We start from the raw sequence: 110729 nt of genomic DNA, 5'->3' as shown, positions 1-110729 counted from the left end.
TCGAGCAGCGCGCGATCCGAGGCGTCGGCCGCAGCCCCGTACCGCCCGACGATGAACGTGCCGCTCGACGGCGCGATCCGCACGACGACTTCGCCCGCCTCGAGGTGCACGGCGGGTAGCCAGACGCAGATGCCGAAGACTCGGGCGAAGTAGCGCGACGCGATGCGCTCACTCTCGACCCCGTTCAGTGCCGTGAAGATGGGCAGGAGGTCGCCGGCGCTGCCGACCGAGTCCGCGGCCGACCCTGAGAACACCGGTCGATCCACCCACTCCAGAAGGGCGGCCTCGACGGCCTGCGTCTTGGTGGCGATGACGAGCACGTCGTCGACCTCCAGCCGCACGTCGTCGGGTGACGCCGCCACCGCGACGGAGATGCGGTCGTCGCTGTCGGGCGACCGCAGCCGCAGCCCGTCCGCCGCGATCGCCTCACCGTGCGCACTGCGTGCGATCAGCAGGGGCGGGTTCGTCGAGTGCTGGGCCAATCGCCCACCGAGGGTGCCGCCGATGGCGCCGGCGCCGATGATCACGTATCGCATTCGCCCAGCCAAGCATCCCGTCCGATGAACGGCCGCAGGATCCGACGGGGCGCGTCGAGCACATCGCCCCGGCTCAGCTCCGGTGCACGATCAACCACGTGGCGACCGCGTCGACAGAACCGGTGTTGCCCATCCGGTGCGGCAACTCGCACGGGAAGGTGATCGAGTCGCCCGCCCGCAGCACCACGCGCTCGTCGGGGAAGTCGATCGTGAGTTCGCCGGCCGTCACCGTGCCGACCTCGTAGCCCTCGTGGGTGATCAGCGTGTCCAGGTCGGTCGCGACCGAGCCCGCCGGGTAGGTCGACTCGAAGAAGTCCACCCCCGAGGTGTGGGCGGGCGACAGCCGTCTGAACACGACGCCCGTGCCGAGCTCCACCGGTTTCGTGGCCCCGGCCCGCGCGAGCACGTACCCCGCAGGATCCTGCGCCCCCGCCTCGGCCACAGCAGAGCCCGGCTCGTCGAAGACGTCGGCCAGCGGCCGCCCCAGCACCTGGCAGATGGCGAGCAGCCGGCTCACGCTCGGGCGCCGCACTCCGCGTTCGATCTGGGACACCGCGCTGGGCGAGATGCCGAGCGCTCGGGCGAGGTCGCGCAGCGACATGCCCGACTCGAGGCGGAGGGCCCGGAGGCGCCCGCCGAGGGCGGCCGGATCGAGATCGACAACGGATGTCGCGCTGTCGCTCATCGGGGCCCTTCACCGGCGTTGATGTGAAGCAGGTGCTGTCACACGGTTGTTACAAAGCGGAAATGAGGCCGAAAGCGTGAAGCAATAGGTTCACACATCAAGAACGAATGCACGCCGCCGGCGCAGCGCGCCGGAATCTTCAGCACGACTTCACCTGTCCATGAGGGTACATCGTCACCTACGGAGGTTGCCTTGGCAACGAACACCGTCCCACCTCGGAGCACCACCACCACCACGACCGGCCCGCACGACATCGTCGAGGCCGCGGGGCACCCGGTCGGCGCAGGGCTCATCAAGCCCGGCTACGACGACCGGCTCACCAACGAAGACCTCGCACCGCTGCGCAAGCAGACCTGGGGCGGCTACAACTTCTTCGCGTTCTGGATGTCGGACGTGCACTCGGTCGGCGGCTACGTCACCGCCGGCAGCCTGTTCGCGCTGGGGATCGCGAGCTGGCAGGTGCTGATCTCGCTGATCATCGGCATCCTGATCGTGATGGTCTTCGCCAACCTCGTCGCGAAGCCGAGCCAGAAGACCGGCGTGCCCTTCCCCGTCATCAACCGCGCCGTCTTCGGCGTCATCGGGGCGAACATCCCCGCGATCATCCGCGGCCTCATCGCGATGGCGTGGTACGGCGTGCAGACCTTCCTCGCCGCGCAGTCGCTGAACATCATCTTCTTGAAGTTCATGCCGGGCTCGGCGGCCCTCCTCGACCACTCCTTTCTCGGGCTGAGCGCCCTCGGCTGGATCTCGTACGGCATCCTCTGGGTCGCCCAGGCGGCGCTGTTCTGGCGCGGCATGGACACCATCCGCAAGTTCATCGACTTCGCGGGGCCCGCCGTCTACGTCATCATGATCGCGCTGGCGATCTATCTCGTCGCGAAGGCCGGCTGGGGCCACATCAGCCTCGACCTGTCGGTCGGCAAGCCGCTCTCGGTCGCGGCGGCGATCCCAGTCATGATCTCGGCGATCGCGATCGTGGTCAGCTACTTCTCGGGGCCGATGCTCAACTTCGGCGACTTCTCGCGCTACGGCAAGTCGTTCCGGGCCGTCAAGCGCGGCAACCTGCTGGGCCTGCCGCTCAACTTCCTGTTCTTCTCGATCCTGACCGTGCTCTGCGCGTCGGCGACGGTGCCCGTCTTCGGCAAGCTCATCACCGACCCGATCGAGACGGTGCAGGCCATCGGCGCCCCGTTCGCGATCCTGCTGGGGGGTCTGACCTTCGTCACGGCCACGGTCGGCATCAACATCGTCGCGAACTTCATCTCGCCGGCGTTCGACTTCTCGAACGTCGCACCCCGCAAGATCAGCTGGCGGATGGGCGGCATGATCGCCGCCGTCGGCTCGGTGCTGCTCACACCCTGGAACTGGTACGGCAACCCGCAGGCGATCCAGTACACACTCGGTGTGCTCGGCGCTCTGATCGGGCCGCTCTTCGGCCTTCTGATCGCCGGCTACTACCTCGTCGGCCAGCAGAAGATCGCCGTCGACGACCTCTTCACGATGTCGAAGACGGGCCGCTACTGGTACCGGCGCGGTGTCAACTCGAACGCGGTCTGGACCTTGATCATCGCGGGCGTCGTCTCGGTCGCCGCGGCCCTCGTGCCGACGCTCGTCGCGGACGCCGGCGGCCCCGACTTCACCTGGCTGGGCAACTACGGCTGGTTCATCGGCTGCGGCCTCGGGCTCGTGATCTTCTGGGCGTTCGAGACGGTGTCGCCGCGCATGCCGGTGCTGAGCGCCGACGACCCGACGGTGACGGATGGCTCGATCGACGAGGCCGACGTCGAGGCCGCGATCCTGCCGACTCGGACTGCGGTCTGACACCGCGGCGCCAGGATCCGGCCCGTCCCACCTCGACAGGAGTCACCGTGCGCATCCGCGTGATCAACCCCAACACCACCGCGAGCATGACGGCTGCCATCGGCCGGTCGGCGACCGAGGTGGTGGGCCCCTCACCCTCGTCGAGGCGGTGAACCCCAGCATGGGGCCCGCGTCGATCGAGAGCCACTACGAGGAGGCGCTGGCCGTGCCGGGCATCCTCGAGCAGGTGGCGCTCGGCGAGCAGGACGGCGTGGACGCGTTCGTCATCGCCTGCTTCGGCGACCCCGGCCTGGACGCGGCGCGAGAGATCGCGACGGGGCCCGTGCTCGGGATCGCCGAGGCGGCGATGCACGCGGCCGCCATGCTCGGGCGCACGTTCGGCATCGTCACGACGCTCGACCGCACGGTGGGGCGGGCCGGCGAGCTCGTGCAGCGGTACGGATTCGCCGACGTGTGCGTCGGCATCCGGGCGTGCGAGATCCCCGTGCTGGCGCTCGACGATCCTGCGTCCGACGCGCGAGCCGTCGTGGTCGACGAGTGCCGCCGCGTGCTCGACGCGGGGGCGGACGCCGTGGTGCTCGGGTGTGCCGGCATGGCCGACTTCTGCCACTGGGTCTCGGACGAGGTGGGGGCGCCGGTCGTCGACGGGGTGTCGGCGGCGACCGTGCTCGCGGAGTCGCTCGTGCGGCTGCGCGTCGCGACGGGCAAGCGCGGCGAGTATGCGGCGCCGCCCCGCAAGCCGATGGCCGGGCTGCTCGCGCCCTTCGAGCTCGGCGCGCGTGTCGCCTCGCGCTGATACCGCTTCCCTCCGCCGCCGCACCTCCCGCCGGTCTGCCGCACCACCCCTAGGCGTGGCTCGACGACCGCCCCGAGGTGCGGGCCGCGGCGGGAGTCACGGGCTGATCGCCAAGAAGACGAACGCCGCCAGGATGATCAGGTGGATGATGCCCTGCAGGCGGGTCGACCGCCCCGGCGCGACCGTCAGCACGCTCACCAGCAAGGTGAACCCGAGCAGGACGATCTGCACCGGCCCGAGGCCCAGCACCAGCGGCCCCTTGATCCAGATGCTCGCGACAGCGATGGCCGGGATCGTGAGCCCGATCGAGGCGATCGCCGAGCCGTAGCCGAGGTTGAGGCTCGTCTGCAGCCGGTTGCCGAGGGCAGCGCGCCCCGCTGCGATGCCCTCGGGCAGCAGCACGATGAACGCGATCACGACGCCGACGAAGGTGCTGGGGATGCCGGCCGCCGCGAGGCCGTCCTCGATGTTCGGCTGCACCGCGTGGCCCAGCTGCACGACGGAGAGCAGCGACACGACGAGCAGCACGAGACTGATGAGCGTGGCGCGCAGGGTCGGCGGTTCGGCGTGGTCGTCGTCTTCGGCGGCGTCGGGATGCGGCTCATGCGCGGCAGGGATCGTGACGGGCAGGAAGAAGTCGCGGTGCCGCCCGGTCTGCGTCAGCACGAAGGCGACCCACAGCGCCAGGGCCACGACGGCGATGAACGCGAGCTGCAACCCGGTGAAGCGGCCGCCCGACGCGCCCGTCGTGAACGCGGGCAGCACGAGCGTGATGCCGGCGAGGGTTGCGACGACGCTCAGCGCAGCGCCTGTGCCCTCGCGGTTGAACCGGGGCAGCCCGTGCTTCAGCGAGCCGAGCAGCAGCGAGAGCCCCACGATGCCGTTGCAGGTGATCATCACCGCCGCGAACGCTGTGTCGCGCGCCAGAGTGTCGGCGTTGTGGCCGCCGGCCAGCATCAGCGTGATGATCAGCCCGACCTCGATCACCGTGACGGCGACCGCGAGCACGATCGAACCGAGCGGCTCGCCGACCTTGTGCGCGACCACCTCGGCGTGGTGCACGGCGGCCAGCACCGCACCGATCAGGATCACCCCGATCAGGATCGCGACGCCCGTCGACAGGTGCCGGTGATAGGTGGCGACCAGCGCGACGAGCGCGATGATCGGCATGATGATCGGGCTCAGGGTGCGGAGTCGGTTGGCCATGGGGTCCCCCTCGAGGTCGCGACCAGCCTACCGAGCGGCCGAGCCGGCCCGCGGGTTATCCACAGCCCCGTCGTGATCCTGGTCGGGGCTCGTGCCCGGTGCCGACTCAGCCGGCCGTCATCACCACACGCTCGGCGGTCAGCAGCAGGGACGCCACCTCGTCGGCCGATCGCGCCTCGCGGTCGTTCCAGCGGGTGAGGTCGCGTACGTGCTGCATGCGCGTCATCGGCGACGGGAACCACTCGACGGGCGCACCCTCGTCGGAGTTGAGCGCGTGCCAGACGGCGTCGAGGGCGCGCTGCACCGGCTGCTCCTGCACCGCGCCCGTGCCGCCTCCGGCTCGGATCACCGCCCCGACCAGGCAGGATCCGACGATCCTCTCGTCGTCGATCATCAGAGCGTTGCCGCCGCGCACGAGCCGGGTGCGGCCGTCGTCCGTCCGCACCGCGAACCAGGCGCCCTGCAGCCAGCTGTTCTCGACGTGGCGCCGGGCCGCCGACAGGATCATCTGCAGGTGCTCGCGCTCGACGGCCTCGGCGACCTCCTGCGACTGCCGAGCGAGCTCGCGGCGCCGGCGCCATCTCTCGCGAAGGCCCAGCGGGGCCGGTGCCGGGGCGAGCGGCGGAGTGTGGACGGGCACGCGGGGACTGCTCATGATGCTCCTTTGCATCGGCACGGGGATTGCAGCGTGGGAGCGCCGCGACTGGAGAAAAGCATCACCCCGACGAGCGCAGGATGCAAGGGGTTGCGTGACCAATTCGTGACGATTTCTCGACGGGCCTGGTGCGCTGCTCGGCCCAGGCGTTAACTGGGTGCAACGGCACCACCGAGAGAAGGACGCGATCATGGCAGGCTTCGACGACATCGCCAAGAAGGCTCAGGAGTTCTTGAAGGACCCGAAGGTCGAGAAGGCGCTCCACAGCGACAAGGCAGAGGGTGTCAGCGACAAGCTGCTCGACGCCGTCGCGGGTGCCGCCGACAAGGCCACCGGTGGCAAGTTCCACGACCAGATCGACTCCGCCAAGGAGCAGGCCGACAAGCGCGTCGGCGACAAGTAGCCCGGCCGCCCGCGCCCGGCGCACCGGCGCTCGACACGACGAAGGGCCCGTACCGGACATCGTCCGGCCGCGGGCCCTTCGTGCTCTGCGGCGTGGCCGCGGGAGGCTCAGTACTCCGAGTCGGAGTTCTTGTTCATCGCCGCGAACGCCATGCAGACGAAGACGAAGCCGACGAGGGCGATGGCCCCGATGAGGCACCAGAGAGCTGTAGCCATGGTGTGGCCCTTCTGAATCGTGGGCCGGGGCCCGAAGTCGTTTTGTGTCAGTTTAGGCCCGCGCGGGTTCAGGCGCAGTCGGCTACGAACGCCATCAAGCGAGTTGCGTCGTCCGTCTCGAACAGCTGGTCGAGGGCGACATTGAATTCGTACTGGCGGCTGAAGGGGATGTTGACCGCCGCGAAGTAGGCGAGGGCACGCTCGCGGCGGTCGTCGATCGCGCCGAGATACTCGCTCGTGCGGTCGAATCGCTGGATGAGGGCAAGACCGCCTTCTCCGGCCTCGAAGCCGGCCACGGTGCCTCCATTGGAGAGGCGGACGTCGCCGCCGCCCATCACCTGCCCTTCGCCGCGGAAGTGCCCGGACTCGATGGCCTCGGCTACCCCCGCACCCTCAACGGCCTGGCCCTGGTCGACGCGTCCGCGCCCGCCTGATCGCCCTGCTATTCGCCGGTCTGGCCGTCGATCGCCTCGCGCAGCAGGTCGGCGTGCCCGTTATGCCGCGCGTACTCCTCGATCAGATGCACCAGGATCCCGCGTCAGGTCTCGGCCGCGAGGCGATGCCCCGGGGGCACTCAGGTCGGTGCCTCTCGGGAACCAGTCCGGGCCGCGATTAGCGGCCGAGCGCAAGAGCCTCACTAAAAGCGGCATTCGTTTCTTCGCGAAGAGAAGAGGGAATGAGGGAACGGTCCTTCCCTGTCCGGTAGCAGGCCAATGCCATGTGGGATGAGAATGTGGCGATTCCCTCGGCGGTGCCGCGGGCGATGAGGACCTTGCCGAGCGCGGACGCGATCTCCTGCACCTTCAGGGCGTCTCGGCCACGGAGGTCGACGTGCTCCTCCAGGAGGAGAAGATGCCGCGAATACGACACGGGGTCCGCCGTCGCCTGCTCGCAGAGACCCAGCACGATGGGACGCAACTGCTCCAAAGCCTCCGCCGGTGTGGCCGCGGAGCCGACAGACGCGTCTTGGCCCGCGCGGGCGATCGCATCCAGCATCTGCTGCTGCTTCGCGAACACGACCTCCTGCTTGTCGCCGAAGTAACGGAAGAACGTGGTCCGCCCGACGTCGGCGCGCGCGGCGATGTCCGTGACCGAGACGTTGTCGAAGCCCTTCGCCGAGAAGAGCTCGTCCGCGGCCTCGAGAAGGCGCTGCTGCATCTGCTGACGCTTGCGCTCCACAAGAGACGACGACGTAGCTGTCAGATCGGACATGGGACGAGCATACCCCGGAGAAACTCAGTGCGCTTCGGTACTCAATGCGCTACGGTACTGAGTACCAGACAGTGGAGATCCACTCCGCCCGGCGAAAAGGAATAATCATGTTCAGCACCGATGACCGTCTCGACATCACCGAGATCCTCGCTCTTCACGCCCACCTGTTCGATGAGAATCAGCTCGACCGTCTCGACGAGTTGTTCACTCCCGATGCGGTCTATGACATGAGGGCGTCCGGCATCGGAGTGTTCGAAGGCATCGACACCATCCGTGTCGCCGCAGGCCGAATGAGCGAGAGCGGTCACGCGCCGCTGGCGCACTTCGTGACGAACATCCTCATCACCGGTGTCGACGACGACAACGCTTCAGCTCAGTCGAAGGGCCTCATGATCATGGCCGACGGGTCGCTGCACGCGGTCACCCACGCCGACACCCTCCGACGCCAGGACGGCCACTGGCGTCTCAGCCGACGCGTCATCACCCCCGTCCGCACCCCCGCGAAGGCCTGACAATGACCGAGTCGCTGACTATCACGCGCATCACCCACAGTTGCCACCTGATCGAGATCGGTGGGCAGATCATCCTGACCGACCCCTGGTTCTCCCAACGCCCCCTCTACAACCCTGGGGAGCCGATCGCGATGATGCCCGAAGACCTCCCGCACCTGGACGCCGTCGTGATCAGCCACGAGCACTACGACCACTGCGACCTCGATTCCTTCCGCCGCTACCGCGATAAGAACGTGCCCATGATCGTCGCCGGCCCGGTCGCGGAGAAGGCCCGCAAGGCCGGCTTCACGAACGTTCGCGCCCTCGAGGCCTGGGAGACCGCTCAGGTCGGCGATCTCACCATCAACGCCGCCCCCGGAAAGCACGGCGTCCACGAGGTCACCTACGTCATCACCAGCGGCGGGCGCAGCGTCTATTTCGCGGGAGACACCCTCCTCATTCCAGAACTGCTCACCCTCACCGACCGGTTCGGGCCCCTTGACGTGGCCCTCCTTCCCGTCAACGGGCTTCACATCCGGATGGCCGGCAACAAGCAGGTCGTCATGAACGCCGAAGAAGCCGCCGAACTCACCTCCGTCCTCCGCCCGAAGCTCGCCGTCCCGCAGCACTACGCCTTCACCGGCGGGAGGATCGGCGACCGACTCTTCCTCAAAAGCGACAAGAACCCGGCCCTCTTCGTCGACGCAGCCCGACGCCTCGTCCCCGACGTCCCCGTCAAGGTCATAGCTCCCGGCGAACCACTCACCATCGCCCCATAAAGCGCGAGCGTTGGACGTTCCCATGTGGGCGCCTGCGGTGCCGCACGCGAGAGGTCCGGCGTGAGCGCCTCCGACGGCTCGGCCCAGCACGACGGGGGATTGTCTTTACGAGCTCCTGCCCATCGAGTCCTCACTTCGGACGCTTCAGGTCTGACCATGACAATCAGGCAGTGCGGAGGGTGACCGGCGATGGTGCGCTATCGCGCGCCGGCGTCCGCCAGTGAGCGTGGCCGGCCTCGAGCAGATGCGAACTTTCTAGACTCAGCCCGAATACCGACTGCACGAGACGAGGCGACGCCCGTCCGAACCGGACCGACGTCGCTCCGTGGTGCTCAGAGCCAGGTCACTTCCAGAAAGAGTCGACCTCGGCCGCGAGACGTCTCCCCTGCTCGCGCCCGGCCCGGGCAGAGGGAATCCGCGACCGGGGATCCAACGGATTGACGCCCATGGTTTCCAGCGACGCGGCATCCGCCACGACCACGTGCACGCGGGCGGGAGACAGGGCCTGCAGCTCCTCGTCGGGCACGGAGGGCCCGAGCGGCGAGTCGGCCGCGGAGGGGACGAGGACGAGAACCTGTTCGGCGCCGGCGGCGAGGTCGACGTTTCCGATCGATCGGATTCCGCCGTCCATGTAGAGGTGCCCCTCGATCTCGACCGGAGGCCAGACGAGGGGAACGGCGCAGCTGGCCGCGACGACGTCGACCAGGCTGATGCCCGAGGTGTTGTCGAAGACGCGGAGCTCACCGGTGCCGGTGTCGACCGCCGCGATGAGCAACGGCCAGTCCGACCAGTTCTCGGTGCCCAGGCGCGCTTCGATGACCGCGCGCCGCACTGCGGGGGCCGGTGTGTCGCTGGCCACGGCCAGCGCGCCGATCCTCTGACGCAGCTGCTCCGATGATGTGACTCCGGTCATCGCCTCGGCGACGACGGCGCCCATCTGGGCCAGATCGACCGTGGTGTTCAGCTCTGCTGATGTCGAGGCGATCTGCCGCTCGAAGAGGTCCTGAATGCTGTTCCCGGCAGCGATCTGGGCGGCGACGGTCGACCCGGCGGATGTGCCGATCAGGGTCGTCGACCGGGTCAGGATGCGGTCCACGAGACCGGGCGACTCATCGTCGAGCCCGCGGAGGAACCCGGTCTCCCAGGCGATACCGGCAACCCTCCTCCTGCCAGGACCAGGGCGTTCTTCGGTGAAATCACGGTTCTCCTTCGATGCTCGGCCACTCATTCTTCAGTGCCTGCCTGGGATTCCTTCGACTCCTTCGTCGATCAGGAGGTGCGGGAGACGTGCTGCTCTTCGCGGATCCGGGGATCCCAGAAGTCGACGATCCTCTTCAGGCCGTCCTGCCAGCTCACGGTCGCCGGCCCGGTGATGGTCTTCCGATACTCCGCACTGGGCGCCCCACCGGGCAGGGCGAGAGTGTCGTCGTAGTAATAGACGGGCTCCACACCGACGAGCTCGCCCAGGTAGCCGATCCATTCCTCGGCCTTCAGCTGCACGTCGCCGGACCAGTTCACGGTCGGGACGGGATCGTCTTCGGACGTGCTTCATCAGCAGCGCTGGGGCTTCCGCGTTGGCACGCATGCCGTCCTCGAAGCTCTTCGGGTAGACCGCCGCCGCCGTGTGGACGACGTAGTCGAAATCGCTGGGGAGCGTGCGGTAGTCGTCGTCGGCGAGGTCGAGCACATAAGGGTCGACGCCCCGGCCCCTCCACTCGTCGAGCTCGGCGTCACTGGGCGATGAGGGTCACTCCGGTGACGGCCTCCGCAATGTCGAGGTGTGGAAGAACTACTACCGAGACCTGGGCTCGCTTGATCCCGCAGACCACGGAGCGATCCAGGTCTGGCTCGGCCGATTCCCGGCACTCAGCAGCGCGGAGGGTCCCGCCGCCGCCGTCGCTTACCAGGCCAACGTCATCGACAGTTCCCTGGGGCAGGACTTCGCCGACGTCATTCGAGAGTTCGCACGTATCACGGTACGAAGCGCCCGAGGGCCCGCCTTCGTGCCGACCGATCTCGAGATCGAGACAGTGCGATTCCTTCTTTTGGGTCTCGACCGCTACTGGTACCTGCGCTGGTCGCAGGAAGCCGACTTCAGCGCGCCCACGGATGACGCCATCACCGTGTTCGTAAGCGTCACCCTGGCAAGAATCCGCGAACCGGCCCTGACCTGAGCGCGTCTTGTCGGGGGACAACTCGTCAATCGAGGCTTTGCGAGCCAGGTTGGACAATCGCGGAACACCCACACCGCCACGATCACCGGCGCGGAACTCGTGACGTTCGTGGACACGTTGACCCGCACCAACCCCGAGAGACACCAGGTGGGAGGGGGCGAACCGTATTCGCCCCCTCCCGCCTCTCATCCTCACCGATCCAGACGAGGAGCAGAAACCATGAGCACCACCACTCGCACCAAGAAGACGACCACCCGCAAGCCCGCCAAGACGATCGAGGAGAAGAAGGCCCAGGCCGAAGCCCTGCACGCCTCGATCGCGAATCAGGTCGAGCAGCTGCGCGACTCCGACCGGTGGACTGCGTTTCTCGAGTTCGCGCAGGCGTTCCACGCGCACTCGATCAATGGCCTTCTGCTGATCCTTGCTCGGAGGAGCCCCAGGCCGACAGCACGGCTACCGCATCTTGGGGAGGCCGACACTGTGACCGGCAATCATCCCGAAGACCTTCGCCAATTGTTCCCAAATAGGGGCAAATGCCGCGAGTTCTGGTCAAAAGTCTCAAGTACTCCGAGAGAAGTCTCACTTACCTCGAGAAACGACCAACGGAGGCCATCAAAGAGAGCGAGTGACGGGAATCGAACCCGCGCTATCAGCTTGGGAAGCTGAAGTTCTACCATTGAACTACACTCGCGCACGGCACCCCGCAGGGTGCGACCTCATCAGCATACCGAAGCCCGCCTGAGCCCACGAATCAGCGGCGCAATCGACGAGCGGGTGTGCGTAAAAGCGACCCATGGCATCCTGATCGGCCTTTTTGCCGCCGACGGGCGGCGGAGTGGCGCAGGCGGTGGCGCAATCAAGGCTTAATCGTCGGGCCACGCCGGCGAAATGCGCCGGGCGTGTACTGGTCTCACCCACTGACCAGCAAAGGACGCCCATGATCGTCACCGTCGTCGCCGGCAACCCCAAGCCGGCCTCGCGCACGCTCGAAGCCGCGCACCACGTCGCCGAGTCGCTCACAGGTCAGCCGGCCACGAGCGAGGTCGACGTCGTCACCCTCGGGCCGTCCCTTCTCGGCTGGGGTGACGACATCGTGAAGGCAGCCGTCGAGACTGTGGCGGGCAGCGATCTCGTGATCGTCGCGTCGCCGACCTACAAGGCCACCTACACGGGTGTGCTCAAGTGCTTCCTCGACCAGATCGCCGGGGCCACGGGCCTCGCCGGCGTCACGGTCGTGCCACTCATGCTCGGCGCGGGCCCCGCCCACGCTCTCGCCCCGAGGTGCACCTCAAGCCGGTGCTCGTCGAGCTCGGCGCGACGTGCCCGACGCAGGGCCTCTACCTCAACGAGAATGCCTACGCCGAACCCGACGCCTACGCCGGCTGGCTCGGACAGTGGAAGAACGTCGTGCTGGCCTCCGCCGGCGCGACCTTCGCAACGAAAGGCGCCTGATGGTCATCGACATCTCCGACCGCACCACCCTGCGCAGCGTTCTCGACGAGGACGCCGCCGCGACGATCAAGCGGGCGTTCGGCGCCTTCCCCTCCGGGGTCGCCGCCCTGTGCGCCGAGATCGACGGGGTCAAGGTCGGAATGGTCGCCTCGTCGTTCAGCGTGGGGGTGTCGTTCGACCCGCCGATGGTGATGTTCTCGGTGCAGAACTCGTCGTCGACCTGGCCGACCCTCAAAGCAGCCGAGCGCATCGGCATCTCGATCCTCGCCTCCGAGCACGACGCCGCCTGCTACCAGCTCTCGTCGCGCCAAGGCGACCGCTTCGCCGGGCTCGACGTGCACACCGCCGACAGCGGAGCGATCTTCGTGCACGACGCGGCCGTGTGGCTCGAGTGCGTCGTGCGCAGCACGATCCCGGCCGGCGACCACCACGTCGTCGTGCTCGAGGTCACCTCGCTGCGCGTCGGCGAGGGGCGCGAGCCGCTCGTCTATCACGGCACTCGCTTCCGTCAGCTCCGCGCCGCCTCCTGAGCCGCACCACCCACCGACCCGACGGCCCAGAGACCCGCCGGCCCACCGGTCCATAGACCCGACGGCCCGGAGACTGCCAACTGGCTCCCCGGGCCGCCGAACACTCGACAATTCAGGCCGCTCTCGCGTCTGCCGTGACCTTTCGGCCTTCCTGCGTCGGCCCAGACGGGCAGAGCCTGAATTGTCGTGACGCATCGCACAGCGACGCACCGCCTAGCCACGCACCGCACAGCCGCGCACCGCACCGCTCAGGTGACCGCGACCACCCGCACGTCGACCGAGGCGAGCGGCAACCCCTCGAGCCCGACCAGCACGCCGATCGCCGAAGCAACCTCGCGCACCACGACGGGGGCCGAGTAGGCGCCGTCGACCACGAGATCGAGCACCGCGAGAGTGGCGGCGGGCGTGACATCCAGCAGGATCTCGGATTGGGCGGGGGCCCCGGGCCCAGCCGAAAGCCCGGTGAAAAGACGCTTGGCGAGCCGGCCCACCCCCGGGCGGCCCTGGATCCTGACGACCCCGGGCACTGCCGAGACAGCGCTTTCGACCTCGTCGGCGAGGAGGCGCAGCCGTGTCGCGTCGACGTCGATCATGACGACACCTCGAGCAGGTGGATGTCGCCGACCACGATGTCGACGGCCTCGACGACGAGTTCGGTCTGGCGGGCGAGCTGCAGCGCCACGGCCTGCCGCACATCGTCGGCCATGAGCGGCACGAACTCGCCCTTCAGCGCGCTGATCGTGACCTCGACGCGCACGGAGGCGCCGGGCAGGGCCACGTCGCCGCTCAGAGCGACCGAGATGACGACGGCCCCGTCGATGCCGTCGCCGGCCTCACGGATGAGGCCGCGCACGGCGCCCTCGGTCATGTGGAAGACCGAGAAGCGGTCGTCCGAGCCGAGGGGGATGTCGCGCCCCGAGCGGGCCTCCTGGCGCACGCGATCCATCACCCCGCTGAACCAGCTCGGGTCGGGAGGCGGCACCTCGTCGGCCTCGTCGGCCACGAGGCGCCCCGAGAGCACGCGCAGCCGCTCGAGGGTCGCGAGCTGCATCGCGTTCGACGGGTCGTCTTCGATCACGGGGTCGTAGGGCCGGCGGCCTCGGTCGAGGTAGTCGGCCAGGCGTTCGAGCGTCACGGTCTGGTCGCTCATCGCCAGGCCTCCATCTCTCTCGTCAGTGTCTCGCGGGCACGGGCCAGCTGGCCCCGCGCCGCCGGCGTGCTGATCCCCAGATGATCGGCGATCTCACCGTACGACTCCCCGCCCACCTCGCGCAGCAGCCAGGCCTGCCGCTGCAGGGCGGGCAACCGGCCGAGCGCGCTCTTCAGCCCGGCCATCGCGTCGGCGTTGGTCGAGATCAGCAGGGGGTCGGACGCGTGGTCGACGGGCAGCTGTGCGACGACGGCCTCGTCGTCGAGATCGGCGGTGGGCTTTCGCGAGCGAATCAGGTCGAACGACTTGCGCGACACGATCCGCATCATCCAGCCCTTGACCGCGTCGGGCGTCGTCAACCGGGGCAGCTCGCGCCAGATGGCGACCGAGGCCTCCTGCACCGCGTCGTACGCGTCAACGCGTGATCCGGTCAGCCGAGTGGCATAGGCGGTCAGGAGAGAGAGGTGGCGACGCAGCAGCACTTCGAAGGCGTGCTCGTCGCCATCCGACGCCCGCTTCGCGAGCAGCCCGTCCGACGCCGCCGGCAGCGGGTCGGCCCGCTCCCGTTCGGAGCCGCTCGAGGCGGGGACGATCTCGGCCGCGTTCACGCATTCAGACAACTCCATCCGCCTGCGAAAAAGGGCCTCCGAAAAAAAGTCGAGACAATTCCGTGACGATTCAGGATCGGGATGCGTCCTATCCCTGAGCGGCACGAACAGGTGCCGACTCCACACACTCTCGACTGAAGGAGCATCACCATGGCTGACAAGATCCCGGCTTCCACCACCGCCAGCACCCCGACCCCCACGACGAGCCGCGTCGACAAGCCGACCACCCCCGTGACGACGGTCTCGGCCGCCACGACGGACGTGGGCACGGTCGCCCCCGGCAAGACGGTCATCGCCGACAACGTCATCTCGAAGGTCGCCGGCATCGCCGCCCGCGAGGTCCCCGGTGTCTACGCCCTGGGCGGCGGCGCGGCTCGTGCCTTCGGCGCCATCCGCGACGTGATCGGCTCGACCGACCTCACCCAGGGCGTGCGTGTCGAGGTGGGCGAGACCCAGGTCGCCGCCGACGTGACCATCGTCGTCGAGTACCCCACCCCGATGAATGCCGTCGCCGAGCAGGTCCGCGGCGCGGTCGCCCAGGCGATCACGCAGCTGGTCGGCATGGAGGTCGCCGAGGTCAACGTGGCGATCAACGACGTGCACATCCCCGGTGACGACGACGACGACAGCACCCAGTCCGCCGAGAGCCGCGTCGCATGAGCACCACCGTCTTCGGCGTCGTCATCGGCGCCATCCTCGGTGTCGTCGCAGTGGCCTTCGGCTTCTGGGCCTTCATCCTCGTCGCCGTGTTCATGGCCGTCGGCGCCATCGTCGGCCGGATCGTCAGCGGCAAGCTCGACGTGTCCAATCTCGTCGACGTCATCCGCGGGCGGCGTTCCTCGTCATGACCGACACCCAGACCGCCGCTCCTGGCAACGGAGCCCCCGGGGCGGTTCTCAACGGGTGGTCGCCGGATCCTGATTCCCCGGCGGCCACCTCTGGCCCCCGCGTTCCCGGCCACATCAGCATCGCTCCGCGAGTGCTGCAGAAGGTCGGCAGCGCGGTCGTCTCCGACGCTCTCGCCGTCGACCGCCACGACGTGCACGTCGATGCGCGCGACGACGACGGGCGCCTGGCACTCCGGGTGTCGACGCCCGTCTCGGTCCCCGCCCTGTCGGCCGACGTCGTGGTGCCCGACGGCGGGGTGCTCGGCACGATCCGCACCCTGCAGCAGACGGTGACGGGTCGCATCCTGACCATCACCGGGCGTGCCGTGTCTCGCGTCGACGTGACCGTGACGGCGAGCCGCAGCCCGAAGACCACGACAGGACGAGTGCGATGAGCGCCACCGAAACACCTTCTCGCCCCTCCCGCCCCGACGCACCCGTCGTCGCCGCAGTGCCCGAGACGCGCGCCTACCGCCGCATCCTTCGCCGCGAGACCCACTCGTCGCGCTCCGGCGCCGCCGTGATCGTACTGATCGCGCTCGTCATCGTGAGCGCCTGGGTCGGCATTGAATCCGTCTACGCCGGGCTCGGCCTGAAGGCTCTGCTCTTCTCTCCGCTCGACTCGCTCGCGACCCTGGTCACGGCGTCCACCCACCAGGGCGGCCTCGTCATCGCGGTCGGGATCGTGACCGGCATCGTCGGGCTCATCCTCGTGATCGTCGGCATCACCGCCGGCCGCCGTGGGCGGCACACGATCGACGACCCCCGCGTCGCCGTCGTCGTCGACGACCAGGTCGTGGCCGCCTCGCTGGCGCGCCGAGCGCGGCTCGCCGGCTCGCTCGCCCCTGGCCAGGTCAACGCCTGGGTGTCTCGCAACTCGGCCCGCATCACCATCACTCCCGCCTCGGGTGCCGGTGCCGACAACGAATCCGTGCTCGCCGCAGCGCGGGCCGAGCTCGACGAGGGCCGTTACACCCCGGCCATCACGCCGCACGTTCGCGTCTCCGACGCAGGAAGGCTCGGCGCATGACCTCCACCAACCGGTTCCTCAACCGCCTGTTCCTCGTCATCACCGGGCTCATCACCCTGGCGGTCGGCGTGGCGCTCGTGCTCGTCGCCCTGCCCGGCGCGAACTCCGTGCGCGACACGGTCGGGCAGTGGCGCGACTCCCAGGCCACCGCGCTCGCCGACACCCCGATCGCAGGGATCGGCTCACTGCACGGCAGCTACCTGCCGTGGCTGCTCGCGATCCTCTGCCTCATCGTGGTGATCATCGCGATCGTGGCGGCGTCGACCCGCGGTCGCGGTCACACCGATCGCATCCTCGAGGCAAACGACGAAGCCGGTGAGATCGTCATCGCGTCACGCTTCGCCGAGTCGGCCATCGAAGACGCCCTGTCGCCCCGCCGCGACGTCGCCAACGTCAACGTCTCGTCGTACCGCCTCAAGCGGGCGGCGGCGCTCAAAGTGCGGATCCGCCTTACCGCAGGCTCGGCCCCCGGGCCCGTCGTCGAGGCCGCGTCGGGCGTCGTCTCCGGTCTCGACCGGGTGCTCGGCGGCGGCTCGCGGGTGCCGGTGCTGCTCGAGATCGTGGGGGCGTCGCCGGTGCGACCCGGCCACGACTCGCGGGTCAGCTAGGGCGTTTCTCTCAATTCACCACGCCTGCTGCCAATCGAGAGCCACGGCCTAGGGCCTCACCCGCAGCAGCAGCTTCCCCACATGGCCGCCGGCATCCATCCTCCGATGGGCGTCGGCGGCCTTCTCGAGTGGCAGCACCTCGTCGATGACCGGCTTCACGGCCCCGCTCTCCACCAGCGGCCAGATGTGCTCGCCGACCCCGCGCATGATCGCGACCTTCTCGGGCAGGGGCCGTGAGCGGATCGTGGTGCCCTGGATCCTGCCGCGCTTCGCCATCAGCTTGCCGAGCGCGAACGTCGAGTCGGCGCCCGACTGATTGGCGATCACCATGATGCGGCCCTCCATCGCGAGGGCGTCGAGGTTGCGGGCGAGATAGTCGCCTCCGACGAGATCCAGGATCACGTCGGCGCCGCGCCCGCCCGTCTCGTGCCTCACGACCTCGACGAAGTCTTCGTCTCGATAATTCAGGCCCCTCGCGCCGAGGCCCTCCATGAAGGCCACCTTCGCAGCCGAGCCCGCGGTCGCGACGACCCGCGACCCCAGCCCGAGAGCCACCTGGATCGCCATCGTCCCGATGCCGCTCGTGCCGCCGTGCACGAGCAGCGTCTCCCCCGGTTTCAGGCCGCCCAGCATGAAGACGTTGGACCAGACCGTGGCGGCGGCCTCGGGCAGACCGGCTGCCTCGACGAGGTCGGTCGGGCCAGGCTTCGGCAGCACGAGGCCTGCGTCGACGGCGACCTGCTCGGCGTAGCCGCCGCCGCCCAGCAGAGCGACGACCTCGTCGCCCACCGAGGGGCCTGAATTGTCAGAACGGGCGGCCACCTCGGCGCCGACGGCCCGGACGGTGCCCGACACCTCCATACCGGGCCACTCTGGTGAACCGGGCGGCGGCGGGTAGGTGCCCTGCCGCTGGCCGACGTCGGCGCGGTTGATGCCGGCGGCGGCGATGTCGATCAGCACGTCGTTCGGGCCGACGGTGGGCTCCGGCACGTCGCCGAGGGTGAGGACCTCGGGGCCCCCGCTTCGAGAAATCAGGATGGCCTTCATCCCTCGAGTCTGCACCCGCGCGTCTGCGGGGTGGTCGACGCGGGCCTGCACGGTGGGGCCTGAATTGTCGAAGGAGGCCACCGGTAGGCTGAGCGGGTGCTGCTCTCCGACCGCGACATCAGGGCCGAGCTCGATCTCGGGCGCATCGGCCTCGACCCGTTCGACCCGGGTCTCATCCAGCCCTCGAGCATCGACGTGCGACTCGACCGCTTCTTCCGGCTGTTCGACAACCACAAATACCCGTTCATCGACCCGGCCGAAGACCAGCCCGAACTCACGCACCTGGTCGAGGTCGACCCCGACGAGCCCTTCATCCTGCATCCCGGCGAATTCGTGCTCGGCTCGACCTACGAGCTCGTCACTCTGCCCGACGACATCGCCGCCCGCCTCGAGGGCAAGTCGTCGCTCGGCCGCCTCGGTCTGCTCACCCACTCGACGGCAGGATTCGTCGACCCCGGCTTCTCCGGTCATGTCACGCTCGAGCTGTCGAACGTCGCCACCCTGCCGATCAAGCTGTGGCCGGGCATGAAGATCGGGCAGATCTGCTACTTCCGGCTGTCCAGCCCCGCCGAGAACCCGTATGGCTCGTCGGTGTACGGGTCTCGTTACCAGGGCCAGCGCGGCCCGACCGCCTCGCGGTCGCACCTCAACTTCGTGCGCACCGACACTCGCGCCGAGCCGTCGTCGGCTCGCGACTGACCTCGCCTGCGACTGGCGCCGCCGCGACTGACCTCGCCTGCGACTAACGGCGGTCGGCCGCGCCCTGCGCCGCCGGCCACTGCTCGAGCTGCCAACCGAGCCACGGGCTCCAGGCGAACGGTGCGGCGGCCACAGCAGCCCGCAGCTCCGCCGCGGGGATCCACGCCCACTCCGCCACCTCGTCGGGCGACGGGTCGGGCTCGCCGACGGCGACGGCGCTGAACACCGGGCAGATCTCGTTCTCGACGACGCCCGACGCGTCGACAGCGCGATACCGGAAATCCGGCAGGATCGACTCCACCTGAGTCACCTCCATGCCGAGCTCCTGGAAGGCGCGACGCGCGAGGGCTTCCGCCGGCATCTCGCCCGGGGCGGGGTGGCCGCAGAACGAGTTCGTCCACACGCCGGGCCAGGTCGCCTTGGTCAGCGCTCGCCGGGTGACAAGGATGTCCCCCGATTCAGGATTCACGACGTGACAGGAAAAAGCCAGGTGAAGCGGCGTGTTTTTCGTGTGGACCGTCGCTTTGGGGTACGTTCCACACGGATTTCCGACTTCATCGAGCATTACCACGAGCTCGTCGTCGATTCTCGTGACGGAAGGCTTAGCCGGCTGAGGAAGTGCCTGAGATTCGGGTGTCATCGAGAGGTAGTCTGCCTGAATGGACGGTGATCACCTGCTCGCGGAGTCGCGAGCGAGGGATGCGGGGGCGAAGGGTGCGATTTCCATCGACCCTACCCGCGACGACGCGACCGTCCATGTGGATCGTGTTCTGGCCACCTTCTTCGCCAGGGCGAAAGGCCGGGCCGGGCGACTCGGCCCGAGATACGTCGACCTGTGGAGCGTCCTCGAGCGCAACTCCGTCGGCGGCAAGCGCTTCCGGCCTCGCATGGTGATCGCGGCCTACGAGAGCCTCGGTGGCACCGACACCGCCTCGTGCGCGCTCGTCGGGGCGGCCTTCGAGCTGCTCCACACCGCGCTGATCGTCCACGACGACGTCATCGATCGTGACTTCTCCCGCCGGGGGATCCCCAACGTGTCGGGCAGCTACCGCGACGGCGCGACGACCGCCGGCATCCCCACCCGGCGGCCGAGCACCGCGGGATGTCCGCCGCCGTGATCGCCGGCGACCTGGCCTTGACCGGGCCAGTCGTCTCCTGATCGACCTGACCTGCGACCAGACCGTGCGCTCGAGCCTCATCGACCTGCTCGACGAGGCGATCTTCGCCAGTGCGGGCGGCGAGCTGCTCGACGTCGAGCTCGCGCTCGCCCCCGAGATGCCCTCCGTCGACGAGATCCTGGCGATGGAGTGGGCCAAGACCGCCGTCTACTCGTTCGAGGCGCCGCTCATGGCCGGGGCGACCCTGGCCGGGGCGCCGCCCTTCGTGATCGACTCGCTCGAAGAGTTCGGCCGCGAGATCGGCGTCGCCTACCAGCTCGTCGACGACCTGCTCGGGGTGTTCGGCGCCGAGGCCGAGACCGGCAAGACGACGCTCGGCGACCTCCGCGAGGGCAAGCGCACCGTGCTCATCGCGCACGCCGCGACGACCGACGCCTGGTTCAGCATCCGCCCCTTCATCGGCAAGAGCGACCTCACCGAGGCCGAGGCCGACCATGTGCGCTCCCGGCTCGAATCATGCGGGGCGCGGGCCTGCGTCGAGCAGCTCATCGCCGAGCACGTCGCCCGCGCCAGGCTCGTCCTCGAGCGCAGCTTCGTGCCCGGCGACCTGCGCGAGGTGCTCCGGCCGGTCATCGAGACCGTCGTCGAGCGCACCCGATGACGCGCCTGGCCCTCTACGACCGCGTCGCCGACGAGACCAGCGCGGGCGTCATCCGTCGCTACTCCACGTCGTTCGGCCTTGCATCGCGCCTGCTCGGCGCCGACGTGCGTCAGCACGTCGAGAACATCTACGCCCTCGTGCGGGTCGCCGACGAGATCGTGGACGGCCCCGCGTCCGAGGCGGGCGCCGGCGGCGACGAGAGGCGTCGCATCCTGGACGGTCTCGAGAAAGAGACCGAAGAGGCCATCGCCTGCGGCTTCAGCGCGAACCTCGTGGTGCACGCGTTCGCGCGCACGGCGCGGGCCGCGGGCTTCGCTGCCGAACTCACGGCGCCGTTCTTCGAGTCGATGCGCAGCGACCTCAGTGAGACCGAGCACACGCAGGAGTCGTTCGACACCTATGTCTACGGCTCGGCCGAGGTCGTCGGGCTGATGTGCCTCCGCACCTTCACGGCGGGGCGCCCTTACGACCAGCGCACGATCGACCGCTTCGAAGCCGGGGCATGCGCTCTCGGTGCCGCCTTCCAGAAGGTCAACTTCTTGCGCGACCTCCACGACGACTTCGAGACGCTCGGCCGCAGCTACTTCCCCGGCGTCGACCCCTCGTCGTTCACCGACGCCGAGCGGGACCGTCTCGTGGCCGACATCGACAACGATCTGCGCGTCTCGGGCGCGATCATCCCGCACCTGCCCTCGTCGTCGCGACGGGCGGTCGCCCTCGCGCACGGGCTCTTCGCCGAGCTCAACCGCCGCCTCGCCGTCACGCCGGCGACCGAACTCATGCGCACGCGCATCCGCGTGCCGAACCCCGTCAAGCTGCGGATCGCCGCGGTCTCGGCCGCCGGTCGCATGACGCCGGTGGGGCTCTCGTGAGCGCGTCCGGCCCGGTCTCCCGGCCTCCCGGCCCGTCCGTCGCGCGTCACGGCCGCCGCGTCGTCATCATCGGCGGCGGCATCTCCGGTCTCGCCTCCGCCGCGCTGCTCGCCCGCGAGGGCCACGAGGTGACACTCCTCGAGAAGTCGTCGCAGGTCGGCGGCCGCGCCAGCACCTGGGAGCACGACGGCTACCGCTTCGACATGGGCCCCTCGTGGTACCTCATGCCCGAGGTCTTCGACCACTTCTTCCGCCTCATGGGCACCTCGAGCGCCGAGCAGCTCGACCTCGTCTCGCTCGACCCCGGCTACCGCGTCTACTTCGAGGGTTCGCGGCAGCCGGTCGACATCCCGCACGGCCTCGACGAGAACCTCGCCCTCTTCGACACGATCGAACCCGGATCCGGGGCCAGGATGCGCAAGTACCTCGCGTCGTCTCGCGAGACCTACGACATCGCCAAAGAGCGGTTCCTCTACACGTCCTTCCAGAGCTGGCTCCCCCTGCTGCGGCGCGACGTCGTGACCCGTCTCCCGACCCTCGCCCGGCTCCTGCTGCAGCACCTCGACTCGTTCGTCGCCGGCACGGTCAAGGACCCGCGGCTCGCGCAGATCCTGGGCTACCCTGCCGTGTTCCTCGGCTCGTCGCCGTACCAGACGCCGAGCATGTACCACCTGATGTCGACGCTCGACCTCGACGACGGGTGCTGTATCCGCAGGGCGGGCTCACTACGGTGATCCAGCGGATCGCTGCTCTCGCGGTCTCCTCGGGTGTCGAGATCGTGACGGACGCGATGGTGACGCGGATCCGGACCACTGCGGGTCGCCGACCCCGAGCCACGGGCGTCGACTGGACCGATGCCGACGGCGTCGCCCGGTCGACCTTCGCCGACACCGTCGTCTCGGCCGCCGACCTGCACCACACCGAGACGGCGCTGCTGCCGCGCGAGCTGCAGTCGTACGGCGAGTCGTACTGGAAGACGCGCGATCCCGGCCCGAGCGCTCTGCTGATGTACCTCGGCGTCGAGGGCGAGCTGCCCGAGCTCGAGCACCACACGTTGCTCTTTTCGCGCGACTGGCGCGACAACTTCGGCCGGATCTTCGGGCCCACCAAGAGCATCCCCGAGCCCCCGTCGCTGTACGTCTGCAAGCCGAGCGTCGTCGACCCGTCGACCGCGCCCTCCGGCCAGACGAACCTCTTCGTGCTCGTGCCGCTGCCGGCTGACCCCGGCCTCGGCAGTGGCGTCGGCCCCGGTTCCGGTTCCTCTTCCGGTTCCGGTTCCGGTTCCGACAATTCAGGCTCCACGCGACTCGAGCAGCTCGGTGACGCCGTGATCCAGCAGATCGCCGACTGGACCGGCGTGAGCGACCTGAATTCTCGCATCCGGCTGCGACGCACCCGCGGACCGCAGGACTTCGTCGACGACTACAACTCCTGGTCGGGCAGCATGCTCGGCCCCGCGCACACCCTCGCGCAGAGCGCCATGTTCCGCGCGGGCAACGTGTCGAAGAAGGTGCGCGGCCTCTTCTACGTCGGCGGCTCGGTGCGCCCGGGCATCGGCCTTCCGATGTGCCTGATCAGTGCCGAGGTGCTGCTCAAGAACCTCCGCGGCGACACCAGCACCGAGCCGCTGCCCGAACCGGCCGCCCCCGCGGCGGCCGCTGCCCCCTTCGACAATTCAGGCCCCACCCCGAGCGCGCCCGTGCCTGCATCCGGGGCCGCGACCCCGCCGCGGGCAGGTCCTGAATAATCAGAACCGTGGGCATCCTCTACCTCCTCGGCCTCCTCGTGGCTCTCGGCTGCATGGTCGTGCTTGACCGCCGGTTCGCGCTGTTCTTCTGGCGCGACTGGCGCCGGGCCGTCGTCGTGCTGCCCGTCGGCATCGCGGTCTTCCTGCTCTGGGATGTGCTCGGCATCCACGCCGGCATCTTCTTCCGCGGCGAGACCTCGTTCATGACCGGCCTCCAGGTCGGCCGCGAGCTGCCGCTCGAAGAGCCGTTCTTCCTCGCGCTGCTCTGCTACCTGACCATGAACTTGCTGGCCGGGATGCCGCTCGTCACCCAGGCCGTCCTCGACCGCCGCGATCGGAGCGCGCGATGACCTACTGGGGCCTGAACGCCTTCTTCCTCGCGGGCGTCGTCATCGTCGGCGTGATCGCACTCGTCGTCGCGCGACGCCGAGCCCGCGGGCGCGAAGATGCGGCGCGAGCGACGCGACGGGCCTCGTGGGCGGTGGCCGTCGGCATCCTGCTGGTGATGACGGCCGTGTTCGACAACATCATGATCGGCATCGGCCTCGTCGGCTACGACCGTTCGAAGATCAGCGGCGTCTTCATCGGCATCGCGCCGCTGGAAGATTTCTCGTACGCCGTGGCGGCGCTGATCCTGCTGCCGTCGCTGTGGGTGCTCGTCGGTGGGCGACGGGAGGTCGCCCGATGAAGACTCTCCGCGCGCTCGCCGCCGTCTCGCGCCCCCTCAGCTGGATCAACACGGCTTTCCCGTTCGCTGCCGCCTACATCCTCGCGACGGCAGCGGCGAAGCGGCCCGACATCGTCTCGAGTTCGAGCGCGGGCGCGGCCGTGTCGTCGACCCTGACCATCCGTTACGCGCCGGGCTTCGACTTCTCGCAGGTTCCCTGGCTCATCGCCATCGTCGGCATCGTCTTCTTCCTGATCCCCTACAACCTCGCGATGTACGGCATCAACGACGTCTTCGACTACGAGAGCGATCTTCGCAACCCCCGCAAGGGCGGCGTCGAGGGCGCGATGGTCGACCGGAGCTTCCACCGCACGATCCTGACCGCCGTCGTGGCGGTGAACGTGCCGTTCGTCGTCTTCCTGGTGCTGGCAGGACGCCCGGGCAGCTGGCTCGTCCTCGCCGTGAGTCTCTTCGCCGTGGTGGCGTACTCGCTGAAGGGCCTCCGCTTCAAAGAGCGCCCCTTCCTCGACTCGATCACCTCGAGCACACACTTCGTCAGCCCCGCCGTCTACGGTCTCGTCCTGGCGGGCGCGCACTTCACCCCGCAGCTGTGTGCGCTGCTCGGTGCGTTCTTCCTCTGGGGCATGGCCAGCCACGCCTTCGGGGCGGTGCAGGACATCGTCGCCGACCGCGAGGGCGACATCGCCTCGATCGCAACCGTGATCGGTGCCAAGGCCACCGTCCGATTCTCGTTCGTCGCCTATGTGCTCGGCGGGGTGCTGATGCTCTTCACTCAGTGGCCGGGGCCTCTCGCCGCTCTGCTCGTGGTGCCGTACGCGATCACCGTGGCCCCCTGGTGGAGCGTCTCCGACGAATACGCCGACACGGCCAATCGCGGCTGGAAGCGCTTCTTGGCCATCAACTTCGCCTGCGGTTTCCTCACCACTCTCCTGCTGATCTGGTGGGTCGTTCTGGCCCACTGACCTGCCCGCGCGTACCCCGGCACCCGAGCGTCGCCCCCGGATCTGGGCACGATCGCCGGTCGAGTGCCACCGTTGAATGCTGAACGTCACTCGAACCCGAAGGAGAATCCCATGAGAGGCAAGATCCTGTTCGTCGCTGGGCTAGCGGCCGGATACGTGCTGGGTGCCCGCGCGGGTCGCCAGTCGTACGAGAAGATCAAGAGCCGTGCCGACCGCGTCTGGCATGACCCGAGCGTGCAGAAGGGCGTCACGGCCGCCGAAGACTTCGTGGCCGAGAACGCCCCGGTGGTCGGCAAGAAGCTGACCGAGGCGGCGCAGGATGCCACGCACGCCGCGACCGAGAAGGTCCGCGAGGCCCGCTCGAAGTCAGACCCCGCAGCCTCTTAGGCCCATGAGCAGCACCGCCACCGCTGACGGCCGCGACGTCACCGAGCCGCAGAGCCCGCTCGATCTCACGAAGCGCACCTGGGCGTACACGTTCAAGAAGACGCTGCGCGAGTTCTCGAACGACAACTGCACCGATCTGGCAGCCTCGCTGACCTACTTCGCCGTGCAGGCGCTCTTTCCTGGCCTGCTGGCGGTGGTGTCGCTGCTCGGTCTGTTCGGCGAGGCGAAGAACACGACCGACACCGTGCTCGACCTGATCGGCCGTTTCGCCTCCGCTGACATCGTGAACGGCATTCGCGGGCCGATCGAGTCGCTGACGACGTCGGGCGCGGCCGGAGTGACATTCGTCGTCGGCGTTCTGGGCGCGGTGTGGTCGGCGTCGGGCTATGTCGGTGCCTTCGGGCGCGCGCTCAACCGGATCTACGACCGGCAGGAGGGTCGCCCGATCTGGAAGCTGCGCCCCACGAACCTCCTCGTGACCGTGATCGCCGTCATCCTCGTCGTGATCGCCGGCCTGATCCTCGTGCTGAGCGGCGGCATCGCGAAGTCGGTCTTCGACGTCATCCACGTGGGCGATGTCGCAGCGGATGTCTGGAGCATCGCCAAGTGGCCGGTGCTGGCCTTCATCGTCGTCCTCGTCGTGGCGGTGCTGTACCACTTCGCCCCGAACGTGAAGCAGCCACGGTTCCGCTGGTTGAGTGGTGGCGCACTCCTGGCAATCGTCATCTGGCTGCTCGCCTCCGTGGGGTTCGCCTTCTACGTGGCGAACTTCTCGCACTACAACAAGACGTACGGCGCCCTCGGCGGCGTGATCATCTTCCTGCTGTGGCTCTGGATCACGAACAACGCACTGCTCTTCGGCGCCGAGTTCGACGCCGAGACCGAGCGCGGTCGCGAGCTGCAGCAGGGGTTGCACGCCGAGGAGGACATTCAGCTGCCGCCCCGCGACACTCGCCAGATCGAGAAGAAAGCGGTCAAGCGCGAGAAAGACGTGCATGAGGCCATCGCGGTGCGCGAGGCGGCCGTCGCCGAGCAACGCGCGCAAGACGCGGGTCATGCCGCCGTGGCGACCGAAGCGGCGAACAAATCCAAGAACCCCGTCGACAACCCCGCCGACTTCGTTTAGGCCGGCGTCGGCATCGCCCCGACGATCTTGAACACGGCACCCGCAGGATCGGCAAGCGTGGCGATTCGCCCGAACGGCGAGTCGGCAGGCTCGTCGAGGGCTGCCCCGCCCAGCTGCACCGCAGACGCGCGAGCGCCGTCGACGTCGTCGACCAAGAAGTACACCAGCCACTTCGCGGGCGCACCGGCCTCCCAGAATGCGCTCGCGTCGAGGATCCCGGCGTAGGGCGACCCGTCGACGAGCAGTTGCGTGTAGCGGAACCCGCCCGAATCGGCCATCGTGGTGGTCTGCCACCCGAAGGCCTGCTGGTAGAACTGCACGGCGTCGTCGTAGCTCGTGGTGTGCAGTTCGAACCAGGCCGGCGCGCCGGGCTCGGCGACCACCTGGAAGCCGCGGTTCTCGCCGCGCTGCCAGCCGCCGACGACGCCCCGGTCGTTGTCGATCGCCACGAGCATCGAGCCCAGCGGGCCGACGACGTGAGGCCCTTGCAACACCATGCCGCCGGCACCGGTGATGGCCTGCGCCGTCGTCTCGGCGTCGCCCGTCTCGAGGTAGACGCGCCAGAGCTCGCTGCCGTCGATGTCGTCGGCCCCGCCAGCCGGCTGCCCCTGGATGAGGCCGCCGAGCTGGCGATCGCCGAGGCTGAGCACGATGTAGTTGCCGAACTCGGGGCCGGTGCGCGTGGGCGTCCAGCCGAAGAGCTGCTCGTAGAACGGCAGCACCCCCTCGGCGTCGCTGCTGATCAGGTCGACCCAGAGGGGTGCGCCCGTGGGGAAGTCGGTGGGGGTGGGCATGGTCGTCTCCGCTGTGAGGGGTGGATGGATCGTCTTAGAACGCGAAACCGAGCTCGGCAGGGTAGGTGCCGCGCGCGGTCAGGCCGGCCGCTGCATCCTGCAGGTGCGACAGCGTGAGGCCCATGATGGCGGGGCCGAAGCTCACGCGGGAGATGCCGAGCTCGGCCAGGCGGGCGAGTGGAACGGAGTTCGCACCGGCGATCACCGACACCTTGCCGTCGATCTCGTCGATAGCCCGGGCGACGTGGTCTTCGGTCGAGAGGCCGAGCACGAAGGCGCAGTCGGCGCCGGCGGCGAGGTAGGCGTTGGCTCGGGTGACGGCGTCGGCCCAGCTGGACGGGTCGCCGGCCAGCGAGTCGACCCGCGCGTTGATCACGATGGGCACGCCGGCCCGGTCGCCTGCCTGGCGTGCCGCGGCGATCTTCGACACCTGCGTGTCGATGTCGTAGAGCGGGGCCTTGGCCTGCCCGAGTGAGTCTTCGATGTTGAGCCCGGCGGCACCGACCTCGATGAGGCGCCAGACGTTGTCGAGCGTGCCCGCGGCATCCTGCGCGTAGCCCTTCTCGAAGTCGACCGAGACCGGCAGGTCGACCGAGCGGACGATCAGCTGCGCGGCGGCCAGGGCGTCGTCGACGTCGAGCCCTTCGCCGTCTTCGACCCCGTGCGCCTCGCTGATCGAGTGGCTGGCCGTTGCCAGGGCCCGCACGCCGGGGGCACCGGCAACGATGCGCGCCGTGATGCTGTCCCAGACGTTCGTGACGATGAGCGGGTCGCCGGGCACGTGCAGCGAGCGGAGGGTTTCGGCCTTCTCGGCCGTGGACTGGATCGACATGCCCCCAGCAAACCAGTCCGCGCCGGGTGGCACCAGGCCTTCCGGCAAGCTGTGGATAAGTCGCGACGCCTAGAAGTAGGTGATGCCGTACACCGGTCGGTCTGGTGCGAACAGACCCGTCGCGAGTGCCAGCGCCTCCGGCGTGCGAGCGGTGACCAGACCGGCCTCCGCCAGCACCTGTGCCGACGTGCCGCCGAGGTACAGCGAGGCGAGAGTGGCCGCGTCGAGCTCGAGGTCGGCCACGGCGGCGCCGGTGGAGGCGTCCACCTGCCGCAGCGTGCCGGCACCGCGCGCAGCGGTCAGCTCGTAGACGCCCTCACAGAAGCCGAGCGAGTCGTGCACCCGCAGGGTGAGCTGCCCGTCGGCCGCATACGGGCGGGCCGAGAGCGCGGCGATCGGGTCCAGGATCCTGAGCCAGACGTGATCCCACTCGCCATCGGTCTCGAGAGTGCGGCTCTCGACCATCGCCTGCAGCAGCGGGTCGACGACCGGCGCCGAGCGGGAGGTGATGCGGTCGACGAGGTCCACCGAGCCGATGAAGGCCCAGAGGCCCAGGTAGGCATTCGGGCTGCTCGCCACGAGGTCGACGACCTCGAGGACGTCGTCGTCGCCCACCTCTTTCATCCGGTAGGTCACGTAGCCGTCGATCGCGTCGCTGCCCTCGGCGTAGTGGATCGCCGCGCGCATGGTGTCGTCGGGCTTGCCGCTGTCGCCCTGCAGGCCGATCCTGCGCTGCCACAGCTGGTGCTGGCGGTCGATCGACCCGGGCGTCGTGGCGTGGAACCCGGCGAACACCTCGCGAGCGATGTCGCTCAGCGAGTGCGCTTCGGCCAGTTCGGTGTGGCCCGTCGGGGTCAGGTGCAGCGCGAATCGCTTCTCGTGCCGGATCACGACCGAGCGCAGCCTCGTCGCCGGGCCGAAGCCGAAGCGCCGGTAGATGCCCGACTCGCTGGCGGTGAGCGCCGCGATCGCGAGCCCGGAGTCGGCCGCGGCGCGAAGCCGCTCGGTCATGAGGCGGCGAAGCATGCCCTTGCGTTTGTGCGTGGGCCGGACGGTCACGTCGGAGATCAGGTAGGCGTCGAGAAGGGCGCCGCCGCCGACGTTGATCGTCTTGGTGTAGCCGGCGTAGGTGCCGACGGGCCAGTCGGCCCCCAGGGCGCCGGGCAAGGGGTGCGTGGCGTAGACGCCGGTCAGCACCCGTCCGTCGGCTGCGGCGCCCCTCGCGTCTTGCGCGATTGACTCGTCGCCGCCGTCCTGATGGAAGGCGATCCGCGTGGCGGCGATCCAGTCGCGGGTGGCGGCGTCGGGTGTGCCGTTGACGAGGACGGGGGTGAACGTGCGGATGTCGTAGTCGTCGTCGAAGGAAGCCATGTGCCCAGCCTATTCAACCCGGAGCGCAGACCATTCACAGCAAATGAAATGTCAAATATGAAACAATGAAGAAGTTCGCCCCGATCGAGAGAGACCCTGATGAGCCAGGCCACGAATCGCTCCACCAAAAACCAGCGTCGAGCCGCCGCTCGCGAGCGCGCCCGAAAGGCAATGGCCGAGGCGAAGAGGCGCGAGCGCCGGACGACGATCCTGGTGCGCTCGGGATTCGTGACGGGCATCGTCGTGGTTCTCGCTGTCATCGCGCTCGTGGTCGTCTCCGGCATCAAGCCGTCCGGCCCGGGCCCCCGCAACATGGCGAGCGACGGAATCGTCATCGGCAAGAGCCTCGTGGCCGAGCGCACCGGTGCCCTCGAGGCCGGCGAGAAGCCGGTGCCGACCCCGACGAAGAGGTCGTCGGCCACGGCCGACATCCGGCTCTACACCGACTTCCAGTGCCCGGCGTGCGGCGCGTTCGAGAAAGAGAACGGCGACTACATCCAAGACCTGGTCGAGAAAGGCGCTGCCACAGCCGAGCTGCACCCCGTGGCCATCCTCGACCGTGCGTCGCTCGGCTCGAAATACTCCACACGGTCGGCGTCGGCCGCGGCCTGTGTCGCCGACCTCTCGCCCGACTCCTTCTTCGACTTCGACAAGGCGCTGTTCGCCCGCCAGCCCGCCGAGAACACGCGTGGTCTGAGCAACGACGAGATCATGACGGTGGCGCACGGGGTGAAGGGGCTGAAGAACGCGAAGAAGATCGACACGTGCATCGACGACCAGCGCTTCGCCTCCTGGGTCACCGATGCGACGAAGCGCGCGCTCGCGGGGCCGCTGCCGGGCACGGATGTGAAGAAGCTCGAAGTCACTCCGACCGTCACGGTCAACGGCGCTCAGTTCGACGGCACGAAGCAGACCTTCACAGAGTTCGTGGCGACGCAGCTCGGCAAGGCCGACGACAGCAGAACGGGCGGTAAGAAAGCGAACGACGAACAGGCCAAGCGCTAGTCGATCGCCGTCTGTGTGCCGCGCACCCGCAGCATCAGCACGAATCCGGCGAGCAGCACGATCGCGATGCCGATCGCGCCGTAGCGGGTGTCGCCGGTCACGGCGACGAAAACCGTGAAGAGCGCCGGAGCCAGGAAGCTCACGGCCCGCCCGGTCGTCGCGTACAGCCCGAATATCTCGCCCTCGCGCCCGGCCGGTGTGACGCGTGCCAAGAACGACCGGCTGGCCGACTGCGCCGGCCCGACGAACAGCGACAGAAACAGCCCGATGATCCAGAAGCCGATCTGGGCGTGGCCGACGAACAGGATCGCGACGGCCGCCAGTACGAGGCCTCCGAGCGAGGTCAGGATGATGGCGCGAGCGCCGAGCCGGTCGTCGAGACTGCCTGCCGCGAAGGCCCCGATGCCCGCCATGACGTTGGCGGCGACGGCGAAGTAGATCACCTCGCTCGGCGTGAACCCGAAGACCTGCGCCGCGATGATGGCGCCGAAGGTGAAGACCGCGGCGATGCCGTCGCGGAAGACGGCCGATGCCACCAGAAAGAGCAGCACCTGCGGGTTCTTGCGGTAGAGCGACACGATGGTCGCGATCAGCCGGCGGTACGAGGCGATTATGCTCACCCGGGGGCGCTTGACCGGCACGGCGGCCGCGTCGGTGTCGGCCCCGCTGGGCGCGCCGGCGGCGTCGTGACGCGGGATCTCGGGCACCGACAGCATCAGCGGGATCGCGAACGCCCCGAACCACACGGCGGAGACCAGGATCGCGATCCGCACGCTCCAGACGCCGCCCGCGGGAGTCGACGCGAGCCCCAGCAGCCCGGTGGTGCCAGTCACCCCGAAGCTCTGCAAGAACAGCACCAGCAGGATGATCAGCAGCACGATTCCGCCGAGATAGCCGGCACCCCACCCCCAGCTCGAGACGCGCCCCACGGTCTTCGGTGTCGACACCTGCACGAGCATCGCGTTGTAGTTGACGCTGGCGAACTCGAAGACGAGGTTGCCGACGGCGATCAGCGTCGCCCCGAGCAGCAGATAGCGGGGGGCGGGCGCGACGAAGACCATGGCCGCCATGACGAGCACGAGCACGCCCGAGTTGATGCCGAGCCACAGCTTTCGGCGCCCCGACCCGTCCGAGCGCTGGCCCAGGATCGGTGCGAGCAGGGCCACGAGGACGCCGGCGATCGTCAGCGCGGTCGAGATGACGGTCGCGTTGTGCGACTTCGCGGCGACGAGCGCGGCGTTCGACGCGTCGGATCCTGCGGCTGCGACGATCGCCGGCGAGACGAACGACGACGACGCCAGGTAGGTGCTGAAGACGAAGGTCGTCACGACGGCGTTGAACGCGGCCGACCCCCAGTCCCACAGGGCCCACGCGACGATGCGGCGGCGGGGGATGGGCGTGGTGTCTCCGAGCGTGGCTGCGGTGTCACCGGAGGCGGCGAGCGTCATGGCGTGACGCTACCGCGAACCGGTGAACGGAGGGTAGCGGCGGCCGCGCGCCTCAGCCCGAGGCGATCGTGACTCGCTGCGTGTCGTCGCCGTCGGTGGCGAGCACGGTGGCGACGGTGTCGCGCCCGTCGGGCAGCAGGCGAGCGACGACGCGACCGCCCGTGGTGGCCGCGTCGAGGTGCTCGACCAGCACGGCCTCGATCCTGTGTTTGACCGCTCCCGGCACTTCGGCGCCGTCGCGGTCGTCGAGCAGCGACACGTCGACGCCGCGGTGGCGGGCTCGGGTCGCGGCCTCGGCGACGGCGGTGGAGGCGAGGCCGGTGGCGCGAAGCTGGTCGCGCAGCGAGGCTTCGACGACGCGGAAGGATCGTCGGTCGTCGTCGTTCAACTCGTCGTCCGACAGGATCTTCTCGAGGGCCGGCGTGGCGAGGGCGCGTAGCTGGGCGAGGCGCACGTTCTGCTCTTCGAGCGCCGCGGTGGCCGAGGCCTCGTCGCGAACCCGGTCGATCTCGGCCATCTGCAGCAGCCGGATCCGGGCGCGGGTGCGGGTCAAGAAGAGCGCGAACAGCGAGACGACGAGCACCAGGGCGGCCGATCGGACCACGAAGTTGAAGCCCATCAGCGCCCCGCGCCCGCACTCGATGCACCAGATCTCGGTCAGCGCCGTCATCGAGGCGAAGCCGATCCACGCCCAGAGGGTGCGCCCGCGCATGGCGAGCATGAAGAGCACGAAGGTGACGGCCCCCCAGATCCAGGTGGCCCACCCCGGCCAGCCCCGGTCGGGCAGGTTGAACACGTCGAGCGAGGCGAGCGTCGTGAGCACGACGACGGCGATCGTCAGCCGCAGGGGCAATCGGTCGGCCGGTGCACGGGTGAGGAGGAATCCGGCGGCGAGCACCAGGGCCAGCGACACCAGCGCGAAGACGGGCACCAGGTCGTTGCGCAGTCCGTAGACGGCGAGAGCGAGGTGCACGACCGCGAAGAGAGCGAAGAGGGCGTTCGTGCCTCGGCCCGTGAGCCGCAGGAAGGCGGTGTCACCGGGCCCCGTCGACGGCTCGTTCGTCGCAGCCTGGTCGCTCACCGGAGGGCCGCCGGGTCGGTCCAGCCGATGGTGACCGTCGTACCGGCGCCGCGCGCGCTGTCGATCGAGGCGCTGCCGCCCGGCAGCGTGGCCATGCGGGTCAGGATGCTGACGCGCACCCCGAGCCGCTCGGGCGGGATCCGGCGACTGTTGAAGCCTCGCCCGTCGTCGGCGACGGTGATCCTGATGCGGTCGCGTGCAGAGGTCACCTCGACGGCGCGCGTGACGTCGCGAGGCGTGTCGCCGCCGGCGTCGGGCGCGGGCGCGGCGTGCTGCAGCGTGTTGCGCAGCGCTTCGGCGGTCGCCTCCAGCAGGGCCAGGGCGATCTCGGCGGGGATCAGCAGGCCGCCGCCCAGATCGGTCGTGAAGCCGATGCCGTCGCTCTGAGCGGTGACCGATGACCGCAGACGGCTGACGAAGTCCGCCTCGGTGAGCGGCTCGGGTCGCACCGGGCCCTCGGCCTGCAGAGTCTCGAGCGTCGTCGCCGCGAGGTCTCGGAGGGCGCGCGCGGGGCGTCGTCCCGCGAGGCGATGAGCAGCGCCGAGAGCACGTGGTCGTGCACCAGGGCGTCGATCCGCACCCGCTGCTGCACGCGCGCCGCGGCCTCGGCCTGGCGCGAGGTCTCGAGCTGGGCGGCTGCCGCGGCGCTGTCGAGGCGCGACGCCCCCGAGCGCGTCACCAGCGTCAGCGACGTGAACACCGCGTTCGTCAGCAGGTTGTAGCTGGTGTCGAGGGCTGCGAGCTTCCAGCCGATCGCAGGATCCGACGCGTAGCGCACGATCCCCGAGCAGAGGGCCGAGACGATCACGTAGGCCCACACGGGGCGGGCCCGCCAGCTGATGGCGATCGCGATGGTGGGGACCGTCATGATGTCGTTCGTCCACGGCGACGACTGCCCCGGGAGACCGGGCGTCACCTGGAGGGGCGCCCAGACGAGCATTACGACCAGGAAGAGGAGGCCGTAGATCGAGGCGACGATCCGCAGGGTGCGGAGGGGCGCCCACAGCGCGAGGGCCCCGAGGATCAGCGGGGCGGCCGTCGAGAAGATCCAGCTCGACCAGGCGAACCACGGCTCGAGGGCCGGGAACTCGGAGAAGGCCTTGCTCAGGCCGACACCGGCGTAGACCCCGCTGCCGATCGCCAGGCTGAGGTACATCAGGCGGGTGACCCGCCGGCTGGCGCTGCCGGTGGCGGCGAGAGTCGTCACCCCTGCAGCCCGTCGCCCAGACGGCGCCCGTCGCTGATGCGATGCCCGTCGCCGAGTGGTTGGCCGTCGCCGAGGATCAGACCGTCTTCGGCGGCGCGCCGGTGCAGGTCGACCTTCGTGTGGGCCGGGCGGCCGGCGTTGGCGTACTTCGCGCGGATCCGCGAGACGTAGTTCGCCACCGTCGACTTCGACAGGTTGGTCAGGTAGGCCACCGACTGCGCCTTCTCACCCGACGCGTAGAGGGCCAGGATCTCGCGTTCGCGCGCGCTCAGACCGGCATCGGCCAGGCCCGCGTCGCCGTCGATCGCGGCCGCCCAGTCGAGGCCGGCCACGGTCGCACCGCTCGCCGCGTCGCGGATCGCCTCGACGAGCTCTTCGACGGGCTGCGACTTGCGCACGATGCCCAGCACGCCGGCTTTCGCGGCGGCCCGGATGAGGGTGGGGTCTTCGGCGGCCGTCAGGATCAGGACGTCGACACCTGCGGCAAGCAGGCTGCGGATGTTGTCGGTCGGGCTCGATCCGTCGCCGAGTCTCAGGTCGAGCACCACGAGATCGACCGGCGTGCCGACCAGGTCGAGCGTGGTCACGGCGTTCGAGACGGTGACGACGTGGATGTCGGGGTACTCCCGCAGAAGCTCGGCGAATCCGACCGCAACGATCTCGTGGTCCTCCACGAGTGCGACCCGCAGGACGGGCAGTGCGGCGAGTTCGCCCATTCATTCCTCCTGGCAGAAGTCTAAAAGTCTAGGGTTTGTCGTCTTCGCCCACCGTACCCCCCGTTCGGGTGCCAACAGTTCTGTCTCTACCGCCGGACGAACTGGGCTGGAAGGCTGACCCTGTCGGACGCGGCCCAGGCCGATGCCGACCTCGATGCCCGAACATCGAGTGCGCCAGAGGGGCTGCCGCCGCACCGCGGGGGGAACGAAGTTCGACCGGTGGGGGCCACGGTCGGCTTCGTCGCGGTCGTGGCAGCTCCAGCTGGTCGGCTGTCCCAGCAGCCGCATGAGCCCGGTCTTCGGACCGGGCTCTTTTGCGTTCCCGCGCCCGAGTGCAGACTTGAGCCCTTCTGGCTCAACTTTCAGCCGATTGACTTGACTCCCACAGCATGACGCGTAAACTTGAGTGCAACGGGCTCAACCCCGTTCCCCCAGTTTTCGCATCAGCAAAGCACGATAGGAGAACAGCCACATGGCACGTGCAGTAGGAATCGACCTCGGTACCACCAACTCGGTGGTCGCGGTCCTCGAGGGCGGCGAGCCCACGGTCATCGCCAACGCCGAGGGCCTCCGCACCACCCCGTCGGTCGTCGCGTTCACGAAGGACGGCGAGGTGCTCGTCGGCGAGACCGCGAAGCGCCAGGCGGTCACGAACGTCGACCGCACCATCGCGAGCGTCAAGCGTCACATCGGCACCGACTGGAAGGTCGAGATCGACGACAAGAAATACACCCCGCAAGAGATCTCGGCCCGCACCCTGGGTAAGCTCAAGCGCGACGCCGAGCAGTACCTCGGCGAAGACGTGACCGACGCGGTCATCACCGTCCCCGCCTACTTCGGCGACGCCGAGCGTCAGGCCACCAAGGAGGCCGGTGAGATCGCGGGCCTCAACGTGCTCCGCATCATCAACGAGCCGACCGCTGCGGCTCTCGCGTACGGCCTCGACAAGGGCAAGGAAGACGAGCTGATCCTGGTCTTCGACCTCGGTGGCGGCACGTTCGACGTGTCCCTCCTCGAGGTGGGCAAAGACGAAGACTTCTCGACCATTCAGGTCCGCTCCACCGCCGGTGACAACCGCCTCGGTGGCGACGACTGGGACAACCGCATCGTCGAGCACCTCATCAAGAAGTTCAAAGACTCCAACGGCGTCGACCTCTCGAACGACAAGATCGCCAAACAGCGCCTCAAGGAGGCCGCCGAGCAGGCCAAGAAAGAGCTGTCGTCGTCCACGTCGACCAGCATCCAGCTGCCGTACCTCACGCTGACCGCCGACGGCCCGCTCAACCTCGACGAGACGATCACCCGCGCTCAGTTCGAGCAGTGGACGTCCGACCTGCTCGACCGCACCAAGAAGCCGTTCAACGACGTCATCAAGGAAGCCGGTGTCAAGGTCGCCGACATCTCGCACGTCGTGCTCGTCGGCGGTTCGACCCGCATGCCCGCCGTGACCGAGGTCGTCAAAGAGCTCACCGGCGGCAAAGAGCCGAACAAGGGCGTCAACCCCGATGAGGTCGTCGCAGTCGGCGCCGCCCTCCAGGCCGGCGTGCTGAAGGGCGAGCGCAAAGACGTCCTGCTCATCGACGTCACCCCGCTGTCGCTCGGCATCGAGACTAAGGGCGGTGCGATGACCAAGCTCATCGACCGCAACACGGCCATCCCGACCAAGCGCTCGGAGACCTTCACCACGGCCGACGACAACCAGCCGTCCGTCGCGATCCAGGTCTTCCAGGGCGAGCGCGAGTTCACCCGCGACAACAAGAACCTCGGCACGTTCGAGCTGACCGGCATCGCGCCGGCTCCTCGCGGCATGCCGCAGATCGAGGTCACCTTCGACATCGACGCCAACGGCATCGTGCACGTGTCGGCCAAAGACAAGGGCACCGGCAAAGAGCAGTCGATGACCATCACCGGTGGTTCGTCGCTCTCGAAGGACGACATCGCTCGCATGGTGCGCGAGGCGGAAGAGAACGCCGCCGACGACAAGGCGCGTCGCGAGGCCAACGAGCAGCGCAACACGGCCGAGCAGATGGTCTATTCGATCGAGAAGCTCCTCAAGGAGAACGACGAGAAGCTGCCTGCCGACGTCAAGAGCGAGGTGCAGGCCGATGTCGACGCACTGAAGTCCGCGCTCGCCGGCGACGACGACTCGGCCATCAAGCCTGCCGTCGACAAGCTGTCCGAGAGCCAGCAGAAGATCGGCACGGCGCTCTACGCGTCCGAGCAGGCCACTGCTTCCGCTCCTGCCGATGGCGCTCCTGCCGCCGACGCCTCGGCCCCGGCCGACGACGAGGACATCGTCGACGCCGAGGTCGTCGACGACGACGACGACAAGAAGTAGTCGATGGCTGACGAAACGAACGGCACCCCCGGAGACGAGCCGATCGAGCCCGAGTCGACGGCGACTCCGTCCGAAGACGGCGGCACGGCCGACGTCGACGGGGCGGAGGAGTTGATCGAGGCCGAGGGCCCCGATGTCGAGCTCAGCGAAGAAGACGAAGCGATTCTCGACCAGGCATCCGTCGACCTCGTGGCCGACATGCGCCAGGACATGCTCCGGGCGCAGGCCGAGTTGGTCAACTTCCGCAAGCGAGTGGAGCGCGACCGCGAGGCCAACCGTGAGGTCGTCATCGCCGAGGTCATCCGTGCGATCCTGCCGGCCCTCGACGATCTCAGCCGTGCCGAGGCGCACGGCGACCTCGAGGAGGGGCCGATGGTCGTCATCGCTCAGAAGCTCCGTGGCGGGTTCGACCGCTTCGGGCTGACCGCCATCGGGGCCAAGGGCGACGTGTTCGACCCGAAGATCCACGAGGCGATCGTGCAGCTGCCGAGCCCCGACGTGACCGTCAACACGGTCGCCGACGTGATCGAGCAGGGCTACGTCCTCGGTGACCGCGTGCTGCGCGCGGCCAAGGTCGCGGTCTCGGTTCCGGCCTAGGCGACAGATCCACCGGCGGCGGGCTCTCCCAGGGGGCCCGCCGTCTCCTACTCTGAGAAAAAAGAAAGGCGGCGCCGCTTGGCAAGCCAGGACTGGTTCGACAAGGACTTCTACGCCGTTCTCGGCGTCTCGAAAGACGTCACGGCGCCTGAGCTCAAGAAGGTCTACCGCAAGCTCGCGCGCAAGTACCACCCCGACTCCAACCCCGGCGATGCCGCGGCCGAGTCGAAGTTCAAGGAGATCAGCGAGGCCAACTCGGTGCTCTCCGACCCCGAGCAGCGCAAAGAGTACGACCAGATCCGGGCCATGGGCTCCGGCGCTCGCTTCACGGCGGGTGCGGGCGGCCAGGGCGGTGGCGGTGGCGGCTTCGAAGACGTTTTCGGCGGCATGTTCGGGCAGGGCGGCGGCAGCGGTCGGCGCTCCGGCGGCTTCCCGGGCGGTGGCGGTGGCGGTGGTGGCGGCTTCGAAGACATTTTCAGCGGCATGTTCGGTGGCGGCGGCTTCGGCCAGACCTCCGGCGGCTATCGCGGCTACGGCGGGCCGACCAAGGGGCGCGACGTCACCGCGACGACCACGCTCGACTTCCTCACCGCTGTCGTCGGCGAGACCATCACTCTCACGCAGTCGCAGGGCAAGCCCATCAAGGTGCGCATCCCCGCCGGTGTGACCGACGGGCAGAAGATCCGTCTGCGCGGCAAGGGTGAGCCGAGCCAGGATGGCGGAGAGACCGGAGACATCGTGCTGACCGTCACGGTGCGCCCTCACCCCGTCTTCGAGCGCGACGGCCTCAACCTGCGCCTCGACGTCCCTGTCACCTTCACCGAGGCCGCGCTCGGGGCGACCATCGAGGTGCCGACCCTCGGCGGCGACCCGGTGCGGCTCCGCGTCGCCCCCGGCACCCCCTCGGGTCGCGTCCTGCGCGTCAAGGGTCGCGGTGTCGCCGCGAAGGAGGGGAAGGGCGACCTGCTCGCCACCGTCCAGGTCGCGGTGCCGTCGCACCTGTCCGACAAGGCTCGCGAAGCTGTCGAGGCTCTCGCTGCGGCCCTCCCCGACGAGAACCCGCGCGCCGAGCTCATCGATCGGGCTCGCCGCTAGCTACAGTTCTGACAATCCACAGCACCACCCGCCCAGTGAGGAGGCAGGCGATGGACGAATACTCCCCGATCTTCGCGATCGCCGTGGCCGCCGAGCTGGCGGGCATGCATCCGCAGACGCTCCGCCAGTACGACCGCCTCGAGCTGGTCGTGCCCACCCGCACCGCCGGCAAGAGCCGCCGGTACTCGATGCGCGACGTCAACCAGTTGCGCGAGATCGCCCGGCTGAGCGGTGAGGGCGTCAGCCTCGAGGGCATCCGCCGCATCCTCGAGCTCGAAGACCACGTGTCGGCGCTGTCGGCCCGGGTCCGCGAGCTCGAGACAGCGCTCGCCGACGAGATGCTCAACCGCCCCGGGTCGCGAGTCTTCGCGGCCGGCTCGACGGGCGGCGTGGTGCCGCTGCCCCACGGCACCCGCCCGCAGCGCCAGACCTCGGTCGTGCTGTGGCATCCGAACCGCTGATCGGCCCTTCGCCGATCGACGGGCCGCTGACCGTGCCGCTGGTCGACGGGCCGCCGGGCGACGGGCTGCTGGTCAGCCAGATCCCGACGGGCCCCGTGCCCGTTCCCGTGCCGATCGCCGAGATCGCAGGATCCGACACGGTTACCCCCGTCTGGCTCAACGAGGTCGGCGGTATCACCTTCCAGCTCGGCGAAGGCCCGTCGCGTCGGTTCGCCAAGTGGGCGCCTCACGGCGTCGGGCTCGACCTCGCCGCCGAAGAGGCCCGGCTCCGGTGGGCCGTCGCATACACCTCGGTGCCGCGAGTCCTCGCCTCCGGCACCGGGCCCGACGCCGACTGGCTCGTGACCGCCGGCGTCCCCGGGCGCAGCGCAGTCGACCCGCGGTGGCGGGCTGAGCCGGTACGCGCCGTCGCAGCGCTCGGTCAGGGGCTGCGGGCCTTCCACGATGCGCTGCCCGTCGAGGCGTGCCCCTTCGACTGGTCGGTCGAGATGCGACTTGCCCGATCCGAGAAGGCGAGGCGTCAGGATCCTGGTCTGCCGCCTGTTCCATCCCTCGACCGACTCGTCGTCTGCCAGGGAGACCCCTGCTCGCCGAACACGCTCATCGCCGACGACGGCGCCTGGTCGGGTCACGTCGACCTCGACGCCCTCGGTGTAGCCGACCGCTGGGCCGACATCGCCGTCGCCACGATGAGCCTCGAGTGGAACTACGGGCTCGGCTGGGATGCGGCCTTCCTCGAGGCCTACGGAATCGAGCCCGATTCCGAGCGGACCTCGTTCTACCGGGCGCTGTGGAACGGCACCTGAGTCGCATGAGATCTCAACCCTCAGGCTGAGGATATGAAATATCGGGTGCCTTAGCATGAGGCTATGAGCAGCCCGAAGCCTCTTCCCTCGCGCACGAGCCGTCGTTCGACGGTCACGGCCACGATGACCGGCCTCGCGTGGCTCGGGCTCGTCGTTGCCGCCGTCGTCGGCCTCCTGTCGGTCCGTGCGCCGCTCGACGGACGCGACTTCGCCGTTGCGATCCCCGTGGGCATCGCCATCGGCACGCTCTGGCTCGGCGGGCTGCGCGCGCTGGTGTTCTATGCGTGTCGGCGGGCGCTTCTCTCTCGCCGGGCCGCCTCGGCGCCCTGCGAGACCGTCAGTACCGCCCGGGTGGCGCTCGTCTGCTGCACCGCCGACGACCTCGACCCGTCGGCCCTCCGTCGCTCGGCCGCGCAGACACACGACGTCGACGTCGTGATCCTCGACGACTCGTCGAGTGATGCCGGGCGCGTGACCGTCGATGAGGTGGCTGCCGAGCTCGGCGCCCTGGTCGTCCGCCGCAATCTGCGCCAGGGCTACAAGGCCGGCAATCTCAACCACTACTTCGCGACCTCGCCGGGTCACGACTTCTTCGCGATCGTCGACAGCGACGAGGTGCTGGCGCCGACGTTCGTCGCGCGCGCCCTCGACCACTTCGCGGCGGACGTGGCCGTCTCGGGCGCTGCTGCCTCCGGCTCGGGCGCGACGGCCTCGGGCGCGACGGCCTCGGGCTTGGTGGCGGCCTCCGATCCGATCGGCGTCGTGCAGGGTCGACACGAGGCGCACGAGGGCGAGACGGCCTTCGTCTCGGAGTTCGGCCCGATGCTCGGCACGCACGTGGCAACGACCCAGGCGGCCCGGTCGCAGTTCGGCTTCTCGATGTTCATGGGCCGAGGCGCCCTCCTGAGCCGCGAGGCGATCATTGCCGCCGGTGGGTTCCCCGAGGTCGTCGCCGAAGACGTCGCGTTCACGATCGCCCTTCGTGAGGCGGGCTACCGGGTCGAGTACGCGCCCGAGATCGTGAGCACCGAAGACTTCCCGGTCGACTATCACGCCTTCAAAAAGCAGCACGGCAAGATGGTTCAGGGCGCGACCGAGCTGTTGCGCGGCTTCGGCCCGACCATTGCGCGCTCGCGCATGGACGCCTCCGAGAAGCTCGACCTCCTGCTCGAGCTCACGATGATTCCGCTCGGGTCGATGCTCGGCGTCGCCCTCTTCGCGGTGTCGCTGGTGACGGCGTCGCTCGGCGCGACGCTCTTTCCGACCTGGGTCGGTCTCGCGCTCGGTCTCAGCGGCGTCGCCGCGCTCCTGCCCGAAGCGGTTCGGCGGACGCGCCGTGGGGCACCGCTGGCCGGCCTCGTCTTCCTCGGCCGTGCCCTCGCGCTCTACGCATCGATGCTCTGGGTCTCGCTCCGATCGATGGCGCGCGTGCTCGTCGGTCGACGTGCCGTGTTCACCATCACGCCGAAGCGGCGGTCGACGGCCGGGTGGCGCGCCACGGTGCTGGCCGAGCTCGTCGTCGCATCTGCAGCCGTCGTGGTGTCGCTTGCCGTCGCAGGATCGATCGCACCGGCGATGACCGCGATCGGTGCGGCGGCTGCCGCCGTTTACCTGACGCGGTTCAGCGCTCGGGGCTCGAGGGCGCCCGTCGCCGCCCCCGAGCGGGCCGCGGCGGCGCGCCGAGCCGTTTAGAGCGCCGAAACGGCCGGCGACGGCAGCTGGTGCAGCGCCTCGGCTGCGAGCTCGGCCTCGATCGCGTCGCCCTCTTCGGTCGCGCGCCGCAGGCGCGAGTAGGCGTCGTCGAGGTTCTCCGCTGTGAAGATCTCGATGATGTTCGGCAGGCGCAGCTTGTAGGCGAGCCCCGCCGTCGTGTCGTGGCAGACCTTCTGCAGCTGCGCGTTGCCGCAGTGGTCGACGAACAGGTCGAAGAACGCGAGAGTGTGCACGTTGAGTGCCAGCGCGTCGCCGCGGGCGACGTCGGCCCGGGCGGCGTCGATGGTGGACAGAATCTGGCGGCGCACCTCGTCGCTCAGATCGGCCACCGCAAGCCGCGCGGCCCCGCCGTAGAGCACCCCGAGCGTCTGCACCACCTCGAGCACTTCGTCGTCGCGGGGGAGGGCGACACGGGTGTACTTGTTCGGCTCGATCTCGATGAAGCCCGCGTGCATCAGGTCGTTGAGCGCCTCGCGGATCGGAGTGCGCGAGCAGCCCAGCCACTCGACCAGCTCGTCGTCGACGAGGCGTTCGCCCGGCTCGAGCGTGCCGTTGAGGATCGCGGCGCGGATCTCTTCGCGAATCTGGTCGCGGAGCAGACGCCGGGGCATGGGCTCTCCTGAGGCGGGAACGGGAACGGGCATGACGTGCGTCCTTTCGTGCCGGGTGGATCGGGCCATCGGCTTCGAGGCATCTGACGGCTCCGTGACGACGAGCTCCACGTTTCCAGAGTGTTGTAATACCTGTCAAGTACGAAACCTAAAACCAAATATTCTGCAATATACTGTCGAAATGAGAGAGCGAGACGAGAAGGCCCGAGCGGCTCTGGGCAGCCGCATCCGCGAGATTCGCCGGGCTGCCGGCATGACCTGTCGAGACGCAGCCACGAGCACAGGCATCGCGCTCGGCAACTACTACCTTCTCGAGCGGGGCGTCGGCAACCCGACGGTGGTGACTCTCGTCCGCGTCGCTCGCGGGCTGGGTGTTCCCGTCTCCGAGCTGCTGAAGGGCGTCGGGGCATGAGTGCGTCTCTGGTGCCTGGCACCGTCAACTTCCGAGACGTCGGCGGCATCCCCGTCGTCGCCACGCCCGAGCGCTGCGGCGGCGTGATCTCCGGGCGACGGCTCTATCGCTCCGACGCCCTCAGCGCCATCGGGCCCGCTGGTCGGTCGCGTCTCATCGACCTCGGGGTGCGCACGATCATCGATCTGCGTGACGCTGCCGAGGTCGCCGCGATGCCCGACGACACGGTCGGGCTAGACATCGAGACCCACCAGTTGCCGATCCTGTCCGGCGCGCTGACATCGCTGGTCTCGATCCCGAGCGTGAGCGTGCTCTACGCCGACCTGATCAACTCCAGTGCGGAAGAGATCGCAGGGGCCCTGCAGCTGATCGTCGACGCGCCGGTGGGCGGTGTGCTCGTGCACTGCACGGCCGGCAAAGATCGCACCGGGGTCGTCGTCGCCGTGGCCCTCCTGGTGACCGGTGCAGATCCTGCCTTCGTCGTCAGCGATTACGCCGCCACCGAAGGGCACCTTCGCGGTGCGTGGGCCTGTCGCATGGAGTCGCGCGCCGTTGCGGCCGGCATCCCACTCTCGCCCGAGCTGCGCACGATGCTCGTCGCGTCGCCACCCGAAGCCATGCGCGAGACGATCGATCGCATGGTGAGCACCAGCGGCTCGGTCGCCGCCTACCTCGAAGGTGCCGGGCTGAGTCTCGACGCTCAGCGCCGTCTCCGCAATCGGCTGCTCGAGTGACGAGACGACCCGACGCGGCCCGGCGAGCGTGCCCTAGGCTCGCGGGTATGAAAAAGCTGACAGGGGTGGTCGGGCAGGCTCTGACGGTCGACGAGCCAGTCGTTCTGACCGGCACGGCTCCGCACGGCATCGTCGTCTGTGACGGCGGCTCCCTCGATCTGCGGGGCGGCGTCGACGACAAGCTCACGATCGAGCCGGGCGGCTACGTCCTGTTGAGCGGCACCTGCCAGGCGCAGGTGTCGATCCACGCGGGCGGCCTTCTCGAGGTCGCAGGTGTCCTCTCCGGCACCATCTCGCGCAACGACGGCGAGCTCTGGGCGATGGCCGGGTCGTGCGTGCAGGGCAGGACGCTCAGCGCTGCCGGCTACTTCGTCGACCGCGACATCGACGCGACCCCGCAAGAAGACGGGCCTCGCTTCCGGCTCACCGGCACGGGCGAGCAGCTCAGCGTCGTGTCGTAGCGTCGGCCGTTCTTCCGCGCTGTCGTCGCTCGGCGTCGCGGCTCCCTAGGCTGGAGTCATGCCCCTCGACTTCGACGCCCTCCGCCGCCGGCCCGACTTCGAGGCGCCCAACCTCGTCGCGGTCGACGCGACCGACCGGCTCCTCCTCGACGAGGCCGTCAATGCCCTCGCCTCCCTCGACACCGGAGAGCTCGTCGTCATCGGCGACCACTACGGCGCGCTCACCCTCGGCGCCGCCTCGCTCCACGGCCTCACCGGCATCCGAGTGCACCAGGACGCCCTCGTGGCCGAGCAGGCCCTCGCCCTAAACGCCGCCGATGCGGGCTTGTCCAACGTCTTCACGAGCCACGCCCTGGACGAGTCGCTGGTCACCGACGCCCGCGTGGTGCTCCTCCAGCTGCCTCGCTCGCTCGCCGCCCTCGACGAAATCGTCGGCCTCGTCGCCCGCCACGCGCACCCCGAGGTCGCGATTTTCGCCGGGGGCCGCCTCAAACACATGACGATCGCCATGAACGACGTGCTCGCCGAGCACTTCGGGGTCGTCTACGCCGGTCTCGCGCGGCAGAAGTCGCGGGTGCTCACGGCGTCCGAGCCGGTTCAACCGCCGATCGACTCGCCGTGGCCGCGCACGCAGCGCCACGACGACCTCGGTCTGCCGGGCGGCCCGAGCATCACGGTGGCGTCGTACGGCGCGACATTCGCGGGCTCGAAGGTCGACATCGGCACGCGCGCCCTCCTCGAGGCGCTGCCACAGGCGCTGTCCGATGCCGCGGTCATCGTCGACCTGGGCTGCGGCTCGGGTGTCCTCGCGACGGCCGCCGCGCTGGCTCGGCCTGCGGCGCGGGTCATCGCCTCCGACCAGTCGGCGGCGGCGGTCGCCTCGACCCGCGCCACAGCCGACCTCAGCGGGGTGGGCGACCGGGTGACCGTGGTGCGTGACGATGCGCTGTCGTCGCAAGCCGCAGGATCCTGCGACCTGGTCTTGTTGAACCCGCCCTTCCATGTCGACGCGGCGGTCGAGCCGGGGGTGGCCCTCAAGCTGTTCGAGGGCGCCGCGCGGGTGCTGCGCCCGGGCGGAGAGCTCTGGACTGTCTACAACTCCCACCTGAAGCACCGCGACACGCTGTCGGCCGTGGTGGGGGAGACGACTCAGGTGACGCGCAACCCGAAGTTCACGGTCACGCGGTCGGTGCGCCGGGGCTGAGCTCGGCGCCGGCGGGGCTGCCGGCCTCACCCTCGGCGTCGAGGTCGCCGATGTGCAGGCTGGCCGTGATGTAGGCCAGCAGCGCGTCGCCGTAGGCATTCTCGGCGTCGTCGTTGCGGTAGCTGCCGTTCCGAGTCTCGATCACGTAGTTCGCGCCGGTGCCCGTGCCGTCGTCGTCTCTCGTGAGCGACCGGAAGTCGGGGCCGAGGAGCGCGCGCATCTGGTCTTCGCGCGGCAGCCAGAGGGAGTCGTCGGCCTCGACCGAGTCGAGCGCCCACTCGGTGGTGCCGTTGAAGCCGAGCACGGTCGTGCCCGAGTAATCGTGGGCCTCGATCGTCATCTCGCTGATCGTGAAGACCTCTTCGGCGAACTCGTCGCCGTCGATCACGAACCGGTCGCCGGTGGCGGGGTGCCAGCGGAGGCCGGCTTCACGGAGGTTTCGGGCGAGAGCGACGTCGATCATCAGTTCATTCTGCCCGCAATGCACGAGCGCCGGTCACCCTTCGAGGTGACCGGCGCTCGCAGAGGTGGGACGTGCTGAGCCCTACGCCTTGGGGGCGAAGTTGCCGAGAGTGAACTTCGCTTCGGTCGGCTTGCCCTTGTCTTGAATGAACGTGAGCTTCCAGACGGACGTGCCCATGTTGGCGCGGGTCCACTCCCAGTCGCCGTCTTTCGAAACGGGGATATCTTTGGCGATCTCCGTGCCAGCAGCGTTTTGAATCGTCAGTGCCGAGTCGACCGCAGCCTTTCCGCGGAACGTGAACGAGGTGTTGGCGGTGTAGCCGGCTTTGGGGTCGGCGGGGTTCGTGACGGAGACGGGGCTCGCAGGGGCGGGGTGGCCGGCGAAGCCACGGAGGGTGGTTTTCTGTTCGGTGGGGAGGCCGCTGTCTTGGATGAAGTCGAGGCTGTAGACGGAGGTGCGCATGTTGGCGCGGGTCCACTCCCACGTGCCTTCGCTGGTGACGGGGATGTCGTCGGCGAGGACTGTGCCGGCGGTGTTCTTGACGGTGATCGTCTTGCCGGGGGTGCCGGTGCCCGCGAAGGTGAAGGCCTGGTTCTCGACGTAGCCGTCGGAGGCCTTGGCCGGGTTCGTCAGGGTGACGGGGCTTACGGGGGCGGGGTGGCCGGCGAAGCCACGGAGGGTGGTTTTCTGTTCGGTGGGGAGGCCGCTGTCTTGGATGAAGTCGAGGTTGTAGACGGAGGTGCGCATGTTGGCGCGGGTCCACTCCCACGTGCCTTCGCTGGTGACGGGGATGTCGTCGGCGAGGACTGTGCCGGCGGTGTTCTTGACGGTGATCGTCTTGCCGGGGGTGCCGGTGCCCGCGAAGGTGAAGGCCTGGTTCTCGACGTAGCCGTCGGAGGCCTTGGCCGGGTTCGTCAGGGTGACGGTCGGTGCCGGAACGGCCCCGGGCTTGAAGTCGAGCAGCTCCGTGGACTTCTCGGTGGGTGAACCCTCGTCTTGGATGAACTTCAGGCTGTAGGCGGAAGTGCCCATGTTGGCACGCGTCCACTTCCATTCTCCCTGGCCGTCCACTTCGATGTTCTGAGCGAGCAGCGTGCCCTTGGCATTACGAACCGTCACCTTCGAGCCCTTCTCACCCGTACCCGCGAAAGTGAAGGCTTGGTTGGCGGCGTATCCGTCGGAGGCCTTGGCCGGGTTCGTCAGGACGAGGGGCGCGACTTCGGCTTCGTCGTCGAGCGCCACGTTCACCTTGTCGACCTGGTCTTCGCCGAGCTTCTGTTCGAGCTCGACGCTCTTCGTGCCGGCCGTGATGCCGGAGACGGAGATGACGAATTCGCCGAGGGTGCCGGTGGCCGAGAACGAGTCGCCGGCGTACACGCGGGCGTCGGGGTAGAAGACGCTGCTTGACGCCGAACCGGAGATGACGGCCGTGCCAGTGGCTGCGTCGTACGAGTCGAGATTCGCGACGAGTGTGGTGGGGCTGTCGCCGCGAGTGCTGCCGGCCACGACATAGCGGGCTTCGTCGGTCAGCGCGAGGTGGTCGAGGGTGTCGTCGAAGCCGAGGTATCCACCGGCGTGATTCTCGACCGTGCCGTCGTCGGAGACGTCGAACTGGTGGTCGGGCTCGATGATCGACCCCCCGTCTTCGTCGTAGCCGATGCCTCCGGGCTCGCTCTTGTCTGCGTGCAGGTCGTATCCCTCGATGAGGCCAGACATCGGCTGGTCGTCTTCGCCGACGCGAGGCACGTCGAAGAAGTCGCCGCCCGCTTTCTGCTCGGCCTCGGCAAGCGTTGCGGTGCGGGTGCCGTGGAGTTGCGCGTCGATGGCGACGTACTTGTCGGTGCCTGCGGGGGCTTTGGTGTCTTCGAGCACCATGCGAGTGAAGGTATTGGGGAGATCGAGACCGGGCGCGGCCTGCGCGCTCGAAGCGGTACAAATCACACCGAGCCCGAGGCTGGCGGCCACGGCCACGGCGATTGCGGCAGCGCGGGAGGGGATGGTCATTTCATCGTTCTTTCGGTTGGTGGGTCGTTCGTACGTGAAATGTAACATAAATAAAGCAGGCCGAACCTGTGGGGTTCGGCCTGCTGTGACGGGTGCGAGCTGTTACTTGCCGGATGCGGCGTTGCCGGTTCCGTCGCCGACGAGCTTCGGAGCTGCGCCTTTGTAGGTGACCTTGTTGTCGTTTGCGGACTGGTCGAGCGTGCCGATGGTTCCGGCGTCGATGGTGTTGCCGTTGCCCATGAGGCTGAGGGTCTTCACGTCACCGACATGCAGGGTTCCCTTGTCGCCGATCACGATGACGGTGTCGCATTTGTCTTTCAGCGTCTTGGACGCGCCGTTGCCGAGGTCCATGTAGGCGATTCCGTCGACGCAGACGTCGTCGGGTTGGCCTTTGGAAGCATCGTTCTTGGCTGTCGGCGTGGTCGTGGGTTTGGTGTCGGTCTTGTCGGTCGTGCAGCCGGCGAGAACGCCCGTGAGGGCGATTACGGCGGCAAGGCCGACGATGATCTTCTGGCGCATCGTGTGGTCTTTCGGGGTCTGTGGGTGGAAGGGGTGGTGGCGGGCGGCTTGTGGCCGCCCGCCACGGGGTGCGCGCGCGTCTGGGGACGGCGCCGCGCGGTGCGGGTGTCGTGTTACGGGCGGGGTGCGAAGTCACCGAGCACGGTGGAGTGCTCGTTCGCGGTGCCCTTGTTCTCGACGAACGTGAGCTTCCAGACGGAGGTGCCCATGTTGGCGCGCGTCAAGCTCCAGTCACCGGTCGAGCTGACGGGGATGTTCTTCGCGATCTCGGTGCCGGCGAAGTTCTGGATCGTGAGGGTCGAGCTGGGGGTCGCCTTGCCGCGGAAGGTGAAGGCGGTGTTGCGCACGTAGCCGTCGGCCGGGTTCGCCGGGTTCGTGACGGTCACGACGGGTGCCGGGGTGGCGTTCGGGGCGAAGCCGCGGATCGTGGCCTTCTTCTCGGTCGCGGTGCCCTCGTCCTGGATGAAGTCGAGGTTGTAGGTCGAGGTGCGCATGTTGGCGCGGGTCCACTCCCACTGGCCCTGACCGTTCACCGTGATGTCCTGGGCGAGGATCGTGCCGGCCGTGTTGCGGACGGTGATCTTCTTGCCGGTCGTGCCGGTGCCCTTGAACGTGAATGCCGCGTTGGCGGTGTAGCCGTCGGTGACCTTTGCGGGGTTCGTGACGGTCACCACGGGGGCGGGGGCGGCGTTGGGCTTGAAGTCGCGCAGGGTTGCGGTCTTCTCATCGGCCTGACCTTCGTTCTGGATGAAGTTCAGCTGGTAGGTGGAGGTGCGCATGTTGGCGCGTGTCCACTCCCACTCGCCCTTGTCGCTGACCTTGATGTCCTGGGCGAGGATCGTGCCGGCCGTGTTGCGAATGGTGATCGAGGCGCCCGGCTTGCCCGCGCCGGCGAAGGTGAACGCCGCGTCGGGGGTGTAGCCGACCGCGGCGTTGGCCGGGTTGGTGAGCTTCACATCGATGTCGACCGGCGGCGTCTGACCCTTATTGACGGTGACGGTGTCTTCGGTGGTCAGGTTGCCCTTCGAGTGCTGCTTGACCGTGTAGACGTGCTCGACACCACCCGAGACCTTTTCGACGAGGGCCGACCAGGAGTTGTTGTTGATGCCCTTGGTCGTGGCGACGGGCTTGTCGTTGCCCTTCTCGAAGATCTCGATGTCGGCGAACTGCTGGCCGTCGCCGCGGAACGGGAGGTCGCCGCCGGCGAACTCGCTGTTGTCACGGGGCGCCGTGATGTCGACCTCGTCACCGTAGTTGAGGGTGACGTCGGTGGAGCCCGCATCGCTGCCGTTGATCGACTGGCTGACATCGAAGCCCTGGCGGCCTGCGCCCGGAGCGGTGACCGGGGCGGTCCAGCTGCCGTTCCTGGGGTCGGCGGTGGTCGTGGTGACCTTGCCGGTCTCCTCGGCGACGATGGTGATCTTCGCATTCTTCTCGGCGGTGCCCGAGAGGACCGCGTCGAAGCCGTTGCCGCGGTCATCGAAGTTCGCGTTCACGGTCAGCCTCGCCGTGGTGAGCATCACCTTCGCGTCGAAGTCGCCGCCGATCTGCTTGCCGCCGTCGAACTGCTGCACGGTGACGTCGTTGTTGCCGAGGGACAGGCCCTCGAACGTGACGGTCTTCTTGCCCTTCTCATTGAGCGTGGCCGCCTTGCCCTGGTAATTGATCGTCAGGCCGGGGGTGCCGGTGATCTCGACCTCGGCGGTGCCCTGCACGATGCTCGTCGACTCGACCGAGGTGCTCAGCGGTGTGGTCTTCACGTCGACGGTGAACTCCGAGGTGCCGAGCGATTCGTCCTCTTCGTCGAACTGCTCCATCGTGAATTTGTTCGCACCGAGAGCGAGGTTCTTCACGTTCATGGTCCACTCGCCCGTCTCGGGGTCCGCGGTCGCGGTCTTCTCCCTGCCGGTAGCGTCCTTCACGACTATCGTCGCGCCCGGAATCGCGTGCCCCTCGATGACTGCAGCTCGGTTGTACACATCAATGCTCGCTGCCGTGGCCGAAAGGATGAGGAGGTGGGCCTGAGTATGCCCGCCAGTGGAGGGCAGTTCATAGAGCAACGCGTGCTCGCCACCACCTGCGTCGGACTGGGATTGTTCCGCGAGACCAAAGCTCGAGCTGGGATAGCCCCAGCGGTTGGTAAGCGCGCCGTCATTCGACACGGTCCAATCGTCCGCGGCTTGCCCGGCGGCGGCCGAGCAGTTCACCCATACCGCGAGGCCGAACCAGTGGCCGCTACCGGGGCCTCCAGTAACACCCTGAGCGGGTTTAAGGCACTGAGTCCCGTCGGCATTGAAGATGTAGCCAGTCGTGCCGGGTAGAGGCAGCTGCACGTCGCTTGCGAATGTGATGGCGTCTGCCAGCGAGCCGGCCTTGGACCGGTCCGTACCGTAATTGTTACCGTTTTCGGTCAATGGGCGGATGCCCCAGGCCCTTCCGTCGCCGTTCGTTGCCACAAACGGGGTGAGAACGTGGCCCGGCGAAACTTTGGCAGCAGTGGCCTTAGGCGTCGCCGCGGCCGTGGGGGCGGCGTTGGCCGCAGCCCCGAGGGAGAGCGATGACGCGAGGGTCAGCGCGGCGAGGCCGAATGCGGCCCCGGTCTTTGCGATGTTCATGGAGGGTTTTTTGTCTTTCTGGTCGGCTCAAACACGAGCGAAGAGAATGGATTTATAAATATTAGCATTGAAATATCAATTCAACAAGAAAAGCATTTTCGGCGCGCAAGAACGCCAGCCACTCAGCAGTGGCTGGCGTTCTTTTCGTGCGGCTTGTCGGCTCAGCGCGGCCTTCGGGAGGCTAGGGCCTGGGTGCGAAATCGCCGAGAGTCACGCGGTGCTCGTCAGCGCCGTTCTTATCTTGCACGAAGGTCAATTTCCAGATGCTCGTGCCCATGTTGGCGCGGGTCCATGACCAGTCGCCGGTGGTGCTGACTGCGATGTCCTTCGCTACGACGGTGCCCTGGCTGTTCTCGATCGTGATCGTCGAACTCGGGGGGCTTTGCCTCGGAAGGTGAAGGAGGTGTTCGCCACGTAGCCGACAGAAGGATCAGCCGGGTTGGTCACCGTGATGACGGGGGAGGGCGTCGCATTCGGCCCGAAGCCGCGGATCGAAGCCGTCTGGGTGTTGGCCGTGCCCTTATCTTGGATGAAGTCCAGGTTGTAGACCGACGTGCGCATGTTCGGTCGCAGCCACTCCCACTCGCCGTTCGACTGGACGACGACGTTGTTTGCCAAGACGGTCCCCTGGATGTTTTGAATCGTGATGACGTGACCCGGGGTTCCTGTGCCGCGGAAGGTGAACGGCGCGTTGGCGATGTAACCGAGTTTGGGGTCGGCGGGCGAGGTCACGGTGACGGCCGAGGTCCGCTTCACCGTGACATGATCTTCCGTCTTCACGCCACCGGGTGCCGTCTGCTCGACGGTGTAAGTGTGTGTGCCGACGGCGATTCCGGCGAGGTTGGTGCCCCAGGATGCGCCGACGACCGTGCCCTGGAAGAGCGGGGTCGACCCTTCGCGAATCACGACCGCTGCCTTGTTGGCACCAGTGCCCGCGATTCGCAGAGTGGAAGACTGGATGTCCGTCTCGGTCGGCGCAGTGATCTTGACGGGCGCACCGAAGTCGACGGTCGTCGTCACGGTCGTGGTCTCCGCACCGACGGTCTGCTCGACCACGAGGTCGTGTGATCCTGAGCCGATGCTCGTCGGCAGCGCAAGGGACCACTTGCCGCCAGTGACCTCGATCGGCCCGGCGACGTTCGCGCCAGCGGCTCTCACGACGATGCTGCCACCGTCGACACCCGTGCCTGAAATCGTTGCGGGACGAGTCACGTCGGCGTCGAACGACACGGCGGCTGTCAGGGGTGCGCCGGTCGACTTGATCGACGTGTCGATCGGGCCCAAGCGGGAATCGGTGAACGAACCGGAGGCATCGACGACATCGGTGGAATACGCCGAGGGGACGTCGATGCGAGCCATGAATCCGAGGGAACCGGGAGTGAGCTGACCACCGTTCGTCGTCGTGAGCCGGCACTGCAACCTGGTGTTCGAATCGAGGCGCACGCAGTCTTTCACCTGATGATAGGTGGCGGGCAACTGGGACCAGTTTCCGACTGCATAGGGGTCGGTTCCGGCCTTGTATGTCCACAGCGAGGTCGTGAGGGAGTCCAAGGTGCCGAATGTCGTCCCGAGGGGTGCGTTCATCGTCGCGACAGTGTCGACGTTGCCGACCGGTGTGCTGAAGGAGAAGACGAACGGGACGATATTGCTTCTACCCGGCGCGACGTCGAAGCTCTGTGTGTCGGCTGCGCGAGGGGCCGGATCTGTGACGGCGCCTGCGGGCGCGGATACCGCCAGTGAGGCGATGGTGGCCGTGACGGCAACTGCAGTCAGGGTGGAGAGATGTTTACGCATGAAACCTACCTGGATTGATTATGTGAAACGTTACAGATGAACAGTACATGTCGGTGGGTTGCTTTGCCAGACGCACATTGCTCGTGGTCGGTGGGGATCAGTTTTTCGGTGCGAAGTCGCCGAGCGTCACGGAGTGCTCGTCGACTTCCCCTCGTTCTGGATGAATAAGAGCTTCCAGACCGACGTGCGCATGTTGCTTCGTGTCCCTTCCCACGCCCCCTCGGGGCTCACCCGGATCCCGCTGGCGAGACGGGTGCCCTTGAAGTTCCAGAGCGTGAGCGTCGAGCCGGGCGTGGCCGTTGCGCTGAAGGTCGTGGTGGTGCCGGATGTGGTCGCGCGGACATTCGACGGCGGCGTCGTGGCCACTGGAGACGCCGAGGCAAGAGCGGCAGCGTCGGTTCGGCCGCCGCCGAGCAGGATGATCAGGGCAGTGGCTGCGGCGGCGAGAAGTGGTCGTAGCGGTATGGGGGTCATGGGTCGAACTCCGAAGAACGTCGGGGGTGAGCAGTACGGTCTGTTGGACACCGCATTAAAAATGCCACATTTCAAAACCGTTTGACGCTCATGTCTGGCTCTTCACTCCCGATGGAGGTAAACTTGAGTCGGATCAACTCAAGTTTGTGAAAGGACCTCAATGGCCAACATGCAGGGCGCGCCGGCCTCCGACGAGAAGCAGAAGAGCGCTCTCGAGCAATACGGCGTCGACCTGACGGCGATCGCCGCCAGTGGCAAGCTCGACCCCGTGATCGGGCGGGATACCGAGATTCGGCGGGTCAGTCAGGTGCTGACGCGCCGCACGAAGAACAATCCGGTGCTCATCGGTGAGCCGGGTGTCGGCAAGACCGCGGTCGTCGAGGGGCTCGCTCAGCGCATCGTGGCGGGCGACGTCGCCGACTCGCTCAAAGGCAAGCGTCTGATCAGCCTCGACATGTCGGCGCTCGTCGCCGGCGCGATGTACCGCGGGCAGTTCGAGGAGCGGCTCAAGGCCGTCCTCAAAGAGATCACCGAGTCGGACGGCCAGGTGATCACCTTCATCGACGAGCTCCACACCCTCATGGGCGCGGGCGGGGGCGAGGGGTCGGTTGCGGCCGCCAACATGCTCAAACCGATGCTCGCCCGAGGTGAGCTCCGCCTGATCGGCGCGACCACCCTCGACGAATACCGCCAGTACATCGAAAAAGACGCAGCCCTCGAGCGGCGATTCCAGCAGGTCTACGTGGGCGAGCCGAGCGTCGAAGACACGATCGCGATTCTGCGCGGTCTGAAAGAGCGCTATGAGGCACACCACGGTGTCACGATCGCCGACTCGGCACTCGTCGCCGCGGCATCCCTCAGCAATCGGTACATCCCCGCACGTCAACTGCCCGACAAGGCGATAGACCTCATCGACGAGGCCGGCAGTCGGCTCAAGATGGAGATCGACTCGTCGCCGATCGAGCTCGACGAGCTCTACCGCTCGCTTGCGCGCATGCAGGTCGAAGAGCTCGCGCTCAAGAAAGAGAAGGACCCCGCATCGCAGGCGCGGCTCGAGGCCCTGCGTGCCGAAATGACTGTTCGCCAGCAAGAGTATGCCGACCTCAACCGGCGCTGGCAGGCGGAGAAGGCGGCGCTCCAGGGTGTCGGCGAGCTCAAGGGCAAGCTGAACGAGGCTCGTATCGACCTCGACCGCGCCATGCGCGAAGGCCGCTACCAAGACGCGTCGAAGATCAACTACGAGACCATCCCCGAGATCGAGAAGAGTCTCGCCGAGGCCGAGCGCATCGAGTCGTCCGGCGACCGCATGGTCAACGATTCTGTCACGGACGCCGACATCGCCGAGGTCGTCGCGGCCTGGACGGGCATCCCGGTCGGCCGGCTCATGGCCGGCGAGACCGAGAAGCTCCTCAACCTCGAGAACGAGCTCGGGCGGAGGATCATCGGTCAGCGCGAAGCCGTCACCGCGGTGAGCGAAGCCGTTCGACGCACCCGCGCGGGCATCTCTGATCCTGACCGGCCCACCGGGTCGTTCCTCTTCCTGGGCCCGACCGGCGTCGGGAAGACCGAGCTGGCCCGTGCTCTCGCGGAGTTCCTCTTCGACGACGAGAAGGCGATGATCCGCATCGACATGTCGGAGTACGGCGAGGCGCACACCGTGTCGCGCCTCGTCGGCGCCCCTCCCGGCTATGTCGGCTACGAGGCCGGCGGTCAGCTGACCGAGGCCGTCAGGCGCCGGCCCTACAGTGTCGTGCTGCTCGACGAGGTCGAGAAGGCGCATCCCGATGTCTTCGACATCCTGCTGCAGGTGCTCGACGACGGGCGCCTGACCGACGGCCAGGGACGCACCGTCGATTTCCGCAACGTGATCCTGGTGCTCACCTCGAACATCGGCAGCCAGTTCTTGGTCGACCCGTCGCTGACCCAGCCGCAGAAAGAAGAGGCAGTGCAAGCGATGCTGCGCCAGGCGTTCAAGCCCGAGTTCTTGAACCGGCTCGATGACATCGTGCTCTTCTCGACCCTGTCGCAAGACGATCTCGGCCAGATCGTGTCGCTCTACGTCGACAGGCTTGCTCGCAGGCTCACTGACCGACGGCTCGAACTGGCGGTGACGCCGGATGCGAGGGCCTGGCTCGGCGAGCGCGGTTACGACCCGATCTACGGGGCTCGCCCCCTGCGGAGACTCATGCAGCGACAGATCGACGACAACCTGGCACGCGCCATCCTCGACGGGTCGATCGCTGACGGCGACACCGTGCTCGTCGACGTGGCGCCCGACGGGCAGTCGCTTGCCGTCTCGAAGCAGGCCGAGGTCGACCTCTCGGAAGACCTGAGCCAGGGCTAGTCAGGCACCTCTGCCGATGGCGGTATAGGCGGCCGGTGCCCAGGCGGCGGGGTCCAGCACGCGCCGACCGTCGACGATCGTTGCGAGACCGTCGACATCGGTAGCGCTCCAGCCGAGATAGTCGACGTGGTCGGCCTGCAGGATCGCGGCGTCGGCCGCGTCGCCTCGGTGAAACGGAGTGAACCCGAGCGCCGCGAGTTCGTCGTCGTCGTAGAGGGGATCGTGAACGAGGGGGACCGCGCCGAGGGCCTCGACAGCGCGAACTGTGTCGAACACGCCCGAGAAGGCGGTCTCCTTGACCCCGCCCCGGTAAGCGGCGCCCAGGATCGCCACGGTCTTGCCGGCAATGTCGGGCTGGAGCGCAGCGAGCAGGGTTACGGCATGGTCGGGCATCGACGCGTTCCGCGCCCGGGCAGCGCGGACGATGGTCGCCTCGGGGTCGTTCCAGAGATAGAGCCGCGGGTACACAGGGATGCAGTGGCCGCCCACGGCGATGCCGGGCGTGTGGATGTGGCTGTAGGGCTGGGAGTTGCAGGCTTCGATGACGGACGCGACATCGATCCTGCTCTTCTCGGCGAAGCGCGCGAGCTCGTTGGCAAGCCCGATGTTCACGTCGCGGTAGGTGGTCTCGGCGAGCTTGGCCATCTCTGCCGCCTCGGCCGAGCCGAGATCCCAGACCCCGTTGGCTCTGACGAGATCGGGGCGGTCGTTGAACTCCAGAACACTCTCGTAGAAGTGGCGGGCCGCTCGGGCGCCCGCGCCGGACAGGGCACCGACGAGCTTCGGATAGCGACGCAGGTCGGCGAATACTCGGCCGGTCAGGACACGCTCGGGTGAGAATGCGACGTGGAAGTCGTGTCCCTCGACCAAGCCGCTGACCTGCTCGAGCAGCGGCTTCCAGCGGCTTCGGGTCGTGCCGACGGGCAACGTGGTCTCGTAGGCGACGAGTGTGCCCGCGGTGAGGTGTTCGCCGATCGACCGCGTCGCCGCGTCCATCCAGCCGAAGTCGGGTCGCGCTTCGTCGTCGACGAAGAGAGGGACGACGACCACGACGACGTCGGCAGAGGGGATCGCCGTCTCGTAGGAAGTCGTGGCGCTGAGTCGGCCGGTCGCGACGACATCGCGCAGCGCCACGTCCAGGCCGGCCTCGCCGGGGAAGGGCTCGATGCCGGAGTTGACGAGGTCGACGACGCGAGACGAGATGTCGACGCCGGTGACGTCGTGGCCCCGGAGGGCGTACTGGGCGGCAAGCGGCAGACCGATCTTTCCGAGACCGACGACGGTGATGTTCATGGAGTTGCTCCGATCGGGGTGGAGAGGAGAGTTCGAGGATCGACGACCTGATGGGTGTCGGCCGACTGGATGGCAGCCTCCGCCACGAGGAGGGTCTGAAGACCGTCGCGAAGGGACACTGTCCGGTCGATGCCTCCCAGGATCGCGTCGCGGAAGGCTTCGTGTTCAAGGACGAGCGGCTCGCGCTTCTCGAGGGCGAAGCGGGTGACGTTGCCCTCGGCGACGCCGCGGAATGCCGACACGGCGTCCCATGTGGTCGCGATCGTCGCGTTCTCGAAGAACGTGAGGTCGGCCGTCAGGGTATCGGCGACGAACGTGCCGCGCGTGCCCGTGACGATCGTCTGGCGCTCTTTGAATGGCGACAGCCAGTTGACGAGGTGGTTCGTCACCGTGCCATCGGCGAGACGGCCGGAGAAGGCGACGAGGTCTTCGTGCGGCCGGCCGCTCTTGTGCGCGCACTGACCGAAGACGCTGGTGAATTGGCTCTGGCAGAGCCAGGCCGTCAGGTCGATATCGTGGGTCGCGAGGTCTTTGACCACACCCACGTCGGCGATCCGGGAGGGGAAGGGGCCTTGCCGACGTGTCGCGACCTGGTAGACGTCGCCGAGATCGCCGTTCGCCAGTCGACTGCGGAGGGACTGCAGGGCCGGGTTGAAGCGCTCGATGTGGCCCACCGCACCGACGAGCCCTCGCGATTCGAAGGCGTCGGCCAGTCGGCGACCGCCTTCGAGTGACCCCGCGACCGGCTTCTCGATCAGTGCGTGGATGCCGGCTTCGGCCAGCGCAAGCCCGACCTGCTCGTGGAACGCGGTCGGCACCGCCACCGCTGCCATGTCGATGCCCTGGTCGATCAGGCCCTGAAGGCTGTCGTGGAAAGTGGAGGTGCCGGCCACGCCGTGCGGATCGCCGGCCGGGTCGGCGACCCCGACGAGGTCGACCCCGCCGATCTGCCGGAGGACGCGCGCGTGGTGACGGCCCATCATCCCGGCGCCGATCAGCCCGGCCCGAAGCGCGACGCTCATCGGCCGGCCTCGGCCACATGCTCGACGGCCGTGACGATCCGCTCGAGGTCGTCGCGGGACAGAGAGGGGTGGACGGGCAGGGAGAGCACCTCGGCGGCCGCCGCCTCGGTGTGCGGCAGGTCGAGAGAGAGCGCGAACGACGGCAGTCGGTGGACAGGCGTGGGGTAATAGGCTCCCGAGCCGATACCGTGCTCGTGTGCGAGGGCGGCAGCGAAGCCTTCGCGGTCGTCGGGGATGCGGACGGTGAACTGGTGCCAGACGTGCTCTGCCTCGGCAGCCGTCTTGGGCGCTTCGACGCTTCGGAGCTCGGAGGCGAGGAACGCGGCGTTGGCTCGTCGCTTCGTCGTCCACCCGTGCACCTTCTGCAGCTGCACCCGGCCGATCGCGGCGTGGAGCTCGGTCATCCGGACATTGAAACCGACGATCTCGTTGGCGTATCGAGTCTCCATGCCCTGATTGCGGAGAAGTCGCAGGTGGCGCTCGCCGTCGGCGTGAGACACGGTGATCATGCCGCCCTCGCCCGCCGTCATGTTCTTGGTCGGGTAGAAGCTGAAGGCGCCGACGTCGCCGAACGTGCCGACGCGACGGCTGTTCCATGTCGCCCCGTGGGCTTGTGCCGCGTCTTCGACGATCGCGAGGTCGTGCCGACCGGCGATCGAGGTCAGGGCCGTCATGTCGGCCGGGTGACCGTAGAGGTGCACTGGCATGATCGCCCTCGTGCGCGGGGTGACGGCGGTCTCGACCGAGGAGGGGTCGATGCAGTAGTGCTGGGGCTCGATGTCGACGAAGACCGGTGTCGCGCCGACGAGCCGTACGGCGTTCGCTGTGGCGGCGAACGTGAAGGAGGGGACGATGACCTCGTCACCCTCGCCGATGCCGCAGGCGAGCAGGCCCAGGTGGAGTGCGGAGGTGCCCGAGTTGACGGCGACCGATGGTCGGCCGTCGGAGAGCGCGGCTGAGACTTCGCTTTCGAAGGCGGCGACTTCGGGGCCCTGAGCGAGCCTGCCGGACGCGAGAACGGCGTCGACGGCCCGTCGTTCGTCGTCGCCGATCATCGGGCGGGCAGCGGGGATGAATGCCGGGCTCATCGCACGACCTCCTCGAGCCGTCCGTTGAAGACTTCGTATCGAGCGCCGGTGGCGGGGCAGATGAGAGTCCCGGTGTCGTCTGGCGAGAGGCGGACCCCCGCGCGGCCGACCCAGCCGATCTGGTGCGCGGGGGTTCCGACGACGAGCGCGAAGTCGGGCACGTCTCGGGTGACGACGGCGCCCGCGGCGATCATGGCCCAGCGGCCGACTGTCACGGGAGCGACGCAGACGGCACCGGCTCCCACGGACGCACCGTCGCGGACGGTCACACCGACGGCGTCCCAGTCCGACGCGGTCTTGAGTTCGCCGTCGGGGGAGATGGCTCGAGGCGCACGGTCGTTGGTGAGCACGGCGCCGGGGCCGATGAAGACGCCCTCGCCGAGCGTGGCGGGCTCGTAGACCTGCGCCGCGTTCTGAATCTTTGAGCGGCTTCCGACGACCACACCAGTGCCGATGTAGGCGCCACGACCGATGATGCAGTCGACGCCGACCTCGGCTCCTTCGCGGATCTGGGCAAGATGCCAGACGCGTGATCCGGAGCCGACGGTGGCGTCCGCGGACACGTCAGCACTCTGGTCGAGGGTCGCGAGCTGGGGGCGGGTAACGGGCGGGTTGATGACCGGCATCGAAATTCTCCTGCTTCGATTGGGCTGCGCTTTTGCGCTTCATCACCATACGACATTTAAAATACAAATGGAAGAGGAGAATGCATCGAGAATGAAAAAACGTCACCATCCTGATGGATGGTGACGTCTTGTCGAGATGCTTCGGGTCAGTCGCGGGCGATCACGAGCTCGTCGAGAGGGAGACGCGTACGGGGCAGCGTCTCGCGCTCGGCCAGCTTCTCGGGCAGCCTGTCGGCCGAGTCCACGACGCCGATGGCCGTGACGGTCACCGGAAGGAAACGCTCGGGCAGATCGAACGCGCTACGGAGGCCATCGACCTCGATGCCCGCCATCTGGTGAGTGTGCAGACCCTCGGCGTGTGCCTGGACGCTGAGCGCGGAGACGGCGAGACCCAGGTCGTACTGCGCCCAGTTGCGCTTGTCGCCTTCTTCGGTTTCCGTCTCGGCGACGGCCACCAGCAGAGCTGCGGCGTTGCCGGCCCAGAGAGTGTTGAAGCCCATGAGGTTGACGAGGATCGTGTCGAATGTCGCAGTGCCGCGGCGGCCCACGATGAACCGGCGAGGCTGCATGTTCGAAGCCGACGGCGCCCAGCGGGCAGCCTCGAGAAGCGCCGTCAGTGCTTCGTCGGAGATCTCGGCGGTGGGGTCGTACGAGCGGGGGCTCCAGCGCTCGTCGAGCAGCGGGACGAGCGGGACGCTCGTGTCGGACGTGCGAGTGGTCGTGTTCTGGTCGGTCGTGGTCATCGTGCCTTCTCTTGAGTGCGGACGAGGGGATTGGGCCCGCACCCTCGGGGGCCTCGATTCGCCCAACAGCCTAGGCGCTGGATCTATGCCCTCGCATCGAGCGTTCGAAGTCGGCTCAGGTGCTGAGCTCAGGAGCTGAACGACGTGATGACCGATTGGTCGAGCATCTGCTGCGTGATCGAGTACAGCGCGACGATGAGGACTCCGGCGAACACTGGCAGCCAGAAGGCATACACACGCCGCAGGATGAACAGGATCGAGAACACCGTCGAGAAGAGGGCCAGCACGAGTGGCGCAGCGATGGCGAGGATCGTGCCGAGCTGCACGCCGTGCGTGAGAGCCGCGTACTTCGCACCGCGTGAGGCGCCGTCGCCCACGTATTGAACGACGAGGGCGTAGAGCACCACCGACAGGATGATTGTCAGCACCATGTCGCCCTTGCGCGGATTCGTGCGCCCCGGGTAGCGCCCTACTGGCTTCTTCGTCGAGAACGCCTCTGGCGGCAGGGCGCGGCGCGCAGTCTCATCGCGAGCCTCGGAGGTCGGTACGGGCACCGGAGTGTCTGGGCGCTCTCTCGGATCGCTCACGCGGCAGCCTCGATCTCGCGCGCGACGCTCGCGATGAGGGCGTCCACGTGGGCTTCCTGCGTGTCGAACGAGCACATCAGACGGACTTCGCCCGTCGACCGGTTCCAGTCATAGAAGCGATGCTCGGCGCGCACGGGTTCGATGACCTCCTTCGGCAGGATCACGAACACCGCGTTGGCCTCGACGGCCTGCGTGACCTCGACCCCGGGCAACCCCGCGAGGCCGTCGCGGAGGCGGAGGGCCATGGCATTGGAGTGCGTCGCCGATCGCACGAGCAGGTCCGTCTCGAGGAGCGGGATGAACTGCGCCGAGATGAAGCGCATCTTGGATGCCAGCTGCGCGTCCATTTTACGGATGTAGGTAATACCGGGCAGTTCGTCCTCGGTCAGAGTCACGACGGACTCGCCGAGCAGCAGGCCGTTCTTCGTGCCGCCGAAGCTGACCACGTCGACGCCGGCGTCGCGCGTGAGTTGACGAAGAGTCGCCCCGGTCGAGGCGACCGCGTTCGCGATGCGGGCGCCGTCGAGGTGCACCCGCATTCCGAGCGAGTGGGCGTGCTGTGTGATGGCACGGATCTCGGCAGGCGAGTAGGCCGTGCCCATCTCCGTCGTCTGAGTGATCGACACGGCGAGCGGCTGAGGTCGCTGCTGGTCGCCCCACCCATAGGCCTGGCGGTCGATCAGGTCGGGTGTCAGCTTGCCATCGGGCGTCGTTACGGTCAGCAGCTTGAGGCCGCCGAGCCGCTCGGGCGCCCCGCCCTCGTCGGTGTAGATGTGCGCGGTCGCCGCGCAGACGACTGCACCCCACCGCGGCACCAGGGCCTGGAGGGAGGCGACATTCGCGCCCGTCCCGGTGAGGACGGGGTGGATCTCGGAACCCTCGCCGAAGTGCTCGACGACGAGGTCGCTCAGCCGCGCCGTGTAGGGGTCGGCGCCGTACGAGCCGACGTGGCCGCCGTTGGCGTCGACGATCGCCTGCATCACCTCGGGGTGGACACCGGAGTAGTTGTCGGAGGCGAACGAGTGGAGATCAGGATCGTGCAGCGTGGTCACCCCTCCATCCTCGTCTACCCGGCTGGGGTGCTGGTGTCGGTGCTGCTCTCGCCGTCGCCGTCACTGTCGGGACTGGATGTCGGCGGCGTGATCTTCGGAGCGCGCGGCGTGTATTCCTGGGGTGCGGCCGCGAAGGCGTCGCCTCCGTAGGCTGCGTTGAGGCTCCGTTGCACGTGCTTCCAGATGGTCAGTCGTTGCTGGTTCATGGCGCCGTACGCCCCGTAGATGCGGTACTGATTCTGGTGACCAGTGAGGTTGCCGACCCAGGCGGCGGTGACGACGTTGGTCGATCCGCCGACGAGCCAGGTCTGCTCTGCGCCGTCGGTGGTGCCTGTCTTGCCGAGGATGGGGACGCCGTCGTGAGGGTTGGCGGCGGTCGCCGTACCGCTCGCGAAGGGCCCCTGCAGCGCCGAGGCTGCTTTGGCCGCGACCGTCGGGTCAATGGCCTGCTCACAGTGCTGCGCCTGGCCGGCCAACTTCTTGCCCTCGGAGTCGGTGACACTGTCGATCATGACGGGCGTGCAGAACTCGCCCCCATTGGCGATCCCGGCGAAGGCCGCCGCCATGGTCAGAGGGGCGACCGTGTTGCCCGAGCCGATCGTCGCCGACGGGTAGGCGACGAGGTCGGCGCCGTCGGCCGAGTGCACGCCCAGCGACTTCGCCGTCTCGCGGATGTCGCAGAGGTCGAGCTTCTGTGCCATCGCGGCGAACGCGGTGTTGATAGATCTCGCAGTCGCCTGTCTCACCGAGACCGAGCCCGGGTTGCCGCCGTCGTCGTTCTTCGGTCTGAACGATGTGTAGTCGCGCGACCCGCAGACGGTGTTCGGGCTGAAGTCGCGAGGCGCGGCGTTGACGGTCTCGCCCAGTCGATGCCCCTGCTTGAGCCACTCGAGCAGGGTGAAGGGCTTGTAGGTCGACCCCGGCTGAAACCCGTTGCCACCGCCGAGGTCGTGGTCGACGGCGTAGTTGATCGCCGACGAGGTCGATCCACCGCCGTCGGCTGTCTCGTTGAAGTCTTTGTTCTGCGCCATGACGAGCACGCGCCCGGTCTTCGCCTCGATCGAGGTGACGACGCCGCCGAGGTCGTAACGGGTCTCGGTGTTGGGTGCGTAGGTGTCGACCTGACCCTTCGCGTCGGCCGTCTGGTCGAGGTCGAGTGTGGTGTGCACCTGGTAGCCGCCGACGCGCCAGTTGCGCTCGCGCTCGGCGGCGGTGGCGCCAAGCGACGGCAGGCTCGTCACCTGGCGGCGGATGAGGTCGCACCACTGCTGAGCACCGGGCTCCGTGACCGCCATGCAGCCTTGCGTCGCGGGCGTCAGATGCACGTACGACCCGACCGACGAAGCCACGGCGGCGTCGAAGGCCGCGCGATCGATCTTCTTCTCGGCGAGCATCGACTTCAGGATCACGTCGCGACGCGCTGTGTTCGCCGTGTAGTTCTTCGGTGTCGACATGTTGCGCGTCTCCGGGTATTGCACGGTCGCCAGCAGGCTGGCCGCCTCGGCTGCCGACAGCGCTTTGGCGCCCTTGCCGTAGAAGTGCTGGGCCGCCGCTTCGACACCGTACGCGTGGTCGCCGAAATAGGCGATGTTGAGGTACGCGAGGAGTACTTCGTCTTTGCTGTATTTCTTCTCGAGACCGATGGCCAGCTTCATCTCGGCCACTTTGCGACGGGGTGTCTCTTCGGTCGCCTGCGCCAGCGCAGCCTGCCGCTTCTTCTCGTCGGAGACCGAGTCGGCCTGGGCGATGAGAACGTTGCGAACCAGTTGCATGGCAATGGTGGAGCCGCCACCGGCCGCCCCGAAGCTGCTCTTGGCGATACTTCCGACTGCGGCCCGGGCGAGTGAGTTGAGGTCGACGGCGCCGTGTTCGTAGAAGCGGCGGTCTTCGCCGGCGACGGCTGCGTCTTTGAGTGTCTGAGCCACGTCGCCCCAGGCCGCGTTGACGCGGTTCTCGCTGTAGAGGGTCGCGAACGGCACCTGTTGACCGCCCTTGTTCGCGTAGAGGACATTGCGCTGCTGCAGCTTGCCGATCTCGATGAACTCGGGGATGTCGTCGAACGCCTGGATGGCGGCTCCGGCGCCTTGCCCAGCGACAGCCACGACCGGCGCGGCGCCGACGGCGACGAGCGTGCCAGCGGCGACGCTCAAGGTGACGAAGCCGGCCGCGGCCGCGAGAAACGAAAACGGTCGTGCTCGCTGTGTTCTCATACCAGAGATGGTATGTTAAAAAGCTGATAAAGCGCTGCCCCGAATGGAGGGGGCTTCGTCATGACGCCGAACCGCGGTCAGGACGAGCGCGACGAGCACCGCGTAGGACAGGGCGCTCACGCACGAGACGAGGACGAGCGAGGCTTCGAGACCCGCCCCCATGGCTGCAGCCGTGAGCAGAACACCGTTCGTCGCGACGAATCGCCCGGCGTCCCACGTGAGCTGGAGGGGCTGCTTCTCGAGCAGGATGAGCGCCCGTGATATGGGTGACGCGACGAGTTGGGCCGCAGCCTGGAAGACCACGATCTGGACGATGGGCGTGGCCCCGATCCAGTCGCTACCGAACACCGACGGCACGACGAACGGCGCGCTGACGGCGACGGCAATGGCGCTTCCCGCCGCCACTCCTCCGAGCTGCACCACGAGACGCACGGTCATCCGATGCGACCCGGCTTCGCGCCTTCGGATCCTGCCCCCGAGGGCGCCGTCGAAGAACTGACCGATTCCCTCGGCCACTAGCCCGGCCGGAGACGCCACGAGGCGCATGGCCAGGGCGACGAACCCCACCTCGATGGAACCGAAGAGGGTCGACATCAAGATGACGGGCAGTTGGATCCCCAGTGAGTTGAGAGCGGATGACCAGGTCGAGACGAGGGGATAACGGCGGTAGCGCCGGGCGGCGACGCGGATGCTGCGCCATGTCGGGGCGCTTCGACCGGCGGAAAGCCGTCCGGTCGTGCGCGCGCCCGCCTTTGTGGAGGCAGGGCCGGTACGGAGGCGGGCCCCCAGCGCGCCGGCGAATCGGCCGACTGCCGGGGCGATGACGAGCCCGAGAGGCCCTCCGATCGGCATGAGGGCCGCGGTCGCGGCGACCTGGACCAGGCCCTGCGTTGCGTTTCGACAGGCGATCGATCCGTGGTTCCTGGCACGCGTCAGACCCGCCGCGACGATCCGTTGAACGGCGAGCGCCAGACTGCACACCGGTAGGGTCCACCAGAGGTCGGAGAAGATAGAAGTGTCGAACCACCGATCGAGAGTCGCTCGGAATGCGAGCGACAGGCCGGCGATCACTCCGCACAGCACGAGGGCCGACACCAGTGCCAGAACCGCAAGCGAGTCGGCCAGACGGGCCGACCTTGCCGAGACGACGCCCCGCTCCCAGCTCACAGTGATGATCGAGCCGAGAACGGCCGTCACTGAGGTGACGATCGCCAGTGCCCCGAAGTCTGCGGGTTCGTAGAACCGGGCGAAGAACGGCGTGGAGAGCAGAACGGCACCCTGTCCGATAGCGCTTCCGAACAGGATCCCGGCGACGCTTCGGCCACCGCGTCGATCGCCTGTGCCCGAAGGAGCTGCTGCTCCTGCGCTCATGATCGCGGAGTCTGATGGGTGGTGGGTACCAGCCCGACTCGTCGATACGCCTCGAGCAGCACCGACTCCTCGCTGGTCCAGGAGAATACCTCGCGCGCGGCGCGGAGGGCATTGCGCGACTGACGGGCCAGCACGTCGGGGTTCTCGTCGTAGAACCGCACGGCCTCGGCGATGGCTGCCCCGCAGTGAGGATCGACGAAGGTCGCGCAGTCGTGCGGCCCGAGCAGTTGCCGCCAGAGGGGGAAGTCCGAAGCGATCACGGGGATGCCCGCGGCCAGATACTCGAACATCTTCGTCGGCAGAGCCTCGAGGTGAGCGGCATTCGGCAGGAAGGTGACGATGCCGACTCGCGTGTCGAGCAGGATGTCCCTCGCCTCGTCCGGCCCGACCTGACCGTGGAGCACGACAGCCCCCGCCTCGTGGAGGGACTCGTAGGGTCGGCGGGTGCTGACGGGTACGAAGCTCCCAGCCACGTGCAGAGTCCAGCCGTCGGGGAATCGTGGGTCGGCGATCGCCGTGGGCAGCACCTCGGAACCGCGATATGTGCCGAGAGCGCCGATGTACCCGACGCGCCGAGGGCGGTGCACGACAGCCGGCGCTCTCCCGTCATGAGCACGCGGGCGAGGAAAGTTGTGGACAACCGACGTCTTCTCGTCGGGAAACCGCGCGGCGATGCGCTCAGTCGCCGTCAGGATGGCGTCGCTTGAGCGTGCCAGACGAACGACCAGGCGAGCAGCGGCTGAGAAGACTCGCGATTGGAATGGCGAGAGGTAGTGCTTGTCGAGGACCTGATCGGGAAGGTCTTCGTGCGCGTCCCAGATGACCACGACGCCGAGTCTCCGGAAGACCGGGACGGACCAGACGAGTTCAGGGTCGTGCAGGTGGACCGCGCGCGGCCGGAAGCGCAGCGCACTGACGACGGCCTCGATCGAACCCAGGGTGACGCGAGACAGACGGCCGCGCTTGCGGAGCAGGTGGCAGATCACGCCGGTCTCGGGAGCGGGAAGCCCGTTGCCCACGGCGACGAGGGCTGTGCGATAGCCGCCCGCGACGGTGGATGCGGCCTCTCGCAGGTGGACGCGGTTGTCGGTCCAGGGGTGCGCAGAGCTGACGTGGACGATGTCGACTCGCGCGAATCGAGTTCGGGTTCGGGTCATGATGGTGTCTCCAGCTTCGGTGTCAGGACAGGTCACGCAGGATCGCGTCGACGGCGGCGACTGCCGCGGTTCCGGTCCCGTAGGGGGTCGCGTTCGTGGGCTCAGGGCGCAGCGCCGCCATGAGCGAGGGGATCTCGGCGAGGCGATCGCCGGCGAGGACGTTCCAGCCGAGATCGACCGTCTCCGTCCACTCGGTCTCGGAACGGACGGTGATGCAGGGCTTTTCCAGCAGGAAGGCTTCCTTCTGCAGGCCGCCGGAGTCGGTCACGACTCCCGCGCTTCCCATGACGAGGCGGACGAGATCGGGGTATCCGACGGCCGGAGTGGAGTGCAGCCCCTCGAAATCGAGTGGAATTCCGAACGAGGCGGCGCGATCGACGAGCCGAGGGTGCGCGACGAGAAGCGTCGGGTGGTCGAGCCGTGCGAGGGGCTCGAGCACCGCCCGAAGGCGCGCGGGGTCGTCGGTGTTCGAAGGGCGGTGCAGCGTGGCGAGGTAGAAAGGTGACGCGCTGAGCGACGAGGGGACTGGCAGGGCCTCGTGCCGCACGCGATCACGAGTGGCGAGGACCACGTCTGTCATGACGTCGCCGACCAGGACGCTCGAGCGCGACAACCCCTCGGCCGCAAGATTGTCCATCGCCGACTCGGTAGGAGCGAGGCACAGGTCGGAGGCATGGTCGGTCAGGACCCGGTTGTGCTCCTCCGGCATCGCTCGATTGAACGAGCGGAGACCCGCCTCGAGATGGTGAAGACGAACCCCCAGCTTCACGGCCGCGAGCGCGGCCGCCAACGTGGAGTTGGTGTCTCCGTAGACGAGCACGGCGTCGGGTTTTTCAGCGTCGAAGACGGTTTCCAGCGACGCGAGCATCGCCCCGGTCTGGCGGCCGTGCGATGCTGACCCGATGTTCAGGCTGTGGCCGGGAGCCTGGATGCCGAGATCGTCGAAGAACACGTCGGACAGCGCCGGATCGTAGTGCTGTCCGGTGTGGACGACGACGTGCTGCGCTCGAGACTCGAGGCCCGACACATGGGGGCCAGTTTGACGAATTGCGGTCGGGCACCGACGACGCTGATGATTTTCATGAGGGACTTCCGATCGGAGAGCGAACAGGTTCGGCGGGGCGGGCTTCGGCGTCAGGCACGTGACCCTCCGCGCTGGGTGGTCGAGGGATGATCGCGAGCAGCACGACTCCGGCTGCGAGGCCGTGTGAGAGCAGCGATGTCAGGATCGCTGTGTTCGAAAGCGTGATGCTCGGCATCACCATCACCATCGCGGCGAGGCCGAGAGGAAGACCCCGGCTGACGTGGTCGAGCACCCGCAGGAACACGAGCAGCAGCACGCCGACTCCGACGAAGCCGGCGTAGCCGAAGTTCGCGAATCCGTCAGCGAAGATGTTGGCGTTCGCGGCGAGCTTGGAGCCGGGCCGCATGAACTGGCCCACGGTCAGGGCGGGCGCGGTGTCGTAGGGCGAGCTGGTCCACCAGTGCAGCACCGAGTGCGACAGATGCGACTGAGGGTTCTCGCCGAAGAACTTCGCGTAGACACTGGTCAGCAGGCCCGGTGTGAGGAGGAACCGCCGCGAGAAGAGCGAGGTCAAGGTGGAGTTGCCCTGGGCGAGGTCGGCTGCAGCCGATGCGGCCATGAGCGCGACCGAGCCGAAGACGAACGAGTGCGCGGCCGGCACCCGGCGCGACCGGAAGAGGAAGGCGATCAACAGGATCGCGGGGGTCGCGAAGAGCACAGTTTTGAATCCGGAGGCCGAGTAGATCAGGTACTGGCCGAAGACTCCGACCAAGACGAGCCACCACTTCCGGTTGATCAGGCCGTGCGCGATGAGGTACGGGTTGATGATGTTCGCCTGGGGGCTGATCATGTAGGCGAGCGCCCCCGATCCGGCGATGTCGTCTTTGTATTCGTCGCGGACGTCGTAGACCTCGCTGAGTTGGACGAACCGCAGGCTGAGACCGAGAGTTGCCGTCATGAGGGTGTAGGTCACCGCGCTATAAACGGCGATGGCGGCCCAGACGAACGCCGGGCGGAGACCTTTCGGAGCCCCGAGCCGCGATGGCGCCGTTCGGACACCGAGTGCCACGATGGCGAATGAAGCTCCGACCGTGGTGCTGACAAGGATTGCCTGTCCTGAGGTCAGGTAGCCCGTGTACGGGGCCATGAGCATTGCGGGTGCGACGCAGACGACCAGGAGCACCCAGACGATCACGTGTGACACGCGCGTGATCGTGCGCGGGAGGAGTAGCGCTACGGCCGAGGTGGCAGCGATGCAGAAGGTCGTGACGAACCACGGTGGTGTCGAGTAGAAGTAGCCGATGTACGCGAACTCCGGGGAGACGAGCGTTGCGTAGACCCACTGCAGCGTGAGGGCGTAGACCACGACTCCGGCGACGAGCACGGGAGCCGCGAGTAGCCCACTCGGCCTGCTGTCGTCTACCGGACGGGTAGTGACAGCGGGGGCCAGGAGATCGATCGGGGTGTTTCCGAGCATCGCAGGCCTCCTTTCGGGCGTCGGCATCGCGGGTGGTGCCGGTTCTAGTAGCGGGTTCGGGTGGGGATGTCGGGCGCGTGAAGGAGTCTCGGCCCCGGTGTCAGCGGGCCGGTACGCCCTTGACCGTCGTCGACGCTGCGACGTCGCCGACGACGCAGGCCGCCGCGCCGACGACGGAGCCCATGCCGACTCGGAGGTTCTGGAGGACGACTGCCCCGGCGCCAACGAAGGCTCCTGGGCCGACGGTCACTTCGCCGGAGACGATCGCCCCCGGGCTCACCGTGGTGAAGCCACTGAGATGGGTGTCGTGCCCGATCAGGGCTCCGGCTGCGACATGCACCTGCTCGTCGATTCGAACGCCCGTCGAAATCCGAACGCCGGCCGCGATCAGTGCGCCGTCGCCTATGGTGACGTCCGAGCCGAGAGCGGCATCAGGGTGGATGAGAGTCGTGAACGACCGGCTGGCGGCACTGATTTGGGCGTACAGGCGATGCCTCACCGCAGGATCGGCGACGCCTACGACGAACCGAGCAGCCGGAAAGCTCGTGAGACCGACTTTCAGGGCACCGAGATGAGGCACGCCGAGACGCTCCAAGCGCTCCAGGTGTGCGGCCCGCGGACCGTCGTCGACCACCCCGACGACGGTGAAGCAACTCGGGTGTGCTTTGTTGAGGGCTGTGACGATGTCGATCGCCTCCCGGCCGGCGCCGCCGGCACCGACCACGATCAGCTCGGTCGTCATGCCGCGACCTCGCGGTCGCCCCGGAACTCATCGACAGTCGCGTGCCCGGGAGCGCTGACGCCGGAGCGTCGGGCGACCACCAGGACCGTGCGCCAGATGATTGCGAGATCGAGACGCAGGCTGTGACGGTCGACGTACTCGACGTCCCACCGCAGACGGTCGGCCCACGAGGCGGCGTTGCGCCCGCGTGTCTGGGCGAGCCCGGTCACACCCGGGCGGACGTGGTGTCGCCGAGCCTGTTCGTCGTCGTAGCGATCGAGATAGCGGACGAGCAGCGGTCGTGGCCCGACGAAGCTCATCTCGCCGCGAATCACGTTGATGAGACCAGGGAGCTCGTCGAGGCTGGTCGAGCGGAGGATGCGCCCGAAGCGGGTGAGGCGCTCGGCATCGGTGAGCAGGCCGCGCGAGGGGTCCTCGTCGCGCATGGTTCGGAACTTGAGGATGGTGAACACCTCGCCCCGCGCGCCTGGACGCTGCTGAGTGAAGAGCACCGGCCGGCCGAGCGCGGCAGCGACGGCGACGGCCACGATCACCAGGAGGGGAGACAGCAGGATCAGCAGGACGACAGCACCGGCGAAATCGATGACGCGCTTGGCGCCGCAGTAGAGATGGCGGTCACGAGGGCACATTCGACACCTGCAGGATTCGGGCGAGGACGTCGCACACGCGGTCGATCTCGTCGTCGGTCATGCCCGAACCGCTCGGGAGCGTAAGGCCCGTCTCGAACAGCCGCTCTGCGACGCCGGTCGCCAGTGAGGGGCGATCCGAGAAGACGGGCTGGAGGTGCATGGGCTTCCAGAGGCGTCTGGTTTCGATTTCGTCTGCAGCGAAGGCCGCGATCGCGCCAGTCACTCCGATCGGGGCGTAGCCCTGGAAGACCATCGAGGTCAGCCAGCAGTTGTCGAAACGATCGTCGACACCGCCGAGGATCGTGGCGCAACCGGACGCCTCGACGATCGCCCGGTAGCGCGAGCGGATCTCGCGGCGCCGAGCGATCATTGCGTCGAGACGGGTCAGCTGTGCGCGACCGAGGGCCGCCAGCACGTTACTGAGCCTGTAGTTGTAGCCGATCTCGGTGTGCTCGTAGTGGGCGACGGGTTGCCGGGCCTGGGTCGCGAGACGCTTGACTGTCGTCGCCACCTCCTCGTCGTCGGTGAGGAGCATCCCGCCTCCTGACGTGGTCATGATCTTGTTGCCGTTGAAGGAGACGGCGGACGCGAGACCGAAGCTGCCGGCGGCCCGGCCTGCGTGTGTCGCACCGAGCGACTCGGCGCTGTCGGCGATCACGGGCACGCCGTACATCGAGGCCAGGTTGCTGATCGTCGTGTGGTCGGCTGCCTTGCCGTAGATGTCGACGGGCAGAATCGCACCGATGGTCTGCCCGGAGGCATCGAGCCCGGCGAGTGTCTCTGCCAGGAGGTCGACATCGAGGTTGCCGGTCTCGACCTCAGAGTCGATGAAGAAGGGGATGGCGCCGGTGTAGGCGATCGCGTTGGCAGTCGCGGCGAAGGTGAGTGTTGATGTCGGCACGACCATTCCGGGGCCGACGCCCGCAGCGAGCAGACCGAGATGGAGGGCTGCTGTCCCCGAGGAGAGCGCCACACCGTGCGCGGCGCCCGTCCTCGCGGCGATTTCGAGCTCGAAGGCATCGACATCGGGGCCGAGGGGTGCAACCCAGCCGGACGACATCGCTCGAGCGACGGAGTCGTTCTCGATATCGCCGACGTCAGGGGCGGAGAGAGGGATGAATGTCATGGAAGTACTCCTTCGATCGGGGCGAGAAGACGCTTCAAGTTGAACATGAAAAGTAAAATATTTCAATCTTGAATTCAACCCGGATTTCAATTAGTATTTCAATGTTTCAGCCCGAAACAAACCGATCTTCCTCAACCCAAAGCGAGAATCACATGTCTGTACGCGCAAAGCGCCTAGTCGTCGTCGGCCAGGGATACGTCGGCCTGCCTCTCTCCGTTCGAGCCGTCGAAGCCGGCTACGACGTCGTTGGAGTCGACGTGGACTCGACGAAGTGCAGCGCTCTCAATCGCGGCGTCTCTTACATCGACGACGTCTGCGACGCTCAGCTCGGCGCCGCCCTCCGGACGGGGCGATTCGAGGCAAAAGCCGACTTCGACAATCTCGGCGACTTCGACTACGCCGTGATCACCGTTCCCACCCCGCTTCGCGAGACGCTCCCCGATCTCCGCTTCATCGAGTCGGCGACGCGTTCGATCGCTCCTCACGTGTCGCTCGGCTCGACAGTCGTCCTCGAGTCGACGACCTCTCCCGGAACCACGGCCGAGCTCGTCGTTCCACTCCTCGAGAGCGGCTCAGGGCTGACGGCGGGGCGAGACTTCCACGTCGGGTACAGCCCCGAGCGCATCGACCCCGGCAACCGGCACTGGTCGTTCGAGACGACACCCAAGGTCGTCTCCGGCATCGATGCCGCGTCGCTCGCTTCCGTCACTGCGCTCTATGACGACCTCGTCGAGACGACCGTCCCAGTGAGCGGCACTCGCGAGGCCGAACTGGCCAAACTCATCGAGAACACGTTCCGGCACGTGAACATCGCCCTCGTGAACGAACTGGCCATCGCCGCCCACGAACTCGGCATCGACGCGTGGGAGGCAATCGAAGCCGCCGGCAGCAAGCCCTTCGGCTTCATGAAGTTCACCCCTGGTCCAGGCGTCGGCGGTCACTGTCTTCCGGTCGATCCCAGCTACCTCTCGTGGGAGGTCCGCCGCAAGCTCGGCCGCGGCTTCCGCTTCATCGATCTCGCCAACGAGATCAACGCGCACATGCCCGAGCATGTCGTCACGCGGGTCGAGTCCCTGCTGAACGACAGCGCCATCGCGGTGCGGGGCGCGCGGGTGCTGATCGTAGGGCTGGCCTACAAGGCCGACACGGGAGACGTGCGCGAGTCGCCCGCTCTCCGGGTGGCCGAGATCCTGCGGTCGAAGGGCGCCGTGGTCGTGGCCGCCGACCCGCACGTCACTGCGCGCGACTGGCCCCTCGGCGTCGAGCAGGTCGATCTCACCCGTGAGACGGCCGCATCCGCCGATGTCTGCGTGGTGCTCACACCGCACGCCGCGCTCGACCTGGACGCGCTCAGGGGCGCCCTGGTGCTCGACACCCGCAACGTGGTCTCGCACGACCACGTCGTCACCCTCTGATCGCTTCCTCCGTCCCCCGCAGGATCTCCCGAAAGGCTTCCCCATGAACAACCCCTATTCCTCCTTCGCCGGCTCTCGAGTCATCATCACCGGCTCGGCCGGCTTCATCGGCTCGGCACTCGTCGACTGGCTGCTCGAGGCAGGTGCCCATGTCATCGGCATCGACATCCGCCAGGGCTGCGACAAGGTCGGCTACGAACATCTCATGGGCGACGCGTCTCGACTCTCGGTCGACGACCTCCGACGACTCCGACCCGACTACCTCTTCCACCTGGCCTCGATCGTCGGCGTCGTGGAGGCGTCGAGTGATCCGGCCGCGACCCGGCATGCCATCCTCGGCATGACAGAACAGTTCGTCGAGATGGTCGCCGAGGTCGAGGGCGTCCGTTTCGTCTACGTGTCGTCATCCGAGGTCTACGGGCAGGCCGACGACTTTCCGATCGTCGAGACGACCCCTCTCTCGCCGTTGAGCGCCTACGGCCAGGCGAAGCGGGACGCCGAGACGGTCGTCCTCCGGGCTTGCGCCGACGATCGCCTCGATGGTGTGGTCGTTCGCCCGTTCAACGTCTACGGCCCCGGCCAGCGCGCCGACTTCGTCACCTCGCGTTTCATCGAGCTCGCTCTCGGTGATGACGACCTCACGCTCGTCGGAGGGGGTGACCAGGTGCGGACCTTCACCTACATCGACGATTTCGTCGACGGGCTCCTGCGAGCAGCCGTCCACACGGGCAGCCAGCGCGTGTTCAACGTCGCTGGCCCCGAGACCGCCAGCATCGCCGAACTCGCCTCGATCATCGTGGACGAGTCGGGCAGTCGCGCGTCCGTCGTCAGCGTCGAAACCGAGACACTCGGCCGGCCGAGCGACATCGAAGTGCGCGACCGCATCGCCAGCTGCGACGCCGCGCGCCGCGAGCTCGCCTACGCGCCCTCGATCGGAATTCGCGAAGGCGTCTCGCGGATGATCAGTCACCGCCGGCGCGGCGAGCTCGTCACGCGCTAGAAGATCATCGGCCGACCGTCGTCGTCCTCCGACTCGACGGCGAGGTCGACGACGACGGGCACATGGTCGCTCGGGGCATCGCCCTTCCGCTCGTTGCGGTCGATCCGCGCGCTCGTCACGAGGTCGGCGAACGGCTGCGAACCGAGGATGAAGTCGATTCGCATGCCCTCGTTGCGGGGGAAGCGGAGCTGCTTGTAGTCCCAGTAGGTGTAGCCGTCGGGCAGACGCGGGCGGACGACATCCTGCAGCAGCCCCTTCTCCTGGAAGGCGGCGAAGGCGGCGCGCTCGGGCGGGCTCGTGTGGGTGTGGCCCTCGAAGACCGCAGGATCCCACACGTCGGTGTCGAGCGGAGCCACGTTCCAGTCGCCCATGAGAGCCAGCGGCAGCTGGGGGTTGGCGGCGAGCCAGGCTGTGGTCTCGTCGTGCAGCTTTGCCAGCCAGTCGAGCTTGTAGGCGTAGTGCGGGTCGTCGAGCTCGCGGCCGTTCGGCACGTAGAGGCTCCAGAGCCGGACGCCGTCGACCGTGACGCCGATGGCCCGAGCCTCCTTGGGGGCATCCTGCGATTCGACGCCCTTGGCGAAGCCGGGCTGAGACGGGAAGGTGATCTCGACGTCCTCCATCGGCAGACGACTGGCGAAAGCGACGCCGTTCCACTGGCTGAGGCCGTGCAGCTCGATGTCGTACCCGGCGTCGTGGAAGAGGTCGTAGGGGAACTGCTCGGGCTTGCACTTGATCTCTTGCATGCCCAGCACGTCGACGTCTTCACGGACGAGCCAGTCGACGACTCGGCCGGCTCGGGCGCGGACGGAGTTGACGTTCCAGGTGGCGACACGCATGCCACCACGCTAGCGCGAGCGTGCGACACAGACTCGCCGCTCGGGCGCGGGAAGGTACCATGTGGGCGTGACCGACGCACGCCAGCAGCTCATCGACTACATCAGCGACCTCGCCGTCTTCCACGGCGACTTCACGCTGACCAGCGGCAAGAAGGCGACCTACTACGTCGACCTGCGCAAGGTCAGCCTCGACCACCGGGTCGCCCCGTTGATCGGGCAGGTCATGGTCGACCTCATCAAAGACGTTCCCGACGTGTTCGCCGTCGGCGGGCTCACCATGGGCGCCGACCCGATCGCGACGGCGGTGCTGCACCAGGGGGCGGCGCTCGGCAAGAGCTACGACGCCTTCGTCGTGCGCAAAGAGCCGAAGGATCACGGTCGCGGGCGCCAGGTGGAAGGGCCCGAACTCGAGGGCAAGCGCGTCATCGTGCTCGAAGACACCTCGACCACGGGTGGGTCGCCGCTGAAGGCCATCGAGGCGCTTAAGAAGGTCGGCGCCGAGGTGGTCGGCGTCGCCGTGGTCGTCGACAGGGCTACGGGTGCGCGCGAGGTGATCGAGAAGGCCGGCTACCCCTACTTCGCGGCGATCGACCTCGACGACCTCGGGCTGCGGCCGTGAGCGACGAACGATCCGACGGCGATCCTGCGCCCGGAACTCCGCCGAGCGACGAAATGAAGCACCGCGAGCCGGAGGGCGCTGAGCCCGAGGCCATCGAGCCGGTGACGACGGAGCCGGAGGGCGCGGCTTCCCGCAGCCCTGACGAAGTTCCGCTTGTGGCTAAGCGGCTCCCCAGCGCCGCGTCGTTCTTCGGCGAGCCTCGGCCGCCCCGGCACTCGGCCCATGTGGATTCGCCCGTCTCGGCCCCGAGCGGAATGCCGCACGAGGAGCCTGAGTCCGAGCCGGAGATGCCCGCTGACTCGGCCCCGAATACGGCCCCCACTTCGGCGGACGCGCCGGAGCCTGTCGTGCCTCAGCCTGTCGTGCCTCAGCCTGTCGTGGAGCCCGAACCCGTTGGCGAAGCGGCGGTCGACAACGCCCCGACGCCCGCGCCGACTGCCGCGATCGCCGAGCCCACGTTCGCCGTCCCGCCGCCCGTCGACAGGCCGGCCTCGCCTGCTGCACCGCACCCCATGGCTCTCGACCTCTCGGCGCTGCAGGGCGGGGAGGACCTCGTGTCGCCGCCGAACGCCGAGCATTCGGTCGCTCCGACCGAGGCGCCTCGCGCGTGGCACCTCGGGGACGACGCCCCATCGATCGACACTGCGGCCCTTCCGCTTCACGACGGCCAGGGGGAGACGCCGACCGCCGCTTTCGGTTCCGTCTTCGGAGAGGCTCCGGCCCGCCCGCAGTCGGCGCCGGATGATGCCCCCTCGTTCACGGAGCTCATCTCACTGTCGGCCGACCAGGTGCCGCCGACTGCTGAGCCGGCCACCTTCGACTGGAGCTACCTGCCCACGCCGCGCACGACCGAGGTCACGCTGCCCGCTGCGGCACACGAGACGGAGCTGACTCCGGAGCCGGAGCCGACGCCGGAGCCTGCGCGCGACCACGACGCCGACGTTCAGCCCACGAACTCGCCGTTCGAGGACCCGCTGGCCACCCAGGCCATGCCGACCGTCTGGTCGCTCGACGACGCCGACGAACCCGCCCCGCCCGCTGCAACCACGGTCTGGTCCCTCGACGACGAGACGTCGACCTCGCAGGATGCGACGGCCCAGCAGGATGCGACGGCCCAAGCGTCTCCTACGCTCGACCCGAACCCACCGACCGACCCCTTCGTCGCCCTCTTCGGAGACGCCGTAGTCGAGGCGGCCGAGGTTGAGCCCGAGCCCGAACCGGCGGCGCCTGCCGTCGAGTCAGAGCTTCAGGACGCGGGCGAACACGAGGACGAGTTCGCCGGATCGTGGGCCGACGCTCCTCGTGCTCCAATCCCTCCGGCGCTCGGCGATCCCGAGATCGTCGCGCCGGTCGTGGCCGACGCGCCCACGGTGGCCTTCGAGCCTCCGGCCATCGATGCACAGCCGATGTCAGGTGCCGATCCGGACATGGCCGACCTCCCCACGGTCTCCTTCGCGATTCCCGCCGCGGCGCAGTCGGCCGCGGCAGAGCCGGTTTCGGCAGAGCCCGTTTCGGTCGAGTCGGCCGCGGCAGAGCCGGCGGCACCCGAGGAGACCGCACCGGGGGCGGAAACAGCAGAGCCGCTCGACGAGAGGTCGCCAGCACCGTCCGCGGCCGAGGTCGAACCGGCCTCTGTCGAGGCTCCGATCCCGCCCGACGAAGCCCCGACGAGCCGCTTCAGCCCGCCCGTGGCCGGCTACCGCGGAGTCAGCTCGCGCCCCGCCACCCCCATCGACGCGTCCAAGGCCCCCGCCGCCTGGGTCGCCGCGGCCGCCGGGGCCGCCGCCACGCCGGTGGCCACCCCTGAGCGGTACGCGACGTCGAGCGTCAGCGCACGAGCCTCCGCCCCCGAGCGCACGGGTGGCGGCGGCTTCCGTGACTGGCCGCAGAATCGCCGCACTCTGCTCTTCGTCGCCATCGGCGTCGTGTTCGTGCTCGTGCTCGTAGCGCTGTTCTTCGGTGGCCAGGCTCTCCGCGGCCATTCCTCGAGCGCAGCTCCGGCACCCGTCGCCCCGACGTCCGCGACCCCGCGTAGCGCGAGCCCCACCCCGAAAGCGACGATTCCAGCCCCTGCCCCGACGGCCGCTTCAGGGCCCGCCGCGGTAGGAACCCACCCGTGGACGGCGCTCGAGGGCGGAGAGTGCCTCGGATCGTTCACGAACGCGTGGCAGCAGACCTACCAGGTCGTCGATTGCGCGACAGGTCACCCCGCGCAGATGGTCGCCAAGGGTACGGTGCCGGACTCGACGTACCCGGGCGTCACGGCGCTCGCCGCACAGATCGCCCCGCTCTGCCAGGCCAGCTCGGTCGTGAACTTCGGCGCTGCCGCGGCCTACACGGACATTCAGGTGTCGGAGAGCTACCCCGCCACGCAGTCGCAGTGGGATGCCGGTGACCACAGCTACTACTGCTTTGTCAGCAGGTCATCAGGGCAGGCGATCACCGGGAGCCTGAAGCAGGGCTCCTGACCTGGTGAGCCGCCGGATCCTGCGCCCGTGAACAAGCGCAGGAGACGCTAGAGGTTGCCCTCGGCGTCGCCCAGGTCGGCAGTCACCGGTTCGGTCCGCACGAGCTCGTGCACACCCGAGACGATCTCGGTCGGCCTGAACGGGTAGCGCTCGATCTCTTGCTGATCGCTGATGCCGGTGAGCACCAGGATCGTGTGGAGCCCCGCTTCGATGCCGGCGATGATGTCGGTGTCCATGCGGTCGCCGATCATGGCGGTGTTCTCGGAGTGCGCGCCGATCCTGTTCATCGCCGAGCGGAACATCATCGGGTTGGGCTTGCCGACGATGTAGGGCTCTTTGCCGGTGACCTTCGTGATCATCGCAGCGATCGCGCCGGTGGCCGGCAGGATGCCCTCGGCGCTCGGCCCCGTCGCATCGGGGTTGGTCACGATGAAGCGCGCGCCGCCCATGATGAGGCGCGCCGCCTTGGTGATGGCCTCGAAGGAGTAGTTGCGGGTCTCGCCGACGACCACGTAGTCGGGAGAGGTCTCGGTCATGATGAAGCCGGCCTCGTGGAGCGCGGTCGTCATGCCGGCCTCGCCGATCACGAAGGCGGAGCCGCCGGGCATCTGCGAGCGGCAGAAGTCGGCGGTGGCGAGCGCGGACGTCCAGATCCTGTCTTCGGGCACTTCAAGGCCGGAAGCGCGCAGGCGGGCCGAGAGGTCGCGCGGCGTGAAGATCGAGTTGTTCGTGAGCACCAGGTAGGGCGTGCCGTCGTCCTGCCACTGCTGGATCAGCTCGGCGGCGCCGGGCAGGGCCTGATTCTCGTGGACGAGCACGCCGTCCATGTCGGTGAGCCAGCATTCGACTTCGTCACGTGGGGACATGGGGTCAGCGTAGTCGGCGCACCCAGCACCTCTTGCCGCGTGCACCAGCAGACGTATAGAATATGAGTATCGTCAACCCGACAGGCAGGCCATGCGGATCGTCTACCTCCATCAGCACTTCCGGACCCCGTCGCAGAACGGCGGCGTCCGCTCCTTCCAGTTCGCGAGCGCTCTCGCCGCTCGCGGGCACGACGTGCAAGTGGTCACGTCCTCATCGGGGCCCCGTGGGCCTCGTCTCGAGCGGATCGAGGGGTTCACGGTGCACCGTCTGCCGGTCGACTACGACGGGCGGATGTCGTATCGGCGACGTCTCGCCGCATTCGCAGCGTTCGCCGTTCGGAGTTCGACCGTTGCCCGCCGTCTGAAGGCAGACGTCGTCATCGCCACCAGTACGCCTCTCACGATCGCGATCCCCGGCATCGTGGCGAGTTTCGGGCGACGCTGCCCCATGGTCTTCGAGGTTCGTGACGCTTGGCCCGACGTGCCGATCGCTCTCGGGGCGCTGACGAATCCGCTGCTGAAGGGTGCCGCCCGTCTCCTCGAGCGAGTTGCCTATCGTCGGGCGTCGACGGTGGTCGCCCTCTCGGCCGACATGGCCGAGGCGGTCGTCCGGGCCGGAAAGCCGCGCGATCGCGTCGCGGTGGTGACGAACATCGCCGACGTGGCGGCCTTCGATCCGGCGCGCGCCGAGTCAGAGCGGTGGTTGGCCGATCATCCCGAGCTCATCGGTCGGAAGCTCGCGGTCTACTGCGGCACGTTCGGCTACGTCAACGGGCTCTCATTCCTCGTCGATCTCGCGACTGCCAGTCGGGCGCAGGGAAGCGACCTCGCGTTCGTCGCCATCGGCGACGGGCCGGAGAAAGACGCCGTACGTGCTCGCGCGCTCGCGAGCGGAGTTCTCGGCGACAACCTGCATCTGTTCGAACCGGTCTCGAAGCGGCAGCTGCCCGACGTCCTTGCGGCGGCGACCGTGGCATTCTCGTTCGTCATCGACGTGCCCGAGTTGGAGGCGAACAGCGCCAATAAGTTCTTCGACAGCCTGGCGGCCCAGACGCCCATGGTGATCAACCACGGTGGGTGGCAGGCCGAGGTTCTCGCCGAGACGGGTGCAGGCCTCCGCCTGAGCCGGGACGCCGCACTCGCCGCGCGGCAACTGGGAGACTTCGTGGGCGACGAAGCAGGTGTGGCCGCAGCGATTCGGTCAGCAGCCGAACTCGGTCGCGGCCGATATTCGCTCGATGAACTGGCCTGGCGTTTCTGCGACATCGTCGAGCGAGACGGCACGGCCGCAGGCAGGGCTTAGGCCGAACCTCGCTCGAGTCAGACCGCGAGGGCGCGGGCGATCAGGCGAGCCGTCTGCTCGGAGGCGCGCGCGATCTCGCGAGCGGCTCGCTCGTACTCGCTGGCGGTGCCGCGGTAGGGGTCGGCGACGTCCCACGCCGCCGCAGACTTCGTCACCGGGAGGTGGCCGCGCAGCGACGCCACGAGAGTCACCGCCTTCTGAAGGCGCGCTGGGGCGTCGGCGTGGGGGACGTCGGCGATGGCGACCAATTCGTCGTCCGTGACCTCGTCGGCGAGTCGACCGAACTCGATCAGCGTGAAGGTTCGGCGGCTGGCGCGGGCGTGCATCGTCACCACGGCTTTTCGATGCTCGCGGGCCAGCGCGAGAACCAGGCCCGACCTCGCGAGATCGTCGTCGCCGAAGGTACGAGGCAGGTGGCCGGAGACGTCGACACCCTGACCGCGCGCAGCTTGGACAGCAGGATCGGGAAGGACGGCGCCGACAGCGGCATCGATGCCGCCGCTCGTCACAGCGACGTCGGAGAAGCCTGCCAGTCGGCTCTGCAGGACACGCTCGGCCAGAGGTGATCGGCAGAGATTGCCCGTGCACACCATGGTGATGACGAAAGGTGTCGATGAGGGGATCATGGCTGAACCTTTCTCGGCGAGAGGGATTTCGCAGGTGAGGTCGCGCGTCGCCGCCGGCCGGAGGGCTCGTCAGCCAGGGGGCGGTAGTCGAAGCCGTAGACGTCGTTCGCGTAGCCGGCGCGGCCGCGTGTGGGCAGCATCGTCACGACGACGCCGAGGACCTGCGTGCCGATGTTGGCGAGAGCGGCAGAAGCCCTTTCGACCTGCGGGCGCCGGGATCGACCCGCGGCTGTGACCAGGATGACGCCGTTCGTCAGCTTGCTGAGGACTGCCGCATCGGTCACCGGCAGCAGCGGCGGCGTATCGATCAGCACGTACTCGTAGAGCCCGGCCGCTGTCTCGAGGAGCGCCTGCATGCCGCGTGACCCGAGCAGTTCGCTGGGGTTCGGGGGGATCTGGCCGGCAGGCAGGACTTCGAGGCGAGCGCTGCCCCAGGGCTGGATGACGTCGTCGAGCTCGGCTCGGCCGATGAGCACGTCTGTGAGCCCGACCGCCCCCTCGAGGCCCATCACCTCGGCGACGCGAGGCCGACGGAGGTCGGCGTCGACGAGGAGGACGCTGCTGCCGCTCTCGGCGAGAGCGATAGCGAGGTTGGCGACCGTCGTGGTCTTCCCTTCGCTCGGCATCGCCGACGTCATGAGGAAGGTGCGTGTGCCGGTACCGGCATCGAGGAATTGGAGATTGGTGCGCAGCGATCGGAACGACTCGGCCCGGGGGCTGTGCGGGTCGAGCTGCACGATCAGCGGGCGCTTCGATGCGCTCGGGTCGAAGCCGATGGCGCCGATGACGGATCGACCCGCGGCGTTCTCGGCGTCGCGATCTGAGCGGATCTTGGTGTCGAGAACGCTGCGGAGGACGGCGAGCCCGACGCCGGCGGCGAGACCCAGGAGCAGCCCGAGCGCGACGTTGGGAAAGAGTCGAGGCGACGAGGGGCTGGCGGGCGAGGTGGCCGGCTGGATCGTCTCGATCCGCACCAGACCCGGGCCCCCTCCTACGGGAGACTCGAGGCTGTCGACGACGACGGCGCGGAAGCTCTCGCCGACCGCGTTGGCGATTGCAGCTGCACGGTGCGGGTTCGTGTCGCTGGCGGAGATGTTGATGATGACGCTGTTGGGCGGGCTGGTCGTCGAGATTCGACGCCCCAGAGCCGCAGGCGTGGTCGCGAGATGCAGTTTGTCGATGACCGGCTGCAGCACGCGGCTGCTGACGGCCACCTCGCTGTACGACCGGACCTTCTGCTGGGCAGCGCTGTTGCCCTGCCCGATGTCACCCGCAGTGCTGCTGTCAGACGACTGGACGGAGACGAACAGCTCGGTCGTCGCCGAGTACTTCTCGACCGCGATCGCGGTCACGGCCAGGGACCCGGCGACCCCGAGCACGGTGGCCGCGAAGACGATGAGCCAGCCGCGTCGGAGAGCGTGGAGGAGTTCGGCGAATGACATGGGTTTCCCTGCTGTCGGCGAAGCTCGCGGGTTCGAGCATCGAGAGGATGCCGACGGCGAGCGGTCCACGCGTCGGCTCATCAAGAATATACAACCGAAATATCAAATGCAAGCAAGAGCTGACCGGCACAGTCGACTGCCAGACTGGTGATATGCCCGAGACTCCGCAGTCAAGCCCCGAAGCGACCACCCACGGCGTCGGCCCGTGGCCCGGCGGCGAGGAGGCGTGGCCGTCCGAGACGCGGTACGACCGCACGCTGCTCGAGGAGGGAGACAGTCGCAACGTCATCGACCGCTACCGCTACTGGACGATGGAAGCGATCGTCCGAGACATCGACGAGCACCGCCACCCCTTCCACGTCGCCATCGAGAACTGGCAGCACGACCTGAACATCGGCTCCATCGTGCGCAGCGCCAACGCGTTCGCGGCCGACACCGTGCACATCATCGGTCGACGACGCTGGAACAAACGCGGCGCCATGGTCACCGACCGCTACCAGCACGTGCTGAACCACCCCGACGTCGAGACGTTCATCGCGTGGGCGAAAGAGCGCAGGATGCCAGTGCTCGCCATCGACAACGTGCCCGGTTCCGTCCCCATCGAGACGTTCGACCTGCCTGCGCGGTGCGTCCTGCTCTTCGGGCAGGAGGGGCCGGGGCTCTCGCCTGAGGCTCTGGCCGCGGCCGACGCCGTGCTCGAGATCGTTCAGTTCGGGTCGACCCGGAGCATCAACGCCAGTGCTGCCGCCGCGGTGGTGATGCACGCGTGGATCCTGCAGCACGTGTCGTTCGCCTGAACCCGGACGGGGGCTCGGTCGGCGACCCCGCGGCCCGCTACCGTGGACGCATGACTTCGACGAACCTGCTCGGTGTGCCCGAGACCTTGCTGCCACCTGAACCCGACGTGCTCGAAGCCATCCACTCCGGGCTGCCGCTCGTCGAGATCGTCACTGTGCACCCGACGTCGTCGCTGGCGTGGGCCCTGCTTTCCGACGAGACGAGCGAGGCCGGGCGAGACCTCGAGGCCTACGCCTACGCGCGCGTCGGCTATCACCGCGGGCTGGACTCCCTGCGCAAGGCCGGCTGGCGTGGGCAGGGGCCCGTGCCGTGGTCGCACGAGCCAAACCGGGGGGTGCTGCGCGCGCTCTACGCGCTGCGGCGTGGGGCGGCAGCGATCGGCGAGGAGCCCGAGGTCGAGAGGCTGACGACCTTCTTGACCGATGCCGATCCTGCGGCGGTTGCCGCCATCGAAGCGGAATGAGTGGCAGACGGTCGGTCGCGCTGATCGGCACGCGCGGTTACCCGAGCTACTACGGCGGCTTCGAGACCGCGGTGCGGCGCCTGGCGCCCTACCTCGCAGAGAACGGCTGGGACGTCACCGTGTACGGGCGCGACGGTGCGCAGCGAGAGAATGATCCGACGCGTGATCCGCGCGTGAAGACCCGTATCACCAAGGGCGTCGAGACCAAGTCGCTGTCGACGCTGTCGTACGGCTTCACGGCCGTGCTCGACGCGGCGCTGCGAAAGCCGGACGTGGCGCTCGTGATGAACGTGGCGCACGGGTTCTGGCTGCCGCTGCTGAAGCTGCGCGGCGTGCCGACGCTGGTGAACGTCGACGGGCTCGAGTGGGAGCGGGCCAAGTGGGGCACCCTGGCGAAGCTCGTGTTCCGGGCGGGCGCTCGAACCACCGCGTGGTGGGGCGACCGGCTGGTCTGCGATGCGAAGGCGATCGCGCGCTACTGGAAGCGCGTTTTCGACGTCGACGGCACGTTCATCCCCTACGGCGGCGACGAGCCGCGGGAGCTGCCGGTGCCGCCCGAGTCGACGCACCGCGGGTATGCGCTGGTCGTGGCCCGCTTCGTTCCCGAGAACACCATCGAGGAGTTCATCGAGGCGGCGGCCTCCATCGCGGTGTCGCACGATGTGATCATCGTCGGGTCGAGTGGCTACGGCGGTGAGCTCGACGACGCCGTCGCGGCGCTCGCCGAGTCGAATCCGCGGGTGACGTGGCTCGGTCACGTCAGCGACGACGATCGGCTGTTCGCGCTGTGGCAGCACGCCGGGGCGTATTTTCACGGGCACAGCGTCGGCGGCACCAACCCGGCCCTCGTGCAGGCGATGCTCTGCGGTGTGCCGATCGTGGCCCGAGACACGGTCTACAACCGCGAAGTGCTCGACGACACCGGGGTGTTCGTCGAGCCGCAGGCGGCGGCCATCGCTGCTGCCGTGACGGCGCTGCTCGACGATCCGGCGCGGCAGGAGAGCCTCGCGGCAGCGGCGCGCTCGCGCGCTCGCCGCCACTACACGTGGGACGGCGTCTGCGCGCGCTACGAAGAGGAGCTCTTGCGGCTCGCGTCGCTCTAGCCTCGCCGTGGACTCTGCCGACCGGCACACGATCTAGACCGCGGTCTAGATCGTGCGCCGGTCGGCGGAGTGTTGCGGCGGGACGCGGTCAGCCGATCAGCGAGGGGCGCAGGTCGCGCATCGTGCGGTGGCGCGTCATGCGGCTCGCGGCGAGGAAGGTCAGTAGCAGCGCGCCGAGCAGCCAGAGTGCGAGCACGCCGGCGTCCTGCCCGGCGGCGGCCATGTTGCCGCCGTACATCAGCTGCCGGATGCCGTCGACCGCATAGCTCATCGGCAGCGCGAAGTGCAGTGCTGCGAGCGGCGCGGGCAGGGTCTGCCACGGGAAGGTGCCGCCGGCCGTGACCAGCTGGATCAGCATGAGCACCAGGCCGAGGAACTGCCCGACACTGCCCAGGATGACGTTCAGCAGGCCGATGATCGCCGCGAACGTGACCGACGCGAGGATCATGAGGCCGATCATGCCGGGCCAGTTGTGCACCTCGAAGCCGAGCGCGAACTTGACGATCGCAAAGAGCGCGAGCATCTGCACGACCCCGAGCACCGCCGGGGCGAGCCACCCGCCGAGCGTGATGCGCCCCGGAGCCTTGATCGCGGTCAGAGCGCGCTTCGAGATCGGCTTGATGATCAAGAAGAGCGCGTACATGCCGATCCACGCCGCCAGACTGATGAAGAACGGTGCCAACCCTGCGCCGTAGTTGCCGGCGCTCGCGATCGACGAGTCTGTGATGGACACAGGATCCGAGATGGCAGTCGCCTGCTTGTCTCGCGTCTGGGCCGTGGTCGCCGGGATCTGCTTCACACCGTCGTTCAACCCGCTCGTGAGCTTCGTCGAGCCCGAGACCAGAGACGCGGCCCCGCTGTCGAGCTTGCCGATGCCGCTCGAGAGGGACGATGCGCCGGTCGCGGCCTCGGCCGTCTTCGAGGCCAGGGTGCTGGATCCTGATGCGGCTCGGGCGATGCCGTTGGTCAGAGCAGGGGCGGCAGAACTGAGCTGCGCGGCGCCGGAGGAGACCTGGGCGCTGCCGGTCTGCAGCTGCTGCGTCGCGGCGTTCAGTGTCTTCAGCTGGTCGTTCGCCGTGTTCGCGGCCGAGCTCAGCTGGGCGTAGGAGGCGTCGCCGGTCGTGGTCGCGAACTGGGCGATGGCCTGCTGTTGCTGGGATCGGTGATTCCGGCCTGGGCGAAGAGCTTCTCGAGGGCGGCTTTCTCTGCGGCGGCGGCTTGAGCCTTCGCCGCGGGGAGGCTCGCAACCGTTGCGGCACTCGTGCGAGCAGCGTTCGCCACCTGCGCGTTGAGGGCGGCGTTGCCGTCGGCGACCTGCTTCGCACCGGAGGCGAGCGTGGCCGTCTGCAAAGGCAGGGCAGATGTCTGCGTCTGGAGGGTCTGTAATCCTGAATTCAGCGTCGCCGCCCCGGAGGAGAGCTGGCTGGCGCCGGAGGCGAGGGTCGAGGCACCGGAGGCGGCCGAGTCGAGGCCCGACTTGAGTTGCTTCGAGCCGTCGACGAGCTGCTGCGAGCCGTCAGAGGCGGTCGTCAGGTTGGAGCGGACGTCGCTCAACCCGACGAGCAGCGTCTTGGCCGCAGTCTTGCCGACCTCGGCCGTGACGGCGGCGCGGATCGTGTTGCCGGCCTGGCCGGCGATCGTCGACGACAGATAGCTCGTGGTGTCGTTGGTCGTCAGGTGGATCTTGGCGCCGGTCGGGTCGCTCGACGACGCGCTGGTGAGATCGCGCGAGAACGACGACGGGATCGAGAAGACGAAGTTGTAGGTCTCGTCTTTCAGGCCCTTCGAGGCCTGCGAGGCCGAGACGACGTGCCAGTCGAAGCTCTTGCCGTCGACGAGCTGCTTCTCGACCTTGTCGCCGTAGTCGACCGCGTTGCCGTCGGCATCCTTCGCGCCGACGTCGGTGTTGACGATCGCCGCGGGGATGTGGTCGAGCTTGGCGTAGGGGTTCTGGTTGGCCCAGAGGTACATGCCGCCGTAGAGCAGCGGCACCGTCATCAGCGCGATGAACGCGAGGCGGGCGAGCGGGGTGGCGGTGAGGCGCCTGAGCTCGGTGCGGAGGAGGGCGAGGGTTTTCACTTGGCGGAGCTTTCGGTGGTCTCGGGTGCTGCGACGGCAGGGGTTTCGGGGGAGGTGCCGACGCCGTCGTCGACCGGGAGGAACTGCTGGAGATGGAGCGCGGCGGCGACACCCGTCACGACGAGCACGGTGTAGCCGCGCGCCGACAGGTCGGTGACGACGTGCCACCAGGCTTCGGTGTCACCGCCGTGCCGCTCGGGGCTCGTCAGGACGACGCCCTTGACGCCGGGGCGCAGGATCGCGAGCTCGGTCAGCAGCCGCACGCGCGCCTCGGTCGGCAAGGTGCGCAACGGGGTCGCCTCGTGCTCGAGTAGCCCGATAGCGTCGAGGAAGAGCCGTACGTTCGCGCGGTTGCCCTTCTGCCCGGCCAGCACGAGATCCTCCTGCACGATGGTGCGGACGGTGAGGTCAGCGAACGGCTCGGCGACGGTGGGGGTGTCGACCAGGGCGAAGCGCTCGCGGATCCGGGCCGCGTCGTCGACGCCGTCGAGCAGCACTCGGCCGGTCTCGGGCTCCATGCGGCCGCCGGCGATCAGCGAGAGGTAGACAGGTGCGCCTTCGGTCTCGATCGCGGCGATGCCGGGGCGGTCGGTGGTGGCCGTGGCGCTCGTGGCGGGCAGCGGGGCACCCGGGCCTTCGCCGAGGCCGACGTTGTCGAGGGTGAGGTTCATCGTGACTCCTGCTGAGGGGGAAGCGCTGCCAGGATCGTGGCGGCGTCGCGGTGCGAGTAGCCGGCGATCGACAGCACGGAGAGCACGACGAGACGCCGCCCCTCGTCGGTCGACACCGGGTGGCGGGTGGCTTCGTCGAGCACCGAGATGGCGGCGCTCTCGACGAGGCGAGCGAGGCGGTCGACGTCGATGTCGTCGCGGAAGTCTCCGGCTTCGACACCGCGGCCGACGATCTCGCGCACGCGGCGACGCAGCGGGGCGAGCGCGTCGCCGATCAGCTGCATCTGCGGGCCGCGCACCGTGATGAGGGCCATCGTTCGGATGTGGTCGACCTCGCTCCAGAGGCGGGCGGCCACGAGGGCGAGGTGGGCGGCAGGATCCTGCGGCTCGGCCTTGCCAGAATCACTCAGCATGGCCGCGTTGATGCGTTCGGCCCCGTGCAGGGCCAGCGCCCGCAACAGGTCGTCGCGCGACGAGAAGTGCCCGTACATCGCCCGGCGCGAGAGGCCCGCCTCGGCGGCGATCGCCTCGAGCGACGCGCTCGGGTCTCGGTTGAGCAGGTTCGCCGCGGCCTGGATCAGCGCTTCGCGGTTCTCGGCGGCGTCACGCCGCGGGCCGCGGGTGCGCGGGGCGGCCGGCTGCTCGGTGGTCATGGCTCGAGTGTACGCCTAAGTTGCACTTATGTGTGCAGTTTAGGCGGAGGGGCGGGTTCCTTCCTGTAATCGAGGGCGACATGCAAGACTTCGAAGAGAGATCGGACGACCTTCGCCCGCGGCACCTTGAACTGCCGAGACGAATACACGAAGAGGTACGTGCCAATCGTCTCGGCATCGATGCCGGGTCCGAGGTCTGCCAACTTCGTGACGAGGTCGTTAGAGAACAGGGCGCGGGCAACGGAAGAGGCGTCCGGATCGCCGTACAGGGTGAACCGCCGAGCCTTGTCGACGTCGAGCGTGATTTCGGCGCTCTTCGCGTAGCGCTTCATGAACCGGCTGTGGGCGAGTCGGCGTCTCTTGGAGCGGAGGACGAGGTGCGGGAGCGCGCGTCTCATGTCCACGGCGATGTAGCCCCAGTGGACTTCGCGATTTTCGCGCCTGTAGTGGTAGTGGCCCACGACCTCGAATCCGGGCCAATCGGCGGAACGGAAAATACCTCCCGATCGACGCCTCTTCGCGCCCTGCATATGGAAGATCGCGCCATCCATGTTCCAAGCGTCTGCCGCTGCGACATAGGTCATGCCGTTGGCTGACGCGAATGTTCGGGCTCGGTAGTACTCGGCCCACTGAACGCGGACGTGGAAGATCGTGACCGGGAGGCCGACGATCAGAAGGAACAAACCAAGGCCGATGGTGATGATGAAGAAAAGCGCCTTCACGACACCGAAAAGGCCCGCGAACGATGGGTGACCACTCCAGATGATTGCAGCCATACCACCGAATACGAGGATGCCGAAGATCTCTCCGAAGATCAGCGCGTTGTACGAAAACTCGGTCGGTTCGATTGACTCCGAGCGTGATTCTTCACGAAGCTTCTCGACGACCCCGCGCTCAGCCGGGCCCGTGAGCGCGTCGTACATGAAGCGGGGCACAAGTCTCCGAACGTGGTGAAAGTGGGCGGGGACGATTTACGGGCGCGGCTTGAGGTCGGGGACAACGCGCACAGTCGAGACATGCTTGGGGAGCTTCGACTCGATCGATTCACTGGCGTTTTTCGAGGACGATGTCGACAGTCTCAAAGAGCGATCGGACGACTTTCGGGCGAGGCACGTTGAACGGCCGGGACGAATACACGAAGAGGTACGTGCCGATTGTTTCGGCGTCGATGCCTCGACCAAGACGTGCGAGTCGACTCAAAAGCGTGTCATCGAAGACGGAATTCGCCTCGGCGGCTGCCTCTGAACCCCCGTACAGGACGAACCTCTGTGACTGGACGCCCGGAAGGGGCAAAGTAGAGCTGTCGCTGTATTCACTGAGGAAATGACGGTGGACTCGGCGTCGACGTCCGTCACGGAGGATCAGGTGTGGCAGGGGGCGCCCCAAGTCCATAGCGACATAGCCCCAGTGCGCGACCTCCTTTTCTCGCGAGTAGCGGTAGTGGCCGACGACTTCGAAACCCGGCGACTGCGTCGACCTGAAGACGTTCCCGGCGCGGGGAGGCTTCGAGCCGTGCATCGTGAATAGGGCGCCCTGGCGATCCCGGCCATCTTCGGATGCCATATAGGTCATTGAGTTTTCCGTAGCGAAGCGCTGAGCGCGCCAGAAGGTTCTCCACTGCGTGCAGATACCTGCGATGCTCGCCGGGATGACGGCCAGAAGCATGAAGACGACTATCGAGCCGAATCCAGTGAAGAACGCAATCTGGACGACCCCACCGGCGCCCGTGAACGGGAGGTGCGCAGCCCAGACGACCATCATCATGCCGCAGGCGAGCAGGATCGACACGATCGCAATGATCAACTGCGCGCCTGACCAGAACTCTGTCGGCTGCACTTCGGCTTCAAGCGATTCCGCGCGGAGACGCGCGACAGCCGCCGGATCCACCGGGTCGGTCAGAGGTGCATATGTGAAAGAAGCCACTTGTCTCCGATGTCGCTTTTAGGAACGGCTTGCTGAAGAGCGGGCTTACGGCAGCGAGATCGCTTCGGCGCCGGCGACATGCCTCGCGCGTTTCGGTTGCGTCGAGGGCTTGACAGCGTCCTCGGCGATCTCTCGAACGGCATCAGGTGGGTTGATCTCACCGTGGTCGAAGATGTATTGATTTGCCAGGGCTCCCGCAAAGGAGCCGGCAGCCTTCGAGGTCTCTGTAATCGCATTGCTCAGGCCCATGGCCGTCAGGAGTGGGTGGCGACCAGAGAGACAGTTGGTCTATCGCCGCTCGTCGAGGCCGATGTCGATGATTGCTTGAGCCGACTGAGGAGGGAAATTCGCCCGGACCGGTAAGGCTGCGTCATGTCCGTTTGTCGAGCACTAGCTCAACAATCTCAAAGAGTGAGCGGAGGACTCGTGTTTGAGTCGTTTTGAAAGGCCTCGAGGCGTATATGAAGAGGCGCGTTCCGAGTGTCTCCACGTCGATGCCTCGTCCCAGCCCGCGAAGATGTGCAAGAAGGACTTCGTCAAAGACGACACCCGGCTCGATGGCGACACCGGAAGGGCTGTAGAGATCAAACCAGCAGGAACCTCGACCAGGAAGCTGGATAGGGCGGCTTGTGGCGTAGCCCGCAAGAAAACGGCGGTGGGCCCATGCGCGACGCCGCGATCGGAGAACGAGATGGGGGAGTTCGTGTCCGAGATCGATCGCGATGTAGCCCCAATGGATTTCAGACTTATCTCGTGAATAGGAGTAGAGACCTACAACTTCGAAGGCCGAAGTGTTCATGGATCGGAAAACCCGGCTCGCCCGCGGATTCTCGGCGCCCTGCATATGGAAAACGGCTCCGCTGAAGTCTCGACCTCCCTCGGTCGGGAGATAGGTCATTCGATTCGTTGTTGCAAATCTCGTCAAGCGATAGCAATCCCGCCACTGTGCGTGGAGCAGCCATGCAGAGGCAGGAATCCCGATCGAGATGCACGCGATCGTCATCGCTCCGAAGAACCCGAAGTATGCATAGAGCACGATCGCTCCCGGCATACGAAAAGGGAGATGCGCGTTCCATCCGACGGCCAGCATTACGAGGGCGAGAAACGCGCCGGCGATCGATGATGCCATGAGTGCCCCGTTGTCGAATTCCGTTGGTTTCATGCCGGCTTTCGTTGCTTCTTCTCGAAATATTCGAACTTCGCGAGGGTCGACCGGTCGCGTGAGCGGGGCGTAATCGAACCGCGGAGATCGTCTTCGTGGAAGCGGGGCGGAACCCGGGCTCATTCTGCAGCCGAACCTATGAACGGCGGTTTGGGTGTGGATTGCAGAAGGTGTTTCGGCGCGTGCCTCGGGCTGACAGAAGGGTTCAGGAGGTCTTTGACAGCGTCACGCACCGTTTTATCCGGCTGGATCGTGCCGCCCTCGAAGACGTATTGGTTGGCAATGCCGCCTGCCGTCACCCCGAGACCCTTGGCTCCGGCATCGATCGCGTGCCCCGCCACTAAGGCAAGCGGCGAGTTCGCGTGACGCGGACCGGTCGTTGCTGCACCACGTTCGGTCTCCCTGTCAGAGACATGCTGGTGCGCCCGAGGCTGCGCTTCGACGGGGAGCGTCTCTCTGGATCCTCTGGAGCGTAGATCGATCCTCCTCCGAGCCCCAGCAGCGGCTAGTTCGCCGACGTCTTCAACTGCACCCCCGATAGCTCCGCCGACGTACGCCATTCCAAAGTCCCGGCCGATTTCGGCGTCGCCGCCGTTGGCGACCCAATCACTACCCGAGGCTGCCGTCCCCCAGATGGTGCCGGAGTGAATTGATTTTGCGGCGAAAATGCCCAGTTTTGCAGGGGTGGTCCCTAAAGCCAGCGGGCGCTCGGACAACTCGACCACCCTGCTCGTGATGGCGAGAGAGCGACTCACGAGGGCCGCGAGGGTTTCGCTGATCTTTGCGGCCGTCGCGACCGCCTCGGCTGCGGCAGCGCCTCCGGCGAGAGCGTCGCTGAGGCCGGCTGTGACGGGGGTGAGCACGATGCCGATGCTCATGGCGGCTGCAGTCGTGGTCCCGAACTGCACGAGCTCGCGCAGCACCTCGGTGTGTGCCTCGACCACACTGGCGGCGTAGTCGTTGCAGAGTTCTGCGATGTCACGGCAGGCGTTCGCGAGTGCCTGCGCGGCGGCGATCAGCTGCGTGACTTTCGAATCGATGGCTGCGATGTCGGGGGCCCGGAAGCCTTCGAGCGGATCCAGGACGGAGGCGATGCGGCGACTCCGGGCGGAATCGATGTCGTCGGCGAGCTCGTTCCACGCGGAGGTGGCCCGATGCATCTTGTCGGTGTCGGCGTCGGGCCAGGTGGCGGAGACGAGGCTCTGGATGACCGTCCAGCCCTGGGGGAGGATGTTCGTGCCGCCGTAAGCCGAGGCCGGGGGCGGAAGAGTCACGGTCTGCGGCGTCGAGGGGCCGGTCAGGCCCGCTCCCGCACCGGGGGAACCGGCGGTGTTGGCCGCTTCCGCGGCAGCGTGCGACGCGGCAGATGCATCCAGCGCCGACGAGGTGATCGCGAGGGCGCTGCAGAGATCGCCGAGGCCGTTGAAGGCCACCTTGGAGTGGGAGTCGTAGACGTGAGCGAATTTGCCGCCGGCCTCGTCGTTACCGGCCATGTGGGCTAGGCCGGACAGAGACCTCAGGGCCGAATGGGCGGCCGACTCGATGGCCGAGAGAGCCTGCCGGGCAGTGCCGGCCGCGTCGGCGTAGCCGCTCGGATCGAGGCTGAGGACGGAGTAGGCCATCAGCCCCACAGGCCCTTCACGTGGTCGGCGACCCCGTCGTAGTTCTGCGCGCAAATCGATGCTCGAGCCGCGATCCGGGACGCACCGTCTGCCATTGTCGCGGCGCCCTGGGTCCACTCGGCGTGAAGCTCTCGGAACTGCGCGTTGGCGTCGCCCGACCACTGGGTCGACACGTGCTCGGCTGCTGCCTGCGCGCTGGTGATGAGTTCGCCGACGTATTCCGTGGCCTTCTGCAACTCGGAGACGAGCTCGGTGATCGCCCCGCTCTCGACCGTGTGGTGAGCCACGGTCACTCTCCGTCCATGATGAAGTCGACCGCCACGTGATCCTGCTGAGATGCATGAGTGACGTCGGCCTCGGTGGCCCCGTATGTCTGGCTCGCGCTCGCAAGGAGTGAAGAAACCCGATCGAGGGAGGCGCAGACCTCGCGGGCGCCGTCGAACCATTCGACGTAGTCGGCGGCGAAAGCGTCGGCCGCGGGGCCAGACCAGCTCGAGCCGACCATCGACATCACGAAGCAGTTCAGAGCGGAGACGCGTGATTCGAACTCCATGACTCGTTGGCCGATGGCAGCCGCTCTCGACTCGACCGCGTCGGTCGAGACTGTCAACTCGCTCTTCAGCACCCAAGGCCTCCTGATCGCTAGTGCGCCCCTTGCCCGCTTGGCCCGTGGCTCACCTGAATCCTGACAATCCTGTATATGAATGTCAAGCTTTAATTTATACGTCAAAGTTTGAGGTTTGACAGTTCGAGATCAAACAGTTAGAGTTCTGATCATGAACGAACCGGAGATGTCCCTGACGAGCAACCTCGAGCTGCTCCGATGGATCGGCTGGGCTCAGCAGCAGGCCGGCCTCGACTGGATCCGCGAGCGCGACCTCAGCCACCAGCAGAGTTTCGCCCTCGGTTTCCTCGTCCAGAACCCCGGTTCGATTCAGCGCGACATCGCCGAGATGACGCGCACCACGCCGGCCAGCGTCTCGAGCCTTCTGCAGGGTCTCGAAAAGCGCGGCCTCATCGAACGCCGCACCGAGGAGGGCAACGAGCGCAGCAAGCGCGTCTACGCCACCGACGCCGGCGTCGAGCTGATCTCGGGATTCGACGTCGCCATGCGCGATGCCGAAGAGAGCATCCTCGCCCCGCTCGACCAGGGCGAGCGCGACGCGCTGCACGCGCTGCTCACCAAGATCACCTCCGTGCTGCCGCGTCCCACCCGGTCGTAGCCGCACCTCCCCCACGCTTTCGTCTCTTTACCCCACCCCGGGGCGGCTTCGCCGTGCCCGCCGTGCCCTTTCACATCCCAGGAGCTCCTCATGACTTCCGCAACCGAAACCCCAGGCTCCAACCGCTGGTTCCTCTCCGCCGCCCCGATCGTCCGCGCCCTCGTGCATCTCTGCGTGCCGATGGCCGCCGCGATGATCGTGGGCGCCGTCTACAACGTCGTCAACGCCGGCTTCATCGGATCCCTCCACGACGCCACCCTCCTCGCCGCTGTCACCTTCGGCTCGCCGATCCTGGGCCTCGTCATGGCCGTGGGTGGAGTTTTCGGCACCGGCGGTTCGGCCCTCATCTCCCGCCTCCTCGGCGCATCCGAGCAGGATCCCGAGAAAGCCGGCGAGATCAAGCACGTCTCGTCGTTCGCTCTCTGGGGTGCCGTCATCGTGGGCGCCATCCTCGGCGCGATCGGCCTCCTCCTCATCCATCCCCTCGTGGCGGTGCTCGGCGCGCACGGAGTGGCCGCAGCGCCGACGGCTGCGTTCGTCGGCGTCATGCTCGCCTTCGTGCCGGTGCTTGCCGCGGCGTTCTGCCTCGAGCAGCTCGTCCGTGCCGAGGGGGCCGCTCGCCAGGTCATGATCGGCCTCATCGCGTCGACCGTCGGCAACCTCGTCTTCGACGTGCTCTTCATCCTCGTGCTGCACTGGGGTGTAGCCGGTGCCGCGCTCTCGGTCGGGCTGTCGAACCTCATCACGGTCGTCTACTTCGTCGTCTACCTCACCCGCCACAGCGAGCACGTCAGCCTCGCGCCGAAGTGGTTCACGCTCAAGCTCGACGTCATGAAGCAGGTCTTCGGCGTCGGCGTCGGCGAGCTGCTGCAGTCGGCCTTCCTCATCGTCACGTCGCTCGTGCTCAACAACCTCGCCGCGAACTACGGCGACGGGCCGCTGGCCGCGATGGGTGTGGCCGTCAGGATCGCGCAGGTGCCCGAGTTCCTGATCATGGGTGTCACCCTGGGTGTGCTGCCACTCTTCGCCTACTCGTTCGGCAAGGGCGACCGCGCCCGGCTGTCGGCGTCGCTGCGCGGCTCGGCAATCACAGTCGGCATCATCGCCGTCTTCTTCGCCGGCCTCGGCATCGTCTTCCGCGACCAGATCTTCACCGCCTTCGTCGTCGACCACTCGCTGCTGTCTCTCGGCGCGGTGATCATCACGGCTCAGCTCGTCTCGATGGTCTTCAACGGCTTCACCGGGCTCATCACCTCGCTCTTCCAGGCGACCGGGCGCGCGCTGCCCGCGACCATCATGAGCGTGACGCAGGGCATCCTGTTCATCCCGATCGTGATCTTCGCGAACCTCTGGTTCGGGCTCGACGGCATCATCTGGGCGCTCACGGTCAGCGAGGGTCTCGTGCTCGTCGCCGGGATCGTCATGTGGCTGGCGTCACGCGGGGCGATCGCCCGGGGCCTCGCCGAGGGCAGCCCCGAGCGCGCCGCCGAGGTGCTCGAGGGCGCCGAGGCCTGATTTCGCGCAGCCGAACCACGCGATCGGCTTCGCGCCACCGAGCCCCGTGGTGCGAACCGGATCGCGTGGTTTCGCGCGCTATCAGTTCGACGACGAACCGCTCCCTTCTTCGGTGGCGAGAGAGTCGAACGTCACTGCCGTTCGGCGATGACAGTGTCGACGATCTCGAAGAGGGAGCGAATGGCTTCCGGGCGGGGCAGGCCGAACGGCTTCGACGAGTAGACGAACAGATGGGTGCCCAAGGTCTCAGCGTGGAGGCCGCCGCCGAGAGCGGCAAGCCGACTCAGGAGAGATTCGCCGAAAAGTGTCCGCGCCTCGGGTGCCGGATTCACCGAATTCGTCAGCGGTTGAATGTCAAAGCAAGCGCCTTGAAGTGGAGACCGCCTTGGCGTTGTTGTCGTAGTTGTTCGCGAACTTGCCGCCCGCCTCGTCGTTGCCACCCATGTGCGACAGGCCCGAAAGGGACTTGAGCGCTGCGTGAGCGGCTGTCTCGATCTCGCTGAAGGCCTGCCGCGCTTTCGTCGCCGCGTCGGCGTACCCGTTCGGGTCGAGGTGCAGTGTGCTTTATCCCATTAGGCCCGCAGACCCTTCACATGGTCGGCGACGTCGGAGTAATTCTGCGCGGAGATCAACGCGCGGGTGGTGATCTTCGACGCGCCGTCGGCCATCTGAGGTCGTTCACGAAATCGGTGACGTTCGGGAGCTCGGTGACCAGCCCGCTTATCGCGTCGGCGTCGACCCTGTGGAATGCCATCGTCAGTCTCCTGCAACGGTGAAGTCGTTGACGACGTGGGAGTGCTGCGATGCGTCTGTGACGCTGCTCTCGGTCGTCTGGTAAGTCTCTGCGCTGTTCGCCAGGAGCGAGGCCACACGCGCGAGTGCCGCGTGGACTTCGTGTGCGCCGTCGAACCACTCGACGTAGTCGGACGAGAACGCATCGGCCCCGGCGCCCGACCAGGTCGAGCCGATCGTCGCGGTCACCAGGTTGTTGAGTGCTGAGACTCGCGCTTCGAATTCGGCGACACGACCTGAGACGGTCGCGGCCGCCCCCTGAATCGCCTCCGATGAGACGGTGAATCTGCTCAAGACATCAGCTCCCCCGATTGGCAGCAAATACCCGAAGAGCGCACCAGGGCGGCGGGTGGTCTGCAGCGACGCATGCGACTCGAACGCAGCCTTCCTTGCCGCCGGCTTGGTGTTTCCTGCGCGTAACGGCGGTGTAACGGGTCGAAGAAAGGTCGAGGACGACCTTGACACCGAATTAGTTAGACCGCTTTACTAACAAATGTTCGAGGACGAGCGCACTGCTCTTCCCGTGTCCACAGCAGAAAGAGAAGTCGATGAAGTCGAAGCCGACCAACAGGCTCGTCGCTGCCGCGGCGCTCGCCGCAGCCGCTGCCCTGACCATGACCGGATGCGCCACGTCGTCGTCGTCGAGCGCGAGCTCGGGGCCCGTCACGCTCAAGCTCGTCGCAGCCGACTACGGCACCGGCCCGAGCAACTCGAGCTCGAAGTACTGGCAGAGCATCGCCGACGCCTTCCACAAGAAGAACCCGAACATCACGGTCAAGGTGCAGACGGTCAACTGGAACGACTTCGACTCCCAGGTGCAGACCAGTGTGCAGAACCACCAGTACCCTGACATCACCGAGGGCGACTACTTCTCGACGTACGCGCAGGAGGGCCTGCTCTACAAGGCCAGCGACGTGCTCTCCACGCCGAGCAACCTGTTGCCGGCGTTCAAGGCTCAGGGCAGCTACAAGGGCACGCAGTACGGCATGCCCTTCACCACCAGCTCGCGCACGCTCTTCTACAACAAGGCGCTCTTCGCCAAGGCCGGCATCACGGCGGCGCCGACGACGTGGGCCGACATCCAGGCCGACAGTGCGAAGATCAAGTCCCTCGGCAAGATCGGCTTCGGTCTGCCTCTCGGCTCGGAAGAGGCTCAGGCCGAGTCGATGCTCTGGATGATGGGCGACGGCGGCGGATACCAGTCGAAGCCGGGCACCTACGACATCGACAGCTCGAAGAACGTCGCCTCCTTCCAGTTCTTGAACAAGCTCGTGAGCGCCGGCGACACCGAGCCGAACCCCGGCAGCGCCAACCGCACCGACCTCTGGAAGCAGTTCGCCCAGGGCCAGATCGGCATGATCAACGGCTCGCCCGCTCTGGTGCCGATCATCCAGGCCGGCGGCGTGCTGAAGACTGCCGACTGGGCGTCGGTGCAGATCGCCGGCAAGACCGGCCCGCTGACCAAGACCCTCGGCGTGAGCGACAACGTCGCCGCGTTCAACAAGAACGGCCACGAGGCGCAGATCAAGAAGTTCCTCGACTTCACCTACCAGGACAAGTACCAGATCCAGTTCGACAAGGAGTACGACCTGCTGCCGGCCACGACGACGGCGGCGAACAAGATGGCGTCCGACCCGCTGTTCGGCTCGTTCATCAAGGCGCTGCCGCAGTCGGTTCAGTACCCGATCGACACGGCCTGGCCGCAGGTCAAGACCAAGGTGCAGCAGACCATCGGCACTGCGGTGACCGGCGACCCGTCGAAGGTGCTGAGCTCGCTGCAGTCGACGGCCAAGGCCGCGCAGGCAGCGAACTAGCATGGCCACCACCACGGCGGTGCGCGCGAGCGACAAGCTCGGGCGCACCCCGCGGAGGCGGCAGAACCCCCTTCGCGGTCTCTACCCGCTCGTCTGGATCGGCCCGGCGATCGCCCTGATCGCCATCGTCGTCATCTGGCCGGTGGTCGTGATGGTGCACTCGTCGCTGCTGCACATCAGCCCCGACGGTTTCGTGCTCGGCAGCGCCGGGTTCGCGAACTTCACGGCGCTCTTCGCCGAGGCCGCTCTACCGGGGGTGCTCGGCCGGACGGTCGTCTGGGTCGTCGTGGTCGTCGCGATCACCATCGTTCTGTCGCTCGGTCTCGCGCAGCTCTTCAACGCGAACTTCCCCGGCCGAAAGATCGCGCGCTGGGCGCTGATCGTGCCGTGGGCCGCCTCCGTGATGATGACGGCCCTCATCTTCCGCTGGGCTCTGAGCTCGAACAACGGCGTGGTGAACGTGATCCTGCATCACCTCGGCATCCTGAAGTCGTACAACTCGAGCCAGGCCGACTGGCTCGGCAACCCGGTCACTGCCTTCCTCTGGATGATGGCCGTCGGCGTCTTCGTGTCGCTGCCGTTCTCGACGTACGCCCTGCTCGCTGGCCTGCAGTCCATCCCCGAAGAGGTCTACGAGGCGGCGCAGATCGACGGCGCGACGAAGTGGGCGATGTACCGCAGCATGACGCTGCCGCTGCTCAAGCCGGCCCTCATCGTCGCGACGCTGATCAACGTGATCAACGTCTTCAACTCGTTCCCCATCATCTGGGAGATGACCCGGGGCGGCCCCGGCTACTCGACCAGCACCTCGACGACGTTCATGTACTCGCTCAAGCAGAGCTACATCGGTGAGTCGTCGGCGATGTCGGTGCTCAACTTCGCGCTCGTGATCGTGATCGTGCTCGTCTACCTGAAGGTGACGCGCTGGAAGGAACAGGTCGACTGATGACCACAACCGTCACCACGCAGGATCCGGCGCCCGTCGCCACTCGCCCCGGGGCCCGTTCGCGAGCCCGGGTCCGCGGCACCGCCGGCCGCCCCGTCGGCAGCCGCCGAAAGGCCCGCCGCTGGTCGACCAAGAAGTTCGTGCTGGCGCTCGCCGCCTACGTGATCGCGCTGATCTTCCTGCTGCCGTACATCGAGATGGTCATCGCAGCCGTTCGCCCGGCGAAGGAGCTGCTCAGCCCCACGATCCTGCCGACCCACGTCGACTGGTCGAACTTCGTCTCGATCTGGAGCACCGGATTCGGCGGCAACCTGCTGTCGAGCTTCGAGATCGCCGGGGGCGCGACGATCCTGGTGCTGCTCGTCGCGCTGCCCGCCGCGTACTTCACGGCGCGACGCAGGTTCCGCGGTCGCGCGGTCTTCCTGCTGCTGGTGCTCGCGACGCAGATGTTCCAGCCGGCGGCGATGCTCGTCGGCATCCAGCGAGAGTTCATCTCGTTCGATCTGCCGTCGCCGATCCTGTCGCTGATCCTCATCAACGCGGGGTTCAACATGGCGTTCGCCGTCTGGATCCTGAACGCGTTCTTCGCCTCGATCCCGGTCGAGCTCGAAGAGGCGGCCATGGTCGACGGGTGCAGCAGGATCGGGGCCCTCACCAAGATCACGCTGCCTCTGGCCATGCCGGGGCTCGTCACGGCGCTCATCTTCACGTTCATCAGCGCCTGGAACGAGTTCTTGGTCGCGCTGACGCTGACGCTCGGCGGCCAACCGGGGCAGGCGCCTTTGACGGTGGCGATCAACAACTACGTGGGGCAGTACTCGATCGACTGGGGGCACCTGTTCGCCGGCTCGGTCATCGCCACGATCCCCGTGATCATCCTCTTTGCGCTGATCGAGGGGCGCGTCGTCTCGGGGCTGACGGCCGGGTCGATCAAGTAGTCGCGGGAGGGGCCTGGGTGTCGGTCGGCTTCGCCTGCGCCGCCACCTCGGCCTTGACCATCTCGTGGATCTGCTGCGACAGCTCGTGGATCACCCGGGTGAGGTCGGTGTTCTCTTCGAGCAGCTTCTCTTGCGAGTTGTAGTCGCGGTCGGCCTTCGACTGCTGGAAGGCCGCCTGGCGGTTCTGGCCGATCATCACGAAGGTCGACAGGAAGATCGCCTCGAGCGACACGATCAGCGTCAGCGTGGGCCAGGGCGTCATCTCGAAGAAGAGCATCCACGCGGCGAACAGCACGACGTGCAGGTAGACGAACATCATCGAGCCTGCGAACGCCGTGATGGCGTCGGCGACGCGCAGCTGGATGCTCGCCGCGCGGCGCTCGGCCTCGATCCGCACGGACGGGTGCAGAGCCGTGTGCGGGACGGTGGCGAGCAGCTTGGTCGGCCGCAGCTGCGGCAGGTGGTGGCGGATGGTGACGGCGGGTGTGGACGGCATGGTGGGATCCCTGCTCGAGCGAGCCGGCCTCGCTCGGTGCGGGAAGCGTAGCGCTCGGGTCGGGTGGCGAGCCCTGCCGTGCTCATCAGTCGGTCAGGATCTTCTGGAAGAGGATGTGATCCTGCCACCGGCCGCCGATCAGGAGGAAGCGGTGCGCGACGCCGATGGCCTCGAAGCCGGCCTTGGCGAGGACCCGCTGCGACGGCGCATTGTGCAGCAGCGTGCCGGCCTCCAGCCGGTGCAGCTCGAGTTCGTCACGGGCGATCGCGATGACCGCGTCGACGGCCTTCGAGACGAGGCCGTGGCCGGTGAGCGAGGCGTCGAGCCAGTAGCCGAGCACGGCGCTCTGCAGCGGGCCACGCACGATGCTCGTGAGGTCGACCCGGCCGACCACCTCGCCGCCGCGATCGATGGCGAAGGGCACGGCCGACCCGGCCTCGTGGGCGACCAGCACCTTCTCGATGGCCCCGCGCTGGTAGAGGGCGGTCGCGAAGTCGTCGTCGCGCGCAGGATCCCACGGGGCCAGGTGCTCGGCATTCCGGACGTAGGCCTCGGCGAGGCTTTCGGCGTCGGGCACCGCCAGTAGTCGAAGGGTGGTCTCGGCGTCGAGCGCGATGGGGAGCGGCACGGAGTCGATGGTAGCGGGACGGGGCCGGCCCCGACACCTCAGACGGTGACGCTGCAGACGATCGGGAAGTGGTCGGACGCGCCCTTCGCGAGCGCGCGGAGCTCGCCGAGGGTCGCCCCGATCGACGTCGCGAGGTCGAACTTGCCGCGGACCACGCCGTAGTTGCGGTAGGTGCCGGTGGTGGGCCGGGTGAGCGTGTGACCGGTCGCTCGCAGCATGCGGGCGAGTCCCGAGGCGAACCACGGGTAGTTGTAGTCGCCGATCATGATCTGCGGCATCCCTGCGCCGAGCGCGTCGAGGTGCCCGTGGGCGGCGCGGATCTGTGTACGACGCACCGAGTTGCGAGCGCTGAGGGGTGCGGCGTGGAAGGACGCGACGACGAACTGCTTGGCGGTGACCCGGTCGACCAGACGCGCGGCGACGAGACGCTCGGCCGTCGGCGACATCACGCGGTCGTGCATCGACTTGCCGAGCGAGACCGTGCGCGTCTCGTGCACTTCGAAACGGTCGTCGCGAGCGTAGAGCGCGAGGCCGAGACGGTTCGCCCCGGTGGCCACGACGCGGTGCAGACCGCCGATGGTGTCGGGAAGATCGGTGGTCGTGGCCTCCTGCAGGCAGAGCAAGTCGGCCTTTGCCGTCTCGACGAGCGACGAGAGCTCGGAGGCGGCCTTGTTGTGCCAGAGGTTGTAGCTGACGAGAGTGAACTGCGACGGGTCGAGGGCTGGGGGGCTGTCGGGGCCGGGGATGGCGGACGACGACGGGCTGGGGGTGGTGCGGGTCACGGGGATCCTTCCGGGAGGGCTCTGCAAGAGTATTCGGAGCGGCGCCCTCCCGGGGCGGGAGTCGCGCTGTGGAACACTCGTGTCGTGAGACCCGTCCACCTCCGCTTTCGTCACATCGGTCTCGTCGCGCTGGGCGGCGCCGTGGGCACGGCCTTTCGGGAGGGGCTGGCGCTGAGCTTCCCGGCGCCTCCGCAGGGATTTCCGGTGACCGTTTTCGTCATCAACGTGGTCGGCTCTTTCGTGCTCGGGCTGCTGCTCGAGACCCTGTCGCGACGGGGCCCCGACGAGGGGAGCCGTCGCCTCCTGCGCCTTGCTTTCGGTACCGGCGTGCTGGGTGGCTTCACCACCTACAGCGCTCTCGCGACCGATGTGGCCTCGCGGCTGCCTCACGCGACCGGAGTCGCGTTCGGCTACGCGGCGGCATCGCTGGTGCTCGGGGTGCTCGCCGCCCTCATCGGTGTCGCAGTCGCGTCGAGGCTGAACCGCAGCCGGCCCGAGAGCGTCTCGGCCGCCACGGAAGAAGAGGCAGGATGACGACTCCTCTGGTCTTCCTGGCCATCTGCGTCGCCGGCGGGGTCGGCTCCGCACTGCGGTTCGTCGTGGACGGCGTGGTGAAGTCGCGTGGGGCCCTGCCGTACCCGCTCGCGACGACGATCATCAACGTGACAGGGTCGTTCGCGCTCGGGCTCGTCACGGGGCTGGGCGCGAACGCGGGGCTGCCGCACGCGTGGGTGCTGGTGCTCGGAGGAGGGCTGATCGGCGGCTACACGACGTTCAGCACGGCGAGCGTCGAGACCGTGCGGCTGATCGAGGAGCGGCGCTGGGGGCTCGCTCTGCTGAACGGCGTCGGGATGCTCGTGGTGGCCATAGCGGCCGCGGCACTCGGCCTGTTGGTGACCGGGGCCCTCTGACCTTGCGTTTTGTGCCACCCTCGTCGTCTGGGTCGCCACCGTCACCGCGATCGGCGAGTAGCCACGACCCGGTCTCTTGGGGCTGTGGAGAACTCAGGGTGCCGAATTGCTCCGGACCGTATCATTGCGGGGTGGCCGGGCTCTCGGCCCCAACCGCGAACCCCGAGGACCCCGGTGACCGACCAGATCGAAGACCTCCGCTTCGAGACCAAGCAGATGAAGCTGCCGTCTGCGCCGGTCTCCGAGCGATCCGTCGTGCCGATCGTGCTCCTGCTGTGCATCCCGCTCGGCGTCGGGCTTGCTCTCGCCGCCATGTACTACTCGGGGGCGTTCGCCCAGCTCGTGACCTCGCCCGGTGCCGTCGTCAGCAACGGTCTGCCCATGGTCACGGCCGTCTTCGACGGGTCGGCCGCCGTCACGGTCGGGCTTCTGGTCGTGTCGACGTTCGTGCTGCCCGGGCAGACGAAGAATCCGAAATCGGCCAGTTTCAGCCAGTGGTACGCCACCCGGTGGGCAGGCTGGGCCGCCCTCGTCTGGCTGCTCTCGGCGATCACCGTCCTCGTCTTCACCGCTGCGAACACGCTCAGCGTGCCCTTCACGTCGCCGACCTTCCAGTCGCAGTTCCTCTTCGTCGTCTTCCAGCTCGAGATCGGCCAGACGTGGCTGGTGACGATCGGCTGCATCGCCGTCGCCCTCGTGATCCTGCTCGTCACCAAGAACGTCTCGTGGCTCGCGACCGCAACGGTCTTCTCGATCTTCGCCCTCCTGCCGCTGGCACTGTCAGGGCACTCGGCCGGCAGCCTTCAGCACGTCAACGCGGTCAACAGCCTCGCGATGCACCTCGTCGGCGTGACCGTCTGGATGGGCGGCCTGATCGCCGTCATCCTGTTGCGCAACAAAGCAGGCAAGCACCTCGCGACGGTCGTCAGCCGCTACTCGATGATGGCGATCTGGGCGTTCGGGTTCGTCGCGTTCTCCGGTGTCATCAATGCCAGCCTGCGGCTCACCGGGCCGCTCGACCTGTTCCGCACGACGTACGGCCAGCTGATCCTGATCAAGTCGATCATTCTGATCGGTCTCGGGGTCGCCGGTTACTTCCAGCGCCGTAGCGTGATCCCGGGGCTCGTGCGCCAGCCCACGCGCACCCGGTCGTTCGTGCGGCTCGCGGTGTCGGAGGTCGTCTTCATGGCGGTCGCCATGGGGTTGTCGGTCGCGCTGTCGAAGAGCCCGCCGCCGGTGCCGCAGACGACCGACATCAGCCAGCAGGCGGCGCTGCTCGGGTGGCCGATGCCGAAGCCGATCACGCTGCCCCGCTTCCTCTTCGGGTTTCACCCCGACTGGTTCTTCATCGCGGTCTCGGCGATCATGGCCACGCTCTACATCGTCGGCGTCGTCAAGCTGAAGCGCCGAGGCGACTCCTGGTCGTGGGGCCGCACCGTACCGTGGCTCGTCGGCTGCTTCGGCCTCTTCTTCGCCACGAGCGGCGGCCCGAGCGTCTACGGCGCCGTCAACTTCTCCACGCACATGATCCAGCACATGGTGCTGATGATGTACGTGCCGCCCCTGCTCGTGCTCGGCGCGCCGATCCTGCTCTCCCTCCGCACCCTGCCGAAGCGGCGCGACAACAGCCGCGGTGCCCGCGAGTGGATCCTGATCATCACTCACTCCCGCTACGCGAACGTCATCACCAACCCGATCGTCGCCGCCATCATCTTCGCCGGCAGCCTCGTAGCCTTCTACTACTCTGGCTGGTTCGAGGCGTCACTGCAGACCCACCCGGGCCACTTCATCATGGAGGTGCACTTCCTCCTCGCCGGCTACCTCTTCTTCTTCGTCGTGATCGGCGTCGACCCGGGGCCGAAGCGCCCGCCCTATCCGTTCCGCGTGATCCTGCTGATGGCGACACTCGCGTTCCACGCCTTCTTCGGGCTGGCGCTGATGACGCAGACGACCGTGCTCGCCTCCGACTGGTGGCATGCGCTCGGCGAGACCAACACGGCGGCGCTGCTGGCCGATCAGCACGTCGGCGGTGCGATCGCCTGGGGAGCCGGCGAATTCCCGACGGTTCTCATCGCCCTCGTCGTGGTGCGCCAGTGGGTCAAGTCGGACGAACGGATCGCACGGCGCTATGACCGCCGGGCCGAGACGGACGGCGATGCCGAGCTCAACGCCTACAACGAGCAGCTTCAGCAGATGGCGGCGCACGAGCGCCCCGGCCGGCCCCAGGGCTGAGCAGAGTGGGCGACCGACGGGGTGGCGACATGGGGTCGAGGCGGGCGAGAGCCCTCCGCGGTCTCGGCGTCGCCGTCATCTCCGTCGTGACGGCCGCGCTGTCGCACGTGATCGCCGGAGGCGCGGCCCCGGGTGGGCTCGGCACCGGACTCGCGCTGGTCTTCGCGATCCTCGCCTGCACAGCCCTCGCGGGGCGGCGCCTGTCGACACCGCGGCTGATCATCGCCGTCGCCCTCAGCCAGCTCGTCTTCCACGTGCTCTTCAGCCTCGGCGCCGCGATCCCCGAGGCCCACGGGCACAGCGTCACCATGCTCGGCATGGTCATGTCGGGCGGCAACACCGCGCACCTGCCCGCGCTGACGACGCCGCGCGGGGTCAGCGCCCTCGAGGTCGCAGGCGCGCGGATGTGGCTCGGGCACGCCGTCGCGGCCGTCGCCACGATCGTTCTGCTGCTCCACGGCGAACGAGCGCTTGCGGTGCTGCTGCGAGTCGCCGCCGAACGCCTCGCGGTGCTCGTCTCGGTGGTCGCCGCGCTTCCATCTGCTCTTGCTCTGCCGCGCGGGCGTCGGTTGCTCGCGCTCGGCGACCGACGCGGCGTCCCCTCGCTCGACGTCCTTCTCTCGACCCGCCCCCACCGCGGGCCGCCGTCTCCGGCGCTCTGACACCCACCACCACGCAGAGACCTGATCGCAGGCCTCCCTGTCGTCGTGCGCTGCCCCTGCCCCTCTCCTGCGTTGAGTCGAGGGTCGGGCCGACAGCGCCGATGGCTGCTGGCGCCTGCGATCGCAGACAGAGAGAACCCATGAGAAAACGCATCATCATTGGCGCGGCGGCCGCCATCCCCTTCGCTGGGCTGCTGGCGCTGGCGGGGCCCCTCGCCGCGTCGGCCCACGTCCACGTCAGCCCCGAGTCGGCCCCGCCCGGCGACTACGCGACGCTGGCGTTCACAGTACCGACCGAATCGGCGACGGCCTCGACCGTCAAACTCGAGGTCGACTTCCCCACCGCACACCCGTTCACCTCGGTCGAGTACCAGCCCATCCAGGGCTGGAAGGCCGTCGTCACCACGTCGAAGCTGGCCACGCCGGTGAAGGCGCAAGGCGGCGACATCACCCAGGCCGTCACGAAGGTCGTCTGGACGGCCGACCCCGGCGACGGCATCGAGCCCGGCGCGTTCCAGCAGTTCATCGTGTCGGCGGGCGCCGTGCCCGACACCGGCAAGGTGCTGCTGCCGGCGACGCAGACCTACAGCGACGGCAGCGTCGTGAAGTGGAACGAGCCGACGCCCGCCTCGGGCACCGAGCCGGAGCATCCTGCCCCGACTCTCTACATCAACGACACCCCGCCAGCCGACCCCGACCAGGGCATCGTGGCGGCGACGAGCTCGGCGGCGCCGGTCGCGGCCGGGTCGAGCACGCCGCTGTCCTCGTCGTCGTCCGACTCGTCTGCGGGGCTCGGTCTGGGGTTCGGCATCGGCGGGCTCGGGCTCGGCGTGATCGCGCTGATCGTCGCGGCGCTCGCCTACGCGCGAGCGGGGCGGCGGCCTGGTGCGGCGGCCGCGGTCGGCGATGGGTCGTCGGGCGGGACGTCGGGCGGATCGTCGGCCGCTCCGTCGGCCGGGCCGGCGGCCGGGCCGGCGGCCGGGCAGGGCGACTGATGGGCAGGCCGGCAACTCCGTCGCGGCGCGCTCGGGCGGCGGCCGCTGTCGCCGTCGTGCTCGCGGCGGGGCTGCTGGCCCTGGCCCCGGCGGCCTCGGCCAGCGCCCACGACTACCTCGTGCAATCGACGCCCAAGGCGGGGTCGACCGTCACGAAACCCCTGTCGAAGGTCGTGCTCACCTTCGACGACCGCGTGCTCGACCTCTCGGGTGACGGCTCGTCGAACATCGTCGAAGTGACTCACGGCACGAAGCACTTCGAGACGGGCTGCCCGACAATCGCCGACATCAATGTCAGCGTGCCGGTGAAACTCGGAGGCAGTGGCAAATACGCCATCACCTGGCAGATCGTGTCGGCCGACGGCCACGTCGTGACGAACTCGATCGACTTCGACTACACCAAGCCGCAGGATGCCACGGCCGCCGCGGGCGCGAAGTCTCGGCCCACCTGCGGCGACCAGACCTCGTCGAAGTCGGGGTCGTCCGGCCAGACGGCCTCGGCCGGGTCGGGCACCTCGGGGTCGTCGTCGTCGAACGCCCTTCCCGTGGCTCTCGGCGTCGGCGGCGGGATCATCGTCGCGGCACTCATTGTCGTGGCGGTCGTGCTGACGCGGAGCCGTTCGGCTGCGGGTGCGGGTGCCGACGGTGCCGGCGATCCTGCCGGCGGTCGGTCTGGCCGTGTCGCTGGCGGCGGGAGCGGCGGAAGTGGCCGCGCGGGTGCCGGCGGTGCCGGCGGTGGCCGTGCCGGTGGTGGCGCGGGCTCGGGCGGCCAGCGCGAGCAGCCGCAGCGGCCGGGCCGGTCTCGGCGGAAGCCGCCGCCTCCACCCGGCGACTAGCGCCACCGCGCGGCCTTGAGAACGCGCCCGTCGTCGTGCCGGCTCTGGCTGGCCGACGACGGGCGCGATCTCGCGCGTCGACGGGGGCGCCGGGGGCGCCGGGGCGCGAGATGGCCCGTCCGGCCGCCCAGGCCCCGCGCAAGGGGTCGGACGGGCCATTTCGTCAAGGGCTGCGACACGAGATCGCAGTTGGGCCGGTTTCGGCGGCGGCCGACCTGCCAGAGTGCGATCTGGCTCGCCGACGGACGCTGGGGCGCGAGATGGCCCGTCCTGCGCCCCGGTGTCGGGGCGGCGGTCGGACGGGCCACTTCGGCGCCCGGCCAGAGCCCGCGAAAGCGCAGTTCGTCCCGTTCGGCGACGCGCGGCCCGGTCGAAGTGCGATCCCGCGAGGCGGGCCTCCCCGCGAGGCGGGCCTCCGCCAGCAGACTGGCGGCAGCCGCCGTCGCGCCACCGCGGCGGCGCCACCGCCGCGGCGCTACGGCCGCGGCAGCGACCCCAGCTGCTGCGCGGCGCGGTACCGCTCGCGCACGGCGGGCGCCACGGCGGGCTCGAGCGTCGCGGCGATGGAGAGCGGCCAGACGGGCCTCGACCCGCCCAGCACCCAGGCTGCCTGGCGAGCGGCGCCATCGGCCACGTACTCGCCCGGCGACGGCACGGCGACCGGCACGTCGAACACCTGAGCCGCGACGGCTTGCACCGCGGGGTTGAGCGCGGCCCCGCCGACGAGCAGCACTCGCTGCGCGGTGACGCCGAGCGAGCGGACGGAGTCCATCCCTTCGGCGAGCGAGCAGACGAGGCCCTCAACGGCGGCGCGGGCGAGGTTTTCGCGGGTGGTGCCGGCGAGGGTCAGGCCGGCCAGGGTGGCTGTGGCGTCGGGGAGGTTGGGCGTTCGCTCGCCCTCGAAGTAGGGGACGAGCGAGAGGCCGCCCGATCCTGCGCCCGCAGCCAGGGCGAGACGCGCGAACTCGTCGTGGTCGACGGCGAGCAGGGTCTCGACGCTGGTCAGGATGCGAGCGGCATTGAGCGTGGCGATCAACGGGAGGAATGCCCCGGTCGCGTCGGCGAACCCGGCGACGACACCCGACGGGTCGGTCGTCGCCTCGGAGGTCACGGCGAAGGCGGTGCCGCTGGTGCCGATCGAGATGACGACGTCGCCGACCGAGGCGTCGAGCCCGAGGCCTGCACCGGCGTTGTCGCCCATGCCCGGGCCGACCACGATGCCGGCCGGGATTCCGGGGGAGGCTGCCGTGGTGCCCGCGGCCTCGGACGGGCCCAGGACGCGGGGCAGGATCACCGCGTCGGATCCTGCGCCCTCACCGCCCGAAGCAGACGGCCTTGGCGAGGCAGGCGCAGCAGGCGCGGCAGGCGCAGCAGGCGCGGCACCCGCCTCGCGGGCCGGCCGCCCGAAGGCCATCTCGAACAGGTCGAAGTCGTACCGCCCGGTCGAGGGTGTCCAGTACGACGTGCCGCTGGCGTCCGATCGGTCGGTGACGAGCGCGTCGAGGTCGGGCCCGAGGGGCGACCCCGAGCGGTCGTCGTCGGCGCCGGCGGGGCCGTAGCCGAGGAGGCGCCAGGTCAGCCAGTCGTGGGGGAGGGCCACCGCGGCAACCCGCGATGCATTGCCCGGTTCGGCATCGCGCAGCCAGCGCACCTTCGCGGCGGTGAAGGAGGCGACGGGCAGGGACCCGGTGCGCCGGGCCATCTCGCTGGCCCCGACCTCTTCGAGGAGGGCAGCCGCGGCGGGAGCGCTGCGGGTGTCGTTCCAGAGGAGCGCGTCGCGGACCAGGCGCCCGGAGGAGTCCAGGGTGACCATTCCGTGCTGCTGCCCGGCCACCGAGATCGCCGCCACGTCGTCGAGCCCGCCCGCTGCGGCGATCGCGTCGCGGAGGGCGTCCCACCAGCCGTCGGCCGACACCTCGGTGCCTGCCGGATGAGCGGCGCTGCCCGACCGCACCAGCTCGCCGGAGGCGGCGTCGCGGATCACGACCTTGCAGCTCTGGGTGGACGAGTCGATTCCGGCGACCAGCGTCATCGGTCGTTCCTTTCGGGATGGAGCGGGTGGGCGAGCGAGGGCAACGCTAAACCCTCGCCGGCGGCAGTCGCGCAACGCCTAGGCATTGCGCGCACGCCGACGGCGGGGGTTTGAGGCGGCCGAACTAGCCTCGAGCGCCCATCAGGTGCTCGACGGCGAGCTGCTGCAGGTGTACGAAGCCGAACGACTTGCCGCCGAAGTACTGGTCGGTGTCGAAGTCCTCGTAGGCCGAGCGGTCGGCGAGGAGGTCGTCGTACGACTCGCCCTCGTTCAGCGTCGGCACCGCGAGCTCGGGCACCTTCGAGGCCTTTAGGGCCTCCTGCACCTCGGGGTCGGCACGGAACGCCTCGGTGCGCTCCTTGAGCAGCAGGTACATGCGCATGTTGGCGGCGGCCGACGACCAGACGCCGTCGATGGCGTCGGTGCGCGACGGTTTGTAGTCGAAGTGGCGAGGGCCGGTGTAGGCGGGAACGCCGCCGGGGCCGCCGTGCTCGAGCAGGTCGACGAGGGCGAACGCGTTCTGCAGATCGCCGTGGCCGAACACCAGGTCCTGGTCGTACTTGACGCCGCGCTGGCCGTTGAGGTCGATGTGGAAGAGCTTGCCGTGATAGAGCGCTTGGGCGATGCCGGCCGCATAGTTGAGCCCGGCCATCTGCTCGTGGCCGACCTCGGGGTTGATGCCGACGAGTTCGGGGCGCTCGAGCGAGTTGATGAAGGCGAGGGCGTGGCCGAGGGTGGGCAGCAGGATGTCGCCGCGCGGCTCGTTCGGCTTGGGCTCGATGGCGAACTTGATGTCGTAGCCCTTGTCGGTGACGTAGTCGCCGAGCAGGTTGACGGCCTCGCGGTAGCGGTGGAGGGCCTGCTGGATGTCTTTGGCCGAGTCGTACTCGGCGCCCTCACGGCCACCCCACATGACGAACGTCTTGGCGCCGAGCTCGGCGGCGAGGTCGAGGTTGCGCAGCACCTTCCGCAGGGCGAAGCGTCGTACGTCGCGGTCGTTGGAGGTGAAGCCGCCGTCTTTGAAGACCGGGGCCGAGAAGAGGTTCGTCGTGATCATCGGCACGATGAGGCCGGTGTCGCTGAG

The 110729-nt window shown here is 68.1% G+C and carries 116 protein-coding genes, 1 tRNA gene and 4 pseudogenes (2 of these 121 only partly in view); 55 read left to right on the top strand and 66 right to left on the bottom strand.

Annotation, left to right across the window (positions count from 1 at the left end):
- Positions 1-536: the 5' portion of a ketopantoate reductase family protein gene (locus tag AX769_RS02710; protein WP_066275685.1), read on the bottom strand. Its footprint begins 490 nt before the window's first position; 536 of the gene's 1026 nt are visible here — the first part of the coding sequence; it begins with the start codon at positions 534-536; the stop codon falls past the left edge of the window.
- A gap of 73 nt (positions 537-609) precedes the next feature.
- Complete coding sequence (locus AX769_RS02705; RefSeq protein WP_066275682.1) at positions 610-1221, bottom strand: helix-turn-helix domain-containing protein; 612 nt, start codon at positions 1219-1221, stop codon at positions 610-612.
- Positions 1222-1413: 192 nt separating this feature from the next.
- Here AX769_RS02705 and AX769_RS02700 point away from each other — a divergent pair, with 192 nt between their 5' ends.
- Both AX769_RS02700 and AX769_RS02695 read left to right on the top strand, forming a co-directional pair.
- A complete protein-coding gene (locus tag AX769_RS02700; protein WP_066275680.1) occupies positions 1414-3045 on the top strand; it encodes an NCS1 family nucleobase:cation symporter-1 in 1632 nt (543 codons plus the stop codon).
- Positions 3046-3205: 160 nt separating this feature from the next.
- Entirely contained in the window at positions 3206-3841 is a 636-nt protein-coding gene (locus tag AX769_RS02695) for an aspartate/glutamate racemase family protein (protein WP_239451918.1), read from the top strand.
- 96 nt (positions 3842-3937) lie between these two features.
- Here AX769_RS02695 and AX769_RS02690 read toward each other — a convergent pair whose 3' ends face one another.
- Positions 3938-5047 (bottom strand): calcium:proton antiporter, encoded by a 1110-nt coding sequence (locus AX769_RS02690; RefSeq protein WP_066275678.1) that lies wholly within the window; start codon positions 5045-5047, stop codon positions 3938-3940.
- Between the two features lie 106 nt (positions 5048-5153).
- Entirely contained in the window at positions 5154-5702 is a 549-nt protein-coding gene (locus AX769_RS02685; protein WP_157887409.1) for a hypothetical protein, read from the bottom strand.
- 190 nt (positions 5703-5892) lie between these two features.
- Between AX769_RS02685 and AX769_RS02680 the strand changes: the two genes are divergently transcribed.
- Positions 5893-6105, top strand: coding sequence for an Rv0909 family putative TA system antitoxin (locus AX769_RS02680; protein ID WP_066275670.1), 213 nt, complete (start codon positions 5893-5895; stop codon positions 6103-6105).
- Between the two features lie 283 nt (positions 6106-6388).
- Here the strand turns inward: AX769_RS02680 and AX769_RS02675 are convergent, their stop codons facing one another.
- From AX769_RS02675 to AX769_RS02670, 3 genes and pseudogenes are all read right to left on the bottom strand, one after another.
- Positions 6389-6616, bottom strand: a complete 228-nt coding sequence (locus tag AX769_RS02675; protein ID WP_157887408.1) for a hypothetical protein — start codon at positions 6614-6616, stop codon at positions 6389-6391.
- Positions 6617-6762: 146 nt separating this feature from the next.
- A pseudogene (locus AX769_RS22815) lies at positions 6763-6858 on the bottom strand (DUF664 domain-containing protein); the annotation flags it as partial.
- A gap of 74 nt (positions 6859-6932) precedes the next feature.
- Complete coding sequence (locus AX769_RS02670) at positions 6933-7532, bottom strand: TetR/AcrR family transcriptional regulator (protein ID WP_066275664.1); 600 nt, start codon at positions 7530-7532, stop codon at positions 6933-6935.
- A 107-nt stretch (positions 7533-7639) separates the two neighbouring features.
- Between AX769_RS02670 and AX769_RS02665 the strand changes: the two genes are divergently transcribed.
- Both AX769_RS02665 and AX769_RS02660 read left to right on the top strand, forming a co-directional pair.
- Complete coding sequence (locus AX769_RS02665) at positions 7640-8044, top strand: nuclear transport factor 2 family protein (RefSeq protein ID WP_066275661.1); 405 nt, start codon at positions 7640-7642, stop codon at positions 8042-8044.
- A 2-nt stretch (positions 8045-8046) separates the two neighbouring features.
- Positions 8047-8802, top strand: a complete 756-nt coding sequence (locus tag AX769_RS02660) for an MBL fold metallo-hydrolase (RefSeq protein ID WP_066275658.1) — start codon at positions 8047-8049, stop codon at positions 8800-8802.
- Positions 8803-9145: 343 nt separating this feature from the next.
- On the opposite strand, the gene AX769_RS02655 is transcribed toward AX769_RS02660, so the two are convergent.
- Together AX769_RS02655 and AX769_RS02650 are read right to left on the bottom strand one after the other, a co-directional pair.
- Positions 9146-10030: a patatin-like phospholipase family protein gene (locus AX769_RS02655; protein ID WP_204249301.1), complete on the bottom strand. Its 885-nt coding sequence runs from the start codon at positions 10028-10030 to the stop codon at positions 9146-9148.
- Between the two features lie 41 nt (positions 10031-10071).
- On the bottom strand, positions 10072-10320 hold the full coding sequence (locus AX769_RS02650; protein WP_066275648.1) for a hypothetical protein: 249 nt from the start codon (positions 10318-10320) through the stop codon (positions 10072-10074).
- A gap of 260 nt (positions 10321-10580) precedes the next feature.
- On the opposite strand from AX769_RS02650, the gene AX769_RS02645 reads away from it, so the two are divergent.
- A complete protein-coding gene (locus tag AX769_RS02645) occupies positions 10581-10976 on the top strand; it encodes a hypothetical protein (RefSeq protein ID WP_066275647.1) in 396 nt (131 codons plus the stop codon).
- A gap of 620 nt (positions 10977-11596) precedes the next feature.
- Here the strand turns inward: AX769_RS02645 and AX769_RS02640 are convergent.
- A tRNA-Gly gene (locus tag AX769_RS02640) sits at positions 11597-11667 on the bottom strand.
- A 246-nt stretch (positions 11668-11913) separates the two neighbouring features.
- Here AX769_RS02640 and AX769_RS24990 point away from each other — a divergent pair.
- From AX769_RS24990 to AX769_RS02630, 3 genes and pseudogenes are all read left to right on the top strand, one after another.
- Positions 11914-12189, top strand: a pseudogene (locus AX769_RS24990) (NADPH-dependent FMN reductase); the annotation flags it as partial.
- 68 nt (positions 12190-12257) lie between these two features.
- Positions 12258-12428, top strand: coding sequence for a hypothetical protein (locus AX769_RS24985; protein WP_239451917.1), 171 nt, complete (start codon positions 12258-12260; stop codon positions 12426-12428).
- A complete protein-coding gene (locus AX769_RS02630; protein WP_066275643.1) occupies positions 12428-12958 on the top strand; it encodes a flavin reductase family protein in 531 nt (176 codons plus the stop codon). The genes AX769_RS24985 and AX769_RS02630 overlap by 1 nt, the downstream gene beginning before the upstream one ends.
- A gap of 248 nt (positions 12959-13206) precedes the next feature.
- Here the strand turns inward: AX769_RS02630 and AX769_RS02625 are convergent, their stop codons facing one another.
- The 3 genes from AX769_RS02625 to AX769_RS02615 are packed head-to-tail and all read right to left on the bottom strand — an operon-like array spanning position 13207 to position 14716.
- Complete coding sequence (locus AX769_RS02625) at positions 13207-13551, bottom strand: hypothetical protein (RefSeq protein WP_066275640.1); 345 nt, start codon at positions 13549-13551, stop codon at positions 13207-13209.
- Positions 13548-14108, bottom strand: a complete 561-nt coding sequence (locus AX769_RS02620) for a hypothetical protein (RefSeq protein WP_066275639.1) — start codon at positions 14106-14108, stop codon at positions 13548-13550. Before AX769_RS02620 ends, AX769_RS02625 begins: the two co-directional genes overlap by 4 nt.
- Entirely contained in the window at positions 14105-14716 is a 612-nt protein-coding gene (locus AX769_RS02615; protein WP_239451916.1) for an RNA polymerase sigma factor, read from the bottom strand. Before AX769_RS02615 ends, AX769_RS02620 begins: the two co-directional genes overlap by 4 nt.
- Positions 14717-14866: 150 nt before the next feature.
- Between AX769_RS02615 and AX769_RS02610 the strand changes: the two genes are divergently transcribed.
- Genes AX769_RS02610 through AX769_RS02590 form a run of 5 tightly spaced genes read left to right on the top strand, consistent with a single transcriptional unit; the run spans position 14867 to position 17241 of the window.
- A complete protein-coding gene (locus tag AX769_RS02610) occupies positions 14867-15376 on the top strand; it encodes an Asp23/Gls24 family envelope stress response protein (RefSeq protein WP_066275638.1) in 510 nt (169 codons plus the stop codon).
- Positions 15373-15564 carry a DUF2273 domain-containing protein gene (locus AX769_RS02605; protein ID WP_066275627.1) on the top strand — a complete coding sequence of 64 codons (192 nt, stop codon included), beginning with the start codon at positions 15373-15375 and terminating at the stop codon, positions 15562-15564. Before AX769_RS02610 ends, AX769_RS02605 begins: the two co-directional genes overlap by 4 nt.
- Positions 15561-15998 (top strand): hypothetical protein, encoded by a 438-nt coding sequence (locus AX769_RS02600; protein ID WP_066275624.1) that lies wholly within the window; start codon positions 15561-15563, stop codon positions 15996-15998. The genes AX769_RS02605 and AX769_RS02600 overlap by 4 nt, the downstream gene beginning before the upstream one ends.
- Positions 15995-16633 carry a hypothetical protein gene (locus tag AX769_RS02595; RefSeq protein ID WP_066275621.1) on the top strand — a complete coding sequence of 213 codons (639 nt, stop codon included), beginning with the start codon at positions 15995-15997 and terminating at the stop codon, positions 16631-16633. The genes AX769_RS02600 and AX769_RS02595 overlap by 4 nt, the downstream gene beginning before the upstream one ends.
- Positions 16630-17241: a hypothetical protein gene (locus AX769_RS02590; RefSeq protein ID WP_066275619.1), complete on the top strand. Its 612-nt coding sequence runs from the start codon at positions 16630-16632 to the stop codon at positions 17239-17241. The genes AX769_RS02595 and AX769_RS02590 overlap by 4 nt, the downstream gene beginning before the upstream one ends.
- A gap of 48 nt (positions 17242-17289) precedes the next feature.
- Here the strand turns inward: AX769_RS02590 and AX769_RS02585 are convergent, their stop codons facing one another.
- Positions 17290-18288 (bottom strand): NAD(P)H-quinone oxidoreductase, encoded by a 999-nt coding sequence (locus tag AX769_RS02585; RefSeq protein WP_066283100.1) that lies wholly within the window; start codon positions 18286-18288, stop codon positions 17290-17292.
- Positions 18289-18384: 96 nt separating this feature from the next.
- On the opposite strand from AX769_RS02585, the gene dcd reads away from it, so the two are divergent.
- Entirely contained in the window at positions 18385-18987 is a 603-nt protein-coding gene (dcd, locus tag AX769_RS02580) for a dCTP deaminase (RefSeq protein WP_066275616.1), read from the top strand.
- Between the two features lie 43 nt (positions 18988-19030).
- Here dcd and idi read toward each other — a convergent pair whose 3' ends face one another.
- Positions 19031-19552 (bottom strand): isopentenyl-diphosphate Delta-isomerase, encoded by a 522-nt coding sequence (gene idi / locus AX769_RS02575; protein ID WP_066275614.1) that lies wholly within the window; start codon positions 19550-19552, stop codon positions 19031-19033.
- Positions 19553-19646: 94 nt separating this feature from the next.
- Here idi and AX769_RS25630 point away from each other — a divergent pair, with 94 nt between their 5' ends.
- The 9 genes and pseudogenes from AX769_RS25630 (at position 19647) to AX769_RS02535 (ending at position 26548) form a co-directional block, all read left to right on the top strand.
- Entirely contained in the window at positions 19647-20105 is a 459-nt protein-coding gene (locus AX769_RS25630) for a polyprenyl synthetase family protein (RefSeq protein WP_255359415.1), read from the top strand.
- A gap of 64 nt (positions 20106-20169) precedes the next feature.
- Positions 20170-20766, top strand: coding sequence for a polyprenyl synthetase family protein (locus tag AX769_RS02570; RefSeq protein ID WP_255359414.1), 597 nt, complete (start codon positions 20170-20172; stop codon positions 20764-20766).
- Positions 20763-21509 (top strand): annotated as a pseudogene (locus AX769_RS24980) (phytoene/squalene synthase family protein); the annotation flags it as partial. The gene AX769_RS02570 and the pseudogene AX769_RS24980, both read left to right, overlap by 4 nt.
- Positions 21506-23385: pseudogene (gene crtI / locus AX769_RS02560) on the top strand (phytoene desaturase family protein); the annotation flags it as partial. The pseudogenes AX769_RS24980 and crtI, both read left to right, overlap by 4 nt.
- A gap of 8 nt (positions 23386-23393) precedes the next feature.
- Complete coding sequence (locus tag AX769_RS02555) at positions 23394-23735, top strand: lycopene cyclase domain-containing protein (RefSeq protein ID WP_066275611.1); 342 nt, start codon at positions 23394-23396, stop codon at positions 23733-23735.
- On the top strand, positions 23732-24073 hold the full coding sequence (locus tag AX769_RS02550) for a lycopene cyclase domain-containing protein (protein ID WP_066275607.1): 342 nt from the start codon (positions 23732-23734) through the stop codon (positions 24071-24073). The genes AX769_RS02555 and AX769_RS02550 overlap by 4 nt, the downstream gene beginning before the upstream one ends.
- Complete coding sequence (locus AX769_RS02545) at positions 24070-25035, top strand: prenyltransferase (RefSeq protein ID WP_066275602.1); 966 nt, start codon at positions 24070-24072, stop codon at positions 25033-25035. The genes AX769_RS02550 and AX769_RS02545 overlap by 4 nt, the downstream gene beginning before the upstream one ends.
- A 111-nt stretch (positions 25036-25146) precedes the next feature.
- The gene (locus tag AX769_RS02540; protein ID WP_066275598.1) at positions 25147-25422 is read left to right on the top strand and encodes a hypothetical protein; all 276 of its coding nucleotides are present in this window, start codon (positions 25147-25149) and stop codon (positions 25420-25422) included.
- A 4-nt stretch (positions 25423-25426) separates the two neighbouring features.
- Positions 25427-26548, top strand: a complete 1122-nt coding sequence (locus AX769_RS02535) for a YihY/virulence factor BrkB family protein (RefSeq protein ID WP_066275595.1) — start codon at positions 25427-25429, stop codon at positions 26546-26548.
- Here AX769_RS02535 and AX769_RS02530 read toward each other — a convergent pair.
- The 3 genes from AX769_RS02530 to AX769_RS02520 all read right to left on the bottom strand — a co-directional run bounded on the left by AX769_RS02530 (position 26545) and on the right by AX769_RS02520 (position 29545).
- Positions 26545-27342: a VOC family protein gene (locus AX769_RS02530; protein WP_066275589.1), complete on the bottom strand. Its 798-nt coding sequence runs from the start codon at positions 27340-27342 to the stop codon at positions 26545-26547. The two genes, AX769_RS02535 and AX769_RS02530, sit on opposite strands and share 4 nt — an antisense overlap.
- Positions 27343-27376: 34 nt before the next feature.
- Positions 27377-28174, bottom strand: a complete 798-nt coding sequence (locus AX769_RS02525; RefSeq protein WP_066275586.1) for an isocitrate lyase/phosphoenolpyruvate mutase family protein — start codon at positions 28172-28174, stop codon at positions 27377-27379.
- A 69-nt stretch (positions 28175-28243) separates the two neighbouring features.
- Positions 28244-29545, bottom strand: coding sequence for a GNAT family N-acetyltransferase (locus AX769_RS02520; protein ID WP_066275584.1), 1302 nt, complete (start codon positions 29543-29545; stop codon positions 28244-28246).
- A gap of 99 nt (positions 29546-29644) precedes the next feature.
- On the opposite strand from AX769_RS02520, the gene AX769_RS02515 reads away from it, so the two are divergent.
- Positions 29645-30550, top strand: a complete 906-nt coding sequence (locus AX769_RS02515) for a thioredoxin domain-containing protein (protein ID WP_066275581.1) — start codon at positions 29645-29647, stop codon at positions 30548-30550.
- Here the strand turns inward: AX769_RS02515 and AX769_RS02510 are convergent.
- The 5 genes from AX769_RS02510 to AX769_RS02490 are packed head-to-tail and all read right to left on the bottom strand — an operon-like array spanning position 30547 to position 35002.
- Positions 30547-31998 carry an MFS transporter gene (locus tag AX769_RS02510; protein WP_066275580.1) on the bottom strand — a complete coding sequence of 484 codons (1452 nt, stop codon included), beginning with the start codon at positions 31996-31998 and terminating at the stop codon, positions 30547-30549. The genes AX769_RS02515 and AX769_RS02510 overlap by 4 nt on opposite strands.
- A 52-nt stretch (positions 31999-32050) precedes the next feature.
- Positions 32051-33079 (bottom strand): hypothetical protein, encoded by a 1029-nt coding sequence (locus tag AX769_RS02505; RefSeq protein WP_066275578.1) that lies wholly within the window; start codon positions 33077-33079, stop codon positions 32051-32053.
- A complete protein-coding gene (locus AX769_RS02500) occupies positions 33076-33528 on the bottom strand; it encodes a sensor histidine kinase (protein ID WP_066275575.1) in 453 nt (150 codons plus the stop codon). Before AX769_RS02500 ends, AX769_RS02505 begins: the two co-directional genes overlap by 4 nt.
- Positions 33417-34286, bottom strand: a complete 870-nt coding sequence (locus AX769_RS02495; RefSeq protein ID WP_066275572.1) for a hypothetical protein — start codon at positions 34284-34286, stop codon at positions 33417-33419. Before AX769_RS02495 ends, AX769_RS02500 begins: the two co-directional genes overlap by 112 nt.
- Complete coding sequence (locus AX769_RS02490) at positions 34283-35002, bottom strand: response regulator transcription factor (protein WP_066275569.1); 720 nt, start codon at positions 35000-35002, stop codon at positions 34283-34285. The genes AX769_RS02495 and AX769_RS02490 overlap by 4 nt, the downstream gene beginning before the upstream one ends.
- Positions 35003-35474: 472 nt before the next feature.
- Between AX769_RS02490 and dnaK the strand changes: the two genes are divergently transcribed.
- From dnaK to AX769_RS02460, 6 genes are all read left to right on the top strand, one after another.
- Positions 35475-37340 carry a molecular chaperone DnaK gene (dnaK, locus tag AX769_RS02485; protein ID WP_066275566.1) on the top strand — a complete coding sequence of 622 codons (1866 nt, stop codon included), beginning with the start codon at positions 35475-35477 and terminating at the stop codon, positions 37338-37340.
- Between the two features lie 3 nt (positions 37341-37343).
- A complete protein-coding gene (locus tag AX769_RS02480) occupies positions 37344-37937 on the top strand; it encodes a nucleotide exchange factor GrpE (RefSeq protein WP_082763433.1) in 594 nt (197 codons plus the stop codon).
- 78 nt (positions 37938-38015) lie between these two features.
- Positions 38016-39032 carry a DnaJ C-terminal domain-containing protein gene (locus AX769_RS02475; RefSeq protein ID WP_066275564.1) on the top strand — a complete coding sequence of 339 codons (1017 nt, stop codon included), beginning with the start codon at positions 38016-38018 and terminating at the stop codon, positions 39030-39032.
- A gap of 50 nt (positions 39033-39082) precedes the next feature.
- Entirely contained in the window at positions 39083-39493 is a 411-nt protein-coding gene (locus AX769_RS02470; RefSeq protein WP_066275563.1) for a heat shock protein transcriptional repressor HspR, read from the top strand.
- Positions 39475-40299, top strand: coding sequence for an aminoglycoside 3'-phosphotransferase (locus tag AX769_RS02465; RefSeq protein WP_239451915.1), 825 nt, complete (start codon positions 39475-39477; stop codon positions 40297-40299). Before AX769_RS02470 ends, AX769_RS02465 begins: the two co-directional genes overlap by 19 nt.
- Before the next feature lie 63 nt (positions 40300-40362).
- Complete coding sequence (locus AX769_RS02460) at positions 40363-41991, top strand: glycosyltransferase family 2 protein (RefSeq protein WP_066275561.1); 1629 nt, start codon at positions 40363-40365, stop codon at positions 41989-41991.
- Here AX769_RS02460 and AX769_RS02455 read toward each other — a convergent pair.
- On the bottom strand, positions 41988-42623 hold the full coding sequence (locus AX769_RS02455) for a GntR family transcriptional regulator (RefSeq protein WP_239451914.1): 636 nt from the start codon (positions 42621-42623) through the stop codon (positions 41988-41990). The two genes, AX769_RS02460 and AX769_RS02455, sit on opposite strands and share 4 nt — an antisense overlap.
- Positions 42624-42804: 181 nt before the next feature.
- Here AX769_RS02455 and AX769_RS23590 point away from each other — a divergent pair, with 181 nt between their 5' ends.
- Genes AX769_RS23590 through AX769_RS02435 form a run of 4 tightly spaced genes read left to right on the top strand, consistent with a single transcriptional unit; the run spans position 42805 to position 45434 of the window.
- The gene (locus tag AX769_RS23590) at positions 42805-43035 is read left to right on the top strand and encodes a helix-turn-helix domain-containing protein (RefSeq protein ID WP_066275557.1); all 231 of its coding nucleotides are present in this window, start codon (positions 42805-42807) and stop codon (positions 43033-43035) included.
- A complete protein-coding gene (locus AX769_RS02445; protein ID WP_066275555.1) occupies positions 43032-43769 on the top strand; it encodes a tyrosine-protein phosphatase in 738 nt (245 codons plus the stop codon). The genes AX769_RS23590 and AX769_RS02445 overlap by 4 nt, the downstream gene beginning before the upstream one ends.
- 47 nt (positions 43770-43816) lie before the next feature.
- Complete coding sequence (locus tag AX769_RS02440) at positions 43817-44230, top strand: hypothetical protein (protein ID WP_066275553.1); 414 nt, start codon at positions 43817-43819, stop codon at positions 44228-44230.
- 58 nt (positions 44231-44288) lie between these two features.
- Positions 44289-45434, top strand: a complete 1146-nt coding sequence (locus tag AX769_RS02435) for a class I SAM-dependent methyltransferase (RefSeq protein ID WP_066275549.1) — start codon at positions 44289-44291, stop codon at positions 45432-45434.
- Here the strand turns inward: AX769_RS02435 and AX769_RS02430 are convergent.
- From AX769_RS02430 to AX769_RS02405, 6 genes are all read right to left on the bottom strand, one after another.
- Positions 45409-45897, bottom strand: a complete 489-nt coding sequence (locus AX769_RS02430; RefSeq protein WP_239451913.1) for a pilus assembly protein CpaE — start codon at positions 45895-45897, stop codon at positions 45409-45411. The genes AX769_RS02435 and AX769_RS02430 overlap by 26 nt on opposite strands.
- Before the next feature lie 81 nt (positions 45898-45978).
- Positions 45979-47901 carry a hypothetical protein gene (locus AX769_RS02425; RefSeq protein WP_066275547.1) on the bottom strand — a complete coding sequence of 641 codons (1923 nt, stop codon included), beginning with the start codon at positions 47899-47901 and terminating at the stop codon, positions 45979-45981.
- 102 nt (positions 47902-48003) lie between these two features.
- Complete coding sequence (locus AX769_RS02420; RefSeq protein WP_066275544.1) at positions 48004-48420, bottom strand: DUF3060 domain-containing protein; 417 nt, start codon at positions 48418-48420, stop codon at positions 48004-48006.
- A gap of 113 nt (positions 48421-48533) precedes the next feature.
- Positions 48534-51035 carry a hypothetical protein gene (locus tag AX769_RS02415; protein WP_157887407.1) on the bottom strand — a complete coding sequence of 834 codons (2502 nt, stop codon included), beginning with the start codon at positions 51033-51035 and terminating at the stop codon, positions 48534-48536.
- 330 nt (positions 51036-51365) lie between these two features.
- Positions 51366-52829: a hypothetical protein gene (locus tag AX769_RS02410; protein WP_066275539.1), complete on the bottom strand. Its 1464-nt coding sequence runs from the start codon at positions 52827-52829 to the stop codon at positions 51366-51368.
- 126 nt (positions 52830-52955) lie between these two features.
- The gene (locus AX769_RS02405; RefSeq protein WP_066275536.1) at positions 52956-53303 is read right to left on the bottom strand and encodes a hypothetical protein; all 348 of its coding nucleotides are present in this window, start codon (positions 53301-53303) and stop codon (positions 52956-52958) included.
- A 160-nt stretch (positions 53304-53463) separates the two neighbouring features.
- Between AX769_RS02405 and AX769_RS02400 the strand changes: the two genes are divergently transcribed.
- A complete protein-coding gene (locus tag AX769_RS02400; protein WP_082763431.1) occupies positions 53464-55647 on the top strand; it encodes an ATP-dependent Clp protease ATP-binding subunit in 2184 nt (727 codons plus the stop codon).
- On the opposite strand, the gene AX769_RS02395 is transcribed toward AX769_RS02400, so the two are convergent.
- The 15 genes from AX769_RS02395 to AX769_RS02325 form a co-directional block, all read right to left on the bottom strand.
- Entirely contained in the window at positions 55648-56940 is a 1293-nt protein-coding gene (locus AX769_RS02395; protein WP_066275534.1) for a nucleotide sugar dehydrogenase, read from the bottom strand. It lies immediately after the preceding gene.
- Positions 56937-57962 carry a Gfo/Idh/MocA family protein gene (locus AX769_RS02390; RefSeq protein ID WP_066275533.1) on the bottom strand — a complete coding sequence of 342 codons (1026 nt, stop codon included), beginning with the start codon at positions 57960-57962 and terminating at the stop codon, positions 56937-56939. Before AX769_RS02390 ends, AX769_RS02395 begins: the two co-directional genes overlap by 4 nt.
- A complete protein-coding gene (locus AX769_RS02385; RefSeq protein ID WP_066275531.1) occupies positions 57959-59050 on the bottom strand; it encodes a DegT/DnrJ/EryC1/StrS aminotransferase family protein in 1092 nt (363 codons plus the stop codon). Before AX769_RS02385 ends, AX769_RS02390 begins: the two co-directional genes overlap by 4 nt.
- A complete protein-coding gene (locus AX769_RS02380; protein WP_066275529.1) occupies positions 59047-59676 on the bottom strand; it encodes an acyltransferase in 630 nt (209 codons plus the stop codon). The genes AX769_RS02385 and AX769_RS02380 overlap by 4 nt, the downstream gene beginning before the upstream one ends.
- 146 nt (positions 59677-59822) lie before the next feature.
- Positions 59823-60419 (bottom strand): nitroreductase family protein, encoded by a 597-nt coding sequence (locus AX769_RS02375; RefSeq protein WP_066275527.1) that lies wholly within the window; start codon positions 60417-60419, stop codon positions 59823-59825.
- A gap of 128 nt (positions 60420-60547) precedes the next feature.
- A complete protein-coding gene (locus AX769_RS02370; protein WP_157887406.1) occupies positions 60548-61006 on the bottom strand; it encodes a hypothetical protein in 459 nt (152 codons plus the stop codon).
- Positions 61003-62058, bottom strand: coding sequence for a low specificity L-threonine aldolase (locus tag AX769_RS02365; RefSeq protein WP_066275517.1), 1056 nt, complete (start codon positions 62056-62058; stop codon positions 61003-61005). Before AX769_RS02365 ends, AX769_RS02370 begins: the two co-directional genes overlap by 4 nt.
- Positions 62059-62072: 14 nt before the next feature.
- Positions 62073-64268 (bottom strand): transglycosylase domain-containing protein, encoded by a 2196-nt coding sequence (locus tag AX769_RS02360; protein ID WP_082763430.1) that lies wholly within the window; start codon positions 64266-64268, stop codon positions 62073-62075.
- A gap of 15 nt (positions 64269-64283) precedes the next feature.
- Positions 64284-65639 (bottom strand): lipopolysaccharide biosynthesis protein, encoded by a 1356-nt coding sequence (locus AX769_RS02355; protein ID WP_066275511.1) that lies wholly within the window; start codon positions 65637-65639, stop codon positions 64284-64286.
- Positions 65636-66796 (bottom strand): glycosyltransferase, encoded by a 1161-nt coding sequence (locus AX769_RS02350; protein ID WP_157887405.1) that lies wholly within the window; start codon positions 66794-66796, stop codon positions 65636-65638. The genes AX769_RS02355 and AX769_RS02350 overlap by 4 nt, the downstream gene beginning before the upstream one ends.
- Before the next feature lie 22 nt (positions 66797-66818).
- Entirely contained in the window at positions 66819-67823 is a 1005-nt protein-coding gene (wecB, locus tag AX769_RS02345; RefSeq protein ID WP_369824057.1) for a non-hydrolyzing UDP-N-acetylglucosamine 2-epimerase, read from the bottom strand.
- A gap of 52 nt (positions 67824-67875) precedes the next feature.
- Positions 67876-69297, bottom strand: coding sequence for a hypothetical protein (locus AX769_RS02340; protein WP_157887404.1), 1422 nt, complete (start codon positions 69295-69297; stop codon positions 67876-67878).
- Between the two features lie 100 nt (positions 69298-69397).
- Positions 69398-70039: a NeuD/PglB/VioB family sugar acetyltransferase gene (locus AX769_RS02335; protein WP_066275503.1), complete on the bottom strand. Its 642-nt coding sequence runs from the start codon at positions 70037-70039 to the stop codon at positions 69398-69400.
- Positions 70036-70668, bottom strand: coding sequence for a sugar transferase (locus tag AX769_RS02330; protein ID WP_066275501.1), 633 nt, complete (start codon positions 70666-70668; stop codon positions 70036-70038). The genes AX769_RS02335 and AX769_RS02330 overlap by 4 nt, the downstream gene beginning before the upstream one ends.
- Positions 70655-71794, bottom strand: coding sequence for a DegT/DnrJ/EryC1/StrS aminotransferase family protein (locus tag AX769_RS02325; protein ID WP_066275499.1), 1140 nt, complete (start codon positions 71792-71794; stop codon positions 70655-70657). The genes AX769_RS02330 and AX769_RS02325 overlap by 14 nt, the downstream gene beginning before the upstream one ends.
- A gap of 152 nt (positions 71795-71946) precedes the next feature.
- Between AX769_RS02325 and AX769_RS02320 the strand changes: the two genes are divergently transcribed.
- Together AX769_RS02320 and AX769_RS02315 are read left to right on the top strand one after the other, a co-directional pair.
- Entirely contained in the window at positions 71947-73209 is a 1263-nt protein-coding gene (locus AX769_RS02320; RefSeq protein ID WP_066275496.1) for a nucleotide sugar dehydrogenase, read from the top strand.
- 43 nt (positions 73210-73252) lie between these two features.
- Positions 73253-74209, top strand: coding sequence for an NAD(P)-dependent oxidoreductase (locus AX769_RS02315; protein WP_066275494.1), 957 nt, complete (start codon positions 73253-73255; stop codon positions 74207-74209).
- On the opposite strand, the gene AX769_RS02310 is transcribed toward AX769_RS02315, so the two are convergent.
- On the bottom strand, positions 74206-75045 hold the full coding sequence (locus tag AX769_RS02310; protein ID WP_066275491.1) for an exodeoxyribonuclease III: 840 nt from the start codon (positions 75043-75045) through the stop codon (positions 74206-74208). The two genes, AX769_RS02315 and AX769_RS02310, sit on opposite strands and share 4 nt — an antisense overlap.
- A gap of 67 nt (positions 75046-75112) precedes the next feature.
- On the opposite strand from AX769_RS02310, the gene pyrE reads away from it, so the two are divergent.
- Both pyrE and AX769_RS02300 read left to right on the top strand, forming a co-directional pair.
- Positions 75113-75664, top strand: a complete 552-nt coding sequence (gene pyrE, locus AX769_RS02305; protein ID WP_066283081.1) for an orotate phosphoribosyltransferase — start codon at positions 75113-75115, stop codon at positions 75662-75664.
- Between the two features lie 347 nt (positions 75665-76011).
- Positions 76012-78132: a septum formation family protein gene (locus AX769_RS02300; RefSeq protein WP_157887403.1), complete on the top strand. Its 2121-nt coding sequence runs from the start codon at positions 76012-76014 to the stop codon at positions 78130-78132.
- 47 nt (positions 78133-78179) lie between these two features.
- On the opposite strand, the gene AX769_RS02295 is transcribed toward AX769_RS02300, so the two are convergent.
- Positions 78180-78998, bottom strand: coding sequence for an HAD-IIA family hydrolase (locus AX769_RS02295; protein ID WP_066275487.1), 819 nt, complete (start codon positions 78996-78998; stop codon positions 78180-78182).
- A 91-nt stretch (positions 78999-79089) separates the two neighbouring features.
- Between AX769_RS02295 and AX769_RS02290 the strand changes: the two genes are divergently transcribed.
- On the top strand, positions 79090-80301 hold the full coding sequence (locus AX769_RS02290) for a glycosyltransferase family 4 protein (RefSeq protein WP_066275478.1): 1212 nt from the start codon (positions 79090-79092) through the stop codon (positions 80299-80301).
- Between the two features lie 17 nt (positions 80302-80318).
- Here the strand turns inward: AX769_RS02290 and AX769_RS02285 are convergent, their stop codons facing one another.
- Both AX769_RS02285 and AX769_RS02280 read right to left on the bottom strand, forming a co-directional pair.
- Positions 80319-80927: a hypothetical protein gene (locus AX769_RS02285; RefSeq protein WP_066275475.1), complete on the bottom strand. Its 609-nt coding sequence runs from the start codon at positions 80925-80927 to the stop codon at positions 80319-80321.
- Complete coding sequence (locus tag AX769_RS02280; RefSeq protein WP_082763428.1) at positions 80924-82369, bottom strand: polysaccharide biosynthesis tyrosine autokinase; 1446 nt, start codon at positions 82367-82369, stop codon at positions 80924-80926. Before AX769_RS02280 ends, AX769_RS02285 begins: the two co-directional genes overlap by 4 nt.
- A gap of 152 nt (positions 82370-82521) precedes the next feature.
- On the opposite strand from AX769_RS02280, the gene AX769_RS02275 reads away from it, so the two are divergent.
- From AX769_RS02275 to AX769_RS02265, 3 genes are read left to right on the top strand one after another with little or no spacing between them, the layout of a single operon-like run.
- The gene (locus tag AX769_RS02275) at positions 82522-83166 is read left to right on the top strand and encodes a TrmH family RNA methyltransferase (protein ID WP_066275473.1); all 645 of its coding nucleotides are present in this window, start codon (positions 82522-82524) and stop codon (positions 83164-83166) included.
- 50 nt (positions 83167-83216) lie between these two features.
- Complete coding sequence (locus tag AX769_RS02270) at positions 83217-83630, top strand: DUF3151 domain-containing protein (RefSeq protein ID WP_066275470.1); 414 nt, start codon at positions 83217-83219, stop codon at positions 83628-83630.
- Positions 83627-84733 (top strand): glycosyltransferase, encoded by a 1107-nt coding sequence (locus AX769_RS02265; RefSeq protein WP_066275468.1) that lies wholly within the window; start codon positions 83627-83629, stop codon positions 84731-84733. Before AX769_RS02270 ends, AX769_RS02265 begins: the two co-directional genes overlap by 4 nt.
- A gap of 88 nt (positions 84734-84821) precedes the next feature.
- Here AX769_RS02265 and AX769_RS24975 read toward each other — a convergent pair whose 3' ends face one another.
- The 11 genes from AX769_RS24975 to AX769_RS02215 form a co-directional block, all read right to left on the bottom strand.
- Positions 84822-85766, bottom strand: a complete 945-nt coding sequence (locus AX769_RS24975) for a YhgE/Pip family protein (RefSeq protein ID WP_239452075.1) — start codon at positions 85764-85766, stop codon at positions 84822-84824.
- A 59-nt stretch (positions 85767-85825) separates the two neighbouring features.
- Complete coding sequence (locus tag AX769_RS24970) at positions 85826-86812, bottom strand: YhgE/Pip domain-containing protein (protein ID WP_239451912.1); 987 nt, start codon at positions 86810-86812, stop codon at positions 85826-85828.
- Positions 86809-87483 (bottom strand): hypothetical protein, encoded by a 675-nt coding sequence (locus AX769_RS02255; RefSeq protein ID WP_066275463.1) that lies wholly within the window; start codon positions 87481-87483, stop codon positions 86809-86811. The genes AX769_RS24970 and AX769_RS02255 overlap by 4 nt, the downstream gene beginning before the upstream one ends.
- Positions 87480-88136 (bottom strand): TetR/AcrR family transcriptional regulator, encoded by a 657-nt coding sequence (locus tag AX769_RS02250; RefSeq protein ID WP_066275461.1) that lies wholly within the window; start codon positions 88134-88136, stop codon positions 87480-87482. The genes AX769_RS02255 and AX769_RS02250 overlap by 4 nt, the downstream gene beginning before the upstream one ends.
- A 26-nt stretch (positions 88137-88162) precedes the next feature.
- The gene (locus AX769_RS02245) at positions 88163-89059 is read right to left on the bottom strand and encodes a hypothetical protein (RefSeq protein WP_157887401.1); all 897 of its coding nucleotides are present in this window, start codon (positions 89057-89059) and stop codon (positions 88163-88165) included.
- 121 nt (positions 89060-89180) lie between these two features.
- Positions 89181-90059 carry a hypothetical protein gene (locus tag AX769_RS02240; RefSeq protein ID WP_157887400.1) on the bottom strand — a complete coding sequence of 293 codons (879 nt, stop codon included), beginning with the start codon at positions 90057-90059 and terminating at the stop codon, positions 89181-89183.
- A 45-nt stretch (positions 90060-90104) separates the two neighbouring features.
- On the bottom strand, positions 90105-90308 hold the full coding sequence (locus AX769_RS02235; protein WP_066275454.1) for a hypothetical protein: 204 nt from the start codon (positions 90306-90308) through the stop codon (positions 90105-90107).
- 121 nt (positions 90309-90429) lie between these two features.
- On the bottom strand, positions 90430-91221 hold the full coding sequence (locus tag AX769_RS23585) for a hypothetical protein (protein WP_157887399.1): 792 nt from the start codon (positions 91219-91221) through the stop codon (positions 90430-90432).
- 119 nt (positions 91222-91340) lie between these two features.
- The gene (locus AX769_RS02225; protein ID WP_157887398.1) at positions 91341-92843 is read right to left on the bottom strand and encodes a hypothetical protein; all 1503 of its coding nucleotides are present in this window, start codon (positions 92841-92843) and stop codon (positions 91341-91343) included.
- The gene (locus AX769_RS02220) at positions 92843-93130 is read right to left on the bottom strand and encodes a WXG100 family type VII secretion target (protein ID WP_157887397.1); all 288 of its coding nucleotides are present in this window, start codon (positions 93128-93130) and stop codon (positions 92843-92845) included. The genes AX769_RS02225 and AX769_RS02220 overlap by 1 nt, the downstream gene beginning before the upstream one ends.
- A gap of 2 nt (positions 93131-93132) precedes the next feature.
- Complete coding sequence (locus AX769_RS02215; RefSeq protein ID WP_066275446.1) at positions 93133-93468, bottom strand: WXG100 family type VII secretion target; 336 nt, start codon at positions 93466-93468, stop codon at positions 93133-93135.
- 151 nt (positions 93469-93619) lie between these two features.
- On the opposite strand from AX769_RS02215, the gene AX769_RS02210 reads away from it, so the two are divergent.
- The gene (locus AX769_RS02210) at positions 93620-94066 is read left to right on the top strand and encodes a MarR family winged helix-turn-helix transcriptional regulator (RefSeq protein WP_066275444.1); all 447 of its coding nucleotides are present in this window, start codon (positions 93620-93622) and stop codon (positions 94064-94066) included.
- 90 nt (positions 94067-94156) lie between these two features.
- On the top strand, positions 94157-95581 hold the full coding sequence (locus tag AX769_RS02205; protein ID WP_066275442.1) for an MATE family efflux transporter: 1425 nt from the start codon (positions 94157-94159) through the stop codon (positions 95579-95581).
- A 756-nt stretch (positions 95582-96337) separates the two neighbouring features.
- Here AX769_RS02205 and AX769_RS02195 read toward each other — a convergent pair.
- Positions 96338-96667 (bottom strand): WXG100 family type VII secretion target, encoded by a 330-nt coding sequence (locus tag AX769_RS02195; protein ID WP_066275434.1) that lies wholly within the window; start codon positions 96665-96667, stop codon positions 96338-96340.
- Between the two features lie 254 nt (positions 96668-96921).
- Between AX769_RS02195 and AX769_RS02190 the strand changes: the two genes are divergently transcribed.
- Genes AX769_RS02190 through AX769_RS02180 form a run of 3 tightly spaced genes read left to right on the top strand, consistent with a single transcriptional unit; the run spans position 96922 to position 100071 of the window.
- Positions 96922-98187: an extracellular solute-binding protein gene (locus AX769_RS02190; protein ID WP_066275432.1), complete on the top strand. Its 1266-nt coding sequence runs from the start codon at positions 96922-96924 to the stop codon at positions 98185-98187.
- Between the two features lies 1 nt (position 98188).
- Positions 98189-99133 carry a carbohydrate ABC transporter permease gene (locus AX769_RS02185; protein WP_066275430.1) on the top strand — a complete coding sequence of 315 codons (945 nt, stop codon included), beginning with the start codon at positions 98189-98191 and terminating at the stop codon, positions 99131-99133.
- Entirely contained in the window at positions 99133-100071 is a 939-nt protein-coding gene (locus AX769_RS02180) for a carbohydrate ABC transporter permease (protein ID WP_082763425.1), read from the top strand. Before AX769_RS02185 ends, AX769_RS02180 begins: the two co-directional genes overlap by 1 nt.
- Here the strand turns inward: AX769_RS02180 and AX769_RS02175 are convergent.
- From AX769_RS02175 to AX769_RS02165, 3 genes are all read right to left on the bottom strand, one after another.
- Positions 100064-100567, bottom strand: a complete 504-nt coding sequence (locus tag AX769_RS02175; RefSeq protein WP_157887396.1) for a DUF1003 domain-containing protein — start codon at positions 100565-100567, stop codon at positions 100064-100066. The two genes, AX769_RS02180 and AX769_RS02175, sit on opposite strands and share 8 nt — an antisense overlap.
- Positions 100568-100652: 85 nt before the next feature.
- Positions 100653-101195 (bottom strand): GNAT family N-acetyltransferase, encoded by a 543-nt coding sequence (locus tag AX769_RS02170; RefSeq protein WP_066275428.1) that lies wholly within the window; start codon positions 101193-101195, stop codon positions 100653-100655.
- Between the two features lie 38 nt (positions 101196-101233).
- Positions 101234-101977 carry an endonuclease/exonuclease/phosphatase family protein gene (locus tag AX769_RS02165; protein ID WP_239451911.1) on the bottom strand — a complete coding sequence of 248 codons (744 nt, stop codon included), beginning with the start codon at positions 101975-101977 and terminating at the stop codon, positions 101234-101236.
- A gap of 84 nt (positions 101978-102061) precedes the next feature.
- On the opposite strand from AX769_RS02165, the gene AX769_RS02160 reads away from it, so the two are divergent.
- The 6 genes from AX769_RS02160 to AX769_RS02135 all read left to right on the top strand — a co-directional run bounded on the left by AX769_RS02160 (position 102062) and on the right by AX769_RS02135 (position 107613).
- The gene (locus AX769_RS02160; protein WP_239451910.1) at positions 102062-102511 is read left to right on the top strand and encodes a CrcB family protein; all 450 of its coding nucleotides are present in this window, start codon (positions 102062-102064) and stop codon (positions 102509-102511) included.
- Positions 102508-102888, top strand: coding sequence for a CrcB family protein (locus AX769_RS02155; RefSeq protein ID WP_066275423.1), 381 nt, complete (start codon positions 102508-102510; stop codon positions 102886-102888). Before AX769_RS02160 ends, AX769_RS02155 begins: the two co-directional genes overlap by 4 nt.
- A 174-nt stretch (positions 102889-103062) precedes the next feature.
- Positions 103063-105120, top strand: a complete 2058-nt coding sequence (locus tag AX769_RS02150; RefSeq protein WP_239451909.1) for a cytochrome c oxidase assembly protein — start codon at positions 103063-103065, stop codon at positions 105118-105120.
- 5 nt (positions 105121-105125) lie between these two features.
- Complete coding sequence (locus AX769_RS02145; RefSeq protein WP_157887395.1) at positions 105126-105782, top strand: hypothetical protein; 657 nt, start codon at positions 105126-105128, stop codon at positions 105780-105782.
- Positions 105783-105922: 140 nt separating this feature from the next.
- On the top strand, positions 105923-106777 hold the full coding sequence (locus tag AX769_RS02140) for a YcnI family protein (RefSeq protein WP_082763424.1): 855 nt from the start codon (positions 105923-105925) through the stop codon (positions 106775-106777).
- A complete protein-coding gene (locus tag AX769_RS02135) occupies positions 106777-107613 on the top strand; it encodes a copper resistance CopC family protein (RefSeq protein WP_082763423.1) in 837 nt (278 codons plus the stop codon). The genes AX769_RS02140 and AX769_RS02135 overlap by 1 nt, the downstream gene beginning before the upstream one ends.
- A gap of 475 nt (positions 107614-108088) precedes the next feature.
- On the opposite strand, the gene AX769_RS02130 is transcribed toward AX769_RS02135, so the two are convergent.
- Both AX769_RS02130 and xylA read right to left on the bottom strand, forming a co-directional pair.
- The gene (locus AX769_RS02130; protein WP_066275419.1) at positions 108089-109645 is read right to left on the bottom strand and encodes an FGGY family carbohydrate kinase; all 1557 of its coding nucleotides are present in this window, start codon (positions 109643-109645) and stop codon (positions 108089-108091) included.
- A 124-nt stretch (positions 109646-109769) separates the two neighbouring features.
- Positions 109770-110729 carry the 3' portion of a xylose isomerase gene (xylA, locus tag AX769_RS02125; RefSeq protein WP_066283063.1) on the bottom strand. It continues 234 nt past the right edge of the window, so 960 of the gene's 1194 nt are visible here — the last part of the coding sequence; its start codon lies beyond the right edge, outside the window — the gene reads right to left on this strand; its stop codon occupies positions 109770-109772.

The sequence above is a fragment of the Frondihabitans sp. PAMC 28766 genome, from assembly GCF_001577365.1.
Lineage (GTDB): Bacteria > Actinomycetota > Actinomycetes > Actinomycetales > Microbacteriaceae > Frondihabitans.
Note: the sequence above shows the minus strand (reverse complement) of the source record. Positions and strands in the feature narration are given on the sequence as shown.

Coding starts and splice junctions, on each gene's coding strand:
- AX769_RS02665 (WP_066275661.1), top strand. CDS start 7,640: ATGTTCAGCACCGATGACCGTCTCGACATCACCGAGATCCTCGCTCTT.
- AX769_RS02390 (WP_066275533.1), bottom strand. CDS start 57,962: ATGAGCGTCGCGCTTCGGGCCGGGCTGATCGGCGCCGGGATGATGGGC.
- AX769_RS02600 (WP_066275624.1), top strand. CDS start 15,561: ATGACCGACACCCAGACCGCCGCTCCTGGCAACGGAGCCCCCGGGGCG.
- AX769_RS02545 (WP_066275602.1), top strand. CDS start 24,070: ATGAAGACTCTCCGCGCGCTCGCCGCCGTCTCGCGCCCCCTCAGCTGG.
- AX769_RS02425 (WP_066275547.1), bottom strand. CDS start 47,901: ATGACCATCCCCTCCCGCGCTGCCGCAATCGCCGTGGCCGTGGCCGCC.
- AX769_RS02530 (WP_066275589.1), bottom strand. CDS start 27,342: ATGCCCACCCCCACCGACTTCCCCACGGGCGCACCCCTCTGGGTCGAC.
- AX769_RS02445 (WP_066275555.1), top strand. CDS start 43,032: ATGAGTGCGTCTCTGGTGCCTGGCACCGTCAACTTCCGAGACGTCGGC.
- AX769_RS02660 (WP_066275658.1), top strand. CDS start 8,047: ATGACCGAGTCGCTGACTATCACGCGCATCACCCACAGTTGCCACCTG.
- AX769_RS02490 (WP_066275569.1), bottom strand. CDS start 35,002: ATGGGCGAACTCGCCGCACTGCCCGTCCTGCGGGTCGCACTCGTGGAG.
- AX769_RS02155 (WP_066275423.1), top strand. CDS start 102,508: ATGACGACTCCTCTGGTCTTCCTGGCCATCTGCGTCGCCGGCGGGGTC.
- AX769_RS02690 (WP_066275678.1), bottom strand. CDS start 5,047: ATGGCCAACCGACTCCGCACCCTGAGCCCGATCATCATGCCGATCATC.
- AX769_RS02335 (WP_066275503.1), bottom strand. CDS start 70,039: ATGACGACCGAGCTGATCGTGGTCGGTGCCGGCGGCGCCGGCCGGGAG.
- AX769_RS02440 (WP_066275553.1), top strand. CDS start 43,817: ATGAAAAAGCTGACAGGGGTGGTCGGGCAGGCTCTGACGGTCGACGAG.
- AX769_RS02310 (WP_066275491.1), bottom strand. CDS start 75,045: ATGCGTGTCGCCACCTGGAACGTCAACTCCGTCCGCGCCCGAGCCGGC.
- AX769_RS02535 (WP_066275595.1), top strand. CDS start 25,427: ATGAGCAGCACCGCCACCGCTGACGGCCGCGACGTCACCGAGCCGCAG.
- AX769_RS02610 (WP_066275638.1), top strand. CDS start 14,867: ATGGCTGACAAGATCCCGGCTTCCACCACCGCCAGCACCCCGACCCCC.
- AX769_RS02295 (WP_066275487.1), bottom strand. CDS start 78,998: ATGTCCCCACGTGACGAAGTCGAATGCTGGCTCACCGACATGGACGGC.
- AX769_RS02460 (WP_066275561.1), top strand. CDS start 40,363: ATGAGCAGCCCGAAGCCTCTTCCCTCGCGCACGAGCCGTCGTTCGACG.
- AX769_RS02205 (WP_066275442.1), top strand. CDS start 94,157: ATGACTTCCGCAACCGAAACCCCAGGCTCCAACCGCTGGTTCCTCTCC.
- AX769_RS02235 (WP_066275454.1), bottom strand. CDS start 90,308: ATGGGCCTGAGCAATGCGATTACAGAGACCTCGAAGGCTGCCGGCTCC.
- AX769_RS02385 (WP_066275531.1), bottom strand. CDS start 59,050: ATGAGCCCGGCATTCATCCCCGCTGCCCGCCCGATGATCGGCGACGAC.
- AX769_RS02585 (WP_066283100.1), bottom strand. CDS start 18,288: ATGAAGGCCATCCTGATTTCTCGAAGCGGGGGCCCCGAGGTCCTCACC.
- AX769_RS02320 (WP_066275496.1), top strand. CDS start 71,947: ATGTCTGTACGCGCAAAGCGCCTAGTCGTCGTCGGCCAGGGATACGTC.
- AX769_RS02620 (WP_066275639.1), bottom strand. CDS start 14,108: ATGAGCGACCAGACCGTGACGCTCGAACGCCTGGCCGACTACCTCGAC.
- AX769_RS02360 (WP_082763430.1), bottom strand. CDS start 64,268: ATGAGAACACAGCGAGCACGACCGTTTTCGTTTCTCGCGGCCGCGGCC.
- AX769_RS02605 (WP_066275627.1), top strand. CDS start 15,373: ATGAGCACCACCGTCTTCGGCGTCGTCATCGGCGCCATCCTCGGTGTC.
- AX769_RS02275 (WP_066275473.1), top strand. CDS start 82,522: ATGCCCGAGACTCCGCAGTCAAGCCCCGAAGCGACCACCCACGGCGTC.
- AX769_RS02190 (WP_066275432.1), top strand. CDS start 96,922: ATGAAGTCGAAGCCGACCAACAGGCTCGTCGCTGCCGCGGCGCTCGCC.
- AX769_RS02255 (WP_066275463.1), bottom strand. CDS start 87,483: ATGAACCTCACCCTCGACAACGTCGGCCTCGGCGAAGGCCCGGGTGCC.
- AX769_RS02405 (WP_066275536.1), bottom strand. CDS start 53,303: ATGACCCCCATACCGCTACGACCACTTCTCGCCGCCGCAGCCACTGCC.
- AX769_RS02680 (WP_066275670.1), top strand. CDS start 5,893: ATGGCAGGCTTCGACGACATCGCCAAGAAGGCTCAGGAGTTCTTGAAG.
- AX769_RS02510 (WP_066275580.1), bottom strand. CDS start 31,998: ATGACGCTCGCCGCCTCCGGTGACACCGCAGCCACGCTCGGAGACACC.
- AX769_RS02685 (WP_157887409.1), bottom strand. CDS start 5,702: ATGAGCAGTCCCCGCGTGCCCGTCCACACTCCGCCGCTCGCCCCGGCA.
- AX769_RS02185 (WP_066275430.1), top strand. CDS start 98,189: ATGGCCACCACCACGGCGGTGCGCGCGAGCGACAAGCTCGGGCGCACC.
- AX769_RS02135 (WP_082763423.1), top strand. CDS start 106,777: ATGGGCAGGCCGGCAACTCCGTCGCGGCGCGCTCGGGCGGCGGCCGCT.
- AX769_RS02130 (WP_066275419.1), bottom strand. CDS start 109,645: ATGACGCTGGTCGCCGGAATCGACTCGTCCACCCAGAGCTGCAAGGTC.
- AX769_RS02400 (WP_082763431.1), top strand. CDS start 53,464: ATGGCCAACATGCAGGGCGCGCCGGCCTCCGACGAGAAGCAGAAGAGC.
- AX769_RS02515 (WP_066275581.1), top strand. CDS start 29,645: ATGAGCCAGGCCACGAATCGCTCCACCAAAAACCAGCGTCGAGCCGCC.
- AX769_RS02180 (WP_082763425.1), top strand. CDS start 99,133: ATGACCACAACCGTCACCACGCAGGATCCGGCGCCCGTCGCCACTCGC.
- AX769_RS02375 (WP_066275527.1), bottom strand. CDS start 60,419: ATGACCACGACCGACCAGAACACGACCACTCGCACGTCCGACACGAGC.
- AX769_RS23585 (WP_157887399.1), bottom strand. CDS start 91,221: ATGAAACCAACGGAATTCGACAACGGGGCACTCATGGCATCATCGATC.
- AX769_RS02395 (WP_066275534.1), bottom strand. CDS start 56,940: ATGAACATCACCGTCGTCGGTCTCGGAAAGATCGGTCTGCCGCTTGCC.
- AX769_RS02325 (WP_066275499.1), bottom strand. CDS start 71,794: ATGACATTCATCCCTCTCTCCGCCCCTGACGTCGGCGATATCGAGAAC.
- AX769_RS02590 (WP_066275619.1), top strand. CDS start 16,630: ATGACCTCCACCAACCGGTTCCTCAACCGCCTGTTCCTCGTCATCACC.
- AX769_RS02380 (WP_066275529.1), bottom strand. CDS start 59,676: ATGCCGGTCATCAACCCGCCCGTTACCCGCCCCCAGCTCGCGACCCTC.
- AX769_RS02525 (WP_066275586.1), bottom strand. CDS start 28,174: ATGTCGATCCAGTCCACGGCCGAGAAGGCCGAAACCCTCCGCTCGCTG.
- AX769_RS02550 (WP_066275607.1), top strand. CDS start 23,732: ATGACCTACTGGGGCCTGAACGCCTTCTTCCTCGCGGGCGTCGTCATC.
- AX769_RS02140 (WP_082763424.1), top strand. CDS start 105,923: ATGAGAAAACGCATCATCATTGGCGCGGCGGCCGCCATCCCCTTCGCT.
- AX769_RS02625 (WP_066275640.1), bottom strand. CDS start 13,551: ATGATCGACGTCGACGCGACACGGCTGCGCCTCCTCGCCGACGAGGTC.
- AX769_RS02455 (WP_239451914.1), bottom strand. CDS start 42,623: ATGCCCCGGCGTCTGCTCCGCGACCAGATTCGCGAAGAGATCCGCGCC.
- AX769_RS02540 (WP_066275598.1), top strand. CDS start 25,147: ATGAGAGGCAAGATCCTGTTCGTCGCTGGGCTAGCGGCCGGATACGTG.
- AX769_RS02280 (WP_082763428.1), bottom strand. CDS start 82,369: ATGTCATTCGCCGAACTCCTCCACGCTCTCCGACGCGGCTGGCTCATC.
- AX769_RS23590 (WP_066275557.1), top strand. CDS start 42,805: ATGAGAGAGCGAGACGAGAAGGCCCGAGCGGCTCTGGGCAGCCGCATC.
- AX769_RS02520 (WP_066275584.1), bottom strand. CDS start 29,545: ATGGCTTCCTTCGACGACGACTACGACATCCGCACGTTCACCCCCGTC.
- AX769_RS02595 (WP_066275621.1), top strand. CDS start 15,995: ATGAGCGCCACCGAAACACCTTCTCGCCCCTCCCGCCCCGACGCACCC.
- AX769_RS02420 (WP_066275544.1), bottom strand. CDS start 48,420: ATGCGCCAGAAGATCATCGTCGGCCTTGCCGCCGTAATCGCCCTCACG.
- AX769_RS02290 (WP_066275478.1), top strand. CDS start 79,090: ATGCGGATCGTCTACCTCCATCAGCACTTCCGGACCCCGTCGCAGAAC.
- AX769_RS02655 (WP_204249301.1), bottom strand. CDS start 10,030: ATGAGTGGCCGAGCATCGAAGGAGAACCGTGATTTCACCGAAGAACGC.
- AX769_RS02350 (WP_157887405.1), bottom strand. CDS start 66,796: ATGACCCGAACCCGAACTCGATTCGCGCGAGTCGACATCGTCCACGTC.
- AX769_RS02470 (WP_066275563.1), top strand. CDS start 39,083: ATGGACGAATACTCCCCGATCTTCGCGATCGCCGTGGCCGCCGAGCTG.
- AX769_RS02435 (WP_066275549.1), top strand. CDS start 44,289: ATGCCCCTCGACTTCGACGCCCTCCGCCGCCGGCCCGACTTCGAGGCG.
- AX769_RS02340 (WP_157887404.1), bottom strand. CDS start 69,297: ATGCTCGGAAACACCCCGATCGATCTCCTGGCCCCCGCTGTCACTACC.
- AX769_RS02315 (WP_066275494.1), top strand. CDS start 73,253: ATGAACAACCCCTATTCCTCCTTCGCCGGCTCTCGAGTCATCATCACC.
- AX769_RS02210 (WP_066275444.1), top strand. CDS start 93,620: ATGAACGAACCGGAGATGTCCCTGACGAGCAACCTCGAGCTGCTCCGA.
- AX769_RS02330 (WP_066275501.1), bottom strand. CDS start 70,668: ATGTGCCCTCGTGACCGCCATCTCTACTGCGGCGCCAAGCGCGTCATC.
- AX769_RS02270 (WP_066275470.1), top strand. CDS start 83,217: ATGACTTCGACGAACCTGCTCGGTGTGCCCGAGACCTTGCTGCCACCT.
- AX769_RS02410 (WP_066275539.1), bottom strand. CDS start 52,829: ATGCGTAAACATCTCTCCACCCTGACTGCAGTTGCCGTCACGGCCACC.
- AX769_RS02415 (WP_157887407.1), bottom strand. CDS start 51,035: ATGAACATCGCAAAGACCGGGGCCGCATTCGGCCTCGCCGCGCTGACC.
- AX769_RS02175 (WP_157887396.1), bottom strand. CDS start 100,567: ATGCCGTCCACACCCGCCGTCACCATCCGCCACCACCTGCCGCAGCTG.
- AX769_RS02705 (WP_066275682.1), bottom strand. CDS start 1,221: ATGAGCGACAGCGCGACATCCGTTGTCGATCTCGATCCGGCCGCCCTC.
- AX769_RS25630 (WP_255359415.1), top strand. CDS start 19,647: ATGGACGGTGATCACCTGCTCGCGGAGTCGCGAGCGAGGGATGCGGGG.
- dnaK (WP_066275566.1), top strand. CDS start 35,475: ATGGCACGTGCAGTAGGAATCGACCTCGGTACCACCAACTCGGTGGTC.
- AX769_RS02250 (WP_066275461.1), bottom strand. CDS start 88,136: ATGACCACCGAGCAGCCGGCCGCCCCGCGCACCCGCGGCCCGCGGCGT.
- AX769_RS02695 (WP_239451918.1), top strand. CDS start 3,206: ATGGGGCCCGCGTCGATCGAGAGCCACTACGAGGAGGCGCTGGCCGTG.
- AX769_RS02265 (WP_066275468.1), top strand. CDS start 83,627: ATGAGTGGCAGACGGTCGGTCGCGCTGATCGGCACGCGCGGTTACCCG.
- AX769_RS02630 (WP_066275643.1), top strand. CDS start 12,428: ATGGTCATCGACATCTCCGACCGCACCACCCTGCGCAGCGTTCTCGAC.
- AX769_RS02225 (WP_157887398.1), bottom strand. CDS start 92,843: ATGGCCTACTCCGTCCTCAGCCTCGATCCGAGCGGCTACGCCGACGCG.
- AX769_RS02355 (WP_066275511.1), bottom strand. CDS start 65,639: ATGAGCGCAGGAGCAGCAGCTCCTTCGGGCACAGGCGATCGACGCGGT.
- AX769_RS02245 (WP_157887401.1), bottom strand. CDS start 89,059: ATGTACGACGCGCTCACGGGCCCGGCTGAGCGCGGGGTCGTCGAGAAG.
- AX769_RS02430 (WP_239451913.1), bottom strand. CDS start 45,897: ATGATCGACGTCGCTCTCGCCCGAAACCTCCGTGAAGCCGGCCTCCGC.
- AX769_RS02285 (WP_066275475.1), bottom strand. CDS start 80,927: ATGATCCCCTCATCGACACCTTTCGTCATCACCATGGTGTGCACGGGC.
- AX769_RS02670 (WP_066275664.1), bottom strand. CDS start 7,532: ATGTCCGATCTGACAGCTACGTCGTCGTCTCTTGTGGAGCGCAAGCGT.
- AX769_RS02480 (WP_082763433.1), top strand. CDS start 37,344: ATGGCTGACGAAACGAACGGCACCCCCGGAGACGAGCCGATCGAGCCC.
- idi (WP_066275614.1), bottom strand. CDS start 19,552: ATGCTCGATGAAGTCGGAAATCCGTGTGGAACGTACCCCAAAGCGACG.